Annotated in this window: 103 protein-coding genes, 1 pseudogene and 1 riboswitch (1 of these 105 only partly in view); of the genes and pseudogenes, 50 read left to right on the top strand and 54 right to left on the bottom strand. The window is 39.7% G+C overall.

All coding sequences use genetic code 11. The annotated features are described in order from the left end of the window. The 3 genes from phoR to AC1M9J_RS05855 form a co-directional block, all read right to left on the bottom strand. Positions 1-168, bottom strand: partial view of a phosphate regulon sensor histidine kinase PhoR gene (phoR, locus tag AC1M9J_RS05865; RefSeq protein WP_035264800.1) — the start only. It extends 1,194 nt beyond the left edge of the window; the window shows 168 of its 1,362 coding nt (coding positions 1-168); its start codon is at positions 166-168; the stop codon falls past the left edge of the window. Positions 169-178: 10 nt separating this feature from the next. After that, complete coding sequence (gene phoB / locus AC1M9J_RS05860) at positions 179-889, bottom strand: phosphate regulon transcriptional regulator PhoB (RefSeq protein WP_035264799.1); 711 nt, start codon at positions 887-889, stop codon at positions 179-181. A gap of 228 nt (positions 890-1,117) precedes the next feature. Beyond that, entirely contained in the window at positions 1,118-1,804 is a 687-nt protein-coding gene (locus tag AC1M9J_RS05855) for a TetR/AcrR family transcriptional regulator (RefSeq protein ID WP_035264798.1), read from the bottom strand. A 198-nt stretch (positions 1,805-2,002) separates the two neighbouring features. Between AC1M9J_RS05855 and AC1M9J_RS05850 the strand changes: the two genes are divergently transcribed. Further along, positions 2,003-2,848, top strand: a complete 846-nt coding sequence (locus AC1M9J_RS05850; RefSeq protein WP_035264797.1) for an SDR family NAD(P)-dependent oxidoreductase — start codon at positions 2,003-2,005, stop codon at positions 2,846-2,848. 51 nt (positions 2,849-2,899) lie between these two features. Here the strand turns inward: AC1M9J_RS05850 and AC1M9J_RS05845 are convergent, their stop codons facing one another. The 3 genes from AC1M9J_RS05845 to AC1M9J_RS05835 all read right to left on the bottom strand — a co-directional run bounded on the left by AC1M9J_RS05845 (position 2,900) and on the right by AC1M9J_RS05835 (position 6,563). Continuing rightward, positions 2,900-4,267 carry an MATE family efflux transporter gene (locus AC1M9J_RS05845; protein WP_092766554.1) on the bottom strand — a complete coding sequence of 456 codons (1,368 nt, stop codon included), beginning with the start codon at positions 4,265-4,267 and terminating at the stop codon, positions 2,900-2,902. A 104-nt stretch (positions 4,268-4,371) separates the two neighbouring features. Further along, positions 4,372-5,535 (bottom strand): methionine aminotransferase, encoded by a 1,164-nt coding sequence (locus tag AC1M9J_RS05840; protein WP_481588769.1) that lies wholly within the window; start codon positions 5,533-5,535, stop codon positions 4,372-4,374. 155 nt (positions 5,536-5,690) lie between these two features. Beyond that, positions 5,691-6,563, bottom strand: coding sequence for a LysR family transcriptional regulator (locus AC1M9J_RS05835; RefSeq protein ID WP_481952023.1), 873 nt, complete (start codon positions 6,561-6,563; stop codon positions 5,691-5,693). 97 nt (positions 6,564-6,660) lie between these two features. On the opposite strand from AC1M9J_RS05835, the pseudogene AC1M9J_RS05830 reads away from it, so the two are divergent. The 3 genes and pseudogenes from AC1M9J_RS05830 (at position 6,661) to thrH (ending at position 8,688) form a co-directional block, all read left to right on the top strand. Continuing rightward, positions 6,661-7,431: pseudogene (locus tag AC1M9J_RS05830) on the top strand (2OG-Fe dioxygenase family protein). 3 nt (positions 7,432-7,434) lie between these two features. Further along, positions 7,435-8,043: a LysE family translocator gene (locus tag AC1M9J_RS05825; RefSeq protein ID WP_035264787.1), complete on the top strand. Its 609-nt coding sequence runs from the start codon at positions 7,435-7,437 to the stop codon at positions 8,041-8,043. Positions 8,044-8,055: 12 nt separating this feature from the next. Further along, complete coding sequence (gene thrH, locus AC1M9J_RS05820) at positions 8,056-8,688, top strand: bifunctional phosphoserine phosphatase/homoserine phosphotransferase ThrH (RefSeq protein WP_092766549.1); 633 nt, start codon at positions 8,056-8,058, stop codon at positions 8,686-8,688. 187 nt (positions 8,689-8,875) lie between these two features. On the opposite strand, the gene AC1M9J_RS05815 is transcribed toward thrH, so the two are convergent. Genes AC1M9J_RS05815 through AC1M9J_RS05805 form a run of 3 tightly spaced genes read right to left on the bottom strand, consistent with a single transcriptional unit; the run spans position 8,876 to position 11,350 of the window. Beyond that, positions 8,876-10,183: a DUF445 domain-containing protein gene (locus tag AC1M9J_RS05815; RefSeq protein WP_481952022.1), complete on the bottom strand. Its 1,308-nt coding sequence runs from the start codon at positions 10,181-10,183 to the stop codon at positions 8,876-8,878. Between the two features lie 37 nt (positions 10,184-10,220). Next, positions 10,221-10,775, bottom strand: a complete 555-nt coding sequence (locus AC1M9J_RS05810; protein WP_481952021.1) for a CC0125/CC1285 family lipoprotein — start codon at positions 10,773-10,775, stop codon at positions 10,221-10,223. 35 nt (positions 10,776-10,810) lie between these two features. Beyond that, a complete protein-coding gene (locus tag AC1M9J_RS05805; protein WP_035264779.1) occupies positions 10,811-11,350 on the bottom strand; it encodes a DUF924 family protein in 540 nt (179 codons plus the stop codon). 212 nt (positions 11,351-11,562) lie between these two features. Between AC1M9J_RS05805 and gshA the strand changes: the two genes are divergently transcribed. Together gshA and AC1M9J_RS05795 are read left to right on the top strand one after the other, a co-directional pair. Continuing rightward, positions 11,563-13,140, top strand: a complete 1,578-nt coding sequence (gene gshA, locus AC1M9J_RS05800; protein WP_481952020.1) for a glutamate--cysteine ligase — start codon at positions 11,563-11,565, stop codon at positions 13,138-13,140. Positions 13,141-13,158: 18 nt separating this feature from the next. Then, positions 13,159-13,659 carry a disulfide bond formation protein B gene (locus AC1M9J_RS05795; RefSeq protein ID WP_180028388.1) on the top strand — a complete coding sequence of 167 codons (501 nt, stop codon included), beginning with the start codon at positions 13,159-13,161 and terminating at the stop codon, positions 13,657-13,659. A gap of 43 nt (positions 13,660-13,702) precedes the next feature. Here AC1M9J_RS05795 and AC1M9J_RS05790 read toward each other — a convergent pair whose 3' ends face one another. Continuing rightward, the gene (locus tag AC1M9J_RS05790) at positions 13,703-15,034 is read right to left on the bottom strand and encodes a PGAP1-like alpha/beta domain-containing protein (RefSeq protein ID WP_035264768.1); all 1,332 of its coding nucleotides are present in this window, start codon (positions 15,032-15,034) and stop codon (positions 13,703-13,705) included. Between the two features lie 248 nt (positions 15,035-15,282). Here AC1M9J_RS05790 and AC1M9J_RS05785 point away from each other — a divergent pair, with 248 nt between their 5' ends. Continuing rightward, positions 15,283-15,867 carry a YqiA/YcfP family alpha/beta fold hydrolase gene (locus AC1M9J_RS05785; protein WP_481952019.1) on the top strand — a complete coding sequence of 195 codons (585 nt, stop codon included), beginning with the start codon at positions 15,283-15,285 and terminating at the stop codon, positions 15,865-15,867. Positions 15,868-15,881: 14 nt separating this feature from the next. Beyond that, positions 15,882-17,762, top strand: a complete 1,881-nt coding sequence (gene parE, locus AC1M9J_RS05780; RefSeq protein WP_035264762.1) for a DNA topoisomerase IV subunit B — start codon at positions 15,882-15,884, stop codon at positions 17,760-17,762. A 44-nt stretch (positions 17,763-17,806) separates the two neighbouring features. On the opposite strand, the gene AC1M9J_RS05775 is transcribed toward parE, so the two are convergent. The 9 genes from AC1M9J_RS05775 to urtA all read right to left on the bottom strand — a co-directional run bounded on the left by AC1M9J_RS05775 (position 17,807) and on the right by urtA (position 26,740). Continuing rightward, complete coding sequence (locus tag AC1M9J_RS05775) at positions 17,807-18,103, bottom strand: FmdB family zinc ribbon protein (protein WP_035264759.1); 297 nt, start codon at positions 18,101-18,103, stop codon at positions 17,807-17,809. A 121-nt stretch (positions 18,104-18,224) separates the two neighbouring features. Beyond that, positions 18,225-19,403 carry a formamidase gene (gene fmdA, locus AC1M9J_RS05770; RefSeq protein WP_481586901.1) on the bottom strand — a complete coding sequence of 393 codons (1,179 nt, stop codon included), beginning with the start codon at positions 19,401-19,403 and terminating at the stop codon, positions 18,225-18,227. Positions 19,404-19,442: 39 nt separating this feature from the next. Continuing rightward, positions 19,443-20,558, bottom strand: coding sequence for an AAA family ATPase (locus AC1M9J_RS05765; protein WP_481952018.1), 1,116 nt, complete (start codon positions 20,556-20,558; stop codon positions 19,443-19,445). A gap of 38 nt (positions 20,559-20,596) precedes the next feature. Next, on the bottom strand, positions 20,597-21,640 hold the full coding sequence (locus AC1M9J_RS05760; protein ID WP_035264753.1) for an aliphatic amidase: 1,044 nt from the start codon (positions 21,638-21,640) through the stop codon (positions 20,597-20,599). A gap of 212 nt (positions 21,641-21,852) precedes the next feature. Further along, positions 21,853-22,551: an urea ABC transporter ATP-binding subunit UrtE gene (urtE, locus tag AC1M9J_RS05755; protein ID WP_035264750.1), complete on the bottom strand. Its 699-nt coding sequence runs from the start codon at positions 22,549-22,551 to the stop codon at positions 21,853-21,855. A gap of 9 nt (positions 22,552-22,560) precedes the next feature. After that, entirely contained in the window at positions 22,561-23,319 is a 759-nt protein-coding gene (gene urtD, locus AC1M9J_RS05750; protein WP_481591967.1) for an urea ABC transporter ATP-binding protein UrtD, read from the bottom strand. Continuing rightward, positions 23,316-24,482 carry an urea ABC transporter permease subunit UrtC gene (gene urtC, locus AC1M9J_RS05745; protein WP_481952017.1) on the bottom strand — a complete coding sequence of 389 codons (1,167 nt, stop codon included), beginning with the start codon at positions 24,480-24,482 and terminating at the stop codon, positions 23,316-23,318. The genes urtD and urtC overlap by 4 nt, the downstream gene beginning before the upstream one ends. A gap of 19 nt (positions 24,483-24,501) precedes the next feature. Next, on the bottom strand, positions 24,502-25,422 hold the full coding sequence (gene urtB / locus AC1M9J_RS05740; RefSeq protein ID WP_035264743.1) for an urea ABC transporter permease subunit UrtB: 921 nt from the start codon (positions 25,420-25,422) through the stop codon (positions 24,502-24,504). A 79-nt stretch (positions 25,423-25,501) separates the two neighbouring features. Next, positions 25,502-26,740 carry an urea ABC transporter substrate-binding protein gene (gene urtA, locus AC1M9J_RS05735; RefSeq protein WP_481952016.1) on the bottom strand — a complete coding sequence of 413 codons (1,239 nt, stop codon included), beginning with the start codon at positions 26,738-26,740 and terminating at the stop codon, positions 25,502-25,504. 202 nt (positions 26,741-26,942) lie between these two features. On the opposite strand from urtA, the gene AC1M9J_RS05730 reads away from it, so the two are divergent. Together AC1M9J_RS05730 and AC1M9J_RS05725 are read left to right on the top strand one after the other, a co-directional pair. Continuing rightward, the gene (locus tag AC1M9J_RS05730) at positions 26,943-30,419 is read left to right on the top strand and encodes a hybrid sensor histidine kinase/response regulator (protein ID WP_481952037.1); all 3,477 of its coding nucleotides are present in this window, start codon (positions 26,943-26,945) and stop codon (positions 30,417-30,419) included. 3 nt (positions 30,420-30,422) lie between these two features. Continuing rightward, positions 30,423-31,331 (top strand): response regulator, encoded by a 909-nt coding sequence (locus AC1M9J_RS05725; RefSeq protein ID WP_481952015.1) that lies wholly within the window; start codon positions 30,423-30,425, stop codon positions 31,329-31,331. 88 nt (positions 31,332-31,419) lie between these two features. On the opposite strand, the gene AC1M9J_RS05720 is transcribed toward AC1M9J_RS05725, so the two are convergent. From AC1M9J_RS05720 to alc, 3 genes are all read right to left on the bottom strand, one after another. Next, positions 31,420-32,127, bottom strand: a complete 708-nt coding sequence (locus AC1M9J_RS05720) for a phospholipase D family protein (RefSeq protein WP_092766533.1) — start codon at positions 32,125-32,127, stop codon at positions 31,420-31,422. 69 nt (positions 32,128-32,196) lie between these two features. Then, positions 32,197-32,697, bottom strand: coding sequence for an ureidoglycolate lyase (locus AC1M9J_RS05715; RefSeq protein WP_481952014.1), 501 nt, complete (start codon positions 32,695-32,697; stop codon positions 32,197-32,199). Between the two features lie 92 nt (positions 32,698-32,789). After that, on the bottom strand, positions 32,790-33,797 hold the full coding sequence (alc, locus tag AC1M9J_RS05710) for an allantoicase (protein WP_481607192.1): 1,008 nt from the start codon (positions 33,795-33,797) through the stop codon (positions 32,790-32,792). A gap of 212 nt (positions 33,798-34,009) precedes the next feature. Between alc and hpxO the strand changes: the two genes are divergently transcribed. Then, complete coding sequence (hpxO, locus tag AC1M9J_RS05705; RefSeq protein WP_481595717.1) at positions 34,010-35,167, top strand: FAD-dependent urate hydroxylase HpxO; 1,158 nt, start codon at positions 34,010-34,012, stop codon at positions 35,165-35,167. Positions 35,168-35,199: 32 nt separating this feature from the next. Here hpxO and AC1M9J_RS05700 read toward each other — a convergent pair whose 3' ends face one another. The 6 genes from AC1M9J_RS05700 to puuE form a co-directional block, all read right to left on the bottom strand. After that, positions 35,200-35,706: a GNAT family N-acetyltransferase gene (locus tag AC1M9J_RS05700; protein WP_179999697.1), complete on the bottom strand. Its 507-nt coding sequence runs from the start codon at positions 35,704-35,706 to the stop codon at positions 35,200-35,202. 95 nt (positions 35,707-35,801) lie between these two features. After that, positions 35,802-36,551 carry an outer membrane protein OmpK gene (locus AC1M9J_RS05695; protein ID WP_035264928.1) on the bottom strand — a complete coding sequence of 250 codons (750 nt, stop codon included), beginning with the start codon at positions 36,549-36,551 and terminating at the stop codon, positions 35,802-35,804. 122 nt (positions 36,552-36,673) lie between these two features. Beyond that, complete coding sequence (locus AC1M9J_RS05690) at positions 36,674-38,032, bottom strand: nucleobase:cation symporter-2 family protein (RefSeq protein ID WP_035264726.1); 1,359 nt, start codon at positions 38,030-38,032, stop codon at positions 36,674-36,676. A 34-nt stretch (positions 38,033-38,066) separates the two neighbouring features. Continuing rightward, complete coding sequence (uraH, locus tag AC1M9J_RS05685) at positions 38,067-38,393, bottom strand: hydroxyisourate hydrolase (protein WP_035264724.1); 327 nt, start codon at positions 38,391-38,393, stop codon at positions 38,067-38,069. Next, entirely contained in the window at positions 38,390-38,893 is a 504-nt protein-coding gene (gene uraD / locus AC1M9J_RS05680; RefSeq protein WP_481595720.1) for a 2-oxo-4-hydroxy-4-carboxy-5-ureidoimidazoline decarboxylase, read from the bottom strand. Before uraD ends, uraH begins: the two co-directional genes overlap by 4 nt. Before the next feature lie 133 nt (positions 38,894-39,026). After that, positions 39,027-39,989 carry an allantoinase PuuE gene (puuE, locus tag AC1M9J_RS05675; RefSeq protein WP_481590159.1) on the bottom strand — a complete coding sequence of 321 codons (963 nt, stop codon included), beginning with the start codon at positions 39,987-39,989 and terminating at the stop codon, positions 39,027-39,029. Between the two features lie 240 nt (positions 39,990-40,229). On the opposite strand from puuE, the gene AC1M9J_RS05670 reads away from it, so the two are divergent. From AC1M9J_RS05670 to AC1M9J_RS05660, 3 genes are all read left to right on the top strand, one after another. Next, on the top strand, positions 40,230-40,589 hold the full coding sequence (locus tag AC1M9J_RS05670; protein ID WP_035264715.1) for an HPF/RaiA family ribosome-associated protein: 360 nt from the start codon (positions 40,230-40,232) through the stop codon (positions 40,587-40,589). 125 nt (positions 40,590-40,714) lie between these two features. Continuing rightward, the gene (locus AC1M9J_RS05665) at positions 40,715-41,257 is read left to right on the top strand and encodes an ankyrin repeat domain-containing protein (protein ID WP_481595721.1); all 543 of its coding nucleotides are present in this window, start codon (positions 40,715-40,717) and stop codon (positions 41,255-41,257) included. A gap of 12 nt (positions 41,258-41,269) precedes the next feature. Next, positions 41,270-42,037 carry a transporter gene (locus tag AC1M9J_RS05660; RefSeq protein ID WP_481952013.1) on the top strand — a complete coding sequence of 256 codons (768 nt, stop codon included), beginning with the start codon at positions 41,270-41,272 and terminating at the stop codon, positions 42,035-42,037. 61 nt (positions 42,038-42,098) lie between these two features. On the opposite strand, the gene AC1M9J_RS05655 is transcribed toward AC1M9J_RS05660, so the two are convergent. Then, a complete protein-coding gene (locus AC1M9J_RS05655) occupies positions 42,099-43,013 on the bottom strand; it encodes an alpha/beta hydrolase (protein ID WP_035264694.1) in 915 nt (304 codons plus the stop codon). A gap of 143 nt (positions 43,014-43,156) precedes the next feature. Here AC1M9J_RS05655 and AC1M9J_RS05650 point away from each other — a divergent pair, with 143 nt between their 5' ends. Continuing rightward, positions 43,157-43,594 (top strand): DUF2147 domain-containing protein, encoded by a 438-nt coding sequence (locus tag AC1M9J_RS05650; RefSeq protein WP_035264927.1) that lies wholly within the window; start codon positions 43,157-43,159, stop codon positions 43,592-43,594. Positions 43,595-43,642: 48 nt separating this feature from the next. Here the strand turns inward: AC1M9J_RS05650 and AC1M9J_RS05645 are convergent, their stop codons facing one another. Beyond that, positions 43,643-43,993, bottom strand: a complete 351-nt coding sequence (locus AC1M9J_RS05645) for a Spx/MgsR family RNA polymerase-binding regulatory protein (protein ID WP_035264692.1) — start codon at positions 43,991-43,993, stop codon at positions 43,643-43,645. 431 nt (positions 43,994-44,424) lie between these two features. Then, positions 44,425-45,243, bottom strand: a complete 819-nt coding sequence (locus AC1M9J_RS05640; protein ID WP_092766525.1) for an exodeoxyribonuclease III — start codon at positions 45,241-45,243, stop codon at positions 44,425-44,427. A gap of 38 nt (positions 45,244-45,281) precedes the next feature. On the opposite strand from AC1M9J_RS05640, the gene pyrE reads away from it, so the two are divergent. After that, positions 45,282-45,932, top strand: a complete 651-nt coding sequence (gene pyrE, locus AC1M9J_RS05635) for an orotate phosphoribosyltransferase (protein WP_067727823.1) — start codon at positions 45,282-45,284, stop codon at positions 45,930-45,932. Between the two features lie 182 nt (positions 45,933-46,114). On the opposite strand, the gene arsH is transcribed toward pyrE, so the two are convergent. From arsH to AC1M9J_RS05620, 3 genes are read right to left on the bottom strand one after another with little or no spacing between them, the layout of a single operon-like run. After that, positions 46,115-46,819, bottom strand: a complete 705-nt coding sequence (gene arsH, locus AC1M9J_RS05630; protein WP_481595722.1) for an arsenical resistance protein ArsH — start codon at positions 46,817-46,819, stop codon at positions 46,115-46,117. A 5-nt stretch (positions 46,820-46,824) separates the two neighbouring features. Then, positions 46,825-47,865 carry an ACR3 family arsenite efflux transporter gene (gene arsB, locus AC1M9J_RS05625; RefSeq protein WP_481595723.1) on the bottom strand — a complete coding sequence of 347 codons (1,041 nt, stop codon included), beginning with the start codon at positions 47,863-47,865 and terminating at the stop codon, positions 46,825-46,827. Positions 47,866-47,869: 4 nt separating this feature from the next. Further along, on the bottom strand, positions 47,870-48,184 hold the full coding sequence (locus AC1M9J_RS05620) for an ArsR/SmtB family transcription factor (RefSeq protein WP_481595790.1): 315 nt from the start codon (positions 48,182-48,184) through the stop codon (positions 47,870-47,872). Positions 48,185-48,266: 82 nt separating this feature from the next. Here AC1M9J_RS05620 and arsC point away from each other — a divergent pair, with 82 nt between their 5' ends. Both arsC and AC1M9J_RS05610 read left to right on the top strand, forming a co-directional pair. Then, positions 48,267-48,695: an arsenate reductase (glutaredoxin) gene (gene arsC, locus AC1M9J_RS05615; RefSeq protein WP_481595724.1), complete on the top strand. Its 429-nt coding sequence runs from the start codon at positions 48,267-48,269 to the stop codon at positions 48,693-48,695. A gap of 545 nt (positions 48,696-49,240) precedes the next feature. Beyond that, on the top strand, positions 49,241-49,837 hold the full coding sequence (locus AC1M9J_RS05610) for a DJ-1/PfpI family protein (RefSeq protein ID WP_481595725.1): 597 nt from the start codon (positions 49,241-49,243) through the stop codon (positions 49,835-49,837). A gap of 279 nt (positions 49,838-50,116) precedes the next feature. On the opposite strand, the gene AC1M9J_RS05605 is transcribed toward AC1M9J_RS05610, so the two are convergent. The 5 genes from AC1M9J_RS05605 to AC1M9J_RS05585 all read right to left on the bottom strand — a co-directional run bounded on the left by AC1M9J_RS05605 (position 50,117) and on the right by AC1M9J_RS05585 (position 53,873). After that, on the bottom strand, positions 50,117-50,383 hold the full coding sequence (locus AC1M9J_RS05605; RefSeq protein ID WP_481595726.1) for an immunity protein Tsi6 family protein: 267 nt from the start codon (positions 50,381-50,383) through the stop codon (positions 50,117-50,119). Between the two features lie 297 nt (positions 50,384-50,680). Further along, positions 50,681-51,304 (bottom strand): LysE family translocator, encoded by a 624-nt coding sequence (locus AC1M9J_RS05600; RefSeq protein WP_481595735.1) that lies wholly within the window; start codon positions 51,302-51,304, stop codon positions 50,681-50,683. A gap of 146 nt (positions 51,305-51,450) precedes the next feature. After that, on the bottom strand, positions 51,451-52,062 hold the full coding sequence (locus AC1M9J_RS05595) for an NAD(P)-dependent oxidoreductase (RefSeq protein WP_092766521.1): 612 nt from the start codon (positions 52,060-52,062) through the stop codon (positions 51,451-51,453). A gap of 250 nt (positions 52,063-52,312) precedes the next feature. Then, a complete protein-coding gene (locus AC1M9J_RS05590; RefSeq protein ID WP_481595736.1) occupies positions 52,313-53,251 on the bottom strand; it encodes a hypothetical protein in 939 nt (312 codons plus the stop codon). Positions 53,252-53,315: 64 nt separating this feature from the next. Then, positions 53,316-53,873 carry a hypothetical protein gene (locus AC1M9J_RS05585; protein WP_481588798.1) on the bottom strand — a complete coding sequence of 186 codons (558 nt, stop codon included), beginning with the start codon at positions 53,871-53,873 and terminating at the stop codon, positions 53,316-53,318. 242 nt (positions 53,874-54,115) lie between these two features. On the opposite strand from AC1M9J_RS05585, the gene AC1M9J_RS05580 reads away from it, so the two are divergent. Together AC1M9J_RS05580 and gshB are read left to right on the top strand one after the other, a co-directional pair. After that, on the top strand, positions 54,116-55,009 hold the full coding sequence (locus AC1M9J_RS05580) for a LysO family transporter (protein ID WP_481595737.1): 894 nt from the start codon (positions 54,116-54,118) through the stop codon (positions 55,007-55,009). A 132-nt stretch (positions 55,010-55,141) separates the two neighbouring features. Beyond that, complete coding sequence (gshB, locus tag AC1M9J_RS05575; protein ID WP_035270267.1) at positions 55,142-56,080, top strand: glutathione synthase; 939 nt, start codon at positions 55,142-55,144, stop codon at positions 56,078-56,080. Between the two features lie 19 nt (positions 56,081-56,099). Here gshB and AC1M9J_RS05570 read toward each other — a convergent pair whose 3' ends face one another. Further along, positions 56,100-57,317 carry an MFS transporter gene (locus tag AC1M9J_RS05570; RefSeq protein WP_481595738.1) on the bottom strand — a complete coding sequence of 406 codons (1,218 nt, stop codon included), beginning with the start codon at positions 57,315-57,317 and terminating at the stop codon, positions 56,100-56,102. Positions 57,318-57,710: 393 nt separating this feature from the next. On the opposite strand from AC1M9J_RS05570, the gene murG reads away from it, so the two are divergent. From murG to lpxC, 7 genes are all read left to right on the top strand, one after another. Beyond that, the gene (gene murG / locus AC1M9J_RS05565; RefSeq protein ID WP_481595739.1) at positions 57,711-58,808 is read left to right on the top strand and encodes an undecaprenyldiphospho-muramoylpentapeptide beta-N-acetylglucosaminyltransferase; all 1,098 of its coding nucleotides are present in this window, start codon (positions 57,711-57,713) and stop codon (positions 58,806-58,808) included. Positions 58,809-58,823: 15 nt separating this feature from the next. Further along, positions 58,824-60,272 (top strand): UDP-N-acetylmuramate--L-alanine ligase, encoded by a 1,449-nt coding sequence (gene murC, locus AC1M9J_RS05560; protein WP_180028490.1) that lies wholly within the window; start codon positions 58,824-58,826, stop codon positions 60,270-60,272. Between the two features lie 55 nt (positions 60,273-60,327). Next, positions 60,328-61,257, top strand: coding sequence for a D-alanine--D-alanine ligase (locus tag AC1M9J_RS05555; protein WP_035265835.1), 930 nt, complete (start codon positions 60,328-60,330; stop codon positions 61,255-61,257). A gap of 3 nt (positions 61,258-61,260) precedes the next feature. Then, positions 61,261-62,115: a cell division protein FtsQ/DivIB gene (locus AC1M9J_RS05550; RefSeq protein WP_035265833.1), complete on the top strand. Its 855-nt coding sequence runs from the start codon at positions 61,261-61,263 to the stop codon at positions 62,113-62,115. Between the two features lie 61 nt (positions 62,116-62,176). Continuing rightward, a complete protein-coding gene (ftsA, locus tag AC1M9J_RS05545) occupies positions 62,177-63,439 on the top strand; it encodes a cell division protein FtsA (RefSeq protein ID WP_035265831.1) in 1,263 nt (420 codons plus the stop codon). Between the two features lie 163 nt (positions 63,440-63,602). Beyond that, positions 63,603-64,781 (top strand): cell division protein FtsZ, encoded by a 1,179-nt coding sequence (ftsZ, locus tag AC1M9J_RS05540; RefSeq protein ID WP_035265829.1) that lies wholly within the window; start codon positions 63,603-63,605, stop codon positions 64,779-64,781. Between the two features lie 123 nt (positions 64,782-64,904). Continuing rightward, on the top strand, positions 64,905-65,807 hold the full coding sequence (gene lpxC / locus AC1M9J_RS05535) for a UDP-3-O-acyl-N-acetylglucosamine deacetylase (protein ID WP_481595740.1): 903 nt from the start codon (positions 64,905-64,907) through the stop codon (positions 65,805-65,807). A 97-nt stretch (positions 65,808-65,904) separates the two neighbouring features. Here lpxC and AC1M9J_RS05530 read toward each other — a convergent pair whose 3' ends face one another. Beyond that, a complete protein-coding gene (locus AC1M9J_RS05530) occupies positions 65,905-66,348 on the bottom strand; it encodes a DciA family protein (RefSeq protein WP_035265826.1) in 444 nt (147 codons plus the stop codon). Positions 66,349-66,455: 107 nt separating this feature from the next. On the opposite strand from AC1M9J_RS05530, the gene AC1M9J_RS05525 reads away from it, so the two are divergent. The 9 genes from AC1M9J_RS05525 (at position 66,456) to recJ (ending at position 79,094) form a co-directional block, all read left to right on the top strand. Further along, entirely contained in the window at positions 66,456-67,163 is a 708-nt protein-coding gene (locus AC1M9J_RS05525; protein WP_481595741.1) for a M23 family metallopeptidase, read from the top strand. Positions 67,164-67,465: 302 nt separating this feature from the next. After that, complete coding sequence (gene aceE / locus AC1M9J_RS05520) at positions 67,466-70,168, top strand: pyruvate dehydrogenase (acetyl-transferring), homodimeric type (RefSeq protein WP_092766512.1); 2,703 nt, start codon at positions 67,466-67,468, stop codon at positions 70,166-70,168. Between the two features lie 2 nt (positions 70,169-70,170). Beyond that, a complete protein-coding gene (locus tag AC1M9J_RS05515) occupies positions 70,171-72,153 on the top strand; it encodes a 2-oxo acid dehydrogenase subunit E2 (RefSeq protein WP_481952012.1) in 1,983 nt (660 codons plus the stop codon). Positions 72,154-72,241: 88 nt separating this feature from the next. Beyond that, positions 72,242-72,384: riboswitch (yybP-ykoY riboswitch) on the top strand. A gap of 75 nt (positions 72,385-72,459) precedes the next feature. Then, a complete protein-coding gene (locus tag AC1M9J_RS05510) occupies positions 72,460-73,035 on the top strand; it encodes a TMEM165/GDT1 family protein (protein WP_035265818.1) in 576 nt (191 codons plus the stop codon). A gap of 215 nt (positions 73,036-73,250) precedes the next feature. Next, positions 73,251-73,616, top strand: a complete 366-nt coding sequence (locus tag AC1M9J_RS05505; RefSeq protein ID WP_179999146.1) for a YkgJ family cysteine cluster protein — start codon at positions 73,251-73,253, stop codon at positions 73,614-73,616. A gap of 177 nt (positions 73,617-73,793) precedes the next feature. Next, positions 73,794-75,260 (top strand): IMP dehydrogenase, encoded by a 1,467-nt coding sequence (gene guaB / locus AC1M9J_RS05500; protein ID WP_035265814.1) that lies wholly within the window; start codon positions 73,794-73,796, stop codon positions 75,258-75,260. A 124-nt stretch (positions 75,261-75,384) separates the two neighbouring features. Then, the gene (glmM, locus tag AC1M9J_RS05495) at positions 75,385-76,719 is read left to right on the top strand and encodes a phosphoglucosamine mutase (RefSeq protein ID WP_035265813.1); all 1,335 of its coding nucleotides are present in this window, start codon (positions 75,385-75,387) and stop codon (positions 76,717-76,719) included. Between the two features lie 14 nt (positions 76,720-76,733). Next, positions 76,734-77,390 carry a pyridoxamine 5'-phosphate oxidase gene (gene pdxH, locus AC1M9J_RS05490; protein WP_481586870.1) on the top strand — a complete coding sequence of 219 codons (657 nt, stop codon included), beginning with the start codon at positions 76,734-76,736 and terminating at the stop codon, positions 77,388-77,390. After that, positions 77,391-79,094, top strand: a complete 1,704-nt coding sequence (recJ, locus tag AC1M9J_RS05485) for a single-stranded-DNA-specific exonuclease RecJ (protein ID WP_481595746.1) — start codon at positions 77,391-77,393, stop codon at positions 79,092-79,094. Between the two features lie 37 nt (positions 79,095-79,131). On the opposite strand, the gene AC1M9J_RS05480 is transcribed toward recJ, so the two are convergent. The 3 genes from AC1M9J_RS05480 to AC1M9J_RS05470 form a co-directional block, all read right to left on the bottom strand. After that, positions 79,132-79,893 carry a putative porin gene (locus AC1M9J_RS05480; RefSeq protein ID WP_481595747.1) on the bottom strand — a complete coding sequence of 254 codons (762 nt, stop codon included), beginning with the start codon at positions 79,891-79,893 and terminating at the stop codon, positions 79,132-79,134. Between the two features lie 173 nt (positions 79,894-80,066). Beyond that, the gene (locus tag AC1M9J_RS05475; protein ID WP_035265806.1) at positions 80,067-80,849 is read right to left on the bottom strand and encodes a putative porin; all 783 of its coding nucleotides are present in this window, start codon (positions 80,847-80,849) and stop codon (positions 80,067-80,069) included. Positions 80,850-81,138: 289 nt separating this feature from the next. Continuing rightward, positions 81,139-81,990, bottom strand: a complete 852-nt coding sequence (locus tag AC1M9J_RS05470; protein WP_481595748.1) for a putative porin — start codon at positions 81,988-81,990, stop codon at positions 81,139-81,141. 177 nt (positions 81,991-82,167) lie between these two features. Between AC1M9J_RS05470 and prfB the strand changes: the two genes are divergently transcribed. The 5 genes from prfB to AC1M9J_RS05445 all read left to right on the top strand — a co-directional run bounded on the left by prfB (position 82,168) and on the right by AC1M9J_RS05445 (position 86,976). Beyond that, positions 82,168-83,263 (top strand): peptide chain release factor 2 gene (prfB, locus tag AC1M9J_RS05465; protein WP_481591851.1). Its coding sequence is split into 2 segments (ribosomal slippage): positions 82,168-82,239 and positions 82,241-83,263, totalling 1,095 coding nucleotides; the frame shifts between segments, so codons are not numbered across the junction. Positions 83,264-83,479: 216 nt separating this feature from the next. Next, on the top strand, positions 83,480-83,782 hold the full coding sequence (locus AC1M9J_RS05460; RefSeq protein WP_035265803.1) for an ArsR/SmtB family transcription factor: 303 nt from the start codon (positions 83,480-83,482) through the stop codon (positions 83,780-83,782). A gap of 26 nt (positions 83,783-83,808) precedes the next feature. Beyond that, positions 83,809-84,873, top strand: coding sequence for an alkene reductase (locus tag AC1M9J_RS05455; RefSeq protein WP_481588808.1), 1,065 nt, complete (start codon positions 83,809-83,811; stop codon positions 84,871-84,873). Positions 84,874-84,971: 98 nt separating this feature from the next. Continuing rightward, on the top strand, positions 84,972-86,252 hold the full coding sequence (locus tag AC1M9J_RS05450; protein WP_481595749.1) for a 3-deoxy-D-manno-octulosonic acid transferase: 1,281 nt from the start codon (positions 84,972-84,974) through the stop codon (positions 86,250-86,252). Between the two features lie 10 nt (positions 86,253-86,262). After that, complete coding sequence (locus AC1M9J_RS05445) at positions 86,263-86,976, top strand: 16S rRNA (uracil(1498)-N(3))-methyltransferase (RefSeq protein ID WP_481952011.1); 714 nt, start codon at positions 86,263-86,265, stop codon at positions 86,974-86,976. Here AC1M9J_RS05445 and AC1M9J_RS05440 read toward each other — a convergent pair. After that, complete coding sequence (locus tag AC1M9J_RS05440) at positions 86,950-87,933, bottom strand: mechanosensitive ion channel family protein (protein ID WP_481586863.1); 984 nt, start codon at positions 87,931-87,933, stop codon at positions 86,950-86,952. The genes AC1M9J_RS05445 and AC1M9J_RS05440 overlap by 27 nt on opposite strands. A gap of 453 nt (positions 87,934-88,386) precedes the next feature. On the opposite strand from AC1M9J_RS05440, the gene acs reads away from it, so the two are divergent. Together acs and AC1M9J_RS05430 are read left to right on the top strand one after the other, a co-directional pair. After that, positions 88,387-90,330: an acetate--CoA ligase gene (gene acs / locus AC1M9J_RS05435; RefSeq protein WP_481595751.1), complete on the top strand. Its 1,944-nt coding sequence runs from the start codon at positions 88,387-88,389 to the stop codon at positions 90,328-90,330. Positions 90,331-90,479: 149 nt separating this feature from the next. After that, entirely contained in the window at positions 90,480-91,661 is a 1,182-nt protein-coding gene (locus AC1M9J_RS05430) for an acyl-CoA dehydrogenase family protein (RefSeq protein ID WP_481952010.1), read from the top strand. A 44-nt stretch (positions 91,662-91,705) separates the two neighbouring features. Here AC1M9J_RS05430 and AC1M9J_RS05425 read toward each other — a convergent pair whose 3' ends face one another. The 4 genes from AC1M9J_RS05425 to msuE form a co-directional block, all read right to left on the bottom strand. Then, entirely contained in the window at positions 91,706-92,320 is a 615-nt protein-coding gene (locus AC1M9J_RS05425; protein WP_481586860.1) for a riboflavin synthase subunit alpha, read from the bottom strand. Positions 92,321-92,389: 69 nt separating this feature from the next. Next, the gene (locus tag AC1M9J_RS05420) at positions 92,390-93,547 is read right to left on the bottom strand and encodes an MFS transporter (protein WP_481595791.1); all 1,158 of its coding nucleotides are present in this window, start codon (positions 93,545-93,547) and stop codon (positions 92,390-92,392) included. A gap of 308 nt (positions 93,548-93,855) precedes the next feature. Then, the gene (gene sfnG, locus AC1M9J_RS05415) at positions 93,856-94,965 is read right to left on the bottom strand and encodes a dimethylsulfone monooxygenase SfnG (protein WP_035265790.1); all 1,110 of its coding nucleotides are present in this window, start codon (positions 94,963-94,965) and stop codon (positions 93,856-93,858) included. Between the two features lie 29 nt (positions 94,966-94,994). Next, the gene (gene msuE, locus AC1M9J_RS05410) at positions 94,995-95,732 is read right to left on the bottom strand and encodes an FMN reductase (protein WP_035265789.1); all 738 of its coding nucleotides are present in this window, start codon (positions 95,730-95,732) and stop codon (positions 94,995-94,997) included. A gap of 376 nt (positions 95,733-96,108) precedes the next feature. Here msuE and AC1M9J_RS05405 point away from each other — a divergent pair, with 376 nt between their 5' ends. Further along, positions 96,109-96,759 (top strand): response regulator, encoded by a 651-nt coding sequence (locus tag AC1M9J_RS05405; protein ID WP_035265788.1) that lies wholly within the window; start codon positions 96,109-96,111, stop codon positions 96,757-96,759. A gap of 61 nt (positions 96,760-96,820) precedes the next feature. Here the strand turns inward: AC1M9J_RS05405 and AC1M9J_RS05400 are convergent, their stop codons facing one another. Both AC1M9J_RS05400 and AC1M9J_RS05395 read right to left on the bottom strand, forming a co-directional pair. Then, on the bottom strand, positions 96,821-97,588 hold the full coding sequence (locus tag AC1M9J_RS05400; RefSeq protein ID WP_035265786.1) for a hypothetical protein: 768 nt from the start codon (positions 97,586-97,588) through the stop codon (positions 96,821-96,823). 425 nt (positions 97,589-98,013) lie between these two features. After that, entirely contained in the window at positions 98,014-101,505 is a 3,492-nt protein-coding gene (locus AC1M9J_RS05395; protein WP_481952009.1) for a hybrid sensor histidine kinase/response regulator, read from the bottom strand. A gap of 183 nt (positions 101,506-101,688) precedes the next feature. Here AC1M9J_RS05395 and AC1M9J_RS05390 point away from each other — a divergent pair, with 183 nt between their 5' ends. The 4 genes from AC1M9J_RS05390 to betT all read left to right on the top strand — a co-directional run bounded on the left by AC1M9J_RS05390 (position 101,689) and on the right by betT (position 106,753). Next, positions 101,689-102,021, top strand: a complete 333-nt coding sequence (locus AC1M9J_RS05390) for a DUF485 domain-containing protein (protein ID WP_035265779.1) — start codon at positions 101,689-101,691, stop codon at positions 102,019-102,021. Between the two features lies 1 nt (position 102,022). After that, complete coding sequence (locus AC1M9J_RS05385) at positions 102,023-103,729, top strand: cation acetate symporter (RefSeq protein WP_180028478.1); 1,707 nt, start codon at positions 102,023-102,025, stop codon at positions 103,727-103,729. A gap of 137 nt (positions 103,730-103,866) precedes the next feature. Beyond that, a complete protein-coding gene (locus AC1M9J_RS05380) occupies positions 103,867-104,556 on the top strand; it encodes an ion channel (RefSeq protein WP_481586857.1) in 690 nt (229 codons plus the stop codon). A 226-nt stretch (positions 104,557-104,782) separates the two neighbouring features. Further along, on the top strand, positions 104,783-106,753 hold the full coding sequence (gene betT / locus AC1M9J_RS05375) for a choline BCCT transporter BetT (protein WP_481952008.1): 1,971 nt from the start codon (positions 104,783-104,785) through the stop codon (positions 106,751-106,753). A 63-nt stretch (positions 106,754-106,816) separates the two neighbouring features. On the opposite strand, the gene omp33-36 is transcribed toward betT, so the two are convergent. After that, positions 106,817-107,764, bottom strand: a complete 948-nt coding sequence (omp33-36, locus tag AC1M9J_RS05370) for a porin Omp33-36 (RefSeq protein WP_481595757.1) — start codon at positions 107,762-107,764, stop codon at positions 106,817-106,819. An 849-nt stretch (positions 107,765-108,613) separates the two neighbouring features. On the opposite strand from omp33-36, the gene blaOXA reads away from it, so the two are divergent. Further along, positions 108,614-109,480: a class D beta-lactamase gene (gene blaOXA, locus AC1M9J_RS05365; RefSeq protein ID WP_481952007.1), complete on the top strand. Its 867-nt coding sequence runs from the start codon at positions 108,614-108,616 to the stop codon at positions 109,478-109,480. A gap of 488 nt (positions 109,481-109,968) precedes the next feature. Continuing rightward, positions 109,969-111,675: a GGDEF domain-containing protein gene (locus AC1M9J_RS05360; protein WP_481952006.1), complete on the top strand. Its 1,707-nt coding sequence runs from the start codon at positions 109,969-109,971 to the stop codon at positions 111,673-111,675. 536 nt (positions 111,676-112,211) lie between these two features. Here AC1M9J_RS05360 and AC1M9J_RS05355 read toward each other — a convergent pair. Together AC1M9J_RS05355 and uvrA are read right to left on the bottom strand one after the other, a co-directional pair. Beyond that, positions 112,212-112,382 carry a hypothetical protein gene (locus AC1M9J_RS05355; RefSeq protein ID WP_481952005.1) on the bottom strand — a complete coding sequence of 57 codons (171 nt, stop codon included), beginning with the start codon at positions 112,380-112,382 and terminating at the stop codon, positions 112,212-112,214. 111 nt (positions 112,383-112,493) lie between these two features. Next, positions 112,494-115,325 (bottom strand): excinuclease ABC subunit UvrA, encoded by a 2,832-nt coding sequence (gene uvrA, locus AC1M9J_RS05350; RefSeq protein ID WP_180028471.1) that lies wholly within the window; start codon positions 115,323-115,325, stop codon positions 112,494-112,496. Positions 115,326-115,343: the final 18 nt, after the last annotated feature.

Genomic DNA, 115,343 nt, shown 5'->3' with positions numbered 1-115,343 from the left:
AATGCCTAAGCATATCCAAAGATAGCCAATCCCTAACCCGATACAGCCCGCAATAATCAGTAGAAATACCAGTAAACGTAAGTCTTGCTTGGCAAAAGTCCATAAACTGCTATATAGAAACTTTTGATGTTCACGTGCCAATTCTGGGACGGGGTAGGGTTCGTACATAAAATCTAAATTAACCTAAAGCAACATCAGCTCGTGTTGAAAAACGATAGCCAGTACCACGCACAGTTTGAACATAACGGTCTGCACCATAAGGTTCGAGCACCTTACGTAAGCGACGGATATGGACGTCGATGGTTCTGTCTTCAATATACACATTTCCACCCCATACCTGATCAAGTAATTGAGCACGGGTATAGGCACGTTCTGGATGAGTCATAAAGAATGCCAATAGACGATATTCTGTTGGCCCCATATCAAGAATATTTTGATTATAGCTGACACGTTGGCTTACTGGGTCAAGAATTAAGCCATTTGCATCAATGGTTTTTTCACCATTTAACGCATTTGCACGTCTTAACACTGCTTTAATACGGGATACCAACTCACGTGTTGAAAATGGTTTCGTCATATAGTCATCTGCACCAGCATCAAGACCTTGAACTTTATGGTCTTCTTCGCCACGCGCAGTCAACATAATGACTGGAATTTCTGAAAGTGTTTCATCACGCTTAAGGCGACGACACAAATCTACGCCACTCACGCCACCCGGTAACATCCAGTCGAGTAGGATAAGCGCTGGACGTTGATCAACAATCATTTGATGTGCTTGTTTCGCATCTTCTGCTTCCAAGCATTGAAAGCCTGCCATATCTAAAGAAGTATGGATCATTTCCCGAATTGGGAGCTCGTCGTCGACAATTAAAATGTAGTCATCTTTCACAACGCAATATCCTATGATGAACGGTGAACCGTTTTATATTTATGACAGGCTTATTACAAAGATTAATTATGACAGTATCATTGCAAGATGGAAATCGAAGTTAAATATAGCAATGTTTTGTGACAATTAGGCTGATATTTTGTCTCATTGATATTTGTTAATCTGAAATTAAATCAATATCTTAAATTTACTTACGATTTGTCACAATTTCTTCATCTTAATTTGATGCTACTTTTTCATTAGATCATTCAATAGGGCGAGAAAAACGGTTTTACATGCCTGAACGACCTCAGCACGTGGAAGTTTAAAACCACCTACTACCCAGCGAACAGCAACTTGAGTGACATAGCCATTTAGACCAGTTGCAATCAAGGAGATCTCTTTTTCAGTGAGATGGGTATGTGGCATCATTAATGTGACAAAGGCATGAATCATTCGGTCGAAACGGCCCATTGTTTCTTGAATGGTTGCATGATTATGAAGTTCTTGGACGAGCATTGCATCAATATAAATAATCCGAGCGGTACGCGGATCATCTTCTAAAAAACTAAAGAACGCATTTAGACCTGCATCAATCATGTTGAGAGGCTCAGGAGAGGCTTTCATAATAGCTTGCATTAATGTTTGTTGAAGCTTCTCAATCAGTTCTAAAAAGATCGTTTGGAATAAGTTTTCACTTTTCTTAAAAGATTCATAAAAGTAACGTTCAGTTAATTTCGCTTGTGTGCAAATATCTTTAACGGTTACTGAGAAAAAACCATGAGTTCCATATGCTTCAATACCCGCTTCAATAAGTTTCTCACGGCGTGCTTGTTTGCGTTCAGTTAAGGACATCCCTTTAAATTGACGCTCTTTTGCGGGAGGCTTTTCAATCGCTTGCTCGTGTTCTGATGGAGTGAGGTTCTCTGGGTTCATAGCAATTCGAGTCTTTTTATAAAAGTGTTATGCTGCGGTCAGTATAGAGTACTGATCAGCTAAAGATACTAAATTGGCCTATAGTAACAATAAAAATGGTCGATAGTTACATTGACAATAATAATTGTCAAAATTATAGTGAACATGAATGACCCAGATCAACGCTGTGGTGCATAAAAATCAAAAAAAGGATTCACAATGAAAAATTTTAAAAACAAAGTGGCTGCAATCACAGGTGCAGGTTCTGGTATTGGTCAACAACTTGCGGTGTTACTGGCCAAGCAAGGTTGTCATTTGTCTTTAAGTGACGTAAATGAAAAGGGCTTAGCAGAAACAGTTGAACTGACGAAGAATGCAAATGTACGAGTCACAACCAAGAAAGTAGATGTTGCGAATCGTGACGAAGTTAAAGCATGGGCGGCTGAAACTGTACAGAATCATGGTTCAGTGAACATGATTTTCAACAATGCTGGGGTGGCATTGGGTTCGACCGTTGAAGGCGCAACATACGAAGAGTTGGAATGGATTGTTAACATTAACTTCTGGGGTGTCGTGTACGGCACCAAAGAATTCTTACCATATATTAAGAAAACAGGTGATGGACACATTATCAACATTTCAAGTTTATTCGGTTTAACTGCGCAACCAACTCAGTCTGCGTATAATGCAACTAAATTTGCTGTACGTGGTTTCACTGAATCTCTTCGTCAAGAGCTAGATATTGAAAATGTGGGTGTGAGCGCGCTTTGCGTACATCCAGGTGGCATTCGTACCAATATTGCGAAAGCTGCAAAAATGAATGACAGTTTAAAATCTTTAGGCATGAATCCACAGAAATCTGCACAGACATTTGATAAATTATTACGTTGTCCACCTGAAGAAGCAGCGCGTCAAATTCTAGAAGCAGTGCAAAAAGATCGCCGTCGTTTACTGATTGGTAACGATGCGAAAGTGATTGATTTAATGCAACGTGTGATGCCAACGGGCTATCAAAAAGTGACTGCATTTGCGACTAAAATGAGTAAACGTTTCGATTCTAAATAATCGTTAAAAAAACCCGTGTCATGCGGGTTTTTTATTTTCTTGATTTCTAATTTAAATCAGTACTTGAACAGTTTTCTTTTTCCAAACAAATTGATAATACAAACCTTGCATCACACATAAGCAAACGAAAGCCAAAGCATAAGCGTACCAGATTCCCGCCAGCCCCCACCATGCGCTAAATAGATAAGCTGCTGGGAGTTCTATACAGAGTATGGCTACAATATTGATGATCATTGGCATAGTCACAGTGCCACTTGCACGCATAATTGAGGCGAAAATAGCACTCGCGCCAAAAAATAAAATTGACCACAGCACAATAAACAATAATTGTTGCCCGAGTATCACGACTTTTTCATCTGTAATAAATAATGCCATGAGATATTTTGAGAACAAATAAGCCAAGATTACGAGCCCGCCTGTAAAGACAAAATTCATCCCCAGTGCTGTTTTAGTTACACGTGATAAAGAATCCGCTTTACCTGCACCGATCGCTTGAGCCCCAAAAATAGAGGCAGCAATTGCGATAGACAGAGCAGGGAATTGGATGTAGTTCAAAACCTGATTAACTGCGCCATAAGCAGCTGTTGCTTCTGAACCATAGCGATTGACCAAGCCGACAATGACTAATCCTGCCACAGAGGTCGTGACCATTTGAATGCCTGTAGGAACGCCAAGTCTGAGAATAATTTTGCTCAGTTCAGGATTGTGGCGTACATGTTTACACATTGCTAAATCTGGACGTAATGGATGATTTTTTTTATTTAAATAAACGTACAGAAAAATAAGCACGGCCAGATAACCCACAATCGTGGCGATGGCAGGTGCAATGATACCCAATTGAGGAAATCCAAAATATCCAGCGATGAGAACAGGGGTAATAAAGAGCCCAATTAAACTGGTCATTCCCAAAGCGATGAGAGGTGTAATGCTATCACCGACACCACGTAAGATAGAGGTATAAATAATATAAATAAAAAGGAGTGGGCTACCTGCTAACATCCATTGAACATAAGGCAAAGATAAATGCATGACACTTGGGTCTGTGCCCAAGGCCTCAAGAATGTGGCGTGCAGATAGAACACCTAAAATGGCAATAATCGTCCCGCCGATCAATGTCATAAAAATAGTAGAGCCGACAACCGCTCTTACTTTTTCTAAATTTTGTGCTCCCCACGCTTGACCAACCAATACCGTCGAGCCAGCCGAAAGCCCAATTACAAAAGCTAAGAGACAGAACAAAATAGGGAAGAAGACTGAAACAGCAGCAATTGCTTGGACGCCCATCATTTGCCCGACGAAGATCGTATTAATTGTGCCTGATAAATTTTGCAGGATATTGGTTGCAATCAGCGGAACTAAAAAAACTAAAAAAACTTTCCAGAAACCAGGTTCATCAATCGGCCGTAAGGTTCTCGCCATATATAAGTCTTATCCATTATTGTTTTCTATATCAACGGATTGACCTTAACACCTTATCATTCAAATTGCTTTAGTAATAAAGTAATCCGTCTCGTCTCTTTTCGTTATTGTGATTGAACCTTCGTTAAAATTTCTCCTGCAAGATGCAAGGTTTCCTCTCGTTTTGCAAAACAGACCCGAATGAGCTTCAGATCTTGAGGTGGCTGTTGATAAAACACTGATATAGGAATCGCTACCAGTTTGTGTTGTTCTGCAAGATATTGGCACATTTCTATATCTGTGAGCTCAGGTCTTAGTGTACTGAAATCTAAGTTTTGAAAATAAGTTCCTGGTGACGGCAGATATTGAAATTTTGAATGCTGAATTCCATGGATGAATAAGTCACGTTTAGCTTGATAAAAATTGGGGAGATCTAAAATATGTTCAGGATGTTGTTCGATGAATTGATTAAGCGCGACTTGAATCGGATGGACACCACAGAAATTGGCAAATTGATAAATTTGACGAAATACTTTCATCAGTGCCTGAGGTGCAACGCAATATCCAGTTTTCCAACCAGTAACATGAAACGTTTTTCCGAATGAACCAATCACAAAACTACGATCTCGAAGTTCAGGAAAACTAAGCGCAGAATAATGTTGTTGACCATCAAACACTAAATGTTCATAGACCTCGTCAGAAAGTACACAAATGTTTTTATCCTGAATCAACTCGATCAGTTGTTGCCAATCTTGCTTGGACCAAATTGCACCTGAGGGATTATGTGGTGTATTTACAATGATTAATCGCGTTCGTTCATTTATTCGATCTTTCACCACATTCCAGTCAACATGGAAGTCTGGATGTACCAAGTTGATATGGATCGCTTGCGCCCCAGCGAGTTTCACTGCAGGTGCATAACTATCATAAGCAGGATCGAAAATAATTACTTCATCTCCAGCATTTACAACAGCTTGAATCGCACACAAAATTGCAGTCGTTGCACCAGGTGTAATGGTGATTTCGCTGATCGGGTCTAAATCGACTTGGTCTCGTTGGCAGAATTGGGCTGCAATTTTTTGTCTTAAACTCAGCAGACCGTCACCAGGTGGATATTGGTTATAGCCTTGTTGTGTGGCTTGAGCTAAAGCTGCAATTAATTCAGGAGGAGGTGGAAAATCAGGAAAACCTTGAGAAAGATTTAATGCGTTCAACTTTTGGGCGAGTGCTGACATCACGCTAAAAATAGTGACACCTAAGTCTGGTAATTTAGATTCAATTTTAATCATGCTGGATAGTAATATTTAGCCCGTTTCTTCGTAGTTTAGCAGTTGAAATGCCTGCACTAAATACAAATATCTGCGACATATTCGTTTTAATTTACATAAGATTCTAATGATCTTCAATTAAGTTTAAAACCTTAGATGATCTATGTGATCTCATGTTAAAAATGATTGATCTGACTTTGCTTCATTTCATTTTTTAACCAATTTAAAAAAATAATCTTCCGAGGATCTTCAATAAATCTAGTATGGGACAGTAGATAATAGGCAGAACCATCCTGAAGAATTGGTGTTATTTTTTTTACAGACTTGAGCTCTAATTCTTTTTCAATCATGTAGATAGAAATGATCGTCTTTCCTAGGCCAGCCAAGCAGCCTTCTAAACATAAGTAAAAATGCTCTAATTCTATTTTGGAATGTTTCTTCAAAATATCTTTGAGTTCATCCAATTGGTGTAATTTTTTTGAAAAATAAGGGCGTGATTTAGAAATTAACAATTCTTTGGATTTAGGGTGGTGAGATGCTTGGACTGCCACAATATATTCATCGCCAATTTTCTCACTAAACAGATGCGATCCCCATTCAAAATCATTTCTTCGTATTGCGATATCGATATTATCTTTTTCAAAGTCGACTACACCACCACCTGTGAGCAAAACCACTTCAAAATCATGTCCGAGTTTTTTAAATTCAACAAGTCGTGGAATTAACCACTTCATCGAAATGGTTGGTTCACAGGACAGTACCAATTGTTTGTTTTCAGTTTTATTTTGAGTTAGTCCAATTAAACAATCATCCAATTGATTGAAAATATTCTGAGCGCAATGAAAAAGAGTTTCTCCTTCTTTGGTGAGTATCAAGGTTTTATTTCGTCGTTCAAATAATGTGATATTTAATATTTCTTCGAGATTGTAAATTTGCTTACTGACGGCACTTTGCGTAACAAATAATTTCTTTGCTGCAATCGTGACACTGCTGTATTTAGCGACAAAATAAAAAAACTTCAGTGAATTCAAAGATATTTTTTCTATCATTCCAAAAACTCATATATTTTTTGTCGATTTTATTGATTTTATTTTTTTAACTTTTGTTCAAAATGAAGATTACCAAAAGCAATATAAAGCTAATACAATGGAAAATATATTAAAATTCATTCCATTTAACAAGCAGCATCTCGATGAATACACATATTCAAAAGAGATAATCAAAAAGGGTTATGCGTTTATTGATTTAAATACATTCCAAGAAATACAGAAAAATAATAATTTTCACGATGTTAATGAGCAAGATGTCAGTGATTTTATAGACAGTTGGAACGCTCTAGATTTAGATCAATTTATGTCAGATAAAGGTAAATATCGAACAAGAAAACATGCAACTTTTACTATTAATGATAAGCATAAAATTTTACTGAAGAATTCTTATATTCCTCATTTTCAGACGATTGAATACAACACTTTGAATGGTGGAATTGCGAGATATTTTTCAGAGATTGATAAAAATACAATTGAAAATCCAATTTTTAGAAATTTACTACAATTCGCATATCTCACCTTTTCAGAAATTGAAACTGAAAATTGGTTTATCGAAGCGCATCAATTTCGCATTGAAGCAAAATTTGACGATAGTGGTAAGCCAACCCCTGAAGGGATACATCGCGATGGTGTGGATTTCGTTTTAATGGCCATGATCAACCGTCAAAATGTTCAAGGTGGAATGACCCGAATTTATGACTTGAATAAGAATTAGAAAGCAGAATTTATGCTTGAAAATTTTTTAGATATCGCACTTGTGGATGATCATCAGGTCTATCACAGCGTAACGGAAATCAAAGTCAATGATTTTACGTTGGGTGATATTGGATTAAGAGATGTATTAGTGATCACGTTTAAAAAGGCATAATGAATGGGTGAGTTTATAGCAGTTATTCTCATCACCATACTCGCTGTTGTGAGTCCTGGTGCTGATTTCGCTATCGTGACAAAAAACAGTTACTTATATGGTAGAAGGATAGGTGTTCTCACTTCACTGGGAATTTCTTTAGGTGTGTTGATTCATGTGACTTATACGCTCATTGCTGTCGCATTTGTCATGGCGTATACACCTCAAATTCTAAATATTGTGAAGTATATTGGAGCCATCTATCTCATCTATATCGGTTATAAAACTTTTGTACAAAGTCCGGTTGTCGAGACGTCATCAACTGCTGCAATTAATCCTTTTCAAGCAGTGAAATATGGCTTTTTCACCAATGCACTTAATCCTAAAACGACTTTATTTGTGATTAGTACATACACTCAGATCATCAGTGTGAGTACGCCGAAAGCGATTCTGGTCGGTTATGGGCTATTTATGTCTTTTGCTCATTTTTTATGGTTTGGATTGGTGGCTTTGCTTTTTTCATCGATTGTTTTAAGACAGAAAATGTTAGCTAAGCAAGTACAGATTAACAGAGTGATTGGAACTGTATTATGTCTGCTAGGGATAGCACTTCTGTTTGCTAAATTTCAATAATAGGGTAGCAATATGAAAAAGATGGCTTTTATCGATATGGAAGGTGTTCTTGTCCCTGAAATATGGAAACACTTTTCAAATGTATACAATATCCCAGAGTTGGCGATTACAACTCGAGAAGTCGCAGACTATAAGTCTCTGATGGAATTTAGAATTAATTTACTGAAAGAAAATAAAATTCCTTTAAAACAATTAATCGATGACATTAAAGAACTGGATGTTATTCCAGATGCTAAGGAGTTTTTAGAATATTTGCAAAAGGCTGAAAATTTTGAAGTTAACATTATTTCAGATTGCTTTTATGAGTTTTTATTTCCCTTTTTTGAAAAATTAAATCTTCCTGTTAAAAATACATATTGTCATCACTTAGAAATTGGACCAGATGGATTTATAGAAAATGTTCTATATACTCGAGATAAAGGGAAACATGAAATTATTGTAAAGTTCCAAAAAGAAAACGTTTCAATGACCAATAGTATTGCGATCGGTGATGCATTTAATGATTTTTCGATGTTACATTTAGTTGATTATGGTTTTTTATTTCAACCCTCAGAAGACGTGAGAAAGAACTCCCCAGCTTATTTTTGTAAAGTAGACTCTTATCAAGATATTATTTCACATTTAAATCGTAAAAAAATTATGTAACCTTATAATATTATTATGGTTTATATAAGATGAAGCAGATAGGAATGACTCTAGTGATAGCTTAGTTCTTTAAATGGATTAAGAATAATAAATACAGCCCATTCATGCAGAAATGGGCTTTTTGATGACGTCAATTCACAATGAATTCAATTTTAGTCAGCGACCAAATTTAAATTTCATTTCTAAGTTAAATCAAAAATTCAACTGCTGCTCGGATGATCCCTAACACTAAACCGATAAATGCACCAACGACAACACCGTTGACGCGAATCATATGTAAGTCACCACCGACTTCATTTTCAATTTTATCGATCATTTCTCGTGAGTCCCATTCGTGAATGCGTTCACTGATAAATAAAATGACTTTTTCGCTGTATTGATCACTGAGATTGACTGCCATTGAACTCATTTTGTCATTTAATAATTGGCGTAATGCAGGATTGGAAATGATGTTTTGACCGACTTGTTGAATCGCAACACGTAAATTTTCAGCTATACCTGAATCTGCTTTCTCCAAATCTTCACGAATGGCATTGCACAGAATGACGACGGCACCAGTAATAAAATTTAAAACTTGAGGACTATCTAACAATGCATTTTTAGTTTCATTTAATTTAAGACTCGCCTGACTTTCAGGATTTGCCAGTTCAGTCATTAAATGCTGTGCAATACTCTCAATTTTTTGACGCCATGGATGCTCTGGATCTGCCAACATTGACTCGACACGCTCTATTAAAGAGTCAATCGTTCTTTGTTGAACATCGATACCGATCCAACTTGCGCCTTTGGCTAAACGCCACACTCCGAGTTCTTTAAATAGGGTGCGGGTTAGCTCCCGAGTTTGTTCAGGATGTGAAGTCACCCAACCGTGCGCAACATCGAGACCACGTTGTAAAACATCTTGGTGGAAGTCATTTTCTAATACGGCACGAATCATTTCACTGGCCAGGGTATTGATTTGAGTGTTCTTTACCCATTGCACACTGTTAGTTTGAATAAACCTACCGACTTGTTCTTGTCCAACAAACTCAAAAACTTTAGGCACTGTCTGTTGAATCACTTGAGTCACTTGACGATTGTTATCTGGATTGGCTAGCCATTGTCCTACTGCCAAACTCACATCTGTTTGACTCAAGCTTTTTGCCACAATCTGTGGCGATAGGAAGTTTTCTTGAACAAAACGTCCCATGGATTCTGCAATACGCGCTTTGTTACGTGGAATAATTTCGGTGTGATCTTTTAAAAACTTAGGAATAGGGATACGGCCGAATGGGTTCCGAAACAAAACCGTAATGGCATACCAATCTGCTAAACCACCAACCACACCTGCTTCAGCAGACAACATTAAAATATGAATAAGCCAAACATATTCTGGAAAAATTTTGGCAGCCACCATGAGCGATATCCAAGCCAATACAGCGACAACCAGTGCGATCATGGCAAACCGTTTGCTTCGATCCAGACTAGGGGTAGTCATTGTTGGTGATGCACTCATGCATAATTCCTATGTAAGCTGTTGTATTAATATTATTTTATTGTGATTGAGAAGGCTGTGTTTGTACAGGCAGTACGTCGCCTGTAGCACTTAAACCATATTTAGACCCTAAGGCCTGTAAAATTAAACGTGCATCAAAAGCATCTTGAGGTGCTGTTTTTTGATCTTTAAAACAGGTGATGGTATAGGCTACTTGAACTGGTTCTAAACTGACCACCTGTGGCAGATCATAAAAAGGATCAAAGAACATAGGATGTCTACGATATCCATAACCATACGGGTAAGGATTGGAATAAACCACAGCTTGACGAGGTGGTTGTTGTGTGCGATTGCTTGGATCATCTTGGACTTTAAAAAAATGAAAGCCCTGTTTGACCGTTGTTTGTGCAGCTTTAAGTAAGGTTATTTCTTCAGCTGTACCATAGCTCATGTTAGATGAGCCTTGAAAACTAATACGATACGTTGATTGGTTCAAGGGAATAGTTGCGAATTGCCCAAGCTGATCAAATGTACGCGGTTTACTTGGCGTCGTGACACAACCAGACAGCAAGAGCATGCCAGATAATCCCAAAATCATGCATAAGTTTTTCATTTCGCTCTCCTGAAGTCTGTTGTGTCAATATCAATTTAGAAGCTACTGTTTGGCTGTTTTAAGAATTCTATTTCCTCAGGCGTAGAGAGACGATTTAAAATTTCATTACGATGAGGATAGCGGCCGAAACGTTCAATGATGACTTGATGCTTTTTCTCAAAGTCTAAATTTACAGGGTTGCCTAATGCCTCAAACAAACGAAGCGCTTGAGTGTGAATGATTTTTGATTCGCTATGCATGAAAGGCATATATAAAAAGCTACGTTGTTCAGGTTCCAGTTCGAGATCTAAACCAAGACGAACCGCTTCTTGAGCTAGCCCAAGTGCTAATGGATCTTGGGCAAAAGATTCAGCTTTGCCACGATAAACATTACGAGAAAATTGATCCAAGACAATGATTTCTGCTAAGCGTCCTAAAGCAGTTTCCCGCCATGTCCATAGTTCGCCTGCGGCAGCTTGTTGGATGGTGTGACCAAATTGCGCTTGAATAAGTTGATCGAAAGCATCGCTTTTCGCAAACCAATGCGGTTGAGTTTCAGCACTGAACCAAAAATCTATAACGTTGTGATAATTCATATTCTTTACAGTTTGTTAGCATTTATTCTGCAATAAAATCACAAATTTCAGATGTCTTAAAGACTAAGATTGTGTTAAAAATTTGCCAAAATAAAAGGTTTATCCAACTGAAATGTATATGCAAACTGCATTTGGGAATATAAATCACGGTATACTTGATATAAATCAATAATTTTTTATCTCAGTCGTTCTTCTAGATAAGCGAGTAAGTAATGAGTCAACCCGAAGCGCTCTCTGAAACAATTTTACCAAATTGGGTGGATTCGACGGTGTTTAAAGGTATGTTACGAGGCATTGAGCGCGAAAGCCTAAGGATGCAAAGTGATGGCTTTATCTCCCAGAAAGATCATCCTAAGGGTTTAGGCTCTGCGTTAACTCATCCTCATATTACGACAGATTATTCTGAAGCCTTACTTGAGTTTATTACGCCTCCTCAATCTTCAATTTCTGAAGCATTAAGCTACTTAGAAGATATTCATGCTTTCACCCATCGACACCTAGAAGATGGTGAAAAGCTATGGCCAATGTCGATGCCATGTATGTTGGATGATGAAGAAGAAAGCATTCGTCTTGCGCAATATGGCTCATCCAATATCGGTAAATTCAAAACTTTATACCGCCGTGGTTTAGGTGTACGTTATGGTCGTCGTATGCAGACGATTTCAGGTGTACATTACAATGTTTCATTCCCTGATGCGTTGTTTGAGCAGTTGCAAGCAAACGAGCAAGATGAAGCTTTAAAACAGCTCAGTTTGCAGGATTATCGCAGCCATCGATATTTCGCTTTAATTCGAAATTTCATTCGTTTAACCCCATTGGTTATGTTCCTGATAGGTGCAAGCCCATCAGTCTGTCGTTGTTTTATGACGGGTCGTGAACATCATTTATTGCCTTTAATTAAGGGAACATTGTATTTGCCATATGCCACTGCATTGCGTATGGGGCGCTTTGGATATCAAAACTCGGCGCAGAAAGAGTTAGGTATTCATTACAATGATTTGAAAGGATATTTAGCAGGTTTACAAAAGGCGGTGAAAACGTCTTATGCTGCTTTCAGTCGTTTGGGATTAGATGACGAAGCGGGCGAACCGATCCAAATTAATGATCACGTACTGCAAATTGAAAATGAGTACTACAGTCTTGTACGCCCTAAACAAGTACCACAGTCTGGTGAAACACCATCTGATGCATTAGCAAACCGTGGTGTAGGGTATGTAGAATTGCGCGCAGTAGATGTGAATCCATACAGCCCTATTGGTATTAATGAAGATACTGCAGGCTTCTTAGAGGTATTAGCGCTTTATTGTTTATTAAAAGACAGTCCTGAGCTGCTAGATGATGAACTTGAAGTGATTGAACAAAACCAGCAAGAAGTTGTGAATCGTGGACGTGCGCCAAATGCTGCCATTGTTGAAAATGGTCAATCAATTGAAATTGAGACATGGGCAAATCAATATCTCAAACAGATGCAGCCTTTAGCAGAAACGTTAGATCAAGTTCACTTGACCTCGTTGTATTCTGATGCAATGCAAATCATGCAATCACGTGTAGATGAGGTGGATGAAACCTTCTCTGCGAAAATAGTAGAAGATACTGTAAAACATAGTGGTACTTGGAGCTTAGGCAGTGTGCTCGCGCATCAACATGCTGATCATTATCAAAATTATGTGTTATCTCAGGATAAAGTCACCTATTTTGAACAACTCACAGTGCAATCAATTGAACAGCAACAACAGTTGGAAGCAGAGTCTAGTCTAAGCTTTAAAGAATATCTAAAAGCATATCGATAAAAATATTGAGGAAAGTATATGCAGTGGCAAAATTATCGCATGGTGAGTGGTCTGTTGTTTGTAGCCAGCGTGATTGGAATGGCCTTCGCGTTGTATCTCGAACATGTCCAAGGACTTGAGCCTTGTCCATTGTGTGTATTTCAACGGTTAGGTCTGATCGGACTGGGACTGATTTCTTTTATTGCGGTTCTACACAATCCCGTCCGTAATGGTTTAAAACGAGCATATGCTTTCCTAGGGACATTATCGATTTTATGGTCAGCGGGTGTTGCTGCACGTCATGTCTGGCTGCAGAGTTTACCTCCAGATAAAGTGCCAAGTTGTGGGCCTGGTTTAGATTATTTGGTAGATGCTTTGCCGCTTAAAACAGTGCTTCAACAAGTGCTGTCAGGATCAGGCGAATGTGCGGTAGTAGACTGGACTTTCCTAGGTCAGTCTTTACCTGTGTGGTCTTTGGTATTTTTTAGTATTTTGCTGATCATCTCGATTTGGCAGTTATTCAGAAAGTATCCTGCTTAAAATAAAAAAGCCAACTAATAGTTGGCTTTTTTATTGAAGATGGTCAGGTTTCTACGATTCCTTCCATGCTTTCTAATTTGATTAAATATTTACGGATTTGCTCTTCAGCTAATTCATCGTGATGTGGATAGAACCATTTAACGATTTGCTCAGCAACACTGGAATGGTATTGAATCTCCATATGATTGAGCCCGTAGAACACAGCTTTGTGTGATTCTGGCAATTTCAGTTGGAATCGCGGATTTGGATGCTCACCCAAAGCACTTTGCACACTCACTAAGTAATCGCCAATGACTTTGAGTGTACGATTTTTACGATTTTCAAACTCAATTGTTCCAGCTACTAAGAATGTATTGATATGTGAAGGCAGCGGTGCAGGTTTACGATTATCATCCATCATGCCAATACGAGCGTGATTGTGTTCCCAGTCATCATCACGGACACTACCATGGCGTAAATCCAAAATACCATCACTGCGAATATTCACAATGTGGCTGGCTAACTTGATGACGGGAAAGTGTCCAATTTTTTCTTGAACGGCAAAGCCAATACGTTCTAGAACCGCACCATGATGTGGAGAACCTAAGCAGACCAAATTCTCTGCCATGTGAAACCATTGATGGAGATTTTGTTTACCATAAAACAAAGCACTTCTAGAAACCAAACCACCCATACTGTGACCGATTAAATCAAGGCTGGTGATACGTGGATTGCGCTTTACCAAGTCTTCAAGCATATTGGCCAACGAACGACCATTCGCTGAAATTCTGCGACCAGTGTTGTAATGCAAATAAAGCATGGTGTTGTTGTCGCGTTGTGCAAGCAGTTTTTCACCAATACCGCCATAGTTGCGATTGGTCCAATCAAGATGATTCATGCACAGACCATGGCAAAAGATCACGACACGACCTGACAGGTCACCCTGTTGTAACTCTCCATAGTGATCATACAGATTACTGGTAATCGCCAACGGATTTTGATTTTTGAGTAAATAGTCGCCAATCACGCCATTAAGAGCACTGACCAAAAAAATCATTTTTGGCGTGAGGGGTTTATCATGGAGTTTCGGAAATTGATCAATGATTTTGCGCAGGGCTGGTGCGACCAAATAATTTCCGTAATTTAGAAGCGTGTCATATGAAAATTGATATAACTTTCGAACGTAGGTTTTCTTTTGAAATTCTTTTGATGTTTTTTTACTTAAACCAAATACGGTTAAGAGCACTTCACGTTGAAGTGATTGAATGAGATTTTGAACAGCGTGGTTAATTGGAGTGCTGACCAGTTGTGCCAAACCTTCAAGCACATCGGCCTGACTCGGAGGAGATCGATCCCATTTACAATAGGTTTCATGTAGTGGCGTTAAACTCGGCATCTAGTCTTATCCTGATAGTGCATGATCATCTAAAGACACTTTATTTTTAGCAATGATCACTGTATAAAATTCCTTGTATTTATCTTATGTTGTTCATCCCGAACAATTTTTAAGATAACTTTGATTTCAGGTCGGCTCTAATTTTTTTGTCTGACAATATTTGTTATCGTACAAAAGAGAAACAAATATGTGATCTGATTCACAATAAAAATTAGAACAATTTTGAGGAAAATGCAATTAATCAGTTTATGAATATTATCTATCTACATGGATTTCAAAGTAGTCCTTTTTCGATTAAAGGGCAACTGATTCGTCAGTATTTTGAAAGACATGAACATGTACAAGTGCATTTGCCCGATTTAAATATGCCGCCTGATCAGGTCATTACTTCGATTTCGGCACTCATCGAGTCTATGTCGAATGTCGTTTTGATTGGGAGCAGTTTAGGTGGATTTTATGCGACGCAGCTTGCCGCGAAACATGGAGTCGCAGCTGTACTGATTAATCCCGCTATGCAACCATGGAAATTATTTAGAAACTTGTTTTCAACGGCGCAGTTTCCTTATCCAGTCACTGCGAATTGGTCGTTAGATGAAGCTCAGCTTGATCAATTGGAGCATATGGCAGTTCCGTTTGTGCAAGATGCAGACAAAATCTTGGTCTTGTTACAACAAGGTGATGAAGTTTTGGATTATCGTGAAGCGGAACGTTATTATAATTGCGATGGTCATCAAGCGTTCCTCATTACAGAAACATATGGCAATCACGCGATGGATGATTTCGCGTATAAAATACCCTTGGTATATCAGTTTTTAGCTGACAGCTTAAAATAAGGAAACAATTCAACGTGTCTCAATATACGGCCCAATCCCTTGAAGTCTTATCTGGTTTAGATCCTGTACGCCGTCGTCCAGGCATGTATACCGATACCACACGTCCAAACCATTTGGCGCAAGAGGTCATTGATAATGCGGTCGATGAAGCATTGGCAGGACACGCGAATAAAATTACAGTGACTGTGTATAAAGATGGTTCATTGTCAGTAGAAGATAACGGGCGTGGTATGCCAGTTGATATTCATCCTGAATATGGTCAAAGCGGCATTGAAATTATTCTGACTAAACTGCATGCAGGCGGGAAATTCAGCACAGATAATTATCAATTCTCTGGTGGTTTGCACGGGGTTGGTATTTCTGTTGTAAATGCGCTTTCCACACGTGTGGAAGTTCAAGTTCAGCGCCAAGGTAATTTATACAAAATGGCCTTTGAGCAAGGTGAAGCAACGGCACCACTTGAAGTTCTGGAAGGTAAAGCACCTAAACGTGCATCGGGTACCTCAGTTCACTTTTGGCCTGAAGCGAAATATTTTGATTCACCTAAATTTGCATTAAAGGCACTTAAACACAATTTAAAAGCGAAGGCGGTATTAGCTGCTGGCTTACAAATCAATTATGTTGATGAAATTAACGACGAAAAAATCACTTGGCAGTTTGAAAATGGTCTCGTCGATTATTTGATGGATGAATTAGAAGATCGTGAAATCATCCCTACGCCTGCATTTGTCGCTACAGGTGACGCGGAACGTGCCAGTGCGGAGTTTGCGATTTGTTGGAATGTTGAAGGTGGAGAGAGCATTCAAGAATCTTATGTGAACTTGATTCCAACGGCTCAAGGTGGCACACATGTGAATGGTCTTCGTTCAGGTGTGACGGATGCGATCCGTGAGTTCTGTGAGTTACGTAATCTCTTACCACGTAATATGAAGCTTTCAGCGGAAGATGTGTGGGATGGCGTGAACTATATTCTGTCTTTGAAATTTCAAGAGCCACAATTTTCAGGTCAAACCAAAGAGCGTCTTTCAAGTCGTGAAGCCTCTGGGATTGTGCAGAACATCGCAAAAGATGCTTTTGCCTTATGGTTGAATCAAAACTCTGAAATTGCAATGCAATTGGCTGAAATGGCGATTTCAAAAGCGGGACGTCGTTTAAAAGCTGCAAAGAAAGTTGAGCGCAAAAAAATCGTTTCAGGTCCAACTTTACCAGGCAAATTATCTGATTGTGTGGGACATAGTTTGGAAGAGTCAGAACTATTTATTGTGGAAGGTGATTCTGCTGGAGGATCTGCCAAACAGGCGCGTGATAAGAATTTCCAAGCGATTATGCCGATCCGCGGAAAAATTTTAAACACTTGGGAAGTATCTTCAGATGAAGTACTTGCTTCTCAAGAGGTGCATAATATTGCAATCGCAATAGGAGTCGATCCGGGTTCTGATGATTTGTCTGAACTCCGCTATGGCAAGATCTGTATCTTGGCCGATGCTGACTCTGATGGTCTGCATATTGCGACTTTGCTGTGTGCATTATTTGTGAAGCACTTCCCAAGCCTAGTTGAAGCAGGGCACTTATTTGTTGCGATGCCACCTTTATTCCGTATTGATGACGGTAAAGATGTGCATTACGCGCTTGACGAAGCAGAATTAGAAGGCATATTGAAAAAAGCCAAAACTAAATCCCCACAAATCACACGATTTAAAGGTTTGGGTGAGATGAATGCAAGTCAGCTCCGTGAAACAACATTGGATCCCAATACTCGTCGTTTGGTGCAACTAGATTTGGATGATGTGCATTTTACTTCAGGTTTATTAGATAAATTATTAGCCAAGAAACGCGCAAGTGATCGTAAAGAATGGTTGGAACAAAAAGGCAACTTAGCTGAATTAGTCGTTTAATTTTCTGCAGACACGAGCATTAAAGCCCGCAGATGCGGGCTTTTTTATACTTCACAGAGTGAACAATTCACACCACGACAGTTGTGTAGCACTGAACTGCGTGCACTATTTTTATTGGTACCTGGACCGCCGACTAAAGGTCCTGCAAGTTGTTCTGCGCCTGACCCTGGACGCCATTTGGTCTTCATGTTGATTTGTTGTCTGCCAGTAATCATTGGTTTAGCTAAGGTGGGTTGTTGACAGTATTTACATTCGATAGTGTCAGTTGCAATCCTAGAAATAGGCACACGTTGTTCAAAAATTCCTTCGCAGTGCTCACAGCGGAAATCGTATAATGGCATGGTCGTGCTCCTACTTATTTTTAAGCATGTGCATGTTTAAAAGTTAAAAAGGAGGTAGCTCGCATGCTTACTCAAGCTACCCCGTAAAATGGTGAAACCTGTAACAACAATAATGCGCTAATTAGCGCTTATGCCCCCAAAATTTATCGTCATTTAAAGCACCTTGCGGCAATATATTTTGTTCAAAAATGGAGGTTGGGAGTGAGACGGTACATGCACAGTTTGGAATATCTACAATACCTCCGATACGACCTTCAACCGGTGCAGCGGTAAGTAACATGTAGGCTTGTGACCCAGTAAAGCCAAAATTTTCAAGATACTTGATGGCTTTTAGACATGCTTGGCGGTAAGCCACTGTCGCATCGAGATAGTGATTTACACCATCTTCAACACTGATCCCTTCGAAAGTCAGCCATTGATCATAATTTGGACGTACATTGCTTGGAACAAAGATAGGTGAATCAATATTGTATTTTTCCATCCCACCTTTGATTAAATCGAAACCGACACGTGTAACGCCATCCATTTCAATCGCACCACAGAAACCAATTTCACCATCACCTTGTGAGAAGTGGAGGTCGCCCATTGAGAAGCCAGCACCTTTTTGATAAACAGGGAAGTAAATACGGCTTCCTGCAGCAAGGTCTTTAATGTCTGTGTTACCCCCATGTTCACGTGGAGGAACTGTGCGTGCAGCTTCAGCCGCCATACGATCAAATTCGGGACCTTTTACACCACGCAGAACGGCTGTACGTGGATCAGGAGGGTTTGCTTGACCTTTAGGAACGAGCAATGCTTCACGGCGATTCCATTCTTTCAGTAAATCATGTGATGGTAGGGTTCCCATCAAGCCAGGATGTTTTAAACCTGCAATACGTACACCAGGGATATGACGTGAAGTTGCAAATAAACCTTTCAAATCCCAAATAGCTTTATCTGCTTCTGGGAAATAGTCCGCCAAGAAGCCACCACCATTTTCCTTGGCAAAAACACCCGAAAAACCCACATCAGAAATCGGTTGAATGTCTAGTAGATCAATGACCAACAAATCACCTGGTTCTGCACCTTCAACATAGAATGGACCTGTTAAAGGATGAGCACGTGTTAAATCCACATTTTTAACATCAGAAATATCGTCAGTATCTTTAATTTGTGCGTCAAGGAAATCCAAGCTTTCAATCAGAATTTCTTCACCAGGTTTTACTGATGTTAGAAAAGGTAGGTCTGGGTGCCAACGGTTGTGACCAATTTCGGCTTGTTCCGCAAGTGGAATTCCTGGTTTGATTTTAATATGTTGCATAATGTATCCCCTGTATTGAGGTCAAATAAAGTTTAGGTCTCAGTGTTGTTGTGATGCTTCGTGTATCAGTAACGGATCAAGTTGTTTCACTGCAGGCTCAATCATCTGAATTTGAAGCTTCGTATTGTCGTAATCGATGATGAATTCACTAATGTGCTTGTTGTTTAGAAAAGCTTTCGCGAGTTCAGGTTCAACTAACACTTTAAAACGACGGCTTAAACCCCGAGCACCAAATCGAACATCATGTCCTGAACTCAGGAATCGAATGGCAGCATCGGTCAAAGCAATGGTTCGACTTTGCTTTTTTAGACGTTGGTTCATTTTGTCAATTTCGAGTTGGACTAAGGTTGCAGCAAAATCAGATTCAACTGGCTGATAATGTAAGATTCGCTCAATGCGATTTAGAAACTCAGGATCAAACTTTTTATCGAGTGCTTTTGTCGTGATTTCACTGTCATCTAATTTCAAATGCTTGGCTAATTTCTGGAGTGGTTTCGGTAATTGACTAAGTTGTTTCAGGCGCTTTTGAGCATCTTTAGCACCCACATTACTCGTCATAAAAATCATGCAGTTTTTAAAGTCTAAAACCTTTGTACCCGCAGTTAATTTTAAAGTTCCTGTTTCAAGCACATTGAGTAGCCCTCGAATGACTTCAGTACTGGCTTTTTCAATTTCATCAAAGAGAACAATGCCAGGTTTGGAGAAACTCCCTTGAATCAGGGCTTCATCGAATAAAGTATTTCCTTCTTTAGAGCCGACATAGCCTGGTGGGGCACCTGTCAGGGCGGCTGCATAATGCTCTTGTGCCAATGTATTCATATCAATTCGACTGAATGCATCAGCTTTACCGTGTATCGCTTCAGCAATGAGGCGGACTGTTTCAGTTTTTCCTACACCGGTAGGACCTAACATCAGTGTGACACTTAAAGGACGATGAGCTGCGTTAAAATCTGCTTTCACTGTGGTGAGCATATTTTCAATTTCATCAAGTGCGGCTTCTTGCCCAATAATATGTTCACGTAGATGGGTCATCACGGCATCTGGTTCAAAACTGAATCGGGAAGTACGTGCAATACATTCCTTGCTTTGCATGTCATAGCGTTGTTTTGCCAAACTTTCCTGATTGGCATGTATACGGTCACTGGCAAATGTCATGTTCGAAACCTCCTGAAATCAAGTCGGACGAAGCTTCTTTAAGAAGCTTCTTTCTCTAACCCTTCGTGAGGTAAGTTGCCAATTGGGCACTCTGCAACGCCAATGGTTGAACGCGTAAACTGCTCAACATTTTCCTGTGCTTTTTGTGCGTCTAAGACCCATGTCTTGTAGAAGTCGAATGGACAATCGGCAACCCCTTTATCACCATCACCATTGTTGTATACGCCTGTATAGCCACGGTGTAGAAGCTTGAACAAGTGATTTTGTGATTGATCGTATTTACGTGCATCACGTATTTCTGTGAGTGATAACTGTGCGTATTGGATACCATTTTCTTCCGTACCACATTCACCTAATGTACGTCCGTCAAAGCCGACCACTGCCGAATGTCCAAAGTAGGTATACACCCCATCAAAACCAGTACAATTGGCAACAGCGACATAAACGTTATTTGCCCAAGCCATACATTTGGCCATATTGATTTGCTGTTCATCAGCCGGGTACATATAACCCTGGCATCGCACCACAAGTTCAGCACCTTTCATCGCACAGTCGCGCCAAATTTCAGGGTAATTGCCGTCGTCACAGATAATGAGTGACATCTTGATGCCTTTAGGGCCCTCTGTCACATAAGTCGTATCTCCAGGGCACCAGCCTTCAATTGGGCACCATGGAATAATCTTGCGATATTTTTGAACGATTTCACCTTTGTTATTGATGAGCACTAAGGTGTTATATGGCACTTTATGCGGGTGTTCTTCGTGCTGTTCCCCAGTAATTGAGAATACGCCCCAAACATTTGCTTCAATACAAGCTTGAGAGAAAATTGCCGTTTCATCACCTGGGATTGTGGCTGCCGTTGCCATCATTTCATCATGATCATACATAATGCCCATGGTGCTGTATTCAGGAAAAACAATGAGATCCATACCTGGAATACCTTGTTTAATTCCTTTCAACATTTCAGCAATTTTTTTTGCATTCTCAAGTACTTCTGCTTTGGTGTGCAAGCGTGGAATTTTATAGTTCACTACTGCTACACCTACTGTATTTGGACTACTTGAGATATCACCGTGACGCATTAAACTTACTCCCCATATCTTTAAAATTAAAATCTATGTAAGGAGTTTCGCGTGAAATTGATCGATGCAAAATACGGTGAATTGCGTATATGAAGCGATATTTCGCATGAGTCTTTAGATCGAAATAACAATACCACTCCAACAAATGGTCAAAAAAATCCCCCGAAAAATCGAGGGAGATGCCAAATTAAGAGTTGATGAGATGACGTGCTTTAAACTGAAAGATATTTACTAATGGTTGCTTCATCGACATTCGCTCTGACATCTTCATAAGCAAAACGGCCTTTATCGATGACCAAGAAGCGATCTGCCATCGCCATAGTAAAGCTCAGTACTTGCTCGGAGACCACGATAGTGAGATCTCGCTGATCGCGAATTTCTTTTAGCGTTTTCGCAATATCTTTAATAATCGAGGGCTGGATTCCCTCGGTAGGTTCATCGAGCAGCAATACTTTGGGGTTAGTGGCGAGTGCACGTGCAATTGCCAATTGTTGCTGTTGTCCACCAGATAAATTTCCCCCTTTGCGTTTACGCATATCCCAAAGTACAGGGAAAAGCTCATACAGATCGTCAGGTACTTTTCCATGTGCAGACGCAGGGAGACCCGTTTGAATATTCTCTAGAACAGACATGGTTGAGAAAATCATTCGACCTTGAGGAACATAGGCAACACCATTTTCCACACGTTGATACGGGTCAAGCTTTTCTAAGTTTTTACCATCGAGCTTGATTTCGCCTTGAGTATTTTTAATATCACCGATAAGAGTTTTAAACAGTGTGGTTTTACCCATCCCGTTCCGCCCCATAATCGCCACAATTTCTTTGGGTTGAATTTTAAGTTCTAGATCATGAATGACTTGGCTTTGTTTATAACCTGAACACAAAGAACTAATTTCTAATAATCCGCTCATAAGGCCTCCTTAGTGTCCGAGATAGACTTCAATGACTTTTGGATCACTTTGCACATCATCCATTTTTCCTGCTGCGAGGATTTTCCCTTGATGCAATACAGTCACTTTATCTGCAATGGTTTTTACGAACTCCATATCGTGCTCAATCACGAGGACTGAGCGTCCTTTACTGATTTCACGAAGCAGTTGTGCTGTCTGTTCGCGCTCAGAAACACTCATGCCTGCCACAGGTTCATCCAGCATTAACAACTCGGGGTCTTGCATAAGCAACATCCCTATTTCAAGCCATTGTTTTTGTCCATGAGACAATAGGCCTGCGGAGGTGTGTAATAAATCAGTGAGGAAAATTTTTGAAGCGACTTCTTGGATACGTTCTTTGACATCTTTGGTTCGCTTAAAGAACAAAGCCCCAAACACATTACGACCACGTGGGAAAGACATTTCGAGGTTGTCATAGACTGAAAGGTTTTCGTAAATATTAGGGTTTTGAAATTTACGACCGACACCTTTACGAACGATTTCGAACTCTTTGAGCTTAGTCAGTTCAATATCATTAAATTTGATCGTGCCAGAAGTTGCTTTAGTTTTTCCGCAAATCAAATCCAACACTGTTGTTTTACCTGCACCATTAGGGCCGATCACCACGTGAACTTCGTTTTTATCGAGATAGAAGTTGAGATCGCTGACGGCTTTAAAGCCGTCAAACGAGACTGTGAGATCTTCAATTACAAGTACAGGTTTTGCCATTTCTACGCCGACTTTACTCATTTCACACCTCCTTCTATTTCAACATTGCTATCTTTATTGGACTCCATGGGTTGATGGGGGGGAGGCGAAGCCGTTGTTTTTTTATCTTTGAAGATAAGTGGGCGAACATATTTTTCATATAAGCCAGCTAAACCATTCGGTAAGAACATCACAACGCCTATGAACAATGCACCAAGGAAGTACAACCATACTTCAGGGAATGCTTCAGAGAAGTAAGTTTTACCGAGGTTAACTAAAACTGCACCATATACAGCTCCAATCAGTGATAAACGTCCGCCAACTGCAGCTAAGATCACCATTTCAATAGATGGGACGATGCCAATAATCGTTGGAGACATGAAGCCGACTTGCAGCGTAAACATTGCCCCACCGACGGAAGAAACGACTGCCGCAAAGCAGAAGATAAAGACTTTGTACATTGAAACGTCATAACCAGAAAAACGTACACGTTCTTCTTTTTCACGCATTGCAGAAAGTAAGCGACCTAACTTTGAGCTGAGAACAAAGCGACTGATCATGATGACTGCGATGAGTAACAATGCATTGATGTAATACAGAACGTACTTTGCCTCATCCGTACGGATGTCCCAGCCATGTAATGTCTTGAGATCAGTAATACCGTTAATACCGCCAGTAAAGCCTTGTTGACCAATAATCAAAATTGTCAAAATCGCCACAATCGCTTGCATGATGATAGAGAAATACACGTCTCCTACACGACGAGTAAACATTGCAAAACCAATAATAAAAGCCAATAAAATTGGAATAATTACAATCGCGAATAGGGTAAATGTGAAACTATGGAATGGTTCCCAGAACATTGGTAGGCTGGTAATTTGATTCCAGTCCATAAAATCAGGAATACCGGGTGTGGTTTGAGCTGCTGTGGATTGCATGTCAGAAGCTTCAAGTTTGAGGAACATAGCCATACAGTAGCCACCGATCCCAAAGAAAATACCCTGACCTAAACTCAAAATGCCGCCGTAACCCCAGCACAGCACTAAACCAATCGCAACAAAAGCAAACGTAAGATATTTACCCATTAAATTAAGACGGAAAACATCTAAAAACATGGGCATTACAAATAGGATCAGTACTGCCAATATAGCCAGTCCAATCGCACCTTCTTTACCGCCTAACAAGGCATTCATTGGATTACTCATATCAATCTCTCCTGAATACCTATTTACGAACTTTGATTGAGAACAAACCTTGAGGACGTAACATCAAAATGATGATGACCGTCGCTAAGGTAATGACTTTGGCAACAGAGCCTGACAGGAAAAACTCTAGGATTGATTGGGCTTGTGCAATACTGAAAGCCGAAGCGATAGTGCCTAATAGACTTGCAGCTCCACCAAACACCACAACCAAGAACGTGTCTACGATATAGAGAGAGCCTGCAGTTGGACCAGTTGAGCCAATTGTCGTAAACGCCGCACCAGCAATACCGGCCAAACCACAACCTAATGCGAATGTTAGACTGTCCACACGCTTTGTATTAATACCAACGGCACCACTCATGAAACGGTTTTGGTTTGTCGCACGAAGCTGTAAGCCCCAGCGAGAACGATAGATGAGGAAATAGACGAAAGCGGTCACGGTGAGTGTGACACCGACAAGGAATAAGCCATTAATAGGAATATCAATCGTCTCTGTCGGTTGATAAGAGCCCATAAGCCAATCAGGTAGTGTTGGACTCACTTCTTTGGGACCAAATGTAGAGCGAAACACTTGTTGCATGATTAAGCTCAAGCCCCAAGTTGCAAGCAAAGTATCGAGTGGCCGCTGATAAAGCCGACTAATCATGAGCCGTTCGACCATATAGCCGATAATGCCTGCTGTCAGAAAAGCTGCCACAATCGCTACAATAAAATAATAAGGAAGCAACTGAGGAAAATAGCTTTCAGTCAGGGTTGAAATGACAAATGTGGTATACGCGCCTATTGTGAGGAATTCACCATGTGCCATATTGATGACACCCATTTGCCCAAAAATAATTGCAAGGCCCAGTGCCATTAACAACAGCACACAGAAAACAGAAAGACCATTAAAGCCTTGCATCGCAAATATTGCACCGAAGTCAGCTAAAGATAAATCCATCGCCTCATCCTCCAAGCTTTAAATAATAGGTTTGAAATGAAAAGATCAGGAGAGGGCTCTCCTGATCATGTGCTGTCGATTAGTAGCCTTTAGGGAATGGATTAGGCTTGATTAAACCTTTTGATTCGTAGACCACTTTGAATTGACCATTGGTTTGCACTTGTGCAATACGTGATTTGCTCCATAAATGATGATTGGCATCAATTTTCACGTAACCTTCAGGCGCATTTTTCATTTCGATGCCTGGAGAGGCTTTGGTCACTTTAGCAACATCAAAACTACCAGCTTTTTCAACTGCGGCTTTCCATAGCCACGGACCAAGATAAGCGGCTTGAGTCACATCACCAATTACTGCTTTAGGACCGTATTTCGCTTTAAATGCTTTTACGAAAGCTGCATTACTTGGATTATTTAGACTTTGGAAATATTTCATTGAAGAGTAGAAACCCTTCATATTTTCGCCACCAATCCCCAGTAATTCATCTTCTGTCACAGAGAAGGTGAGCAGTGTTTGCTTATCGCCAGTCACGCCTGCAGCTTTCATTTGCTTATAGAATGAAACGTTTGATCCACCCACCACGGCAGCGACAATTGCATCTGGTTTACGAAGTTTGGTTTTGTTAATTAAAGAACCAAATTGCGTATGTCCAAGCGGGTAGTATTCTTCACCGACGACTTTACCTTTCAACACTTTTTCAATGTGTGTACGGGCAATTTTCATGGTGGTACGTGGCCAAATATAGTCAGAACCGATCAAATAGAATGTTTTGGCTTTTTTCTCACGTGCAAGCCAATTCAGAGACTCAAGCACCTGTTGTGTAGCTTCTTGACCGGTATAAATCACATTTTTAGATTGTTCTAGACCTTCATAGAATGTTGGGTAATATAGAAGTGAATTATTTCGTTCAATAATAGGTAATACGGCTTTACGAGAAGCTGAAGTCCAGCAACCAAAAATTGCTGCAACACGATCCTTTTCAGTTAATTTTCGGGCTTTCTCAGCGAAAGTTGGCCAGTCAGATGCTCCATCTTCTTGAACAATTTTAATCTGACGACCTAATACACCACCTTGTTTGTTGATCTGCTCAATGGCTAAACGTTCTGCTTGGATGGCTCCTGTTTCAGAGATTGCCATCGTTCCTGTCGCTGAATGAAGCTGACCGACATAGACGAATTTATCATTTACGTTAAGTTTGGTTGTATTTACTTTTGCTGTCGCTGGAACACTCGCAGTGGTCAAGACAGGTGCCAGTAAAAAAGGAACAGCGAGTAGTCCTGCGAGTAAGCCAGATGTTTTAACTTTAGATTTTAAGGTCATTGGTGTTCCCCTGATGAAGTAGATAAGGCCATTGCGCGATTTATTGTTTGCGCTTGCTATGGACTTAAGCCTAAGGGGTGTTAAAAAATGAGCATATACGTCACTTTACGTATATCGATGTTCCTCAAAATGATTTTTGATGAAAGTTAAGCTGGGCATAGATTTTGCTAACTGTAAGGGTCTATTTAAATTGCCTAGCTTTATGGTTTCATCTAGCAATACTCCTCAAGCACCGCAACGGGTGATTCATACACGCCGTAAATACAATACTTGGGTGGTTGATGAGAGTATTGAAGACTATGCACTACGCTACGCACCGAGGTCAGTAAGACGGTGGTCCCTTTGGACGGTGACCAATACAGCGCTTGCAGCAGTCAGTTTTCTAGCGATGGAAGCGCTTGGTGCAACCATGTTATGGCAATACGGCTTTAGCAATGCATTCTGGGCCTTAGTGGTCGTTTCAATCATTATCTTTTTGACCAGTTGGCCTATTGGATATTACGCGGCCAAATACAATGTTGATATTGACCTACTTACGCGGGGCGCAGGCTTTGGCTATATCGGCTCATCTATAACTTCAGTCATTTACGCCAGTTTTACTTTCATCTTCTTTGCTTTTGAAGCCGCTATCATGGCTTTGGCGCTTGAGCTTGGTTTAGGTGTGCCGCTGAGTCTAGGTTATTTAATTTCTGCGCTTATTATTCTGCCCCTAGTGATCAAAGGCATAGGGTTTATTAATAAAGTACAAGCGTTTACCCAACCATTATGGATTTTTTTATTATTACTACCATGGTGCTTTGTTTTGGTGAAGCATCCGACTCTGCTCTCTGAAGTTGCCCTAATAGAAGGCGCGCAAAGTCAAAGTGCAGGATTCAATTTGGCTTTTTTTGGCGCATCTTGCACTGTTTTGTTTGCGCTGATTACGCAGATTGGTGAACAAGCTGATTATTTAAGATTTTTGCCAGACAAAAAACATGCTCAAAAGACATGGAACTGGGCGGTATTTTTAGGCGGTCCTGCATGGATATTGGTGGGATTCATTAAAATTTTTATGGGAATGATTTTAATGGTTCTCGCCCTTAAATTTATGGTGCCGAATCATGAATTAAGCAATCCGAATTATCTATATTGGATCGCCTACCAACAAGTGATTGAGCATTCTGGTGCTGCATTATTTCTTACAGTCATGTTTGTGTGTATCGCACAGTTAAAGATCAACGTAACCAACGCTTATGCTGGCTCATTGGCATGGTCTAATTTCTTTGCACGCTTAACGCACAGTCATCCCGGACGTGTGGTCTGGTTAGTATTCAATATTTTTATTGCGCTATTGTTGATGGAGCTGGGTGTCATCCATGCGGTGGAGCGTGTATTAGGGCTTTATAGTAATGTGGCCTTGGCATGGGTGGGTGCCATCGTTGCTGATCTCGTCATCTGTAAGCCATTGGGGCTGAGCCCGAAAGGAATTGAGTTTAGGCGTGCTTACCTCTATGACATTAATCCAGTCGGTGTTGGCAGTTTATGTATTGCATCCTTATTGTCGATTTTATGCTACTGGGGATTATTTGGTGATATCGCAAAATCCTTAGCAGGATTTATTGCTTTAGGTTCAGCTATCGTCTGTGTCCCAATGCTTGCTTATTTTACTCGTGGCAAATACTACATCGCACGTCATGAAGATAAATCATTAAAACCAATAGAGACACAACGATGTGTGGTTTGTGAGCATGAGTATGAAATGGCTGACATGGCGACTTGTCCTGCTTATAACAATATTATTTGTTCTTTATGCTGTACCTTAGAAGCTCGTTGCCATGATTTATGTAAGCCTCATGCACGGTGGTCTGCACAACTTAAGCATTTTGCAGTTTGGTTTCTACCGCACCAATGGTTGAGATACATCAATACTAGATTGAGCCTTTATATTTTGATGATCTTTGTTCTGAGTGTGGTTTTGGCAGTCAGTTTAAGTCTGGTTTATTTACAAGAACTGAGTAAATTCGGCACAGTATTTGGATCAACTCAACAGCATGAGTTGCTGATGCTATTTGTGAAAATTTATGCCGTATTATTTTTACTGTTATGTGTTGCAGCATGGTGGTTGGTACTCAATGATGAAAGTCGCCGACAAGCTCAGCTTGAAAGTAATATGCAAACACAACTGCTCATGGACGAAATTGAAGCGCATAAAATTACAGATCGGCAATTACAAGATGCACGAACTCAAGCTGAAAAAGCCAATGAGGCCAAAAGTCGTTATGTTGTTGGGATTAGTCATGAACTGAGAACACCTCTAAATAGTATTTTAGGATATAGCCAGTTACTCAATAAACAAGAACAACTCTCTGAACAAGGAAAAGCTGCGCTGGGCGTGATTCGTCGTAGTGGGCAGCATTTAACGTCCTTGATTGATGGTTTACTTGATCTTGCAAGGATTGAAACAGGTAAAATTTCCTTAGAAATGTCGAATATTGAATTTCCGAAGTTTCTCCAACAAATCGTGAATATGTTTGAGCCACAATTCCAACAAAAACAACTGAAATTTACGGTCGAAATTAGTGAAAAAATACCACAATACGTACGTATAGATAAAAAAAGACTTGAACAGATCCTTATCAATTTAATGGGAAATGCTTTGAAATTTACGCTCGAAGGAGAGGTGAAATTTCGAGTGGATTATCGCTTTCAGACGGCATATTTTGAAATTCATGATACGGGATGCGGAATTGCTGAAGCAGATCTAGAGCGAATATTCCAGCCTTTTGAGCGCGGACAAAATGTCGTACAAGGGAGCTTTGCTGGAACAGGTTTGGGTTTACCAATTGTTAAACTATTGGTGGATATTCTCGGTGGGGAGTTAAAGGTCAGCAGTACGTTAAAAAACGGTTCTATTTTTAAAATAAAACTATATTTACCTTCAAAGTCGGTCATTCATCCGATTGCTGATGTCGCATCGAATACAGTATCTGGCTATACGGGACATCGCCGTAAAATATTGGTCGTAGACAATGAAGCAACTGATCGTGGACTAGTTTTAAATTTCCTTAAACCTCTCGGCTTTATTCTTGAAGAAGCAGAATCGGGATTGCAATGTCTAAGAAAAGTCCCTGGATTTCGACCAGATTTAATTTTAATGGATTTGAGTATGCCTTTGATGGGAGGGTGGGAAACTGCGAAATTATTGAGAAATAATAAAATGACCAATGTTCCCATCATCATTATTTCCGCAGATGCCAATGAACGAATGCAGAACCCTGAAACCGATGTATTGAATGAAGACTTTCTGGTCAAACCAGTGGACTTAAATCTGCTACTGAACAAAATTGGAGATAAATTAGGCTTGAACTGGGTTCATCAGAATGAGCCAACTCAAGCCGCAGAAGAACCTCAAAAACAGGTTGAACCCTTACACCATGATGGCAACGCTTTATCTGTCAGCGTAATTGATGAGGATGATGAAGCACCAGAACAAGCGCTAATCAAACTAGAAGATTATTTGAGTATTGGTTATATCCGTGGAGCCAAAGAGATGCTCGAAATTTGCAAGAAACTCAATGTCTGTGATCCTTCTATATGGCAGCACATAGAATTTGATATTCAACGCTTCGATACCCAACGTGCATTACAACGATTACACGAGCACCTATCTGATATCAGATCTGATTTGGAAGGGAGTTAAGCTATGTTAGAAAGTATTTTAATTGTGGATGATATTCCTGAAAATCTAAGTTTATTACATGAAAGTCTTGATCAAGCAGGCTATCAGGTCTTAGTTGCCACCAATGGTTTTACTGCTATTGAAATTGCGCACCGTTCACAGCCAGATATGATTTTATTGGATGGGAGTATGCCTGAGATTGATGGTTTTGAAACCTGTATCCAGCTTAAAGCGAGTCCAATGACTGAGCACATCCCTGTCATATTTATGACGGGTTTGACGGAAACCGAACATATTGTAAAAGGCTTTCAAGTCGGGGGCGTAGATTATGTGACAAAGCCACTGAATATCGATGAAGTACAAGCACGTGTCAAAACGCATTTACTGCAAGCCCGTTTAATGCACCAACAGAAACAAATGCTCGATGCAACAGGCAGTGCAATTTTGTCGATGAATATGGATGGGGAAATTATTTGGCAGACACCTGTAGTGCAAGGTTTATTAACGCAACATGGAATTGATATTACTCATTTTAGAAAGAGTATAAATCAGTGGTTAAAAGCACTTTTCCAGCAATCTTATCAAGAAGAAATGCTACATGGTCAATATGGTCATGGGCATCAGCAATTACAATTAAATTTATTGACCAAGCTGAAAGAAGGACAATTACCTAAACATGTTTTGGTTCAGCTCAAAGAGCAAACACACATGCCAAGTGTTGAAGAGATCGCTCAAGCTTGTCCGAATTTAACACCACGTGAGGCTGAAGTTATGCATTGGGTAACGCTTGGCAAAACCAACCGAGATATTGCAGAAATTTTGGAGTTGAGTCCACGCACCGTCAATAAACATTTAGAGCATGTTTTTGAGAAGCTGTTTGTGGAAACGAGAACTGCTGCGGTATTACATGTGATGTCAGCTTGTCAAAATTAAACATGGCTTAAAGAAAATCGATATAACTCCTTTAAGCCTAATCAATGCCAAATACTGTTGGAGATTAATTTTTTGATTAACATGATGTTTATATTTCTAAATTTTCATCCCATAAAAAATAAATTCCGAATTGACCTGATCTAAATTCCCCCCCAGCTGCTTTGCCTGCATCCGTTAAAAAATGCTTCTCATTTTCAAGTTTGAGATAACCCTTGGAAACTAATTTTTCTAATAAAACAGGTGTTTTTAAACCAACTTTTGCAGCAAGTTTTGCTGAAGTTAATTTGCTAAATTTGCTACTCTCAGATTCGTTATCAGCTATATGCTCAGGTTCTGTATTATCCGATTTAACTTCATCTAAGGTAATTCGAACTTCTTCACTAATACGGATAATCCGCTGCGCTTCTTCATAAGCTTCTTTAAACACTTCATCATCTTCGTATTTACGGACTAAAATACCCATTTCATTATTATTAACTTGGCTAAACTCATATAGGTTGAGGCTTGAAATAATACATTCACCTTCGTTTAGGTAGCATTTAGCGTGTAAGTTTTTACAAAAACTGAGACGGACGTAATCAAGCTTTTGCAGCCATTTAATTTCTTCAGGGTGTAAATCACTTTTCCCATACACGATTCGAATATCAATTTTTAGACGATCTTTATCTTCTAATAATTCTTTAATTCGATCATTTAGTCGAAGATAAGGACTGATTAGAATCAAGCGCTCCTTTGCATTTTTTATGAGTTCTTCAAGATAAAAGTTAGTAGCACTGGTATTTAGGAACTTCGCCATTATTCCCTCTAGTATATTTTATATTGTACAGTGCGATATTAGCTCAGAATTTATGCATACCAAATAACATTATCGATCAATTATTTTAAAAAAATCAAACTGAAACACATCACAATTAGGTCCACTGCCAATCCGATCCACCACTGCAAAATCACTCGGACTTTCCAATGTTAAAAGTGGATGATGCCAAGTCCCCGCCCGATAGTTCACACCTTGAGAGCCATTGGTTATAAAAGCTTGTAGGTTTGAAATATCGGGCTGATCCGCATTTAAGTTTGGTGCAACCACTACTAAAAACTTTTGTCCCTGCATCGGGATGAAAGCTTGTGATCCATGAGGATGACGTTCAAGCATCGAAATTTTGAACGGAATATTGGTACTTTGAATATTTCGAAAAATACTAATCCCGGCTTTGGCATCGCCAATAATTTCAGTGGTCACTAAAGCATGATAGCGCTCTGTATGCGCATCGTTAATATGAAAATAATCATTTCCTTGGCAAGCAATGACGTCACCAAAAGGTGCAAAATTTTCGGAGGTTAAAGGTTGTAGGGTAATGGTATGCATCATAAAATTCGCTAAAAAGATACTGCATTTTCAATTTAGAATTGTGTCGAAAATGCAGTCAAAATAAGATCACTTTAAAAGTAACAAATGCTCAACTAAGGATTTACTTTACCCCAGAGGCGTATACGGCTAATCCCTCCATCAGGAATCATATTCACCCGAATATGAGAAATTTTTTCGTGTCCCAATACTTCATTTACAAAGTTATGAATGTGATCCATTTGCATTGGTTGAGCATCTAATAAGAAAGGCCAAAACATACTTTGTGGAATCAATTGAGGATCCGTTGCATCTTCTATATAAATGGCTTGAATGGACACTTCAGCAGGATAATTTCCTTTAAAGTGGGCTGTATCAATCTCGATCTTTTCAATGTGACCAGCTTGCCCTAAAGCTAAAATACACCAGTCGAAACCGGGTGCACGACGGCGTGCGGTTTCCCAACCATCACCCATATTAACCCCACGTCCTGGATTGATCAGATTACGTGGATGTCCGAAGTGTGCATCACTATAGGCAATAACACGTCCACCATTTTCAAGTGCAAGCAGGTCGAGGGTTTGGCTTTGATCTTGGATTTTAACGCTGACTTCACCATATACGCGGAATCGTGCGATACCCCCATCTGGAAAAATATTTAAACGAAGATGGGTAAAGATCTGATTCATTGAAACTTCAAAGACATGGTGCTGACTTGGTCCCAATATACTATTTGGTAAAATTTGGTGCCATTCAGCATCATCCAAGTTTTCATTTGGTGCATAACACCCTTCTACTGAAGCAGAAGCGGGATAATTACCACTAAAAAAAGTAGTATCAATATCGAGTGCTTTAATTTTACCTGCAACACCTAACTGAACAATCGCCCAATCATAACCACTGTGACGCTTACGACGGGTTTCCCATCCATCCATCCACTTGCCATGATCATCAAATTTACCTTCTACAAAGATAGGCGCATCAAACTGAAGCATACGTTGAGCTTCAGCAAAAAAATCATCAGAACATGTTGTGACTTTTGCACCAATTCGGGCATCTGCAAGGTTAGTAAGTTGCTGTAAATGAGTAGGGATTTCAAATTCCGGTGCCAATAGTGTTGCCATGTCATCTTCCATTATTACTTTAAAACTTGATTCTTATCAAAAGAATGCATTCTTAGAATCGTAATGCGTTGTTATGTCGCATCTGCTTAAGGGCTTTAAAAAGAATGCACAGCATGTGCCAACCTTGCACTTATGTAGCGCTATATTGGTGGAAATGGCACGTTTTTCGCTTTAAGCAGTGGGTTAAAGCAAAAAAAATTGTGGAAGTAAAAATGAATATCACCATTATTGGTGCCGGAATGGCAGGATTAACGACCGGAATTGCGCTGAAGAAATTTGGTCATCAAGTTTCAATATATGAACAAACTGAAAAAATTTTACCCGTGGGTGCTGCGATTTCATTGTGGTCAAATGGTGTGAAATGTTTGAACTATCTAGGACTCACGGATCAAGTCGCTCAACTTGGTGGGAAAATGGATCACCTTGCTTATGTCGATGGGCTCACGGGTGATGTCATGACGCAATTTAGTTTATATCCATTGATTGAAGAAGTCGGGCAGCGACCTTATCCTGTTTCTCGCGCTGAATTACAAAATATGTTAATGGATGAGTTTGGACGTGAAGATATTCATCTTGCAAAAAAAATGATCGGACTTGAGGATCAAGGTGATGACGTCAAAATCCATTTTGCTGACGGAACAGAAATCACCACGGATTTATTGGTCGGCGCGGATGGCACTCATTCGATCACGCGTGCCTATGTTTTAGGTGAGCAAGTTGAGCGTCGTTATGCAGGTTATGTGAATTGGAATGGGTTGGTCGAAATTTCTGAGTCGCTGGCACCTGCTGATCAGTGGACCACCTTTGTAGGAGAAGGGAAGCGAGCTTCTTTAATGCCAGTCGCAGGTAATCGTTTTTATTTCTTCTTTGATGTACCACTTGAATTAGGTTTGGAAAATGATCGTACTCAGTATAAAAAATTACTAAAACAATATTTTGACGGTTGGTGTCCGCAAGTACAAACATTGATTGATGCTATTGATGAACAGCGAACCAATCGTGTTGAAATCCATGATATAGAACCATTTGCAGATTTCTATAAAGGGCGAGTGGTGATTGTTGGCGATGCAGCACATAGTACAACACCTGATATTGGGCAGGGCGGTTGCCAAGCGATGGAAGATGCCATTTATTTGGCTCGGGCATTACAGATTAATACATTGGGAATTCAGGATGCGTTAAGACGTTATCAAAACAAACGTAATGAACGCACTGCTGAAATGGTATTGAGAGCGCGTAAACGTTGTGATGTGACGCATATGAAAGACGAATCGATTACTCGTGAATGGTATGAGGACTTAAGAAAAGAACAAGGACCTCATATTATGAAAGGTATTATCAGTAATATTGTTGGAAATCCTTTGGATTAAGAGATTTTAAATAAAAGGGCTAAATGCCCTTTTTAAGTATTTAGATTCAGTTGGAATAAGACGAGATTGCGCCAAGATCCAAATTTTTGTCCGACTTCTGGTAAATAGCCTGTTTGTTTAAATCCAAAGTATTCATGTAATTTGATGGATGCAAAATTTTCATGATCTATAGCAGCGATCATGACATGAATTTTATGTTGGCTTGCGTGTTGAATTAAATGTTGGAGTAAAGCTTTGCCTAAACCCAAACGTGTAAAATTGGGATGAATATACACAGAGTGTTCGACAGTTTGTCTAAAACCACTGATCGCTCTAAATGTACTATATTCAGCATAACCTGCAATTTGTTGGGTCAGTTCGTTTTCAACCACAAAAATAGGGAAATGATCTATTAGATGCTGACGATACCAATTCTGATAATAATAAATGTCTTGATCTTGCTCATTCCATGTTGCAAAACCATTCAGAATTTCATCGTTGTAAATATCTTGGATTTGAGTTAAATCCTGTTCAGTTGCGAAACGAATTTTAAAAGACATTTTTTATTCTAATCGTCAGTATTTATAACTTTATTTTGATTATTGAGTATAAAAAAAGCAAGACACTAGTCTTGCTTTTTTATTATAAATATCAATTAGAAATGATATTTAACCAATGCGCTTACATCGTTTTGGTCTTGACCTTTTTGACCGAATTTATTGTTCCAAACAGAGTGTTCAACACCTACATACAATTTGGTTTTTGGAGAGATATGTTTACCAACATTCCATTTATATTGGCTTGTCCAGTTCAATTCACTCGCATGACCAGGACCTTCATTTGTAGACCAATCAAGGAATGCATCTGCCAAGAATTCTTCATTGCCTAGCTTGAATGGAACAGCGTAAGTGATCGTCATTTGGTAGTCATCTTCAGTCAAGTCATTGTCAACTCGATAGAAGTTAATATTTGCATATTGCGTGTAAGGAATATCTAAAGCAAAGCCTACGCCATACAAGAAGTTATTGAACTCAGTATTGTTGTTATAACCAGCGTTGTGTTCCCAAGTCGTTGCAATCAATACATCTTTGATTGGACCAGCGCTTAGTTTTTGGCCAGAAACTTCACTTAAACTTAATCGTGGAGCTAATTCAAGGTAAGTTGAGTCGCCATCTTTTCCGCCCCATTGTTGATCGACGAAAAAGAAAACATCCGAGTACTTAAGCTTTGCAGCATATTCAGCAGTGATGGTATAGCGTTCACCTTCTTGTTGAGAGAAAGGGTTTAGGTAGTTATCGCCATAAAGACCAGTTAGGCTGAAATCTTGCCAAACAATTGGACTTGCTTGAGTAAACGCTGCTGTAGAAGCTAATGCGCAAAGTGCTGCGATTTGATTAAGTTTCATAAAAGAATCCCCAGAGAAAGCGGTAACAGAATAACGATTCTTTTGCAAAAATAAAGCCAAAAGTGGATGAAAGGAAAAATTAATGCCCACGTATGCAGGCATTGATACAAAGATGGTTTAAATTAATGATGAGAATCAATTATTTGTTTACTTTTAATACTAATTTTCGGTCCAAATAATTTTAAGTGATTAAATAATATATTGAGGATTATCGCCATTAAGCAGGTTGAGCTAATACCCGAATGGAACAAGGTTTGGACCCATTTTGGGAAGTCGGAATAGAACGAATGGTCAATAATGGGTACCATTCCTGCAGCAATGGAAGTCGCGACAATAATTAAGTTTTTCTGATCGTTATAATCAATTTTTGCCAGTGTACGGATACCACTCGCGGCTACTGTACCAAATAAAACAAGGCCAGCACCCCCAAGTACAGGCACAGGAATCGCTGCAATAAAACGCCCCATCACTGGGAGTAATCCAAGTACGACCAGAATTATCCCGCCAGCAGCGACAACATAGCGACTTTTAATCCCTGTTATTGCAACTAAACCAACGTTTTGCGCAAACGCACTTTGCATAAATGAACCAAAGATCGGTGCTGCTGCACTTGATAACATATCTGCGCGTAGACCATCTGAAATACGTTTTGAATCTACATCGGTACCGATAATTTCACCGACTGCAATAATATCAGCTGTAGTCTCAGTCATAATCACGAGGGTAACAATGATCATGGAAAGTATTGCTGTAAACTCAAAGGTCGGCATACCAAATGCAAAGAAGCTAGGAACCTGTAACCAATGACCTTCCCCAACTTTGCTAAAATCACCAAAGCCAAACATAAATGCTAAGACAGTGCCAAGAATAATTGCCAGTAAAATTGAAAGGCGTCGAATTGTGGCACTGCCAGCCATATTCAATATTATGACAATTGCAAGCGTCGCTAACGCTAAACAAATATTTTCAGCACTTCCCCAATCAGGTGCACTTTTATTGCCGCCCATCATCCAACGCACAGCAACTGGCAGGAGTGATAAGCCTATGATTGTAATTACACAGCCTGTAACAACTGGGGGAAAAAATCGAATAATTTTAGAGAAGTAGGGCGCTAAGAAAAAACCTAAAAGGGATGCCACAATGACGGCACCATAGACTGCCTGTAATCCGCCACCTGTGGTGACAATTGCGACCATTGTGGCTACACCAGCAAAAGAGACACCCTGAACCAAGGGCAATTGTGCGCCAATATGTTTAACGCCTATGGTTTGTAAAATTGTCGCTAAGCCACCGACAAATAAAGCAGCAGCGATGAGTAGCCCAATTTCCATACCTGATAAGCCTGCAGCCGTACCCACGATCAGAGGAGGCGCTATAATACCACCATACATGGTTAAAACATGTTGTAAGCCATAAGCAGCACTTTTACCAGCACCAAGATATTCATGTTCGGGTGATTGTTGTTGTTCGTGTGCAGTCATAATAAATCCCTCTATATTTTAAATTTGCGAGTGCTCAGCTGCCACGATAGGTGGAGTAGGCATAAGGGCTAATGAGCAAGGGAATGTGATAATGTTGGTGAGCATCGTTTACTGAAAAATGAATGACGGCTTTTGGAAAAAAAGTTGGGATGTTCTGCGCTGAGAAATAAGCTTGCGTCATAAATTCGATGCTGTATTCAGCGACATCAATTTGATCGAGTCCAAAATCTGCTGCTGTCACACGTCCATCAGAATTGGTTTTGGCTATCGCTAATAACTCTCCAGACGCAGAAAAAAGCTTAACTTCAACATTACTTGCAGGACGTCCAAGGTGGGTATCTAAAATATGTGAGCTGATCATGCTTGAATTTCCTGTGAGAGGCGCAGTAAAGCAATTTCTAAAAGTTGGCGCTGGACGATTCTTTTTTCAGTCTCAAAATCGTTTAGCAAGCGGTATTCCAATGCAGTCAGAATCTCTTCACTCTTCAAACCAGAAGCTTTAATCAGAAAAATAAAACCGAATTTTTTTTCATAGGCCAAGTTGCCTTTATATAACGCATCTAGAACTTCTTGATCATGTGTGATGCGTGCTTGTTCACGCCTTGAAAAAGTTTGTTCTTGTTCTGATAATTCAAGTTTTGCTTTTCTTTCGCCAATCCTTGGGTGTGTATTTAGGGCTGCTAAAATTTCATCCCATGTCCATGTAATGGCATGTTGTTCAGCATACTTTAATAGTCCTTCTCGTGTGTCAAAAGGACCGTAATGAATGATTTCCTCGCCCCATCGTGGGATATGAACACATTGCAATAAAAATGCTTTCTGATGTTCAACAGATGTTTGATTAAATTCTGAAAGCAACACAATTCAAACCTATACATTGAAACTTTAGGCTTAAATTGCAATAACAATGCCAACGTAGATTTGGTGGAAAAAGTGACTGAAAAAAGATCAAAAGAGCACCTTATAAAGCACTCTTTTTCTCGTGAATGTGAAATTATGGTGCGAAATGATCGATCCAATGTTGCGCAATATCTCCACGACGACAAATCCAAACATGTTCATGAGATTGAACATAGTCTAAGAACTGTTGTAGTGCCTTGAAGCGTCCTGGGCGTCCTAAAAGACGGCAGTGCATCCCAATAGACATCATTTTTGGTGCAGTTCCCCCTTCGGCATACAAGACATCAAAGGCATCCTTTAGATATTGATAAAACTGTTCACCATGATTGAAGCCACCTGCTGAACTAAACTTCATGTCGTTGGTGTCCAGGGTATAAGGAATAATTAAATGCGGATGCAGCTCGCCATTCGGATGGGTGAGCTGTGTCCAAAAAGGTAAATCATCGCCGTAATAATCGCAGTCGTATTTGATTTGAGGAAATTCAGTTAAAAGTTGACGTGTGTTGGGACTATCTCGACCTGTGTACCAACCGATTGGGGCTTGTCCGAATAGCGTTTCAAGTACACTAATGGCTTGATCCATATGCTGCCTTTCGGTCTCAATATCCATATTCTGATAATGCAACCAACGTTGACCATGAGATACCACATCGTAATCCGCAGATTTAATTGCTTCGACCACATCTGGATGACGTGCCAAAGCCATTCCCACACCAAAAATAGTCATGGGTAATTGACGTTTCTTGAACTCATTATGAATACGCCAAAAACCGACTCTTGACCCATACTCATACATAGAATCCATTGACATATGCTTAGCATTAAAACTGGCAGCACCAACGATTTCAGATAAAAATTGCTCTGAACCTTGATCACCGTGCTCAATGTGGTTTTCACCACCTTCTTCATAATTTAAGACAAATTGCACTGCGATACGCGCTTGATTAGGCCAATGAGGATGAGGTGGATTCGCCCCATAACCTCTTAAGTCTCTGGAATAAGGTGCATTTTGAATCGAATCAATAAGCGCCTGTCCGCGTAAGTAAGTACTTGTCACAATGAGTAATCCTTTTATTAATTTTTTAAAATACCACTTGCATATTTTTGAGTTAGGCCCGATATTCAAAGTATAAGGACACGATTCTGCAGACTCAAAAGTGTTCATCATTCAATGTGGAGGGACGTATTCCAAACAGCAATTGAAGATGTTCGATGCAATTAGATTGCAAGCTACAAACGTGCCAAGATAAAAAGTTTTGCACAAAAATGATTCAGAAGAAGAGTGAGGATGATATTTATGAACATAGAAATCCGTACAGATAAGAATATTCAAAACAGTGAGCGATTAATTGATTATGTACGTGCAGAACTAAATACAGAGTTTCAACGCCATAGTGAAAGAATTACCCATTTTTCGGTTCATTTAAGTGATGAAAATGCCCATAAAGGTGGTGCAGACGATATTCAATGTATGATCGAAGCTCGCCCAGCTGGATTAAAGCCAGTCGTGGTCAATCACAGAGGTCATAATATTGACACAGCGATTCATGGTGCGATCGACCGATTAAAGCGTAGTCTTGAACATGTATTCGAGAAAAAAGAGAACCCTCGTGGAGCGCCCATCCAACTGAAAGAAGATGAAGTGGACGTGGAATAGCAAAAAGCCCTTCGGGGCTTTTTTTTTGAATAAAATTTTGAATGAACAGTTTTGATTTATTTAATTGAATAATGATCTGCATTATTAGGCATAATGTGGATATAGATAAATAGTAGAGAAAGTAAATGCTAACAGCACATCAACAAGTGTTTTTACAGGCCTTAGAAGAATTAGACCTAGCACAGGTACAGCGCCTGTTAGCAGAAGGTTTAGATCCAAACTTTATCGCAGGAGAGAAAGGCCCTGCGGTTTCAGTATGGTCAGATACTTTATTTCAATGGTGGGAAGAAATTTGTGAAGCGTATGAGCAAGGAAATGCGCTTTCAACAGAAGAAAAACAACAGAAATTACAAGTACATCTTGATATTCTAGATGCACTGATTGCAGCGAAAGCTAATTTCCATTTATGGGATGCAGAGGAATGTTACGGCCCACTTTGGGATGCTGCGAGTGCTGCATGTGTGCCTGCAGTTCAACGCTTACTTGATCATCAAGTTGATCCTAATACCAAAGACGATGAGGGGAATACCATTCTGAGTTCAATTAGTGATTTATTTTTCGACTGCGATTTTGATACCATTGATTGGTCACAGGCTTTACCGGAAGAACGTGAGACACTCGAGTTATTACGTAGCCGTGGCGCAAAAATGACGAAAGAATTAAATTAATTTGGGTGCCCCATGACAAAATTAAAACAACTGAGCTTGATACTTTGCTCAACTGCGAGTGTAAGTGCGATGGCTGCAGATTTTGCCTTCGATCGACCTGGTACGAGTTTCAGCACAGGCATTACGCCCGTAGGTCAATTGGCATGGGAGCAGGGACTTCCAACTGCACAGTATGTTGAAAGTACTGAAAATGGTTTTAAAAATAAATCATTGCGACTCAATGCTGATGTCCTGTTGCGTACGGGATTGAGTAAGAATACTGAGCTTCAATTGGGTTGGGATGGCCCAGCGTGGGAGCGGACCCGAATCCAAAATCGAACTGATGACCATGATGGTTTAGGTGATGTTTCTGTTGGGATTAAGCATCACGTTGACTTACAAGATGATCAACTGAAAATGGCTATTTTGGCGCAAGCTAAAACCGCAACAGGAAATGATCGTTTTACCCATGTTGATGATATTTATACCTTGGGATCATCTGTTGAGTATCAATATAACGATACTGTAACGACAGGAATAGGAATGTTCTATTCGGCTCAAAATAGTGACTGGTCGGTGACTGCTGTACCTACTATTGGGTATAAAATCGTGGGTAATTTATCGGGCTATTCTGAAGCAGTATTTACCAAGAAAGAAAGCCAAGAGCGAGAGTATGGACTGGCATCTGGTTTAATCTATGCCTTGAATGATCGTGCGCAGTTAGATGCAAGCATCGGTGTAGACCTAAGTGGATCCGATCGAAGTTATCATGGTGGATTTGGTGTCTCATACTTATTCTAAATGAATAAAAAAGGAGTAGCTTACGCTACTCTTTTTTATGTTTACTTCAGTTTTGATTCAATCAGTCTTTATCCAAACGATGGGCAAACTCTGCGATATCGGTCAAAGCTTGCTTTGCTTCATCAAACCAAGCGCTAAACATTTGGAAGTTATGCCACATACCGGTGTATAACTTAAACTCAACATCCACTCCAGCTGCTTTAGCCTTTTCTTCAAATCGCGTAGAGTCGTCTAACAAAATTTCTTTTGAACCCACCTGAACCAATGTCGGTGGCAATCCTTTGAGATCTCCAAAAATTGGGGAAATTTCGGGAATTGAGACATCTACACCTTTAGGAACATAATGATTTATGCCTGCTTCTAAAGCTTCAATTGACAATAAAGCATCATGCTTTTGATTGTAGCGTAGAGATTCACTGGTCAAAGTTAAGTCAAGAAAGGGTGACATTAAAATCAAGCCACTTGGAAGAAGTTTTGGATTTTCTTCTTTTAAACGTAAAGCCAGTGCAAGTGCTAAATTGGCACCACAAGAATCGCCAGATAAAATAATATCTTTCGGTTGAGCACCTTGCTCTACCAATAATTGGTACACATCATAGATTGCTTCTCCGAGATCGGGGAAACGTTGTTCAGGTGAAAGAGGGTAATCGATATGTAGCACTTGCATTTGAGTCCGAAGTGCCATTTCAGTCATCAATGCGCGATGTGTATTTAACGATCCTAAAAAGAATGCGCCACCATGAATGTGAAAAATGAGCTGAGTCGTTTCAGGTTGAGGCAAAATTTCTTCGGCACGAATACCTGCGATTCTTAGTTTTCGAATACTGACATCTTTGGACTGTGGAAAAACACGCGTCATCTGCTCTAAGGCAACACGAAGTACGGTGGGGGGAAGATTAAAGCGACTCGGAAAGCGAAGACTCGTTTTTAAAAAAGACTCTGTTATGTATTGTTTCAAAACCGGATTGATCTTCATTGTTTTTCCATATTAATGAAATTATGTTTATTATCAGCACACAGCATTACAATGGTACACTAAATAGTCACATTCAAAAATTGCTTAAATGTTATCAATTTTTAATAATATTAAAGTCAATTCAGCAAGGGAAACAAAAAACAATGAAAAAAATTGCACTAGCGTTAGGATTACTCGCTTCAGCAGTATTTGCAAATGCTGCAGATCCACTCAATGGTACCGTGTGGAATACGATTGATGAGAAAACTAAAAAAGCTAAAGCTTTTGTAAAATTCACTGAACAGCCAAATGGAACATTGAATGCAACGATTCAGAGTGTTGTCACACCGGGTCAAGAAAATTCATGTACGAACTGTGAAGGTCCCTATCACAAGAAATCTTTAAAAGGTTTAACCATTGTGAAGGGTCTTAAAAATGTAGGTGGAACGAATTACGATGGTGGTTCAATCTTAGACCCACAATCTGGAAAAACTTACAAATTGAAGGGTTCATTGAAAGACGGTGGTCAAAAGCTCGAACTTCGTGGTTTCATCGGCGTATCAGCGCTTGGTCGTAACCAAACTTGGGTACGCGTGAACTAATTTAAGATTCATAAAAAAGCCGAGTAGTTGCTCGGCTTTTTTTATTTCTTATTTCTTTAATGCTTTTATCGCATTCTCATCAAAACCTACTACATAGCCTGATTCAGTAGTGATCACTGGTCTTTTAATAAGGCTCGTATGTGTAGTCAGTGCTTCAATCAAACCCTGTTCAGATGCAAGGGCAATTTGTTGATCTTCCTCAGACAATTTACGCCAAGTCGTTCCCTTTTTATTGAGGACAAGTTCAGCACCAAGATCCTTTAGCCATTTTTGTACTGTTTCAGCATCAATACCTTGTTTCTTATAATCGTGGAACTCATAACTAAGCCCCAACTCATTGAGTAAATCGAATGCTTTTTTCATCGAGTTGCAATTTTTAATGCCGTAAACTTTAATCATCTCTAACAGTCTTATTCATTGTGATCAGTTTAGAGCTTAGCAAAATTTACGCAAAAACATACATGTGATCAGAATATTTTAAATAGGTTTGAAATCTACAGTGTGGCTTCATGGTGGTTATCAATAAAATGGTGGAAAATTTCTTATCTTAAAATTTGTATTGATCTTTTAAATAGAGAAAACCCGCATTAAATCATCCTGATCATGCGGGTCTCAATTCAACGTCCAATGTCTTCATCCTTGGAAAATAAACCGAAATTTATTTTCTTTTCATCCTACGGCTTCCAATCCCTATTGTCATCCTGACATGTCCCTGTGCCGTGCGACAATAATGCACTGAATTAGTCGGAATAAAAATACGTTAACACGACAAGATTTGTGAGCAATTAGCGTGCATTTAGTAAACAGTTGTTCACTCAGTTTGCACGGCACTAAATTTTATAATCGATAATGACAGGGGCATGATCACTAAACCACGTTTCTTTATATACCCATGCATTCACAGTACGATCTTTCCAATCTGGTGAGCAAGCTTGATAGTCAATCCGCCAACCCACGTTCTTGGCACGGGCTTGTCCTCGGTTTGACCACCATGAATAAAGTTCTGCTTCTTTACGCACTTCACGGAAGGTATCGACATAGCCTAGATCATCATAAATATGATCGAGCCATGCACGTTCATGTGGTAAACAACCTGAAGCTTTTTGATTGCCTGACCAGTTCTTAATATCAATGCGTTTATGTACGATATTGTAGTCACCGCAAACAATCACAGATTTACCTTCATCACGCCATTGTTTCAAGATCTGCTTGTATTCATTTAGAAAGTGATCTTTACGGGCTTGTGCTTCTTCACCAGAAGAACCTGATGGTAAATAGAGTGAGCAAATATGAGCTGTTTTCTCTAAGCCTAGATCAAATTCTGCTGAGATAAAACGACCTTGTGAATCAGCCAATTCAAAACCCAGACCATCGGTAACTGAGATAAACGGCAAACGACTATAGATTGCGGTACCAGCATAGCCAGGACGCTCAGCTGGGAATAGGTGTGTATACCAACCTTCTGGCTTAAATTTATCTGTCCATTGTTCGTGTGTAATACGGGATTCTTGCATGCAAATGACATCGGCATCTGAAGTTGCCATCCAGTCAAAAATTCCTTTTTTTTCTGCAGAACGAAGACCATTTACGTTGATTGATACGACACGTAAAATTTTTTGATCACTAGGATAGCTACTCTTTGGTATCATGCTCGAGTTTAACCTCAATTTAATAAATGGAGCACCTCATGACAGCGCAAGCGGCATTTAATCCACAAGCTTTTATCGAACTGGCATTATCACGTGGTGTGCTTAAATTTGGTGAGTTTACTTTAAAATCAGGTCGTGTGAGTCCTTATTTTTTCAACGCCGGTTTGTTAAATGACGGTGAAGCCTTAACTGGCTTGGCTTCTGGCTATGCAGCAAAATTAACTGAATGTGATAATGTTGAAGTGATTTTTGGTCCTGCGTATAAAGGGATTCCATTTGTCGCTGCAACGGCTGTGGCATTGTCACAAAACCACGGTGTAAGTGTACCTTGGGGCTTCAACCGTAAAGAAGCTAAAGATCACGGTGAGGGTGGTGTTTTAGTTGGTGCTTCAGTTGAAGGTAAAAAGGTATGGATCATTGATGATGTGATCACTGCGGGTACAGCCATTCGTGAAGTTGTGACCATTTTAAAAAATGCAGGCGCGCAAATAGCGGGTGTATTGGTTGCGCTTGACCGTCAAGAAAAAGGTCAAGGTGAATTGTCTGCGATTCAAGAAGTTCAAAAAGAGCTTGAAATTCCTGTACATGCGCTTATCACAATGAAAGATTTAATGGATTACTTAGATGCTAAAGGCGACAAAGATGCTTTAGCGAAAATGGAAGCGTACCGTGTGAAGTACGGAATCTAAGTCTTATAAAGTTCTACTTAATATTAATGTGAAACATTGCTTAATAAATAAGCGTGGAACTTGAAGAATCTATAAAAAAGCCCAGATCTATAGGTCTGGGCTTTTATATCGATATAAGTTGTTGATTTGTATTTAATAAAAAATCATTTCGCATAAGGTGTATTATGTTAATTTTAGGAAATTTAAATACTCTTTTGATTCACACGCTTTGAAAGCTCTTCCGCACTTTCTACACGTTCAGAGTAGCGATCAGTTAGATATGAGGACTGTCCCCTAGTTAAAAGCGTAAACTTATAAAGTTCTTCCATCACATCGACGATCCTCGTGTAATAAGAAGAAGGTTTCATACGACCATCATCTTCAAACTCAAGAAATGCTTTAGGAACTGATGACTGGTTTGGTATTGTGATCATACGCATCCAACGCCCTAAAATACGTAATTGATTTACAGCATTAAAGGATTGTGAACCTCCACACACTTGCATTACAGCTAAGGTTTTACCTTGCGTTGCACGGATTGCACCCGCTGCTAATGGAATCCAATCAATTTGAGCTTTTAATATTGAACTCATTGAGCCATGACGCTCAGGAGAACACCAAACCATGCCCTCTGACCATGCTAATAGCTCATGCAGTTCTTTGACCTTTGGATGTTGCATATCACCATCTTCAGGCAGAGGTAGCCCTTTTGGATGGAAGATTTTCACTTCCGCACCAAAATATTCAAGAATTCGACCAGCTTCCTGAACAGCTAAACGGCTATATGATCGATCACGATTTGAGCCATACAGAAGCAGTATTCTTGGAGGATGTTCAAGGTTCTTTGCTTGAACTTTTTCTAAAGTCGGTTTTTCCAAAAGACTAAGATCAATATTTGGTAAGTTCATTAGCTTCATGCCTCTTTAAACACTTTTTTTCTCAGCCATAGCGAAACTGTCACTAAGGCAATCAATACAGGCACTTCAACAAGCGGTCCAATCACTGTTGTGAAAGCCACAGGTGAAGCTAATCCAAAAGTGGCAATCGCTACAGCCAGTGCTAATTCAAAATTGTTGCCTGCCGCAGTAAAGGAAATAGCAGTTGTTTTAGGATAATCGTTACCCATCCACTTACTCATAAAGAAGCTGATGAAGAACATCGCAACAAAGTAAATTGTCAAAGGAATAGCGATCCTAAGTACATCTAGAGGAAGGCTAACCACTTCACCACCTTTAAGACTGAACATGGCTACAATCGTGAATAAAAGGGCAATAAGGCTGATTGGGCTAATCTTTGGGATAAATTTATCCTGATACCAAGCCAAACCATTCTTTTTAACCAAAATCAGTCGGGTTAAAAACCCAAGTAAGAACGGAATACCTAGATAAATAAGAACAGCATGGGTAATTGTCCAAAAGCTCACATTAATGATTTGTGCTTCTACCCCAAAGAATGGTGGTAAGAAGGTTAAGAATAACCAAGCATAAGTACTAAAGAATAAGATCTGGAAGATACTGTTAAACGCGACTAAGGCAGCGACATATTGATTATCCCCACATGCCAGATCGTTCCAGACGAGGACCATCGCAATACATCGGGCTAAGCCTATGAGAATTAGGCCAGTCATGTATTCAGGATAGGCATGTAAAAAAATGATTGCCAAACTAAACATTAAGCAAGGTGCTATTAGCCAGTTTTGAACGAGAGATAATGTAAGGGTTCGCTTGTCCTCAAAGACTTTAGGCAAAGTCGCATAGTCTACTTTGGCAAGTGGTGGATACATCATCAAAATAAGCCCTATTGCGATAGGGATATTCACTGAATTAATGCTTAATTGATCGAGTACCGCAGATGCTTGAGGAAAAAATACACCAATACCTACTCCTAATGCCATGGCAATGAAAATCCATAGCGTTAGATTTCGATCTAAGAATGAGAGCTTTGATCCGGACATTGAATTACTCGCATTGCATAGAGATAGATAAGTTGCTTGCAGGTTTATTCAGTACTTCATCATTTAAGACATTGAGCACTTCATTTACCCATTCTGGTAAATCAGGATTTAATCGGTAATACACCCATTGTCCCTTACGCTCATCTAGCAAAATTGAGAGGTTACGGAGTAAAGCCAAGTGACGAGAAATTTTGGGTTGGCTCAGTTGTAAGATCTCTGTGATTTCACAAACACATACATTCTGTCTTTCTAAAATAATTTTTAAAATATCCAAACGTGTCGGGTCAGATAGGCATTTAAAGAAATCTGCTTGATCCATCATCTACACTCCAATATATGCTATTGCGAATATACGCATATCCATATATAAATGCAATATTATTAAGTTCTGAGTTAATCCAATGTCATCGAAAGTTAAGATCTATCACAACCCAGCTTGTGGAACATCAAGAAATACACTAGCTCTCATTCGAAATACAGGAGAAGAACCTGAAATTATTGAATACCTTCTTACCCCTCCGAGCAAGAGAGAACTGATTAATTTAATTGAAAAAGCAGGGATTTCTGTACGTGAATCCATTCGTAAAAATGTAGAACCCTTTGAAACGCTCAAGTTGGATCAGCAGCACTGGACAAATGAACAGCTCATTAATTTTATGGTTGAGTATCCAATTTTAATTAACCGTCCATTTGTAGTGACTGAATTAGGTGTAAAACTATGTAGACCATCTGAACTCGTTTTAGATATTTTGTCTGCGCCTCAATTAGGAGCTTTTACCAAAGAGGATGGTGAAATAATCATCGATAAAAATGGTAAGCGGATTAAATAAATCCGCCTCATTTAACATAATGGGCGTTATGCGAAATGAAGCTAAAATAATTATTTAAAATCAAATACTTAAAAATTTCCACCCACTCCGAAAAACAGAAAAAAACCGACTGTGAAACATGTCGGTTTCTTTTTGAGCATATTTGTCATTTTTTGCCAATAAAATCGGTTAAAAAACGATCAAAAAACGCAATTCCCTATAAGATATATGCCTTTTAAGATCAAATTCATCCCCAATTTCTGCGGACAACTTTCGGGATAAGTTTTAATCAATTTTGTACGCCTTGGCTCACATTCATTCAGGTATTTTGCGTCTATACCAATCCCCCTCAATTTTCTATGATGAACACATAGAGAGCAGGATGCTCCAGATAACAATAAGAAATCGTAGCAATGGGATATGCAGGTACGACAGGAGTTATACCAACGCATCAAATACGTAAAAAAGCCCAACAGGATGTTGGGCTTTTTTTATGTCTGAAAAATAAGATATGCTAATTTTAACTATGAAGCAGCCGTATCACAGACCTTAAAAGGCTTAATTAAATGCATATAACTATTTTAACTTTTGATCAATTTAACGAACTCGATTCATTCATTGCTTTAGGAATTTTAAATCGAATTAAAAAGCCTGATTGGAAAGTCAGTATAGCTAGTGATAATAAATATATTCGTTCCATGAATGGAGTCTTAATAGAGTCACATTGTTCTTTAGAAGAAGCCAATGAAGCGGATGTAGTCCTTATTGGAAGTGGAATGAAGACACGAGAAATTGCAGTAGATCAAGACATAATGAGCCTACTAAATCTAGATCCAAATCGGCAACTAATAGGTGCTCAATGTTCTGGAACATTAATTCTTTCAAAACTAGGGTTGCTCAATAATATTCCAGCATGTACCGATGTCACTACAAAACCCTGGGTAATAGAGTCTGGTACATCAGTTCTAAATCAGCCATTTTTCGCTAAAGACAATATTGCTACAGCAGGTGGGTGTTTATCTTCTGTCTATCTAGCTAGTTGGGTAATTGCTCGACTAGAGGGAGTTGATGCTGCTAAGCAAGCTATAGATTACGTAGCTCCTGTAGGAGAAAAAGAATATTACGTTCTTAAAGCTATGAGCAATATTGCCCCTTACCTTTAATTTCGTATAACAGTCATTATGTTAAATAGGTTTCTATGACGCCCATCTTTTAAACTCATTAGCTATAAATTCATAAGCATCACTTTCTTTTTTCGAGGAAAATATTAGTTCAGGTTTATCCCTCTCAGTGTAATAAACACACCACTCTGCATTTTGTTTTAAGACACTAATACATTCAGAGTTTTTGATTTCATCGAAAGAGTAATTGCTATGATGAATTCCCATATGCTCCAATAATTTAATAAGCTCATTTCTGGTCATTGTAAAATTCTGAAATATCTATTCACTTAACATTATTCTAACTTCATTAGCTACTTGATAAAAAATTTCAGAAGTTTCTAGATCCAAAGGCTCTATTTCTCTAGCTGTTTGAACACCAATAATAATTGACTCTAATTTTAATTTATCTATGCCACTCGTACTTTCACAAGAGATAAGATATTTAAGTTGGTTCCTAATTGATGATGTAACCTCTAAATCTGGAAATTTTTGAGATAATTTTTCACAATGCTCTAAGGCAACTTTAAATAATTCAATCCTTTTCATGGTCACTATTAATAATTAAATATTTCTAAAATTAACATAATACACCTTATGCGAAATTCTTATCTGCATCACACAAATTACATTTTTACGTTATGCCCAACTTTTCATTCAGATCTTGTTACCTCATCGCTCAAGGACGATTTTGCCACGGTGGGGCATATGCAAATGTATAACCTGATCGCAGGCAAGAATCATCTACTCAATGATTTTTATCTTCTGAATAAAAGACGATCATGGCGGGTTGCATCATTAGAAACCTCGGGAATAAATATATTCATAAATTGTAGTTTAAGTAAGTTAAAGAGACTCATAAAAGAGCGCTGTGCTGAATATCCCATACCCAGCGATGGTCATGAGGATCGCGCCACACAAGGCTAAGATTTTTGAATAAATACGTTGTTGAGAAATAGCGTTAAACCCTAAATAGACTAAAGATAGTACGACAAAATCCAAAATGATCCATGTGATGATTAACAGCGTCAAACTTAAATCTATATTTGGCGTAATTTGAATAAACTGCGGAAAAAAAGCAGTGAAGAAAATAATATCTTTAGGATTGGAAATACCAACTAAAAAACCTTTGGAAAAACCACTATCGATCGGCTTGATCTTTGAAGAGGCAGTTTGATTGTGCTGAAAAGTTTCTCTAAGAATTTCAAAACCTAAATAGCCAATGTAAAGACATCCTAGGACTTTGATGACATTGAAAATATGCTCATTAAAATGCAGAACACCCTTAAGTGCAAGAATTGAAAGGGTAATTAAACATAGTGAGGCAACATTAGTACCTAAAATAGTCTGTAATGCTTTTCGATAACCGCCTTTTGCACCTGCACTGGCCACCAAAATCATAACAGGGCCTGGAGTGGCAATCATAATAATGACGGTGAAAATATATAAAAAATACTCAAGATAGTTCATGAAAATACTAATTTTTAAATTTTATTTATATGAATATTACAACCTCTTTAGATTTCATACATCTCATTTATTTAAAATATTTCATAGAGTGAAATAAATAATAAAAAAGGAAGCTTAAGCTTCCTTTTTTATTATATTATTGAATATTAATAACCTACGCTAAAGCGCTCTTGAATATGGTTATTATTTTCAAGCTCATCACTGAGCGCTACTGCGAAATCTTCTGCAGAGATTTTACTGCCTTCTTCACCAACGATAAGTTCATCTTTACCAGAGCGATATTCACCAGTTCGCTTACCAGGACCGAATTCCGCTGCAGGAGCAATAAAGGTCCAGTCAATGTCGTCCACTTGTTTTAACTTGTCAAAGAACTGAATGCCTGCTTCCGCCTCAGCTTTATATGCATCAGGGAAGTCTTCTGTATCGATTACACGCACATTTTGATTTGGTACAGTTAAACCGCCAGCGCCACCAACAACAATATAACGTTTAACTTTTGATTCACGAATAGCATTAAGAAGTGAATTGATATCAAGACCTTGGAAACGTACTGCACTAATTACAGCATCTTGACCTTTCAGCTCATTTACAAGTGCTTCTTGATCATTTAAATCTAAATCTACAGTTAACACACGCTCTGTATCTGAAACTTTGCTTGTATTACGCGCAATCGCTTTGACGTAGTGTCCACGTGAAACAAGCTCTTCAAGAATACGAGAACCTGCCATGCCTGTTGCACCAATTAAAACTATTTTCATAATGCCCTCATTAAATTTATAACTATGATTATTGGAGTGCTAAATATTTAGTCATCACGATTAAAAAAATGAAATCATGAATGATTAAAATGTAATATTAATTTAGCTTAAAATAAAAAAGATTAATGTATTAAATCTATGTTGATTTATAGTTAAAATAGGAGTGAGAAGTTATTTAATTATTTTAAATGTAAATTTTATGTAATTATAAGCTTGAAAAATATTCATATAAAACCAGTCTAACTTTTATTTATTGTTGAAGTTGGTTTAAAGAAAATCGCCATATATCATTTTTATATCCATAGCTTTCATCTTTCGAGCTTGGTGGATGCTGTAAGATAAAATTATGTAGTTGCTTTTTTTGATCATTATTCAGAACTTCAACAATAGCTGGTTGGTCGACAATTTGATTATTTAAATTCGCAATAATGTCTTCAATCATCTTCGGATTTTTATGCGCAAGTTGTTCTAAAGTTGTGTTATTTCCCTGACCATTTAGCAGATATTGAGAAAGAAATTGTGCTTCGTTTGGTGAGATAGAATTTTGTTGAAGAAGTTCTTGTGCAAGATTGTGCTGAGTTTGGACAGATGCGGTATGCGGTAGGCTAGAAATAAGAACTTGTTTAACCTTTGGATCTAAAGTTGGATCCTGAAAACGTTGCTCTAAAGCGTGACTAATTTTCTGTCGAATCAAATCATTTTCAGGTAGGGATTTTTTGAGTTCATGTTCTCGATCAGTCAGCAACATCGCATTATTCAGTGCGCCTATCGCTAAGCTTTGAATTTTAGGATTTTGATGTGTGAGAAATGGCAAAATTTGTTCAGTTGCTTCTAAAGGATTGAGAGAAGTAAGTTGAGTCAGGATTTCTTCTATTGCATTTTCATCATGCTGGTTTTGTTCAAGGAGCTGAATTAAATCATGTATTTTTTCTTCTCGATTCGCAGTAGATTGATCCAGTTGAAGTAACTTTTTTGCCCATACGGGTAGGTTGCTAGTGTTGAGTTCCATATCTGCACTATTTTCAGACAAGCTAGTCGCACGATCTTCATTGCTTTTTAGCGTTGAAGTATTATTGTTTTGATTTGATATGCTTTGAGTCGTATCTGCTGTCGATTTCAAATACACCCATAAAATTACTGCACAGATCACGAAGATCAAAATAACCAAAAAAATATTTTTCTTATTCATAATATTAAGCTGTCGTTGCCTTCAACATCAGAGATGTGAAGGCAATATAATGGGAATGATTTATTTACACTCGTGTAATTGTGAGTAAGCTACTGTTGAAAGTTCCACGCGGTGTGCTTCCTCCTAGATTACCATTACCTGTCTGAGTGTAGAGCCATTTCGTAAAGCTGTCACATCGGAACGTTCCCTTTTGCCATGTATATTTGCTACAAGCACCGTTGGAGTTATATTGTGAACAGACTTGCACAGCTGGGTTCGGTGTTGCTGAATACAGCGTGTAAGCGACATGAGGTCGTTGCTGATTTGAAATCGCAGTGATTTGATTAGCAGCAGATGAGTAAGGAGATTTATATCCAAAACTTGTTTTGGCCTTTGCTCCCCAATATTTTGTAGTTTTAAATCCACTTAAGCTGACATATTCAATCACATCTACATATGCCGTTTTGTTCATGACTTGAACAATATTGTTTGAACTTACATATACACCTGTATGCCCTAATGCACCAACAATTGGAACGTTGAGGTCTCGACCGAGTACATCACCGACTCGTGTAGGATTGCCTGCTGCTAAAGTAACTGAACTGATAGTGAGTAAACAGAGTGTAGAAATTATTTTAATCATGGACTTGTACCTATTGTTGGAATATCAAGTCCTGTCAGTTTTATTCAACGATGTTAACGTTTGATGTAATTCGTATCTGAAGTTGTAACAATACATAAGAATTTAATTTCACTACTCGATAATTATCTAATATTATAAATATAGACCTTGAGCGCTATTGATTTGAGTTTCAAATAAAAATTTATAATTTCAAACTTTACATTCTTATATCGAATACTTCACACATTAAGTGCTGCATAACTATGATTCAAAATTTAATAATTTCACTTTTACCTATTCTCATTTCTCTTTTATTGGGTTGGGGCATAGGTAAAGCTGCAAACGTTCAAGTTCGTAATATATTGGTCGGTCAAATTACGTTTTTGGTTTGGTTGCTTCTCATCTCTATTGGCTTTCAATTTGGCAGTGTATTGTTTGATAAAGATCTTGGTTCAAAAATATTAATTGAAGCTTTTATTTATTCAACAGTGTTAAGTGTGATTACCTTCGGACTTTTATTTAATCGTAGCCACTTTAAGGCTGAGCACCAAAAATCATTCAAGGATATGCTCAAACCTATTACCGAATGCTTGATTGCGATTGGAATGGTGTTGATCGGGATGGGGCTATATTGGCTATTACCCAAGACTTTATCAGGGGAAATGTTAAGCGCGATACTATTGTATGTGTTGATTTTTTTAATCGGAGTGGATTTGTCAACGATTAAAATTCAAGCCCTCACTATGAATCATATCAAAGTGCCATTTTTTTCAATCATTGCACTGTTTATTGGGGCTTATTTGACGAGTCATATCATGACTCAATCTTTTGTCGAACTCGTTGTGATGGGGAGTGGATTTGGTTGGTTCTCTCTTTCTGGTCCTTTAGTTGCTAAAGTTTTAGGACCTGAGCAGGGAACTTTTGCTTTGATCACAGATCTTGTACGAGAGTTTTATGCGATTGCATTGTTGTATTTATTAGGTCAGCGTTATCCAAAGCCAATCATTGGTGTATGTGGTGCCACGGCGATGGACTCGACTTTACCCTTTGTAAAAAACAATTGTTCACCATTAGATGTACAAATTGCAATTCTCAGTGGATTTTTCCTGACGCTCATTGCGCCGTTTTTTATTATTTTTTTTAGTAGTTTGATATGAATCCAAATTCTAGTGCTCAGCAGAAATAGGAAGGAGCTTCTCTGAATTTATACAATTGATCCTTTGATAGATCAGTAGATCGTTCACTAAACTTCGTTATAATCGCTTCATTGATAAAATAGAGAACAGATCATGCGCGTACTTGTGGTGATGGATCCCATCGAAAATGTAAACCTCAAAAAAGATTCGACCATGGCAATGCTTTGGGCTGCTGCACGTCGCGGTCATGAGTTAGGGTATGCACTTCAGGAAGATTTATATATCGATCAAGGCAAAGCTTTTGGTTTGATCTCACCACTTAAAGTATTTGAGGATTATAATCATTACTATGAACTTGGTGAAAAACAGAAAGAATCTTTAGCCGCATACGATGTTGTACTCATGCGTAAAGATCCACCTTTTGATATGAACTTTGTTTATACAACTTATATTCTGGAACAAGCGGAACGTGAAGGTTCCTGGATTATCAATAAACCTCAAAGTTTGCGAGACTGTAACGAAAAGCTGTTCGCTACACAATTTCCAGAACTGCAGGTTCCGACTTTGGTAACTTCACAGCAAAGTTTAATCCGAGAGTTTATTGCTGAACATCAAGATGTGATTGTAAAACCGCTAGATGGGATGGGCGGTATGGGGATTTTCCGTTTAACTGCTGCAGGGGCAAATATCGGTTCAACTTTGGAAATGTTGACTCAAATGGGGCAGCAACCGATTATGGCGCAACGTTATATTCCTGAAATTGTGGATGGAGATAAGCGTATTCTGATGGTCAATGGTGAGCCAATTCCATATTGTTTAGCGCGTATCCCACAAAATGGTGAAACGCGAGGTAACCTTGCTGCTGGTGGGCGTGGTGAAGCACGTCCGTTGACTGAAAATGATAAGGTGATTGCTGCTAAAGTTGGACCATTCTTGCGTGAGAAGGGGCTGGTATTTGTTGGTCTTGATGTCATTGGAAACTATGTAACAGAAATTAATGTGACTAGTCCAACGTGTATACGTGAAATAGACGCACAATTTGGTACTTCTATCGCAGATACATTATTTGATGTTTTAGAAGCTGGACGTTAGTTGATCTGCAAAAAAGAGCCTAAATAGGCTCTTTTTTTTGCGTATATATTTTAAATAAATAATAGCTGGTCAATAGTCCTAGGGTGGAAAGACTTACGGTAACCCATGCGGCATTGGACCACTGGTGAGAAGACGAAACGAGAGCTGCTGTTGCTGGAGGAACAAGGAACTGCGCACATGCAGAAATTTGCAGCACTAAGCCCATACTGGATGCTGCTGCATTGACCTGTGGCGCGTATCTAAGCGTATTGGCAAAGACGGTCGTCGGAATAATGCCACCGATAAAAGAAAACAAAATAGCGCACAAATATTGCAACTCAAAAATCAACCAATTGGGTTGTGAAAATACAATCCAGCTACATAAAATTAGACTTAAAAAACTAAATTGAAGTAATTTAAAAGGAGCTATGCCTTTTTGAAGTAATACGCCTGCGCCAAAGGTTCCACCTAAGTTAGATAACACAACCATTGACACCAAAATTCCTGCAAGCTTTAAATCCATATTGAATGAGACATAAAGACTGGGTAAAAAACCTGTGAGTGTGATCCATTGACTGGTATAGCAAGCAAAGATAACGGCTAGACAGAGAATGGGTGGATGGGTCACGGTGGCTTTAACAATAGATAAAAAAGAGTTGGAGGTTGATGTGTTCAGTGGTGCTGTTGTTACAGTGGTTTGTTTATCGTCATAACGTAAAAAATGGTAAATCATCAAGGCAACTAGCCAACACAAGGCACCAAATAATGCCCAAATGTGTTGCCAACTGAGCCATTCGAGTAATACAGGAATGGTCAAAATAGCAAGACTAACCCCAACTCCCATATAAGAACTCCATAACCCCATTTTAAAATTCATGGTTTCAGGTGTGCTCAGTCGTTTTAAAATTGCGGGAGCGCAAAGACTAATGGTGAGAAATCCAATGCCTTCCATAAATCGAAAAAAATAAAGGCTAATACTATGATCAATCCATAAGCCTGCAAAACTACTCATCCCCAATAGAATGAGTGCAAAAATAAGACATTTTTTGAGTCCTATTTTCTCAGATACAGCACCAATACACAGGGCAAATAGCATTCCAGCACCTTGAACCAGTGATAAGGATAGGCCTGCTTGGGTGAAACTTAGATTTAAATCTTTTTGAAGAATTGGAATAACAGCAGAAAGTTTACCGACATGAATTGCAGCAAGGTAGCCTGCCAAAATAATCCAAATGTCATAAGATGATATTTTTGACATTTGCGTTTAAAAATCCTTTTATTCGCGAGCTGAATCTCAATGAGATATAGCAATATCATAAATAGAACTATTGCCTCATACTATTTAGACATAAGTTTATATCCAACATGGTGGTAGCGCAGATACGAAGGAACAATAGAGCCAATACTGTGGTGGTTTTTAATGTGCACATTAATCATTATTTTGGTGCGTTATAAACTAGATCGAATGGTAAAATACATAAAAAAGGCACAACTCATAATAAATCTAGTTTAAACTCTGAAATCATATGAAAAAAACAATTAAAGGGTCCGTGAAAAAAAGTAAATAAACTTTCATGGATATACGATTGTGATTACAATTGATGCCTTATATAAAATTTTCTGTTAGCTCTTAGATTTGAAGAATTAGACCGTGACACAAGCTCAGCATAAACAACCTAAACATGTCATGATGATGGCTGCAGGTACAGGTGGACATGTATTTCCTGCCCTAGCAGTTGCTCAGGAATTACAACAGCAAGGTGTCGAAGTGTCATGGTTGGCAACGCCTTCAGGTATGGAAAACCGCTTGCTTAAAAATCACCAAATTCCAATTTATCAAATTGATATTCAGGGTGTGCGTGGAAATGGAATCGTCCGTAAGCTGCAAGCCCCTTTTAAAATTTTAAAAGCAACGCTTAGCGCAATGCGCTATATGAAACGATTAAACGTAGATGCAGTCGCTGGTTTTGGCGGTTATGTTGCAGGTCCTGGTGGTTTGGCTGCGCGTATTCTTGGTATTCCTGTCATCATTCATGAGCAAAATGCAGTAGCGGGTTTCACCAATACCCAATTGGCTCGTGTTGCTAAAACGGTCTGTCAGGCATTCCCGAAAACATTTCCAGAAAATCATAAAATCGTGACTACAGGTAATCCCGTACGTAAGGAAATTTCTGCGATATTGAGCCCTGCTTGGCGATATCAAGAGCGAGAAAAAACCAATCAGCCTATTCGAATTTTAATTGTAGGCGGCTCTTTGGGCGCACAAGCATTGAATGAGCGCGTACCCGAAGCACTGAAACAATTAGATGTTCCTTTAAGTGTTTATCATCAGTGTGGTCAAAATCATGCTGATAGCACGCGGGCACGTTATGCCGATGCTCCTGATCATTTACAGGTAGAAGTTCAACCGTTTATTGAAAATATGGCGGAAGCCTATGCCAATGCCGATCTTGTAATCTGTCGTGCTGGTGCACTGACGGTCACTGAGATTGCTACTGCGGGTGTTGCAGCCGTATTTGTACCTTTGCCAAGTGCAGTAGATGACCACCAAACCGCGAATGCCAAATTCCTAGCAGATATTAATGCTGCAAAAATTTGTCCACAAGCGACACTCACTCCTGATTCATTAAAAGCAGTTTTATTGCCACTCATGAACCGTACATTGTTGACGGAAATGGCTGTTAAAGCACGTCAACAAGCTCAACCAGATGCAACTCAGCGTGTGGTTGGTTTAATTCAAGATTTGTAAGTTTTAGAGAAAATTATGTCTTCAACGAACCCAGCTGATAAAGCAAAAAACCTGATTAAAATTCCTGAAATGCGCCGTATCAAGCATATCCATTTTGTGGGTATTGGTGGTGCAGGAATGTGCGGGATTGCGGAAGTCTTAAAAAACCAAGGCTATAAAGTTTCAGGGTCGGATATTAAAGCCTCTAAAACCACTGCACAGCTTGAAGAAAATGGCATTAAAGTTCATATCGGACACGCTGCTGATAATATTAACGGTGCGAATGTATTGGTTGTATCGACTGCGATTGACCAAGAAAACCCAGAAATTAAAGCAGCGATTGAAACACGCATCCCTGTAGTTCGTCGTGCGGAAATGTTGGGCGAGTTGATGCGTTACCGTCATGGTATTGCGGTTGCAGGTACACATGGTAAAACCACAACAACAAGTTTGGTGACCTGTATGCTTGCTGAAGAAAACATGGATCCGACATACGTGATTGGTGGTTTGCTTAATCGCTCTGGAGTAAATGCTGCTTTAGGTGCGAGTCGTTATATTGTAGCTGAAGCAGATGAATCTGATGCTTCATTCCTATATTTAGAACCAATGGCCGCTATTGTTACCAACATTGATGCTGATCATATGGATACTTATGGTGGTAGCTTCGATGTGTTGAAAGATACTTTTGTTCAATTCTTGCAGAAACTTCCGTTCTACGGTTTAGCCGTGGTGTGTGGCGATGATCAAAATATTCGTGAAATCATGCCACGTATTGGTCGACCTGTTTTAACTTATGGTTTTAACGAAGATAACGATATTCGTGCTGTAGATGTGGTACAAGAAGGGATGCAATCACATTTTACTGTGCTTCGCAAAAACAAAGAGCCACTCAAGTTAACCATTAATATGCCTGGTTTGCATAACATCCTTAATGCGTTAGCTGCGATTGGTGTGGCAACTGATGAAGGTGTATCTGATGCTGCAATCGCTCGTGCTTTAGAAAGTTTTAGTGGTGTAGGGCGTCGTTTCCAAATTCAAGGTGAATTTGAGTTAGGTGATGGAACGGTCAAACTGGTTGATGATTATGGTCACCATCCAAAAGAAGTTGAAGCAACGATTAAAGCTGCGCGTGCAAGTCATCCTGATCGTAGACTTGTGATGATGTTCCAACCTCACCGTTTTAGCCGTACACGTGATTGTTTTGATGATTTCGTTGATGTCTTGTCACAAGTCGATCAATTACTGCTATTAGAAGTATATTCTGCAGGTGAAAAGCCGATTGTTGGTGCAGATAGTCGCTCATTGGCAAGAAGTATCCGATTGCGTGGTGATGTTGAACCAATCTTGATTGATCCAGTAGAAGGGAATTTGCCAAATGTGATACAAAAAGTGTTACAAGCAAATGACTTGTTATTGACTCAAGGTGCGGGTAACGTTGGAGCAATTTCAATTGAGCTTGCTCAGAACCAGCTCTATTTAAAATAATCGTCGTTTGATGATTTGGCTAAATTGAAAATTTTATAAGTTTAAGGAACTAAACGTGTCAAATGCTTCTAAATTCGGCAAAGTTGCTGTATTGCTTGGTGGTAAATCTGCAGAGCGTGAGGTGTCATTAGATAGTGGTAAGGCTGTACTTGAAGCATTGGTACGTTCAGGGGTGAATGCAGAGGGTTTTGACCCTCAAGAACGCAGTGTTACTGAACTGGTAAATTACGATCGTGCATTTATTGTGTTACATGGTCGTGGTGGAGAAGATGGTCAAATCCAAGGCGCATTAGAGTGGTTAAATATTCCATATACTGGAACTGGTGTGCAGGGGTCGGCTATCGGAATGGATAAAGTAAAGACCAAGCAAATTTGGCAAGGTTCTGAACTTCCTACAGCGCCATACCGCATTGTTTCTAAAGATACTGATGCACAAGCACTCGTTGCAGAGCTTGGATTACCACTGATTATCAAACCCGTGCACGAAGGCTCGAGTGTGGGCATGAGTAAGGTTGAGAAAGCAGAGGATTTAGCTGAAGCAATTAAAAAAGCGACTCAACATGATGCCGTGGTCATGGCTGAGAAGTGGATTACAGGTCGTGAATTTACGATTTCATTTTTAAATGGACAACCATTACCAGTCATCCGTTTACAACCTCCAGCTGATGTAGCCTTTTATGATTATGAAGCTAAATACCAACGTAATGATGTTGAATATGGTATCCCTTGTGGTTTGAGTGAAGCTGAAGAAAAAAGTTTACAAGCGCTTTGCTTACGAGCGTTTCAAGCTGTTGGGGCAAGTGGTTGGGGTAGAATTGATGCTATGCAGGACGAGCAAGGTCAATTTTGGCTGCTAGAAGTGAATACTGTTCCAGGCATGACCAGTCATTCATTGGTACCAAAAGCAGCTCAAGCGGTAGGTTATAGTTTTGAAGATTTGTGTTTGGCTATTTTAGAGCAAACCTTAGCGAAAGAATCACACTAATTTATGGCTCAACTACCTCCATCGATGCGTCGCAAACGTGCGGCGATTACATCGATTCATGACAAACCACCGACTCGCAAAGAGAAAATGATTAATGCGGGTGGTTGGGTCATGCTTATTTTTGCATGTTGTGTACTTTTGGTCGGGATTTATGGCTTATATAGCGTCATGACCAGTGCAAAAGTAGCATCTTTGGATGTGGTTGGTCTGCAAGCCGAGCCTGAAATTAGTCAAGTAAAACAGCAGTTAATGCCTACCATTACAGGCAATTATTTTACTGCTGATCTTGAGCAAATTCGTGATAAGGCATTAGAGATTTCTTGGGTAGATCGAGTGGTCATCTCTAGAGCTTGGCCAGACGGTATTAAGGTTCGTGTTATTCCGAAACATCCGATTGCACGTTGGGGAACAGGACGTCTGTTAAGTGATCAGGGTGTGGTGTATACAGAGGCGTACTCTAGAAATCACGCTAATTTACCACTTATGCATGGTCCGTCAGATCAGTCAAAAGTCATGATGAGACGTTATCATGAAATTAATCAACTGTTTAGTCCAGTTAATCTGCGTTTGAAAGAGCTATATTTAACAGATCGTCGGACATGGTTTATGCAGTTCGATTCGGGTTTACGTATTATTGTGGATCAGGATCAGACCATGAGCAAACTGCAACGATTGAGTCACTTATCTCAAGCAGATCTGAAAGTGGTTTGGCCAAGAGTTTCAGCGATTGACTTACGTTACCGTAATGGCTTGGCGATTCAATGGAAAAATGCGACACCACCAAAGATTATAAATGGTCAGTTTGTTGTAACCATTAATGACATTAACATTGCAGATTCAAGAGTTGCAAAGCCATAATACGTGGCTTTAAAAATAGGCATAAGCCAGATATAAACAATGAAGAAAATGGTAGTGAATCATGAATGAGGCTGTTCCCTCAGTTGTTGCGATAGACATTGGGACACATAAAGTTTCAGTTCTAATTGGTAAAGTACATGCGCCGGATAATATCCAGGTCATCGGTATGGCGACTGCGCGAAATAAAGGCATGAACAAAGGAAAAATTGTTAGCCTTGAAAAAGTGATCTCTGCGATTAAGAATGCGGTACAAGAAGCAGAAGATATGGCGGAGTGTCGTGTGCATTCAGCATGGGTATCGATCCCGAGTACAGAACTGCAAAGTGCTTATGCGACAGGCCGGACACCGATTTCTAATCCAGAACGCACCATTACGACTTCAGAAGTGGTTAAAGCTTTAGAAATGGCAAAAGCCAGTCATTTAACTTCTGATCATTATCTTGCAAGTGCAGTGCCATTGGGTTTTGAGTTGGATGATTCACCTGAGTGGGTGCATAATCCAATTAACCTTTCAGCAAATAGCATGACGGCGCATTATCAACTCATGATGCTACCAATCAGCACCATGCAAAATTTAGATCGTGCAATGAAAGGCGCCAATATTTTTGTCGAAAAGATGGTGATTTCATGTTTAGCAACGGCTGAAGGTGCATTGCTAAAAGATGAAAAAGAGTATGGTGTATGCTTATTGGATATTGGGGCTGGTACAACCAATATTGCAGTTTATATTGAAGGTCATTTAGTGCTAGCACACACCATTCAACGTGGTGGTGAAAATGTAACGCGTGATATCGCTGCAGTATTGCAAACGACGACTGAAGAAGCTGAACGACTTAAATTGCTTTATGGTTGCGTTGATTTACAGCAAGTCAAACCTGAACATATGATCGAGTTTGAAGCGATCGATGGTCCTCAGGCGATCAGTCGGATTGAGCTATCAGAGATTATTATTGCACGTTACGAAGAAATTCTTTCTATGGTGCGTGATGAGTTACAACAACGTGGTGCGCTACAAAGTTTATACCACGGTGTAGTTTTAAGTGGTGATGCATGTCAGATTGAGGGTATGATCACATTATCACGTCGTATGTTGGGTGTTTCTGCTCATTTAGGCAACCCTCCGCTACAAGTATATGCGGATGATCAACATTTACCTGCATTAAGACGTTCAATGTATTCTACCGCAACAGGACTGCTGTTATTTAGTCAAAGCGATTTACAAGAATCGGTTGAGCAACCTGAAGAAGTGAATAAGCGTCCATTATTAGAGCGCATAGCGAATGGTTGGAATGCGTTTAATAACAAATTGAAAGGTATTTTTTAAGTTTAGTTTTTAAGGGAGTATTGTTTGCAACTTGTAAGAGCAACTTCATGTGCTTGACAAGAATGTGATTGCAACGCATCCTAAAAACAAATTTTTATTATTGAAGATCAAGGCAGTATACGGGCTTAAGTGACTGCCAAATTTATTAGGAAAAGTTAAGGTCATGGCTTCATTTGAATTTTTAGAAGATGAACAAACCGATAATAACGGTCAAGCCCGTTTTACTGTGTTTGGTGTTGGTGGCGGTGGTGGTAATGCCGTACAACACATGGTGCAATCTGATATCAAAGGCGTGAAATTTGTTTGTGCAAATACAGATAAACAAGCTTTGGATCGTATGAATGCGCCATTCAAAATCCAATTGGGCCAACAAAGTACGCGTGGACTAGGTGCAGGAGCAAATCCTGATGTCGGTCAAATTGCAGCAGAAGAAAGTCGCGAATTAATCCGTCAGCATCTGGAAGGTGCAGATATGGTATTTGTTACTGCCGGCATGGGTGGTGGTACTGGTACTGGTGCAGCACCAGTCGTGGCTGAAATAGCACAAGAAATGGGTATTTTGACGGTTGGTGTTGTCACCACTCCATTTAACTTCGAGGGTCGTCGTCGTCAACGTTCTGCTGAAAAAGGGATCGAAGAACTTGAAAAGCATGTTGACTCATTGATTATCATTCCAAACCAACGCCTACTTAGCGTTTATGGTGATATCTCGATGCAAGATGCTTATCGCAAAGCGGATGATGTCTTGCTTAACGCGGTACGAAGTATCTTTGATCTAGTTGTGCGTCCTGGTCATATCAACCTTGACTTCGCCGATTTAAAAACAGCGATGAGCACACGCGGTTATGCGATGATGGGTGAAGGTAAGAGTAGCGGTCCAGATCGTGCTGAAGATGCAGCGCGTCTTGCGATTCGCAGTCCGTTGCTTGACAACGTAAATATTATGAACGCGAAGGGTGTTTTAATTAATATCACTGGCGGTAATGATGTTACCTTACGTGAAACTGAAATTATCACAGATGTTGTCAATCAAATTGTTGATCTGGATGAAGGTGAAGTCTTCTTTGGTACTGTATTTGATCCAGATGCGCGTGATGAAATCCGTGTTACTGTGATTGCGACAGGTTTAACTCGTAATGCGAATGAAACGGAAGTGAAGCGCCGTGCGCCAGTGAGTGTAAACCCATCAGTTGGTGGACAAGCTGCTGCTTTGGATGAAGATGATGTTCCAGCAATCAGTAAACGTCAGAATCAAGAGAGTGTAGCCCCAGAGCCTTCTGCAGCGCCTCGATCTGCACCAATGAGCATTCAAGATTATCTTAAAAATCAACAGCGTAAATAACATGTAACATAATGTGTTTACGATGATCAAACAGAAAAGGTGGCGCTTATGCCACCTTTTTGATTTTTATCAATGGCTAAATGTGCTAACGTATACTAGATTTTAGATGAATATTGAAGAAACATGTTGAAACAACGCACCCTGAAACGAGTCGTGAAAGCGAGTGGTATCGGATTACACAGTGGGCAAAAAGTAATGATTAACTTTGTACCACATGTAGCTGATGGGGGTATTGTTTTTCGTCGTATTGATTTAAATCCGCCTGTAAATATTCCTGCTAATGCGATGCTGATTCAAGAAGCATTTATGTGTTCGAATTTGGTACAAGAAAATGCCAAAGTTGGGACTATCGAACATATTATGAGTGCGATTGCAGGTCTTGGTATTGATAATCTGATTATTGAAGTATCAGCTTCAGAAGTTCCAATTATGGATGGAAGCGCCGGTCCATTTATCTATTTACTCATGCAAGGTGAGTTGATAGAGCAAGAAGCGCCTAAAAAATTTATAAAAATATTAAAACCTGTAGAAGCATTAATTGACGATAAGCGCGCTATTTTTAATCCGCATGATGGTTTTCAACTTAATTTTACGATTGATTTCGATCACCCAGCCTTTGCCAAAGAATATCAGTCTGCCAGTATTGATTTCTCAACGGAAACATTTGTTTATGAAGTCAGTGAGGCACGTACTTTCGGCTTTATGAAAGATTTGGATTATCTTAAGGCGAATAATTTAGCTTTGGGTGCTAGTTTAGAGAATGCAATTGGTGTTGATGATTCAGGTGTCGTGAACGAAGAAGGTTTACGATTTGCTGATGAATTTGTACGTCATAAAATATTGGATGCGGTGGGTGATCTTTATTTACTCGGACATCAAATTATTGCGAAGTTTGATGGTTACAAATCTGGACATGCACTCAATAATCAACTGCTTCGCAATGTTCAGATTGATCCATCTAATTATGAAATTGTAACATTTGATGACGAAAAGTCTTGTCCAATTCAATATGTAAGTGTGATCTAAGTCATTGTCTTCAGGTTAAATGTTATAGTGTAACATTGTTAAGTGTGACTTAATTCGCTTTTAAAATAGTGAATGACGTTTAAATCAAATGGTCCAGTTACTTTTTATTGCTTGCCAAACGTATCATAGCTTGGCTAAGCTTAGGATCGTTCACAAAACTAGCAGCGTTGAGTAACATTTCTTGCGTTGTCGGACATAAAGAAGTTTTGGAATTTTCAGTTTGTGTTTGGGGAATTTCTTTTTTTGCTCGAAGACGAACTTGGATTTTTTGTAAATCTTTGAGTTCAGGGATTTGTGATAACTGAGAAATATACTGTTTTTGAAGGTAACCGAGTTGACTAATCATGGCTTGATTTTCACCGGTGATGGTCAAAATACCGTATTGATAACAGACAACTTGCCATTGTTCATTTTTGGGCAATAGCGGTTGAATTAATTTTGTAAGTCTCTGCCAGTCAGCAACTTGCTTTGTGAGAAACGATAAGTTTCCTGTTTTTATGTGTTGTCTTGTTTGTTGAAACATATTTTTTGGTTCTGACATACATTGTTCCTACATTGTTTTGTCTTAATCTTAAACGCTTGTTTCTTTCGATATCAAGGAAGAGATCACACAAGAGACTTGAGTAAGAACAGTTTAATGAGGTTTATATGTATACGCGACGTATTTTATTAGCGTTTTCTTTAGCAGCTTCAGCAGCTTCGGTTGCATTTGCAGATTTAGTTCAATTAGATGCCACACAAGCCTCCAATCCTGATCGATTGGAAGAGTTAACAAGAACACTATCACAAGGTTCTTATAGTCATCCTGATGACATGGACATTCCAGCGACAGCACAAGTCGATGTGACAGTTCGAGCGAAGACGGATCCAATCGAATTAAATAATGCGCTGCTTAATAGTAAATACCCTGCTCAAAAAACTACAACGACAAGTTCAAATCGTTACTCTTCAAATAATGCATATTCATGGTTAGTGACACACCCGCTTCCAACTGGTCGTGTCAGTTCAAATTATGGCGGCCGAACAATGGGCGGCCGTGCTGAAAACCATTCAGGCTTAGATCTTGCTGCACCAACAGGCACTCCAATTTATGCAACCGGTCCAGGTATAGTGACCAAATCAGGTTGGGGTACAGGTTATGGTCAATATGTTGAAATCAACCACGGTAATGGGTATATCACACGATATGCACATGCTTCACGCTTGATTGCTAAAGTAGGTGATAAAGTCACTGCTGGTGAGCATATTGCCAATGTGGGTTGTACTGGACGTTGTACTGGTCCTCACTTACATTATGAAGTGGTCAAAGATGGTCAGCGTAAAAACCCTTCAACTTACCTAGCGATGTTGCCTTAATTAATTATCAAACCTCATTAATACACATCCATTGTTAAGTCGTTTGAATAAATCGCCAAGCAAACTCTTGGCGATTTTCGTTTTTGCTGTCAGGTCACCTGATTAAATTTAAGATTAGAATAAAGCTTTGTATAAAAAAACAGCAATATTGGCGTTTTAGTGTTAATTTGTGTAATAAATGGTCAAGTACTATTTGTTATCGAAATATTAGTCTAATGTCGTATTCATTTATAGCCATAACTGCGTATCGCGAAAATATGTTAAATATAGGGTATACAAATAGGCATGAATATAGGTGTAATATGGCGTATTACGGTGATACCGACGCACAAGAAACCCAAGAGTGGCAGGACGCTTTTGACTCTGTTTTACAGCATATGGGGACGGAAAGAGCAGCCTTTCTTCTTGAAAAACTGTATCAACGTGCGATTGCGAAACATGTTCCCATTCAGCGTCTAAATACTCCTTACTTAAATACGATTTCAGTAGAAGAGCAACCTGCAATGCCTGGCGATCCAGATATGGAGCGCCGAATTCGTGCTTTGATTCGTTGGAATGCTTTAGCAATGGTGCTTCGCGCCAATAAAACAGGCGACGATCTTGGTGGTCACTTAGCCAGCTTTGCATCTTCTGCAACTTTATATGATGTTGGCTTTAACCATTTCTTCCGTGCGAACAGTGATAACTTCGGCGGTGACATGATTTATTATCAAGGTCACTGTGCACCAGGGATTTATGCGCGTTCATTCTTGGAAGGTCGTTTAACTGAAGAGCATCTAAACAATTTCCGTCGTGAAGTTGATGGTATTGGTTTACCTTCGTACCCACATCCATACTTAATGCCAGACTATTGGCAGTTCCCAACGGTATCGATGGGTCTGGGTCCAATCATGTCCATTTATCAAGCACATATTCAAAAGTACTTGATGAACCGCGGTTTGATTAAAGAAGAAGATCGTAAGGTTTGGGCTTATCTTGGCGATGGTGAGATGGATGAGCCAGAAAGTACTGGTGCAATCTCGTTGGCAGGTCGTGAAAAGTTAGACAACTTGGTTTGGGTTGTAAACTGTAACTTGCAACGTTTAGATGGTCCAGTTCGTGGTAATGGTAAGATCATCCAAGAACTTGAGTCTTTATTCCGTGGTGCAGGTTGGCGCGTGATTAAAGTAGTATGGGGTCGTCATTGGGATCCACTACTTGCTAAAGATGAATCTGGTGCGCTTAAAGCCATTATGGAAGAAGCTGTAGATGGTGATTATCAGCGTTATCAAGTGAAAGGTGGTGCTTATACACGTGCGCACTTCTTTGGTAAATATCCTGAAGCTGAAGAGTTAGTTAAACACTTAAGTGATGAAGATATCGATAATTTAAATCGTGGCGGTCACGATCCTTACAAAGTATATGCTGCTTATGCAGAAGCCATGAAATCTACAGGTCAGCCAACGGTTATTCTCGCGAAAACTGTTAAAGGTTACGGCTTATCTGAAGAAATTGAAGCGGTCAATAAAACGCATCAAATCAAGAAAATGCAACTTGAATCGCTTAAATATGTACGTAACCGTTTCAACTTGCCATTTACCGATGAGCAACTTGAAGAAGTTCCATTTTATCGCCCAAGTGAAAACTCGCCTGAAATTAAGTATATGAAGGCTCGCCGTGAGGCATTAGGTGGTTACTTACCAGCACGTCGTAAAGAGAGCGAATCTTTAGCGATTCCTGAGTTGTCTGTATTTGATGCAGTGTTAGCTGGTTCTAATGGTAAGCAACAATCAACGACCATGGTGATGGTACGTTTAATCTCTGCACTACTGAAAGAAAAAGCAATTAAAGACCGTGTGGTACCAATTGTTCCAGATGAGGCGCGTACTTTCGGTTTAGAAGGGATGTTCCGTCAATTGGGCATTTATGCCGCGCACGGTCAAAAATATACCCCTGAAGATCAAGAGCAGTTGATGCATTACCGTGAAGCGAAAGATGGTCATATGCTTCAAGAGGGGATCAATGAAGCAGGTGCGATGAGTGCTTGGGCTGCTTTAGGAACAAGTTATTCAACCAATAACCTTCCTATGATCCCGATGTACATGTATTACTCAATGTTTGGCTTCCAACGTATTGGTGATATTGCATGGGCGGCAGGTGATGCACAGGCGCAAGGTTTCTTATTGGGTGCAACTGCTGGTCGTACTACGCTGAATGGTGAAGGTCTACAGCATCAAGATGGTCACTCACATATTCTTGCGAATACGATTCCAAATTGTATTTCTTATGATCCATGTTTCGGATATGAACTTGCGGTGATTGTACATGACGGTCTAAAACGCATGTATGTGGATCAGGAGCGTGTGTTCTATTACTTAACTGTAATGAATGAGAACTATGAGCATCCAGCGATGCCACAAGGTGCTGAAGAAGGCATTAAACGTGGTATGTATTTACTTGAGGAAGATGAAAAAGCCACAGTTCAGCTTTTAGGTTCAGGTGTAATTCTGCGTGAAGTGATTAAAGCGGCTCAAATCTTACGTGATGAATATCAAATTCATTCGAATGTCTACAGCGTAACAAGCTTTAATGAGCTTGCGCGTGATGGTATGGCGTGCGAAGAATATAATCGTTTACATCCACTTACTGAAGATGTAAAAGAAGCATGGGTGTCGAAGCAGTTGCGTGGTACGAAAGGTATCGTCGTTTCTGCAACAGATCATATGCGTGCTTACAGTGAGCAAATTCGCGCTTACCTTCCAGATAACCGTCCATTTGTAGCATTAGGTACAGACGGTTATGGTCGCTCAGATACACGTGCAAAACTTCGTAGCTACTTTGGTGTAGATGCTGCACATATTGTTGTTGCGACACTGAAGAAACTTGCTGACGAGGGTGAAGTAGATGCGCGTCTAGTTAAAGATGCGATTTCTAGCTTTGAATTAGATACTGACCGTCCAGTCGCTTGGGCACCTCAAACAACGCCTGAACTTCACGCTGTAGCTGACTACAAAGAGGAGAACTAAGCATGCAAATTACGACTCCTGATATTGGTGTAGATAAAGCTACAGTGGCTGAAATTTTGGTCAAAGTGGGTGATACGATTAGTGTCGATGACAGCATTGTTTTGTTGGAGTCTGACAAAGCATCTGTTGAAGTGCCAAGCACTTCAGCAGGTGTGGTGAAAAGTATTTTGGTGAGCCTTGGTGACGAAGTTGCTGAAGGTGCGGTTTTGGTAGAGCTTGAAGCGGAGGGGCAAACGTCATCTGAAGCACCTACAGCACAAGTTGAAGAATCGAAAGCACAAGCTCACGCAGAACCTGTAGACCAATCTCAAGCGGAAGCGCCTGAAGCAGCATCAACGGCGTCTGAAACTGTTGATGTTCAAGTACCAGACATTGGTGTTGAAAAAGCCACTGTGGGTGAGATCTTGGTTGCGGTTGGCGACGAAATTGATGCCGATCAAAGTATCATTGTCGTTGAGTCTGACAAAGCGACAGTTGAAGTTCCAAGTGCTGTTGCGGGTACAGTTGAATCGATTGAAATTTCAGTCGGTAATACAGTGAAAGAGGGTGTTGTGATTCTGAAAGTGAAAACAGCAGCTTCAGCATCAACCGCGGCGCAAGCTGCTGCAGAAACTACACCGACGACTGTTCTATCTGCAGAGGCACCACCTGCAGAATCAACAAAAGAGACAGTTGCTTCAGCGCCAGCAGGTAAAGTTGAGATCGCTGTCCCTGACTTAGGTGTAGACAAAGCTGCTGTAGCTGAAATTTTAGTGGCTGTTGGTGATAAGGTTGAAAAAGACCAAAGCATCATTGTGGTTGAATCAGATAAAGCGACTGTTGAAGTACCAAGTACCACCACAGGTGTGATTACCGCAATTCATATTGAATTGGGTCAAAATGTGTCTGAAGGTGTGGCTTTAGTCACGATTGAAGCTGAAGGTCAAGCAACCCCAGTTACAGAAGCCCCTGTATCAGCACCAGTGACTACAAAAGCGGAAGCACCAAAAGCTGCCCCTGCGCAAGCAGCGGTTGCTACTGTACAAACAGCAGCCCCTTCAGCAGATAAACTGACCAAAGAGCAAAATGCAGCAAACGCCAAAGTATATGCTGGTCCTGCGGTACGTAAGTTGGCGCGTGAGCTTGGTGTTGTGTTGGCAGAAGTCAAAGCTTCTGGTCCACATGCACGCTTAATGAAAGAAGACATCTTTGCGTATGTGAAAACACGTTTAACTGCACCAGCACCTGTAACTGCTGCACCGACAGTTGCTGCACCAGCAGGATTGCCTAAATTACCAAGTTTTGACGCCTTTGGTGGTGTAGAAGAAAAAGCGTTAACACGTTTACAGCAAGTGTCTATTCCACAGTTGTCATTGAACAATTATATCCCGCAAGTGACCCAATTCGATGCGGCAGATATTACGGAGCTTGAAGCATGGCGTAATGAGCTTAAAGGCAACTTTAAGAAAGAAGGCATTAGCCTGACCATTATGGCATTCATCATCAAGGCTGTAGCGCATTTGCTAAAAGAAGAACGTGAGTTTGCAGGTCACTTGTCTGATGATGGCAAAACCGTATTACTGCGTAAAGAAATCCATATGGGCATTGCTGTTGCTACACCAGATGGTTTAACAGTGCCTGTGCTACGTAATCCAGATCAAAAATCAATTAAGCAAATCGCAGTTGAACTCGGTGAGTTGGGTCAAAAAGCACGTGATAAGAAATTGTCACCGAAAGATCTGCAAGGTGCCAACTTCACGATTTCAAGCCTAGGCGCAATTGGTGGTACGGCATTCACTCCGCTTGTCAACTGGCCGCAAGTGGCAATCTTGGGTATTTCACCTGCAACGATGCAACCTGTGTGGAATGGACAAGGTTTTGATCCACGTTTAATGCTTCCATTGTCATTGTCTTATGACCATCGTGTCATTAATGGTGCTGATGCTGCTCGCTTTACCAATAAACTGACGAAGCTGCTTAAAGATATTCGTACATTGCTCATCTAAATATTTTTAACGTATTTTGTCTGCAGAATCAAAACCTCACTTCGGTGGGGTTTTTATTTGTAAAAACAAAAAGCCAGGCTTATAATGGATAAACTTCATTGGGGAGTAGCCGCTGTTCTGCAATAGAACAGGTGATGGTCAACATATTTGCTCTAAAACGAGCATGGTCATCATAGCAAAGAACCAAATGAGCTCTATTTGAGCTTTCTTTTGTTGGCAAGACCTTTGATTTACCATTCTGCGGATTTTTGGCTAGCAGGGATGGTGGGTCATTGGTATTTGTTATGCTAGCCAGAGAAAGACATCATGTATGAATTCCTTCTGTCTACAGGTATCGTCGCACTAGCTGAAATGGGTGATAAAACCCAATTGTTAGCTTTACTTCTTGCTGCACGCTTTCGTAAACCCGTTCCAATCTTAATTGCTATTTTGTTAGCGACAATTGTCAATCATGGAGTTTCCGCTGCTCTAGGACAATGGGTTACAACAATTTTAAGTCCCGAGATCCTCATGTGGATTCTAGCAATAGGATTTATTGCTATGGCTGCTTGGATGCTGGTCCCTGATGAACTAGAGGATGAGTCAGGAAGTATTCAAAAATGGCAAAAATTTGGCGTTTTTGGAGCGACATTTATTTTATTTTTCTTGGCTGAAATTGGCGACAAAACGCAGATTGCGACAGTGGCACTTGCTGCACGTTTTGACAGTATCTGGTGGGTGATGGCTGGAACGACATTAGGTATGATGATCGCTAATGCGCCGGCAGTATTTATTGGTGATAAATTGGCGAATCGATTACCTATTTCCTTGATTCACAAAATTGGCGCAATAATTTTCCTTGTCATAGGTGTGGGCACTTTAGTGCAACATTATTGTTTATAAATGGTTGTATACGCATAAAGATCTGAATCTTCAAAAGATTTAGTTTATTTATAAATAGTATTGAAATAATGCACCATGAAAGTGATTCATAATGGTGCATTTTTTTAATGGAAGTTATTGATTAGTAAATAAATATAATAAAAATAAATCTTGTTTTTGAAATTAAGTTTTTTTAGGATTTCGTCACTAAAAAATTATTTTTAAGAGATTTAAAAATGCTCTCTCAGATTTCTGCACAGGATGCGTGTTTAAGTTGTGGTGCTTGTTGTGCCTATTTCCGTGTTTCATTTTATGGTGCGGAAGCGATGAACATTCCTACCGAGATGGTTGAGGATATTAACCCTGTATATGCTTGTATGGTGGGGACGAATCAAACTAACCCGCGATGCGTTGCTCTAGAAGGAGAAATAGGGAAGCAGGTCTCTTGCTCGATCTATACGGTTCGCAGTTCATCGTGTAGAGAGGTCCAAGCCGGAGATGCGCAATGTGCCAAAGCTCGACAAGCCCATCATCTGATCCCATTAATTGATATTGAAATTGTTCCATCGTCGAATGATGACGATTACGATCAGGTCAGTTAATTTGAATGATTTAAAATATGCTTCTGTTTTATATGCTCTTATTATGATTTTTTCGGATAGTAAATTGCATAAAAATAGGGGTGGTGGGTAAATTTCATAAAATTGTCGATAATAAGAAATGAAATTTACCTTAAAATTTGTATATAATGGCGCACGGAAATTACCAGTGAGACTGTTATGTTGACCATCGTTCAAGACGCGTTAACTTTTGATGATGTCCTATTACTCCCTGCCTACTCTACTGTTCTCCCAAAAGATGTCTCTCTAAAGACACGTTTAACTCGCGGCATTAATTTGAATATCCCTCTTGTGTCTGCAGCAATGGATACGGTGACTGAATCCCGTATGGCAATTGCAATGGCACAAAATGGCGGTATTGGTATCCTTCATAAAAATATGGATATTGCAGCGCAAGCTGCTGAAGTACGCCGTGTGAAAAAATTCGAAGCAGGCATGGTGAAAGATCCAATTACAGTAACCCCTGAAACGACTGTGCGTGAGTTAATCGCAATTACGCAAGCGAACAATATCAGCGGTGTGCCAGTGGTGAAAGATGGCAAAGTAGTTGGTATTGTGACAGGTCGTGATACACGCTTTGAAACTAATCTTGAACAGCCAGTAAGCAACATCATGACTGGTCAAGATCGTTTGGTCACCGTTCGCGAAGGTGAATCGAAAGAAAACATTCAGGCACTTCTCCAAAAAAATCGCATTGAGAAAGTGATTGTTGTTGGCGAAAACAACGAACTAAAAGGTTTAATCACTGTAACAGATTTTAATAAGGCTGAGCTTTATCCAAATAGCTGTAAAGATGACTTAGGTCGTTTACGTGTGGGTGCTGCAGTTGGTACAGGTGTAGAAACTCCAAGCCGTGTTGAAGCATTGGTTGATGCGGGTGTTGACGTGATTGTAGTCGATACTGCACATGGTCACTCTGCTGGTGTTATCGAGCGCGTACGTTGGGTTAAAGCCAACTACCCACAAGTTCAAGTCATTGGCGGTAACATTGCGACTGGCGATGCTGCATTGGCTTTACTTGATGCAGGCGCAGATGCTGTGAAAGTAGGTATCGGTCCTGGTTCAATCTGTACGACTCGTATTGTTGCAGGTATTGGTATGCCACAAATTTCGGCGATCGATTCTGTTGCTAACGCACTGAAAGATCAAATTCCATTGATCGCAGACGGTGGTATCCGCTTCTCAGGTGATATGGCAAAAGCGATCGGTGCAGGTGCAAGTACGATTATGGTGGGTTCTTTACTTGCTGGTACTGAAGAAGCACCAGGCGAAGTTGAATTCTTCCAAGGTCGTTATTACAAAGCTTACCGAGGAATGGGTTCATTGGGTGCAATGGCGGGTGCAACAGGTTCTGCGGATCGTTATTTCCAAGACTCTAAAGCAGGTGCTGAGAAGTTGGTTCCAGAAGGTATTGAAGGCCGCGTACCTTACAAAGGGCCAATGGGCAACATCGTGCATCAAATGATGGGTGGTTTACGTTCATCTATGGGTTATACAGGCTCTGCAGTGATTGAAGATCTTCGTCAAAATGCGAAATTCGTGAAAATCACGTCTGCGGGTATGTCTGAATCACACGTTCACGATGTGACCATTACTAAAGAAGCACCGAATTACCGTGTTGGTTAATTGCCTGTTATAAAACAATTTTTAAAAAAACCGTCATGTAAATGACGGTTTTTTTATTTTGGTGTAAAGTGGTGCGCATTGAAAAAGGATGATGTTAATCACCCGCTAAGAAGTGAGAGAATGAATGAGTTATTTTGGTACTGATGGTATTCGTGGGAAATTCGGTGTATTTCCAATCACACCTGAGTTTGCACTCAAATTAGGGTTTGCTGCGGGTAAAGTACTTAAGCGTAGAACAAAAAGAAATAAACCGATTGTGGTGATGGGCAAAGATCCTCGTTTATCAGGTTATATTTTAGAAGCTGCTTTACAATCGGGTTTAAACGCAGCTGGTGTTTATGTGCATTTATTGGGTCCATTACCTACGCCTGCCATTGCTCATTTAACTCGTGCTTTGCATGCCAGTTTAGGGATTGTCATCTCAGCTTCACATAACCCTTATCATGATAATGGCATTAAGTTTTTTTCTTCAGAAGGAAAAAAATTACCAGACGAGTTTCAAGATGAGATTAATGCTGAACTCGAGAAAGATATTGTCATTGATGATATTGCGAGTCTAGGAAAAAGTGTGCGTGTTGATGATGCTCCAGGTCGTTATATTGAATTTTGTAAATCAACGTTCCCATACCATTATGATTTAAACAATTTAAAGATTGTCGTCGACTGTGCCAATGGAGCAGCATATAACGTGGGTCCTGCGGTATTCCGTGAGCTCGGTGCCAAAGTGATTGCGATTCATAATGAACCGAATGGTTTGAATATTAACCAAGGCTGTGGCTCAACTCATCCTGAGAGTTTGCAAGCTGCTGTTGTTGAGCATCAAGCAGATTTGGGTATTGCATTTGATGGCGATGCAGATCGTGTCATTCTAGTGGATCAGAATGGAAAGCTGATTGATGGCGATCATATTCTATATATCTTGGCGACACAAAGTGCCAATAAACCAGCCGGTATTGTCGGTACGCTCATGAGCAATATGGCACTTGAATTAGCACTTGAAAAAGCAGAAGTTCCACTGCTACGTGCCAAAGTTGGTGACCGTTATGTACTGCAAGGTTTAGAGGAAAACGGTTGGGTTATTGGTGGTGAACCTTCAGGTCACATTTTAACTCTAGACAAGAGCACCACAGGTGATGCGATTATTGCAGCCCTACAAGTCTTAACTGTCATGGTTGAACAGAAGAAAGCATTGCATGAGTTGGTTGCTGACTTTAAATTACTGCCAAACGTGCTTGTAAATGTCCGTTTAGATGCAATGTTTGATCCATACTCAGTACCTGCATTGGCTGCAGAATTTGCCAAAGCCGAAGCGCAACTTAAAGGTCGTGGTCGATTACTGATTCGTAAGTCAGGGACTGAACCTGTAATTCGTGTGATGGTTGAAGGTGATAATCTTCAAGAAGTGACTGCACTGGCACATGCTTTGGCAGATGCTGTACGTGCTAATGCAGCAGCTTAATCGGGGATTGACTCATGAGTGATTTGATTAAAGATCTCAGTGAACTGCGCCTAAATTATCAAAAAGGCGAATTACATGAGGATCAAGTGAATGCTGATCCACATGAACAGTTTCTATTGTGGTTTAACCATGCGTTAGAAGCTCAGCTTCACGAACCGTATGCCATGTCATTGGCTACGGCAAATGCCGATGGTCGACCGCACGTACGTACCGTATTACTTCGAGGTGCGGATGAAAATGGTTATGCGTTCTATACCAATTATGACAGCCAAAAAGGACTCGACTTAGTAGCCAATCCTTATGCGCAAATTCTGTTTTATTGGGCAGAACAAGAACGCCAAATTCGCATTTCAGGTCGAGTGGTAAAAATTTCGGAACAAGAATCCGCTGATTATTACCATAAGCGTCCGCGTGATAGTCAAATTGCAGCGCATATTAGTACCCCACAAAGTGGTGTGATTGCGAGCCGTGACGAGCTACAGCAACGCTTTAATGATTTGCATGAGCGTGTGGCAGATCAACAAACTTTAGATAAGCCTGACTTCTGGGGTGGTTACCGTATAGAGCCAGATTATTATGAGTTCTGGCAAGGTCGCCCAAACCGTTTGCACGACCGTTTGTGTTATGAAAAAATCGACGGTGCGTGGAAATTACAACGATTGATGCCATAAATGCCAAAATTTGAAATCAAGCAACGTCCATTTTTAACACGCCCTGAAAATTTTCAGGGCGTGCCTTCATTTATTGCCGAAATTTTGGCACGTCGAGGCGTTGAATCTGAACAAGAACTAGAACTGAAATTAAAATACTTATTAGCGCCAACTATGAAGGGGTTAGATGCTGCAATTCAGTTGATCGACCAAGCCATTGATCAACACAAAAAAATTGTGATTGTCGGTGACTATGATGCTGACGGTGCGACCAGTACAGCACTGATGATGCTTGCACTACGTGACATGGGGGCAGATGTTGATTATTTAGTCCCTGATCGCTTTAAGTATGGCTATGGTTTGACACCTGCTATTGCAGATCTTGCGTTTGCCAACTTTACGCCTGATTTGTTGATTACGGTCGACAATGGCATTTCAAGTCATGATGGAGTTAAGCAAGCTCAAGATCATGGGATGCAAGTAATTATTACCGATCACCATCTCACAACCAAGCCAACGCCTATGGCTGAGGCAGTGGTGAATCCGAATCAACTCGGTTGTGAGTTTCCAAGTAAAGCTTTGGCAGGAGTAGGAGTTGCCTTTTATGTGTTGGCGAACCTATCCAGTCATCGTAAAAAAATGGGCAAGTCTTTTGCACAAATGATCAGCTATTTGGATTTGGTTGCGCTTGGGACCTATGCCGATGTTGCCAGTTTGGACTATAACAACCGAATCTTAATCGACAGTGGTCTAAAGCGGATTCAACAAGGATTATGTCGCCCTGGGATTTCAGCCTTATTAGATATTGCCAAACGTGATCCTGCAGGACTGAAAGCGCAAGACTTAGGTTTTGTGATTGGACCGCGAATTAATGCGGCAGGGCGTATGGAAACCATGGATATTGGCATCGAATGTCTCTTGGCATCCGACTTGGCTACAGCATATCCTTTAGCGGAACAGCTGAATCAACTCAATGTGGAACGTCGTCAGGTAGAAGGTAAAATTAAACAAGAAGCATTGACTGCATTAGATCAAATTCAGCTAGATAAGGATGCAATACCTGCAGCGTTAATTATGTTTGAGCCACATTGGCATCAAGGTGTGATTGGAATTGTGGCAGGACGCTTAAAAGAGCAGTTCCATCGTCCGAGTATCGTTTTTGCCCGTGATGAAGATGGCATTCATATCAAAGGTTCAGCGCGTTCAATTGAGGGAATTCATATTCGGGATGCGATTGAGCGTGTGGCTGAGCAATATCCACATATTGTCAGTCACTTTGGTGGGCATGCTGCAGCTGCAGGTCTAACCATTAAAAAAGAACATTTTGCTGAATTTAAGCAGGTATTTGAGCAGTTGATTGCCAGTCAAGATGAAAGTCTGTTTACTGCAACCTTATGGACGGATGGGGAGTTGCCAGCTTCAGCTTTCCAAATTGAAACGGTGGACGTATTACAAAATTTAAGTCCTTGGGGGCAAATGTTTCCTGCGCCTGTATTCGAGGGAGTATTTAAAATTTTGGATTATCGCTGGCTTAAGGATGTGCACTTGAAACTGCGTGTAGCTTTAGAAAATGGTCAAGTGGTAGAGGCAATCGCCTTTAACGCAGCAGATAAATATCAGTTTGATCCGATGCTCAATGAAATTCGCTTGGTCTATGAGCTGGATAAAAATACCTTTAATGGCAATACCAGTTTACAAATGCGCATTGTACATATGCATCAATAAAAAACCGCTCATTAGAGCGGTTTTTAGCACTCAAAGATTAGAAGCGGTATGCACCACGTACAGCAAAGGTATTACCGTCATCTGCGAAACCAATTCGACCTTCGACACTTACTTGCTGATTGAAGAATTTTTTAGCATTTACACCAAACTCATCAAAAGATCCGCCATTGAAATCTTGATTGAAATAGTCAACACCCACGCTGAGTGTTTTATCAATATAATAATCGCCTCTTAACGAGAACTCGTCTAGATCACCAAATGCAGCTCCAGCCTCTAAATTCACATCATTTGTGCCAATTTGAGTGACATATTTTGCTCGAATAGTAGGGTCAATACCATCATCGTTGTCATCATCCCAACCACGTAAACCAGCTGCGACCAATAAAGATGGTGCTAAGAAATAACCAGCTTCAATTTTATAGTTTGTGACATCATTATCAGGGGTGTTAGGTATTTTTTGAGTTTCCTGAGAAAGATTGGCATTTAGATAGAAATCAGTATTTGGAACAAAGTATTCAATTCCAACACCATAATTCCAGTATTCGACCACATCAAAGTCGTCATAAGATACTTTTGCATTCACGTTGCTCGAACGATTTAAAAATGCAGCTTCGTTCAATGGAGAGTTCTTGATTTGAACAGGATTAAAATAATATGTGCCATCAAGCGCAAAACCTGCAGAATTGCTACCATTATCAGGATCGATCAATTTGGCTGTAGCCCCAACTTCAGCTTGATACGCATGTGCAGTTCCTAAGCTTGCAATAAGTGCAGTCGCAAGTGTAATTTTTTTAAACATATATTGACTCTCTTTGTTATAGAAATATGACTGTTTTGTGACAGCTGATTTCTATTGTAAGAACAAAAGGGGATGAGTCAATGCACAAAAAATGACATTGCATCGGGATTTTGCACAAAAAAAGCCCATCATTAAGATGGGCTTTTAAGAAACACTAAATTTTAATTAAGATATTAGAAGCGATATTTAGCAGCTAAACCGAACTTGTTGTAATCATTATTTGCAAGTTCACCGAAACCTACACGACCTTCTAAGCTTACTTGAGGTGTGAAGAATTTACGTGCGCTTACACCAAACTCGTTTGTATCTGCAGGACCAGTATCTTTACTATAGTAATCCACACCAACACTTAAAGTTTTATCGATGAAGTAATCAGCAGCTAGATTATATTCATCAAGGTCACCGAATGCAGCGCCAGCTTCTAAGTTGATATCTTTACCGTTAGACAATGTAGTTACATATTTAGCACGTAATGTTGGGTCAACACCATCATCATAGTCGTTATCGTAACCCTTAAGACCTGCTGCAATTAATAAGCCAGGTGCAGGCAAATAACCTACTTCAGCACCATAAACTGTCTCATCAAAATCAGGTCCAATATCAAATTTACGATCATCACGACCAACATTACCGCTTACATAAAAATCAGAATTAGGTACGAAGTATTCAACACCTACGCCGTATTGATGTCTTTCATCATCACCAACTTCGCTGTATTGGTATTTCGCATTTACATTACTTGCACGATCAAGGAATGCAGCTTCAGCTAGTGGAGCATTGCGTGTTTGAACTGGTTGGAAATAATAAGTACCATCAACACCAAATGAACCACTTGTACTACCATTATCAGGATCGATAAGACCTGCAGAAGCACCTACTTCAGCTTGATATGCATTTGCAGTTCCAGTTACAGCTAAAGCAGAAAGAAGTGCAGACGCGATTGCTAATTTTTTCATGGATACTTCCCCTCAATAGAGTTAGTTGTTAATACATTTTTTGTTACAAGTTCAGTGTAGGGGAAAATCATGAAGGATCAATCAAGCAAAAGTAACAGTAATGTATCTTGTGTAATTTTTATGTAAAAATAAAAATTTAAGTTATTGATTTTAAAAAATAAAAAAACATGTTAATTCATGTGAAAGATAAGGTGTTTTAGTCATTTTATGTTGCTTTTGAATATGAATTGTATGCAATTTGAACGAAAGTAGCAGTTTTGGAACTGCTACTTCCCCATGTTGAATGGAATTAGAATCGATATGTTCCGTTTATATTAAACTTATCTTCATCATCACTGAATCTTAAAATACTCCCAAGAGAGAGGTTATTATTGATAAAGTATTTGCCACGTAATTGGTATTCGTCTTTATGAATTTTACTAGTGCTATTCGTATCTCGTGTATAAGCACTACCTAGGCTTAAGCGTTGAGTTAAATAATAATCCCCACCAAATGTAATCGAATCAATATCATGTCCAAAACTACCATCCAATTCTAAATTGAGATATTGACCATTTTGGCCTAATGGGGTGACATATTTGGCTTTTAAAGCAAAAGCATTTTCATCAAAGCCTTCACCTTTATAAGCATTAATACCTACTGCTATCAGTAAATTTTGAATAGGAGTATAACCAACGAGAGCTCTATAGGTGGTTAGATCGAAACGCTGCTTAGCATGAGATGAACCGTTTAGTGAGCTTGAGCGTGACTCCACTTTATAATGTTGACGACCGACCTCACCTGTGAAGTACAGTTGATCAATATAATATTCTCCCCCTATTGAATAGCCGTGCAGCTCTTGTTTGCTTTGTGCAACTGTTTCATTTATATACACTTTATCGTCTTTAATATGCTGAAAACTATATTTCGCTGAAACGCGATTATGGTGGCCAAGAAATGCAGCCTCATTAAGTGGTTTATTTTCAGTATCAACTGCTTTGAAGTAATAAGTACCTTCTGTTTCAAATACACCGTGATAATCAACCTTGAGACTATCATGGTCAAAATAGGTATATTCAGCATCAATTTGAGCTTGGTAGGCCATAGCTGAAGTTGTCAAAGGGAGGATGGCCAAAGCCAAATAGGTTTTGTTCATTTTCATAAGTCTCTGCTTATTGTTGTAAAAATAAAGTAAGTATTTTTTAATAATTAAATGTATTGTTAATAATAACTAAACAATGGTCAAGAGAATATTGAATAAAAAAGCAAACTCTCAAGTTTTACTAGGCTGTGTTAAAATATTGCCAATTTTGATATAGACATATTTAGGATCTACACCGTGGAAATTAATCCTTATCTTCTCCAGCTGAAAGACTTGAACGAACGTGGTCAAACACTACGGGGGTATCTTTGACTACGATCTAAAGAAAGAGCGTTTAGAGGAGGTTCTCCGCGAACTTGAAGATCCAGCAATTTGGAATGATCAAAATCGTGCTCAAGCGATGGCAAAAGAAAAAGGTGAACTCGAAAACGTTTTAAATGTTTTAGATGGTTTAGCAACACAACTTGATGATGCACAAGCGATGCTTGATCTTGCTGTAGAAGCGGATGAAGAAGAAATGCTTGCAGATGTTCAAGCAGAACTTGATTCAGCTGAGGCTGAACTGGCTAAACTTGAATTCAGACGTATGTTTAGTAATCCAATGGATCCAAATCCTTGCTATGTCGAAATTCAAGCGGGGTCAGGTGGTACTGAAGCTCAAGATTGGGCATCTATGCTATTACGTATGTACTTACGTTGGATTGAGCGTCATGGCTTTAAAGCTGAGTTAATGGAAGAATCTGACGGTGATGTAGCTGGGATTAAATCGGCAACTATTCGTGTAGAAGGCGAATATGCTTATGGTTGGTTACGTACTGAATCAGGTGTACATCGCTTAGTCCGTAAATCACCTTTTGACTCAGGCAACCGTCGTCACACTTCATTCTCAGCGGTTTTTGTGTCTCCAGAAATTGATGACAACATTGAAATTGAGATCAATCCAGCAGATGTCCGTACGGATACATACCGCGCTTCAGGTGCAGGTGGTCAGCACATTAACAAAACAGATTCTGCAGTGCGTTTAACCCATGCACCAACTGGAATTGTGGTGGCTTGTCAGAACCAGCGTTCACAACATGCTAACCGTGATCATGCTTGGAAACAGCTTCGTGCTAAATTGTACGAATTGGAAATGAATAAGCGTAATGAAGCAGCTCAAGCACTAGAAGATTCTAAATCGGATATTGGGTGGGGGAGCCAAATTCGATCTTATGTGTTGGATGATTCACGTATTAAGGACTTACGTACTGGCGTTGAAAACTCAAACACGGGTGCAGTGTTAGATGGTGATCTTGATAAATTTATTGAAGCTAGTTTGAAACAAGGGCTTTAATCATTTTTAAAAAAAAGCAGGGCAAAAGCCCTGCTTTTTTTTGTTCTAGCACGAAGCTTGCTAGATTAAATCAGTTCAATGTTAGAATCAGAATTATTCGGCACAGTCATTCATAAACTCGATTTGTTAAATATCGTAATAATTCGATATTAATATCTATAAAAATCGATATAATGAGTTCAGCACAGTGCAGATCATTAACTTGAGTGAAATGAGATGGATACTGAAGCAATTTTTAAAGCCTTATCGAACCCGATACGCCGCCAAATTTTACAATGTTTAAAAGATCCAGAGCGCTTTATTCCACAAGATGAGTGCGTGCAAGATTTTAGTCGTGGCGTATGTGCAGGACAGATTGAAAAAATTGCAGATGTATCTCAGTCAACCATGTCTAATCATTTATCTGTTTTACAACAAGCAGGTTTGGTTCATGTTACTAAGCATGGTCAATGGTCTTATTTTTCTCGTAATGAAGCACTGATAAAAAGTTTTGCAGAACACCTTCAACAATCACTCTAACGATAATGAGTGAAGAGGATAAATGAATGACTGATTTTAGTAGCCCAGTAGTCTTTGGTGAATTAAAGCTCAAAAATCGCGTGGTTATGGCACCTTTAACGCGTAGTCGTGCGACAGATGATCGTGTACCAACAGAAATGATGGCTGAGTATTATGCGCAACGTGCAAGTAGTGGATTAATTATCTCAGAAGCGACCGTAATTTCTGAGGAGGCGAATGGCTATTTAAATACGCCAGGATTATTCACTGATGCTCAAGTGGAAGGGTGGAAGAAAGTAACCCAAGCTGTTCATGACAAAGATGGCTTAATTGTCGCTCAGCTTTGGCATGTTGGACGTGTGTCACATCCAGATTTACTGAAGGGTGATATACCCGTTTCGGCGAGTGCTGTTCAACAAGCCGGACATGTCAGTTTGTTGCGTCCGAAACGTCCTTATGTCTTGCCACGTCCATTAGAAATTTCTGAAATTCACGCGATTACAGCGCAATATAAACAAGCAGCAATTCGTGCTAAAGAGGCAGGATTTGATGGTGTGGAATTGCATGCGGCGAATGGTTATTTAATTGATCAATTCTTGCAATCGAAAACCAATCAGCGTGAAGATGAATATGGCGGCTCGGTGGAAAATCGTGCGCGTTTCTTGTTAGAAGTCGTGGATGAGCTAATTGAAGTTTGGGGTGCTGGTCGAGTAGGTGTACATTTAGCTCCTCGTGGTGATGAACACGATATGGGTGATGATGATCCACGTGAAACTTTCGGTTATGTGTTAGAACAACTCGGTCAAAGACATATTGCATTTTTCTTTACACGTGAATATTTGGCAGAAGACAGTATTAGTCAAGAATTAAAAGCGCGTGGACAAGGTATTCCTTTTATTGCCAATATGCGTTTAAGTCGAGAGGATGCTTTACAACTTCTCACTTCAGGTCAAGCTGATGCAGTGTCTTTTGGTAAAGATTATATCGCCAATCCTGATTTATATGAGCGTTTGGTACACAATGCTCCTTTGAATGAATTAAAGTTAGAAAATATGATCGGGACGAATGTGGCTGAAGGCTATATCGATTATCCTTTTTTACAAGGAAATTGAAATTTAAGATAAGTATTTGAACCGAAAAAATTCGCAGGGTATGATCTCAACTTCGTGGTCATGCCCTATTTTTTTAAGAAAGCTCGAGGTCTTACGTTTTGACAACTCCATTTTGGTATAACGCAGCATTGGCTTTACTAAAGCCAATTTATAAATGGCGTATAAAAAAGCGAGCAGACAATATTGAGCAATTTCATCAAGAGTGCTTAGAGCGCTTCGGTCCGTTTCAATCTCCAAAAAATCTTAATGCGATATGGTTTCATGTGGTTTCAGTTGGAGAAACCAATGCTGCACAACCTCTGATAGAACATTATTTAAAGCTTGGGTATGCTGTGTTGGTTACGAATACCACCAAAACAGGTCAGGCACGAGCTAAATCTTTATTTGCAAAAGCACCATATGTAGATCTTTTTCAAGCAGTATATTTACCTGCAGATCAAAAAAAATTAGTCAGTGCTTTTTTTAAAAAATATCAACCTAAAATGTTGGTTTTGGTTGAAACAGAACTATGGCCCAATTTAATTGATCAGGCGAAAATTAGTAAAATACCCACTTTTTTGGTGAACGCACGTTTATCTAAAAAGTCAGCAAAAGGATACGCCAAAGTACCAAGTATTACTCAGCCTATGCTCAGCGGTCTGACTCAACTTTTGGCTCAAGATGAAGCTTCACTGAATCGATTTAGGGCTTTAGGTGCTGCTACAGCGCATAGTCAAACAGTAGGTAGTATTAAGTTTGATATTCATGCGCCCGAAGAAATGCTATTGAAAGCGCAACAAATCCATCAAGATTGGGATTTGCAAGCACGCCAAATTATTACGATTGCAAGCACACATCATCCTGAAGAGAAAAATCTGTTATCTAAGTTTAAAGATTATTTAAATGATCATCCTGCCGTCTTGCTGATTATTGTACCGCGTCATCCAGAACGTTTTGATGAAGTTGCACAAGCCATTCAAAGTCATGAGTTAAAAATGCATCGACGTAGTTTAGGTGAAATCATTGAGGCTGATACACAAGTTTATGTTGCTGATAGTATGGGTGAAATGTGGATTTGGTATGCATTGAGCCAAGCAAGTTTTGTGGGTGGATCATTAAATGAACCTGGCGGTGGGCATAATATCTTAGAGCCAATATCACTCAATGTCCCGACTGTGATTGGACCGAACTACTTTAACTTTCAAACCATTGTCGATGAATTTGTGGAAGAAAAAGGGATTCTAATCGGTCAAACTACGGAAGAGGTGGTGAATCATCTTATTCAGTGCTTATCTCAGGATGAAACGATTTTAGCAGTACAAAATCAGGCTCAAAAGATCATGCAACGGAATACAGGGTCATTGCAAAAACATATTCATGTCCTGAATCAATACCTTTAGTTTTAAGTATATGAATATTGTATTGCTTGATCCTGTATCAGCACAGGATGACCTCTGGACGATTCAATCAGCACGCCAAATTGAGCATCTGAAGCATCAACTTGATATTAAAATTGGAGATACTTTAAAGGTTGGTATTAGAGGTGCTGGTCGATATACAGCTGAGGTCATAGAAATTTCTGAAAGGAAAATCTTAATTCAGCCACTCTATGAAGAGCCTGTACCGAAGAAATTACCTGTAACGTTAATCGTTGCTATGCCTAGACCGAAAGTATTGAGACGATTGATTCAAGATGCTGTAACTTTAGGCGTAGAAAAAATCATTTTGCTGCACAGCTATCGGGTCGATAAAAGCTATTGGCAAACACCATTTTTACAGCAAATTGATCACTATGTTCAACTGGGCTTAGAGCAAGCGGGTGATACATTTCCACCTGAAATCGAAATATATAAACGCTTTAAACCTTTTGTGGAAGATGTTCTTCCTCAAATGATTTCCGTTGAACGACCAGCTTATGTAGCACATCCTTATGCAACCCACAGTATGCCTCATGCGATTGAGCACCCATGTACGATATTGATTGGGCCTGAAGGTGGTTATATTCCTTATGAGATTGATTTACTCATAAAAAACGGCTGCCAAGCTGTCAGCTTAGGCAACCGAATTATCCGTACTGAAACGGTGATTCCTTATGTGTTAGGTTGTCTGTTTAGCACGTGGTGACTCATCTTCTTGTGAAGAATCTCCGCGATAGACTTTAACCTCTTGAACTGGATATGGAATCGAAATTTCATGTTCAGCAAAAGCTTGAATCACTTTTTCTTGAACTAAACTAATAGATGTAGATGTCGCAGTTTCACCCGTATTCACCCACCAACGTACAGTGAGGTTGATTGAGAAATCAGCTAAGGCAGAGACATTCACGCTAAATGCAGGTTGACTGAGGATTTGTTGATCCCGGTCTAAAATACTCAAAATAATATCTTTCGCTTTTTGAACATCATCTTCGTAACCAATACCGACCACGAATTCACAACGACGACGTGGATATGCCGTATTAACAGTAACTGCATTGGTATAAACCGTTGCGTTGGGAATGACGATACGGCGACCATCAGGTGAACGTAAGTAGGTTGCACGAATTTGAATATCTTCAACGGTCCCCTCTAAACCATTCACAATGATATCGTCGCCAATTTTGAAGGGTTCACCGAGTAGAATTAAGATACCAGAGAGCAGGTTTTGAAAAATATCTTTAAATGCAAAACCAATTGCGACAGATCCGATCCCCAGTGCACTCATCAGCTGTCCAGGTGTAAACCCTGGAATTGCAATAACCATCGCAATTAAGAAGCCAAAGAAAATAATAAAAGAGCTACCGACGCGGTTGAGGACGAGCACTAAATTTTGTTTGGTATATGAACGCTCTGAAAGTGCTTTTCTGACAAATAATTTGAACAGCTTAGACAACAACCAAAATAAGGTAAATACAATCAAAGCAATACAGATATAAGGGATTCGTTCCCAAAAGCCATCCATGATTTTATCAATGGTGGTATATGCATCATTGTATTTCGCAGTATGTGCAATGACGGTTTGAGCCGTTTTCTCACTTGCATCTTGTAGAAGTTGAGTCGTACCTTGAGCCACCTGACTCAAAGAATTTTGTTGTTCAGCCACGAGTGTTCCAAATGTATTGAATGTTTACATTTTGCCTGAAAATACAGTGAATAAAAATCACGTTCGCAGGTTTTATCGTCATTTTTATTCATTGAATAAACTGAAAATAACAAAAAAATTGCATGTTTTTATAAACATTCAGCACCTTGTCCAACAAAAAAATCGAAATGGTATTTATTGATAAAAAAATGGAGTTTTTTGACAACGACAGATTTTACTTGCTTAGGAATGATGATCAGCAATGATTCGGATCATTGATTGTTAGATATTTTAGGTTGTTCAAATGGCAAGAAGATACGGATAACTTTTGAAATAAATGAATGCTCAGTCTACGACCAAAGCATGATTGTTTGAAATTTTAAAGTATAGTCATACTCAAGATATAAGACAAAAAATGATCAGTATGATCAAGACAACTCTCGAGATGAGAAACATAAATCAAGGATGCGAATTATGAATGAAATATATCCAGTACCTGAAGTTTTTAAAAAAACTGCACGAACCAATGAAGAGCAATATTTCGAGCGGTATAAAGCATCTATTGAAAACCCCGAAGCGTTTTGGACCGAAGCAGCCAAGAAACTAGACTGGATTAAGCCTTTTACACAAGTCAAAAATACCAACTTTGATAAAGAGAATTACAAAGTTGAATGGTTTGCAGATGGCCAATTAAATGTCAGTGAAAACTGTCTCGATCGACATTTAAAAGAACACCCACATAAACCTGCGATTATTTGGGAAGGTGATCATCCGTCACGCCATAAAATTATTTCATTTGAAGAATTACACGATGAAGTTTGTCGTTTTGCCAATGTCCTTAAGAAGCATGGCGTGACTAAAGGCGACCGTGTTGTTCTGTATATGCCAATGGTTCCTGAAGCAGCCATTGCGATGTTGGCATGTACGCGTATTGGTGCGGTACATTGCGTGGTGTTTGGAGGTTTTTCACCAGATTCTTTAGCAAGCCGTATTGATGATAGCCAAGCAAAAGTTATCATTACAGCAGACTCCGGCATGCGTGGTGGTAAGCCAATTCCACTGAAAGAAAACGTTGATGCAGCGATGGAGCTTGAAGGGACGAGCTCTGTACAAAATGTCATTGTGGTGCATCGTACTGGTAACCCAATCACAATGCATGAAGGTCGTGACCTGTGGTATCACATGGAAATCATGACAGTCACAGATATCTGTCCACCTGAACCAATGAATTCAGAGGATCCGCTGTTTATTTTATATACTTCAGGCTCAACGGGTAAACCTAAAGGTGTGCTACATACTACAGGCGGTTATCTGACTTACGCGAACTTTACCTTTAGGGAAGTATTTGATTTAAAACAAGACGATATTTTCTGGTGTACCGCTGATGTCGGTTGGATTACTGGTCATTCTTATGTGTTGTATGGTCCACTTTCAAATGGGACGACAACATTGATGTTTGAGGGTGTTCCACAATACCCAACTTGGGCACGCACTGGACATATTGTAGATAAGCACAACGTCACAATTTTATATACGGCACCAACGGCGATCCGAGCGATGATGCGTGAAGGTGATGCATTTATCCGTGAAAGTGACCGTAGTAGCTTACGCTTGTTGGGCTCAGTCGGTGAGCCAATTAATCCTGAAGCTTGGAACTGGTACTACACCGTAGTTGGTGAAAGTCGTTGTCCAATTGTAGATACATGGTGGCAAACTGAAACAGGTGGCTTCATGATTTCGCCTTTACCGGGCGCAACTGCACTTAAACCTGGTTCTGCAACACGCCCATTCTTTGGTGTACAACCTGCTTTGGTTGATACTGATGGCAAAGAGCTAGAAGGAGAGGCTGAAGGTAATTTGGTGATCAAAGATTCTTGGCCAGGACAAATGCGTACCATTTGGGGTGATCCAGAACGTTTTATCGAGGCATATTTCTCAACTTATCCAGGGAATTATTTCACGGGAGATGGTGCACGCCGTGATAAAGATGGTTATTACTGGATTACGGGGCGAGTGGATGATGTTCTGAACGTTTCGGGACACCGCTTGGGGACTGCAGAGATTGAAAGTGCATTGGTTGCACATGAACATGTTGCAGAAGCAGCCGTTGTGGGTATGCCACATGACATCAAAGGTCAAGGGATTGCAGCCTATGTAACTTTACAGGCAGATACGCCAGAGTCAGAAGAACTCAGGAAAGAGCTGGTAGGTTGGGTAAGAAAAGTTTTAGGACCTGTGGCTACACCAGATGCAATTTATTGGGCGCCAGCATTACCCAAAACACGTTCAGGCAAGATTATGCGCCGAATTTTGAGAAAAATTGCCGCTAATGAGCTAGATAGTTTGGGCGATACCTCAACTTTGGCAGATCCACAGGTCGTGGATCAATTAATTGCTGAAGTGAAATCACAGCAGTAATCCTGATTAAACAGATGAAGTCATGTTTTAAATACCGTTAGTTCAACTAGCGGTATTTTTAGTTCAGTGATAAGAAAAGCAGGCATTGTGATAAGTCAAATCATGTTGATCTGCTAAGCTTATCAGCAGATGCGATACGGAATATAACAATGAATTCTCCCCTAAATTTTAATCCTGAAACGCCACTTGAGACTGCGCAAATACTTGCATCTGAGTTTGCGAAAACCGCAGCAGAACGAGATAAACAAGGTGGAAATCCAAAGGCTCAGCGAGATCTAATTCGACAAAGTGGTTTGTTGTCTTTATCTATTCCAAAAGAATTTGGTGGGCAAGGTGCAACATGGAGCACGATTTTTAAAACCATTCAAACCATTGCTCAAGTCGATAGTTCGCTTGCGCATGTATATGGCTTTCATCATTTGCTTATAGCGACGGTACAACTTTTTGCACAGCCAGCTCAATATGGAGATTGGTTTAGACAGACCGCCAAACACAACTTATTTTGGGGAAATACGTTAAATCCATTAGATCGTAGAACAACCGCGAAACAAGTTTCTGACGAAGAATTTATCTTCCATGGTGATAAAAATTTTTGTTCTGGATCAATTGATTCAGATATCCTGCTCTGTTCGGGATTTAATGAAGATGGAAAGTTACTGATTGGCGTGATTCCAACAGCACGAGAGGGTGTGAGCTTTCTTGGGGATTGGAATAATATGGGGCAACGTCAAACGGATAGTGGTACCAGTCATTTTGAACAGGTCAAAATTCGCAAGGATGAATTACTCCTCAATCCCGGTCCTTTAAGTACACCTTATTCAAGTTTGAGACCGCTAATTGCTCAACTGATTTTCGTGCATTTATTTTTAGGTGTTGCTGAGGGAGCGTTCAATGTTGCGAAAGAGACAGTTCAAACACAAAAAGCTTGGTCGAAATCACTGGTTGAACAAGCGGTGAATGATCCATTTACCCAAAAGCATTTCGCCGAATTTTATGTGCAACTTGAAGGTGTGCGCTTGCTCGCGGAAAAAGCGATCAATACATTACAAAAGGCGTGGGATGAAGGGGAAACATTAACTGCGGAGCAACGTGGTGAAGTCTCAATTACAATCGCTACCGCCAAAATCGCAGCGACTCATACTTCACTTTATGTGACACAAAATATTTTTCAAGTGATGGGCGCACGCGCCACTACTGCAAAACTGAATTTAGATCGATTCTGGCGTAATGTACGAACCCAAACCCTGCATGATCCAATTGATTATAAATATCAGGAAGTCGGAGAGTGGGCATTAACTGGAAAAGTTCCAGATCCGAGTTTCTACTCTTAGATCGAATTGATTATGAAAAAAGCCTCTATCGTAGAGGCTTTTATTTATTTTTGATGAATATTTTCTAAAGTATCGACAAGCGTACGTGTCATCTGATCAATTTCGTAATTGACTTGATCGCCGACTTGAACATATTTCCATGTGGTTAAGCGTAAAGTTTCTGGAATAAGATCGATTGAGATTTGATTGTTTGCACGATCAACTCGATTGACTGTCAAACTGCAGCCATTTAAACCGATAAAGCCCTTTAAGAAGAAATATTTGATATTGCCATTTGGAATTTCAAGGTCGATATGAAACGTTTCACCATTTTTGCTTAAATGCTTTACGGTTGCAGTGCCTTCAATATGACCATATAAATTATGCCCACCATTCTCAGCACCTACTTTAGCGGAGCGTTCAATGTTGACCTCATCACCGACGTTGAGTTGACCTAAAGTGGTTAATTCAAGTGTTAGATTTGAAACATCAAAATGCACTTGACCAGCGATCAGATCAATTTGTGTAGCGGTTAAGCAAACACCATTAATCGCAACACTGGCACCGATAAATACATCATGAAAAAGATTGAGCGCATTAGAAATAACAAAAGTCCGATATCCCTCTTTATGCTGTATATCTAATACTTTTTCTAACCCTTGCACGATACCTGTATACATAATAAACCTTTGCCTAAAAATAAACCTTAATTGCTTTTAATCCTAACTGAGATCGTAGAGATGATCATCTTACGCAGATTGATTGGTTCTGGGTAAAAAGAAGGTCAATAAACCCAGTAGTGGTAAGTATGAGCTAAAGTGAAATACCCAACGAATACCTTGATGATCTGCCACATAGCCCAAAGCTGCTGCCGCGATACCGCTGATCCCAAACATCAAACCAAACATCAAACCAGAGACCATGCCGACACGACCTGGCATCGCTTCTTGTGCATATACAACCATTGCTGAAAATGCGGAAGACATAATCAATCCAGCAAGAATCGCAAAGATACACGTCCACATCAAATTCACATGTGGCATGAGTAATGCAAAGGGTGCCATGCCAATGAAGGAAATCCAAATGACAGCTTTACGACCTATTTTGTCACCGATAGGGCCGCCAGCAAAAGTACCGATTGCTACTGCAGCTAAAAAAGCAAATAAATAAAGCTGAGCCTGTTGAATACTGACCTGAAACTTTTCGATCAAATAGAAGGTATAGTAATTTCCAATACTTGCAATGTACGTGAATTTTGCAAACATTAACGCACAGATAATCACAATTCCCTGTACAAGTTTAGAACCTTTCAACGGTGTTGATTGCTTGGCTTTTACTGCTGAAGCAGCTTGAACAGCATATTGAATGGTCCATCGACTGATTCTGTAAAGCAGATAAATAGCGAAAATGGCAAATATCATGAGCCAAGCAACTGAGGCTTGGCCGTTCGGTACAATAATTGCTGCGGCCAACAGTGGCCCAACGGCAGAGCCGCTATTACCACCCACTTGAAAAGCGGATTGAGCAGTTCCGAAGCGACCACCTGATGCTGTTCTCGCTACTCGTGAGGCTTCTGGGTGAAAGGCAGATGAGCCCACACCGATGAGTGCTGCTGAAATCAGTAAGATTGGAAAAGTCCATGCAAATGCCAGCAGAACGATACCTAGCAGTGTAACGCACATACCCAAAGGGAGGAGGTAGGGCTTAGGATGCTTATCAGTGTAGAGTCCAACCCAAGGTTGCAGAATAGATGCAGTCATTTGATAGACCAAAGAAATAATCCCGATTTGGGTAAAGCTCAAGTCAAAATTAAGTTTCAGCATGGGATAAATGGCAGGTAAGCAAGACTGGATCAGATCATGTAATCCATGCGCTAATGCAATAGCGAAAATAATATGAACCGCCATTTTATTCGCTGAAGCACCAGAGGAATTGTTTGAATGTTCTATTGATTGAATTGAACCCATAAGGCTGTGCTGTCTTCATTTTTGAGGTGATTATAACCGTGCAACAGCGGAACAATGTACGATTTATTCAATTTTCGATGTACTGTTGCTGATCAGATTATATGAACTATCCAATAAAAAGCCCCCAAGCCGAGCCTTGGGGGGTAAGTTGCTACTGCATGACGCTATTATTATAGTTATCAGGGTCAAAACAAGACTGAACAAAGCGCTGATTTCATTCAGATCGTTGTTAATTAATCGAAGACCAATTAAGCTGATTTAGCGGTGATGTGTTGTTGCTGTTCAGCTTCGAGTTTTCGAACTAAAGGCAGTACTTTTTCACCAAAATATTCAACTTCCTCTATAAAATGTAAGAAGCCAGATAAGATCAGGTCCACACCAACTGATTTTAATTCAACGATACGTTCAGCAATTTGTTGCGGTGTACCGATGAGATTTGTTCTGAACCCGTCGTTGTATTGGACAAGATCTTCAAATGTTGATTTTGCCCAGTTACCTTCACCTTCTTGAGTTGCGGCACCAGCTTCACGAGTTGCATCACCAAAGGCATTGACTGCTTCTACATTTGCATTGTCAATGATTTCTTGAAGTACAGCTTTTGCTTCCTCTTCAGTATCGCGAGCAATGATAAAGGCATTCACCCCAATTTTGACTTGATGGTGATTCAGCTTGGCTTTTTCACGGATGTCATCAATCTGCTTTTTAATTTCAGCAGGCGTGTTTCCATTGGTGAAATACCAATCAGAAACACGAGATGCCATATCACGTGCGGCACGCGAGCTACCCCCTTGGAAAATTTCAATATGTGGGCTTTGAACAGGTTTTGGCTTCAAGGTGTAGTCTTTAAATTGATAATATTTTCCATCAAAACTAAAGTTATCCTGCGTCCAAATGCCTTTTAAGCTACGAATAAACTCCTCTGAACGTGCATATCGTTGATCGTGTTCAGGCCATTCTTCACCGATGGCATCAAATTCACCACGGAACCATCCGCTCACAACATTAATAGCGATACGACCATTGGTTAAATGATCAATTGTCGCGAGCTGTTTAGCCGCCAGCGCGGGTTTCCAAGGGCCTGGTAAAATTGCTGCGATTACACGTAACTTTTCAGTTTTTGCCAATAAGCCATGACTAAAGCTTACAGATTCATGCTGATTCTCAGCACCGTATCCTGCCGTGAATCGAATCTGTGTCAAAGCATATTCAAATCCACTTTTTTCAGCAGCTTGCGCGAGTCGAACATTGTAGTCGTAGCTCCAGTCTGTTCGTTGTTCAACATTACTGACGACAAGACCACCACTGACATTTGGAACCCAATAGGCAAATTTAATCGCTTGTTTTTCTGCATTAGACATGGCTTATACCCTCATTGATTCAATTATATTTATGCCACTTCAATTTTTGGGGCAGCATTATTCTTGTGATGCAAGCGTGACTCTGCTGCATCTAAACTTGGTACTGCTGCTGAAGGCAATACTTCTTCTTGTTCGATTTGTTTGTTAATGCCCAAGTTTTGATTGGCTTGTTGGGTTTTATCTTTCACAACCTCAGCACGTTTACCTTTGGCTGGTGCCCACTCTAAAATTGGTAAAGCACGAGCAATGGCTAAGGTAATGCGCGCACGTAATAGTTCACTGTGAATGGTGTATTCAGGCGTAAAATCACGATCAGTTGCATAAACTCCAATTGGCAAAGTCTGTGCTTGGAAGAAGCTAAATAAAGGACGCAATTGATGCTCAAGTACTAAGGCATGGCGATCACTGCCCCCTGATGCAGCTAGTAATACAGGCACATCAACCAGCGCAGTTTGTTCTACAAAGTCAAAGAAATGTTTAAATAAACCTGTGAAAGATGCGCGATATACGGGCGTTCCCACAATCAATGCATCCGCGGCTTCAACAGCAGCAAGATCATCTTGAACACGTTGCGGCAGCTGATTGCGATAAATGGCACCACCTAATAAATGACCGATTTCGCTAAATTTAATAAAATGCACATTAATAGGTGTTGCTTCACCTAACTCATCCAAAATCGCTTGAACAAGCGCTTCAGTTTTTGAAGGATTATTTAGACCGCCAGAGACAGCAACGATATTTAATGGTTTTTGTTGAGCAGTAGACATAGTACAAACCTAAAAATTTAAAATTAATCTCGGATGCACTATTTATGTGGATTAATGCTTATTCTGTAAAATAAGCAAAATAATAATAAATATCATTTTTGCGTATATAGCGGGAATTTAATCTTCTTGAGATATAAATTAGTGATAAATAACTGAATAAACTTATATTTATGATTATGAATAAGCTATTTCAGTATTTGAATAAATTTTATATTTAAAAGTGATGTGCTTATCGAATTTTCAAAATTACATAAAAAAATCGCGTTTGTAAGATTTAGCCCGACATTTTCTGCAAAAATTCGTTAATATTTATATATCCTTAACAGCTATAGCACAGTTAGTATATTGATTGTGTTTGAGATCTCTCGCCTCGCTTATGAATATTTTAATCGTTGATGATCATCCACTGTTTCGTCATGCTTTAATTCAAGCAGTTCGTTACAGCTTACCGCAAGCCCAAATCCATGAAACAGCTGCTGTTAATGAATTTTATGAACGTTTAGAAAAAGGTCCTGAACCAGATTTAGTGCTTTTAGATTTGAATCTTCCAGGTGCATCAGGCTTCTCAGCGTTGGTGCATGTGCGTGCACAGTATCCATCGTTACCAATTATTGTCGTATCGGCGCATGAAGAAGTTTCAATTATTCAACGCTCGATTGCACATGGTGCAATGGGCTATATTCCAAAATCAGCGCATCCAAGTCACATTGGTGAAGCGATTCGTCAGGTATTAGAAGGGGATATGTGGTTACCACCAAACCTGCCTGCGAATTTAAACTTTGATCCACGTGCTGCAGATGAAACAGCTTTAGCAGAACGTATTCAATCTCTAACACCACAACAATTCCGAGTGTTAATGATGGTTGCGGAAGGTTTGTTGAATAAACAGATCGCATACGAACTTGATGTTTCTGAAGCAACGATTAAAGCGCATGTGACCGCGATTTTCCGTAAATTAGGCGTTCAAAATCGTACTCAGGCTGTATTAGCGATTAATGCATTAAACATCGAAGAAAAACGTGTTTAATTGATTCTTAGATTTGAAAAAAAGACCTAATCAAAGGTCTTTTTTTCGATGCGTATCTACTTTAGGCTAAACAGTCCTGTTTAGGTGTCAACTCATTACAATATAGAGGATTGAGTGCACATTGAAGTTCATCAATTTGATCTTGTGTTACATAGCCCTTGCGTTTTAAATATTCTGCAACGCGATCATCTCTAAGACTTAAAAAAGCGGCATCATAAACTTTCAGATCAACAAAGAGTGCAGCCGTTTCAAGTCCATTAAAACGATCTAAAAATACCTCATTGCCATACATGAGAAAAATATGATCGAAATCTGCATATGCATCGATGCCCAGTTGTTCTGCGAGTGCAAGCGGCGGTGTTTTGATGAAGAGTAAATCTGAAATTTCATCAAACTGCGTGGTATCCAGCGTATTTTCACCAGTTTTCACTTTACCAAGCCAAGCTTTAAAGACCAAAACGGCACCACCACGCAACAACATACTCCACACTTGATGACGCGTATGTTCATCTAAATCTCGGCATTCTGATGCTAAACGTTGAATAAGTTGATTTTCTTGTTGTGCCAATTTATCAAATAAACCTAAGCCTTGAGGGTGATAAGCTGCTGGTGTAAATACATCAAATTTTAATTGTTCAAAAACCTGTAAAGCCAAAGGTACTGCAGTTTGGTAAATCTGTTCCAAGGCACGTACATGTACATTTTTTAAGGATGTAGATGGAAAAATTTCTTGCCACTTGATTTCAGGCAAAATTGCATTGGCACCATATTGGCGATGAAATTCGTGATTACGATCTAAACCATGTGGCATAGCTTCTGAAATGTTCATTGCAAGACTCCATTTGATACTTTTATTCTCGAGAAAATTTGAGGCACTTTGATTTCTTTAATCGAAAGAAGATGTGCTGATGGCTAGATTTAGAATTATGTTGATTGCAATAAGAATAAGACTAAAGTATTAATTTTTAATTGATGAGTAAATTTGTCATCTAAAAACATGATGTTAGTAAACTTGTAACTATTTGTTTTAAATGATATTTCAACTTTTGATGTGTTTTGCCATAGAAAATCGGACTTTGATTTTTTTGGTCAATTGCCAATGCTCTTTTTAGCTTTATTTTGTTCTCTTTTGCCACCTCTAAAGCTGAGGTCTGCCAATCATTGTAAAGTACGGTGTGAATATGTATAAAAATCACCCAGCTTTTCTTGGAAAAACTGGGTGATGAATGTATCAAAATATGACTATTTCGAATCTTATTTTGAAATTTTTAAACCTGATAACCATGAACGTAGAGAGGCAGGTTTGAGAGGTTTTTTCAATAGGACAATATTCAGCTCTTTGAGTCTTTGCGGAAGCTCAGGATCTGAATCAGCTGTAATCAATGCCACAGGCACATTTTCTTGACGCTGTTCTACAATAAAATCTAATCCTATTTTATTTGAATTCAGGTGTTGATCGACCAACCAAACTTGAATGTTCTCTTGTTGAATAATCTCAAGCGCTTGTTCAGGTTCTGTGGCTTTAAACACTTGATAACCCCATTTAGTAAGCAAAGTTGCCATGCCTTCTAAAATAGTTTCATCATTGTCTAAACATAAAATTTTATACGCTGCAGATTTTAATGGTGTGGCTTGAACTGGTGCGGTCACAACCTTTGGTGCATCGATGAGTGGGACTTCAATCATAAAACATGAACCCTTACCCAACTCGGAATACACATGCACAGGATAACCCAACATGCTGGTCATTCTCTGAACGATGGCGAGTCCAAGACCTAAACCTTGTTCACCCCATGGCGAGGTATGTCCACAACGTTCAAACTCTTGGAAGAGTTTAATACGTTGTTGTTCAGCAATCCCTGGACCAGTATCCCAAACACCAATACGAATATGGTTTGCTCTTTCTGCTGAACGTAACACCCCAACAATTACACGACCTTTTGCTGTGTATCTTAGGGCATTACTGACAAAGTTTTGAATAATACGGCGAATCCATTGAGGATCTGTATCAATCCAGAACTTCACGTCATGCACTCGGAAGGAGATCGCTCGTTGTGCTGCAATTGATTTAAATTGTAGTTCTAAGTCACTCAATAGGTCATGTAATGGATAGGCTTGTCGTTTAGGTTGTATTGTTCCACCTTCTAAACGTGCAATGTCTAATAATGCAGAAAGCATACTCTCTGCACCATGTAAGGCACGATCGAGTTGCTGTAGCGTTTTAGCATCTTCTTCATTTTGAATGCTTTGTTCTAATGCCGTACTGAATAACCGTGCAGCGTGCATAGGTTGAAGTAAATCATGACTTGCTGCAGCAATGAATCGACTTTTTGACATATTGGCTTTGTCAGCTTGTTCACGTGCCAATTGTTGTTCTGCCAAGGCATTGGCAAGTTGTTGAGTGCGATCTTGAACGCGTCCTTCAAGTAGTGCTTCAGTTTCTCGGAATGCCGTAATATCAGCAAATGTCGTCACGAAGCCACCGCCTTCGATTGGATTTCCTCGCATTTGGATAACACGACCATCTTTTCGAATACGTTCAAACTCATGAGCGCTACCTACTTTCATCCAATGAATACGTTTACGTACGTGCTCTTCAACGGAACCAGGTCCACATTCACCGCGCTCTGCGTTGTATCGGATCAAGTCTGCAATTGGGCAGCCCACATATACCAAATCTTTTGGATAATCAAACAACACAAGATATTGATTATTCCATGCGACTAAACACATGTTTTCATCGACAACACTTACCCCTTGGGTCATGTGGTCGATCATGGTCATAATTAGATTTTGGTTAAAGCGTTGCCATTGTGATGCTTGGTCTAGAATATTAGCGACCTGTCCAAGTGCTAATCCATTGTTAACCATGGCTGTAGTGAGTAGGGTACGTGCCGATGCAGCTCCAATCGTGCCAGCGAGATATTGTTCAGTGAAACGCCACCACATCCCATTGGCACTGCTGTTTTCGTTTAATATCACATTATTGGATAAGCAGAATTGATTAAACGCATGCATGGTCGGACCTTCACCCGTAATCCGTTTGGCAAGCGTGATCAGGTCACCCACTTTTAATCGTGCAACATCATGATGTAAATAGTTAACTTCATTTGAGGTTTGTTGCGTTTGTAGGGGTTTTGTTTCGTAATAGAAGAAACTTTCTGCCTGTATTTGCTCAGCAATACTTGGACGATAAATTCGTGAGATCCAGATGTAGAGCACGATATTTAAGCCAAGTGACCAAATTACACCATGTGTTAATGGCGGAAATGATTCAAAACCAAGTAATGCTTCAGGCTTTAATAAGTCAAATCCCAGAGGGCCAAACATCAGAAACGAATAAGTAAATTGATAATATTCATCTGGTAAACTTCTTAAAATTGTTGGTAAGAGCAGTGTGTAACTCCACATCACAAAACCAACGATGAGACCTGCATAGACCCCTTGCTTGCTTCCACCACGCCAGTACAACCCCCCAATAAGTGCAGGTGCAAACTGTGCAACAGCACTAAATGCCAAAAGACCAAATACTGACAGCTGATCAATGTCATTAAAGAAATGGAAGAACAAGAATCCAAGTAGCATGACCGCCAAAATACATACGCGACGTGTGAATTTCAGCATTCGAGGTAAACGCTTGTCATGACGAGAAATCCAACCCAAGCGCCATAGCGCAGGCATAATCAAGTCGTTACTGAGCATGATTGAGAGTGCGACTGAAGAGACTAAAAGCATACCAGTTGAAGCCGAAAATCCTCCAAGGAATGCTAAGAGCGTCAGCCATTCTTGGTTATAGCTCAAAGGCAGTGACAGCACGGCAACATCAGGGACTGCCATGTATTCTGGTGCAGCATGAAGTGCCCAACTTGCAATCGGAATAATCGCGACAACGGTTAAAATGATGTAAGCGGCAAACCATCTGCGCGCACCACGAATATGTTTTTCATCACGTAATTCAACTACAGCAACATGAAACTGGCGTGGCAAACATATAATCGCTAATGCTGCTAAAAGTGTTTGAATCCAAAAGGTATCTGGCACGCCCATCAGTTGAATTTCATGGAAGGTTTTGGATACGTCTGCGGAAACTTGAATGAGGTTTTCGGGGCGTTCAAATAAAAAGAAAAAAGCGACACAGAGGAGTGCAAATAATTTAACAAAGGATTCAAAAGCGACTGCCAGCATTAAACCGCCATGCTGTTCGGTGTTGGCAATCTGACGTGTACCAAACATCATAGCCAAAATTGCTAGAACCCCTGTAAGTGCAAGTACACCATTGGTGGTCAGATTCATCACTTCTGAATCTTGTTGCAACATCACGGATGCACTGAGTGCAATGGCTCTCAGTTGTAAGGCAAGATAAGGAATGATGGCGATCACGGCTAAAATGGTGACGAGTGAGGCGAGAGGTCCGCTTTTGCCATAACGTGCTGCCACAAAGTCAGCAATTGAGGAAATAGCATGGTGCTGACGTACTCGACCTAAGCGACGCCAAATATCATAACCAAACCAGACAAACAGAAGTGGGCCTAAGTAGATTGGAAGGAAAATGATCCCTTCACGAACAGCAGCACCCGTTGCGCCGTAGAATGTCCAAGACGAACAGTACACGCCTAAGGTCAAACTAAACAATAACATGCGTCCACGTGGGCTGAGCCGACTGGCATGTTTTTCACCAAAAAAGGCGCAAATAAAAAGGATGAGGATGTAGAGGGCGAGTACCCCAATAATCAACCAACTGTTCATAGGACTTACACTTGAGAATCTCGTGTAATGATAACGCATCCATGAACTGTCACGTTCAAATTGATCAAAATTTAGCGACCAAAGTCTAAATTACAACCAATGCAAAATCTTGCTAATTTAAAAATCGGAATAATTTAAATAAAAAAAATGACCTACGGTTGGGTCTCATATGGAGTCTTGTTTATGGATGAGAGACAAGTAGAGCAAATTCTACAGAATCCCAAATTCAAAGAAATGGTCAAAAAGAAAAGCACACTGAGCTGGACATTGACAGGCATTATGCTGTTTGTCTACGTTGGTTTTATGCTTTTAGTTGGCTATAACAAAGAGTTTTTATTGTCATCGCTTTCAGGTGGTGTAACCACTTGGGGTATCCCTCTAGGATTAGGCATCATCGTGCTGTCTTTCTTGTTATGTGGTGTGTATTCGTACATTGCCAACAATAAGCTCGATCAATTAAACGAAGAAGCTATGCGCGAAGTTGAAGCCATCACTCACGAGAAGGGACTACACTAAGATGAAATGGAATTCTTTACTCACATTTGCAGGGACTGCAATGTTATCTGGATTGGCATTCGCAGGTCCTGATTTAGGTGCAGCAGAACAACAAGCAACAAATTGGCCTGCGATTATCATGTTCTTGATTTTCGTCGGTGCAACGCTGGGGATTACCAAATGGGCAGCTAAACAAACCACAAACACCAAAGATTTCTATACCGCAGGCGGTGGAATTTCTGGTTTCCAAAATGGTTTAGCCATTGCTGGTGACTATATGTCCGCAGCATCGTTCCTTGGTATTTCTGCGATGGTTTTCCTGTCAGGTTTCGATGGCTTACTCTATTCACTTGGTTTCATGGTAGGTTGGCCTATCGTACTTTTCTTGATAGCAGAGCGTTTGCGTAACTTGGGTAAATACAATTTATCTGACGTTGTATCATTCCGTTTACAAGAAAAACCTGTACGCACACTGGCAGCGTTAAGCTCTCTTGTTGTTGTTGCATTCTACTTGATTGCCCAAATGGTCGGCGCTGGTCAGTTGATCAAGCTTCTGTTTGGCTTGAACTATAACATTGCTGTCGTCATCGTCGGTCTGCTCATGATGGCATACGTTATGTTTGGCGGTATGTTAGCGACAACATGGGTGCAAATCATTAAGGCAGTGATGTTGTTGTCAGGTGCTACCTTCATGGCATTTATGGTGATGAAAGGCGTTGGCTTTAGCTTCACCAATATGTTCGAGCAATCGATTCAAGTCTTCTCTAAAGTACATGATTTAACCTTAGATGATGCAACCAAAATCATGGGACCAGGTAGTCTGGCATCAAACCCAATTGATGCGATTTCTCTTGGTTTAGCATTGATGTTTGGTACAGCTGGTTTACCACATATCCTCATGCGTTTCTTCACAGTAAAAGATGCGAAAGAAGCACGTAAATCAGTTGTTGTTGCAACAGGCTTTATCGGTTACTTCTATCTTTTAACTTTCATCATTGGTTTCGGTGCGATTCTCTATGTATCGAACAACCCACAATTCCTTGATATTGCGAAAATGGCAGTAACTGGCAAGCTAGAGCTTGTTGGTGGTAATAACATGGCTGCGGTTCACTTGTCTGATGCTTTAGGCGGTGACTTGTTCATGGGCTTCATTTCAGCGGTTGCATTTGCCACGATTCTAGCAGTTGTTGCAGGTTTAACGTTGTCAGGTGCTTCAGCAATTTCACATGACTTATATGCGAACGTATTGAAAAAAGGACAAACTACACCTGAATCTGAACTTCGTATGTCTAAAATCGCGACTTTAGGTCTTGCGATCTTTGCGATGATCTTGGGTATCTTGTTCGAGAAACAAAACGTTGCCTTCATGGTAGGTTTAGCATTCTCTGTTGCTGCATGTGCAAACTTCCCAGTGCTTGTACTTTCAATGTTCTGGAAAGGTTTAACAACGCGTGGTGCAGTTGCCGGTGGTGTTGTTGGATTAGTTTTAGCGGTTGTACTCATCGTACTTTCTAAAGCAGTTTGGGTAGATACGCTTGGTATTTCTGATACACCAATTAATCCATATAACGGTCCTGCATTATTTGCGATGCCTTTAGCATTCTTCTTCTGCTGGTTGTTCTCTGTGACAGACAATTCTGCACAAGCGCAAGCAGAACGTAAAGCATTTGATGCACAGTTTGTACGTTCACAAACAGGTATTGGTATTTCTGGTGCGTCAGACCACTAAACCATACTGATCATGATAAAAAGCCCCTTTAAGGGGCTTTTTTTCTTTACCAAATTTCTATTTTAAATGACATACAAGTCATCAACTGTCCGCTATGCTTTCATTCAAACAAAACAATAAAAATAGTTGGAGTTGAGATGAGTTTAATATGCCGCGTGATACGTGATCTCGTACGTTTACCATCCGCGTGTCTACTGATTTTACAGCTGCTGATTTTATTCCTCGCAGTGATATCAAGTCATGATTTGGCTTATCGCTCCATGACTTGGATTCTCGGCGCTTTAGTCCTTCTTATTATTGCTAAAGTCATCAAAATGACCCCAATTTTTAGTGCTGTAGGTTTATTTGGGGTATTAGGAGCTCTCATTTTTTCTTTCTTGATTCTGATTGGATATCATCAAGCCTATATTCAAATTACAGCGCATGTATTTGAAGTTATCGCGTATACGACAGCGGCTTATGGTTTGGTTCGATATATGTTCGAAGACCGCTATTTGACCAAAGATGAATTATTTGCGGCAGCGGCTGTTTTTACTTTAATTGCATGGAGCTTCGCATTTTTGTATAGCATCTGCCAGCTATATGACCCACTGAGTTTTAGCATAACGCCTGAACAATCTGTTCAACATAGTTGGTTAGATTTGTTGTTTCTCAGTTTTAGTATTCAGTCGGCAACAGGTCTTTCAGATATTATGCCCTTGAGTCCGCTGGCGAGACTGATTGCCATGATTCAAATGTTTAGTGGAGTCATGTATCTGGCTTTGATTGTTTCGCGCTTAATTGCACTGCAATATATTGCTCATTTGCCAAAGCATCAGGATGATTAAAACAGAACGTTACATCTTGCTAACGGCATTCATCTGCAAAATCATGAATAATAAGTAATTAGATCAAAAAACAGTCTCCGATGCTCTATATTGAGTCGATTTTTCTATTCCGTCTTTGATGAAACTAACTCGGCTTTGTATGAGGTTGAGAATAAATGATCTCATTTCATATAGCGTTTTATCCAGTTTGAAGCGTTTCACCGAAAAATAAATATATAGGGGAATTATGTCTTCTCAGCATCCTTCATGGTATTCAAATGTGAATCCACGTGTTTTTATCAGCACGGTACTCATCATTTTTGTATTTTTAGCCACTGTGGTGTTATCTCCTCATGGTTTTGAATTAATTACTCAGCAACTGAACCAATGGATTACGGATTCTTTTAGTTGGTTCTATGTTTTAGCAGTTGCCATATTTCTGATCGTGCTGGCTTATATCGCAATTTCTGAATACGGCAAAATCAGGCTCGGCCCAGATCATAGCCAACCGAGTTACAGTAATGGCTCTTGGTTTGCAATGCTCTTTACCGCAGGTATGGGTATCGGCTTGATGTTTTTTGGAGTAGCAGAACCTGTAATGCATTATGTCTCTCCGCCAGTCGGTGATGGAGAAACGGTTATGGCAGCGCAGCAAGCGATGCGAGTGACTTTCTTCCACTGGGGACTTCATGCATGGGGAATCTATGCATTGATTGGATTGTCCTTGGCCTATTTTGCTTATCGACATCAATTGCCTTTAAAAGTGCGTTCTGCGCTGTATCCGATCATTGGTAAAAAAATTCATGGTCCAATGGGGGATGCCGTGGACACATTTGCCACGATTGGAACAGTATTTGGTGTGGCGACAACATTGGGTTTTGGTGTAACGCAAATTAACTCAGGCTTGAATTATTTATTTGATGTTCCTCAATCAGCAAGTACACAAGTGATACTGATTATTATCGTCAGTACATTGGCATCACTGTCCGTTTTTCTAGGTTTAGAAAAAGGAATTAAACGGTTGTCTGAGTTGAATTTGGTATTGGCATTAAGTTTATTGCTCTTTGTATTCTTCGCGAGTTCTACCATTTATCTTTTGCAAACCACAATTCAGAACATGGGTCAATATGTTTCTAATCTCTTTACCATGACATTTAATTTATATGCTTATCAACCGAATGGTTGGATTGGTGGTTGGACGATCATGTATTGGGCATGGTGGATCTCGTGGTCACCATTTGTCGGGATGTTTATCGCACGTGTGTCACATGGAAGAACTATTCGAGAGTTTATCGTTGGAGTTATGTTGATTCCTACTGGATTTACACTCATTTGGATGGGCTTTATGGGGAATGCTGCGCTCTTCAGTATTATGCAAGAAGGCAATGAAGCACTGATGCTAGCAGTACAGAAGGATTCTTCCGTTGCATTATTCGAATTTTTAAATAGCTTACCACTCGCTTCAATCATGAGTGTGGTGGCAACATCGCTGGTTATTTTATTCTTTGTCACTTCAGCGGATTCAGGTGCATTAGTTACAGACTATTTGACGGCCAAAGGTGAAGGTTCACCGACATGGCAACGACTCTTTTGGACTGTGCTTATGGCGGTATTGGCAATTGTATTATTATTGGTCGGTGGGCTCGGTGCTTTACAATCTGCAACCATCATGAGTGCATTGCCATTCTCCGTCATTATGCTCTTTATTTGTTGGGGATTACTCAAAGCCTTAAAAGTAGATTTAATTAAAATGAATGCTTTGCAAGAAGCGAGAATTACACCTCGAGCGATTCATCAACCACGGAGTTGGCAAAAACGCTTAGGATTGATTATGCACTATCCTCATTCTAAGGAAGAGGTTGATGTATTTATTGAATCTCAAGTATCTCAAGCATTAGAGCAAGTGCAGAAAGAGTTCAAGAGAAGACAGTTTAAGGTTAGTGTAAATCGATTGGGTGAAGGTGTAGAGTTGAGGGTAGATCATCATGCTGAGTTGAATTTCGTATATCAAGTGATGTCACAAAGAACAACGCCACCGAGCTTTATGCCAGATACAATGGTGACTGAGCAGGATTATTATCAGGCGGAAGTGTTTTTAAGAGAGGGTGGACAGGCCTATGATGTAATGGACTGGACACAAGAAGACTTAATTCAAGATGTCATTGATCAATACGAAAGACATTTACATTTCTTAAGTGTAATTCGTAGCCCTGAGTAAATAGTGAATGATTAAAAAAGGACGCATTATGCGTCCTTTTTTGATTCTGTATCTAATAATTTATTAGAAACGGAATTTAGCATTTAAGCCAACAGTTTCAGTATCACGGCTAGAACCATTTTCAGCGTTAGCATTTACATAACTTGCACCAACAGCTACAGCTGGAGTGATGAAGTAGTTTACGTTAGCACCGATAGCTGAGCTTGGAGTGTCATTAAAGCTTGATTCAGTATAAGAAACGCCTGCGCTTAACTGTGGATTGAAGTAAAGGTCAGATTTTAATTGGTAAAGTGTGTCTTCACCGTATACTAAACCAGCTTCAAAGCCAACAGACATATTTGTATCAGTGATGCCGCCTACATATTTAGTACGAGCTGTGATCGCATCTTGATCTTCAGCAATAGTACCTGTTTCAAGTGCTGAGAATACGCTGCCGTTGTTGATTGCTTTAAAGACATCAAAAGAGTATTGATCAGCAACGCTTGTATAACCTACAGCAACTAAGAAGTTTGGAAGTAACATTGCACCAAGTTCTAAAGCATAACGATCGCCGTTACCATCTGCTAATTTAGCAACTTGTGGGTGGTTTAATGGGTTGTTTGCAGTGAAATCATTTTTAGCATCAGTTTTTGAGTGGCTATATGATGCGCTTGCATATAAAGGAATAAGTTTAGTTGGGATGTAAGCTTCAGCTTTAGCACCGTAGTTATGTTGTTCTGCTTTAACTTCTTCATTAATACCGTAAGCAGGTACTTTAATATCAGCAGAATATTCACCGAAATTATAAGCCACAGATACATTAGATGCCTGATTTAAGAAAGCCGCTTCAGCTAAAGGACCTTTAGTTGAGTCAACATTCTTGAAGTAATAAGTACCTTGTACAGAACCAGTGTAGTTATCATTGTTCAATGAGTCATCAAAGTATTCAGCAGCCCCTTGTACTTCAACTTGATATGCGTGTGCCCCAGTCATTGCTACTAATAAAGCAGTGGCTAAACTAATTTTTTTCATAATAGTTACCAAATAAATGTCGAATGAATATGCAGTAAATATTGTATTGTAACAATGTATTAAGTCAATGATCTTTAAGGTAATAGTCTGCTGGTCTAAATTTATTTTGTGTGTTATGTCTTGATACAAGAAGATTAAGAACATGAATTTTTGAACATTTTATTCAAAAATAACAATGTGATAAGGAGATTTTCAACGTCGATTAAGCTTAAAAAATTGCATCGAAATTATACAAAAAAAAGATTATTAGAATCGGATAAAACGTATAAAGAAAATGTTAATTTACATGAAATTTAAGATTTTCGTTTAATTTTAACTCATTTGAAAATAAATAATGTGACTTTTTTCACCTACTTGGTAGTAAAGTGTTAGGTCTATTCGGAATTTCAAAGGGTTGCGATGTTTGCAATTTAAGTTAATTTTCACATAATTACATGCTCGTTAACTAAGTTTTTTTTTATATTTAAATAAATTGAGTTCTGCCTTTTAGATTTACTAAATATTATAGTGGTTATTTCTCTTATATGCCCAGCTTTCCCCAAGGCTGGGGTTTTTTTTAACTTATATTTATTTGCACCATTATAGTGCATAACTGGGTGTATTCTTTATCAATACTGAGCAAAAAAAAACCTAGTTTTCATAGAAAACTAGGTTTTTTCGCCAAAACTTGAGGGAAATACAGAAATTCTGCTGAGGTATATTTCTATCTCGCCCTAATGTGGGGCATTATGCACCAGCATATTGCACATGTAAATATTATTTTTAAAAAAAGTGTTAAAAATAGACAAAAAAATTGGAAATAATCTGTCAAAATTGAATTAAATGCATTGGTCAAATTGGAACATTAAATTGAAAGGAATCTACGTTGTTGCACTTTTTTTAACGTCTGTTTTTTTATCTGCCTGCCAGGCCTTAGATCATATTAATCCGAGAATAAAAGCATACGATTTAAAAGACGATTCAATGCTGAATAGCAGTGAATCAAAGAATCAGCATCATATTGAGACCCTATTTAATCAGCAAAATATTCAAGGTGTATTTATCACCTATGATGGCAAACACGTTAAAACTTACGGTTCTGATCGAACAAGAACAAAAGAAAATTTTATCCCTGCATCCACTTTTAAAATAGTGAATGCTTTGATTGGATTAGAACATCATAAATCAACTCGGTATGAAGTGTTTAAATGGGATGGAAATAAGCGTTCATTTGATAGTTGGCAACGTGATTTTACGCTTGGTGAGGCCTTACAATCATCTGTTGTACCTGTGTATCAAGCCTTACCACACCGTATTGGACCAACATTGATGCAACAGGAATTAATTCGAATTCAGTATGGAAATGCAAAAGTCGGGGATGAGATAGATCAGTTTTGGTTAAAAGGTCCTCTAGAGATTACACCTGATCAACAAGTTAAATTTGTTTATAGATTGGCACAGTTGTCATTGCCGTTTCGTAGAGATGTACAACAAGATGTAAGAGACATGATGTATGTCGAATCACGTGGTGCGAATAAGCTATATGCCAAAAGTGGTTGGGGAATGGATATTGAGCCTCAGGTGGGCTGGTATGTGGGTTTTGTAGAACAAGCCAGCGGTCAAGTCACTGCCTTTGCATTAAATTTAGAAATGAAAAATGGTGATAAAATTCAGCAACGGAAGGAAATCACTTTAGATATTTTAGATCGACTTGGTTTATTTCATTATTTACGTTAAAAGTCATATAAAAGATAAAAAAAACCCAGCCGATTGGGATGGCTGGGCTGAAAAAGGATGTTCTGTATGTGGGAGAAACATCCGAGGGTAGAATAAAATTCATTAAGCAAATCTGATATGAATCAGTGTCTTTGCAATGTAAGCATTATGGTTTAAAGGATGAGGTTTGTATAATGATTAAAAATTATGCGCATGATCTATTTTTTCGATGCTGATTAAGTGATCAAAATAATCATCTGATTTTAATTCAAAAAAAGTAAATACTGCCAAATATGTCACTTGTATATTGGTGGAAAAATAATTTAAATATTGAACAAAAAAAATTTACGGCATTACAATAGTGTGATATTTATCACATTGTTTCTTAAATAAAAACTTGTGCTTTAAGTGCTTTTTAAGCATGGTTATATTGTAAAATATAACTAAGTTCAAAGAAATTTTATAAATCTCACCGCTTTATACGGTCTTTTATTTTAGAGGTAGTTTGGATGTTAAAATCACATTCCGAGCAAATTGGTCGCCGCCTATTTGTGTTCGTGATGATTATCGTCTTATCTATCCTCTGTATTTCAATCCCATTGGTCATTAGCCATTATCGCGAATATCAGAAATCACAAATAGCATTGATTGAAATTGAAAATCTTCGAGCTGTTGCTGCTCTAGCGAACCGTATTTCACGCGAGCGTGGCCCTGCGAACATGGCAATGTCGAGTTCACAAGAAGAGTTTGAAAAAAATAAACAAGCGCTTATTGAGTATCGCGCGGGAGTAGATGAACAAATTAAGGTCTCGATTCATCGATTAGATCAGTCTGGATATGATGGGTTAGAAGAGTACGTCGCTCAATACCTAAATCCAAAATTAGCGGAAGGTCGCAAACAAGTCGATCATTATATTTCGTTGCCATTTGCAGAGCGTACGCCTGAAGCTTTAGATCAAGCTATTCTTACAATGTTTAATGCGTGGGATAGCAGTCATGATTTACTGAAGAAACTGGTAATGCAGTCTAAAAGTAAAGACAGTTCGATGGGGCATTATTACACCATGATTTTGGTGTTGGCTGATTTGCGAGATCAGGCTGGACGTGTTGCTTCAAATGTAACTGCACATGTGACATTTCAGCAGCCGTTACCAAGTGACAATATTGCACGCGCATTACAAACGCAAAAACAAGTTCGCTATTTGTGGGATTTAGTGAATACCATTCAACCCGAACGCCATCGTACAGCTGAATTCGCTCGCTTACACCAAGAAGTGAAAACTCAGTTTATTGATCAAGGTTTACCTATCATCATGCGATTAATTGATGAAAGCCGAAAGGGACAACCTTATTTTTTATCAGGGACTGAATTAAGTGTAGCTGTATCTGGTAAATTCTTAACAGTTATCGATTTACAAGACTATTTGCTCAGTAAGAGCGTTGAAATCGCAAAGTCAGAAAAAGACGCGAATCAATTGAACTTCCTACTCACGTTGATAGTCTCTTTAATTTCACTATTGGCTGCTTTATTTACGATGATCTATGTTCAACGTAAAGTTATTTCGCCGCTTATCATGGTGAGAGATAAATTAGTTGAATTGTCGTATGCCAATGCTTTGGTCGATAGTCATTTTATTGAAGATCAGCAGAAGCAAGTACATTCATTACACGAAGCGATGCAAAAACTTCAGAAAATGTTGCATCAACGTGATGAATTTGAGTTTGAATTAAAGAATATTGCCAATACTGATAAATTAACAGGTGTTTCAAATCGTTTTGCTTTAGAAGCCTATACCAAACTTATGGAAGCTCAGCCCAATAAGTTTACCCAAACGTGTTTGATGATTGTAGATATTGATTATTTTAAACAGGTTAATGATCAGTATGGTCATGTGGCAGGGGATCAAGTCATTCAGCAGGTGGCAAATTGTTTAAGTCATAATGTTCGATCAACTGATTTAGTCGTTCGCTTTGGTGGGGATGAATTTTTGGTGTTGATTGAAAATTTAGACCTTGAACATGGGTTACGTGCTGCAGAAAAGATGCGTAAGGGTATTGGTGATTTACAATTTACAGATGAGCAAGGTCAATCATTTACGGTTTCGATCAGTGTGGGTGTTGCGGTAGGTGCTGATTCTTGGAAAGCATTATTTGCTAAGGCAGACCAAGCATTATTTAGAGCGAAAGCGCAGGGACGCAATACGGTTTCAAGCTAAGATTATGTGAATATTGGCTGTAATCACGTCCTCAATTGTCAGTTAGATTTTTTATTAAATTTGCGTAGTAGTTTCCTACTTTTGAAAGAAAAAAGTAGGCAAAATGCTTTTGTTTGATTGAGGATACATCCTTATATCTTAATCAAACGGGCGACATCCAGGTCGCTTTCATGTGATTGGATTTCAGTTAAAAATTATTTAGGAATGGCTTTATTTAAACTTTGATAAAGTTGTTTTCTAGTCTCTAATATACTTGCTTTATATTCAGCAGTTTTCTCAATTGAAACAGATTCTTTACGAAAACATGTATAGGAATTAAAAGCACCTACAAGTTCACCGTATCTTCTCAATATTTCTTGTTGATCTTTATAGTCATATAAAAGTAAAAGCCCTTCATTTTTACTTAATAGATTAAAGTCATCAAATAGGTTTTCTCGCAGAGGAGAGAGTCTGTCGCTAATTACTTCTTTATCTAATACAGGCTTTTTAATTTCAAAATCAAATATAGCCCAAATTTTTAAAATTAAATGATTTATTTACTCTATATCAGAAGAAATTTTTGTTAAAAGATTACGATTAAACTCTTTGTTTTCCTTATTTTGTTGTGCCTTCAAATTTGCCTTTTGATTGAAATAAGTAATGATCCCTGTAATGAGCGCACCTAAACCAATTTTAATAGCTGTATCTAATATTTCTAATAAAGTCATAAGAAAAAAAACGGTGAATGAATCACCGTATTAGCATAATAAATTATTATTTTGAAACCTCCCTAACCCTCCTTTTCAAAGATGAGGAGCATTAATCCGTAAGGGGGGAGATTATTTCAACATCGGCTTTAAGAATCTCGCCGTATGCGAAACCTTATTTTTCGCTACTTCTTCAGGTGTACCTTCAGCAATAATCATACCGCCACCAGCACCACCTTCAGGACCTAAGTCCACAATCCAGTCGGCAGTTTTAATCACATCTAAGTTATGCTCAATCACCACAATGGTATTACCTTTATTGCGTAGCTCATGAAGAATATCTAAAAGTTTGGCAATATCGTGGAAATGCAAACCTGTGGTTGGTTCATCCAGCACATACAGGGTTTTACCCGTATCACGTTTGGCAAGTTCGCGCGCAAGTTTCACACGCTGTGCTTCACCACCTGAAAGCGTGGTTGCCGACTGACCCAAACGGATATAACCTAAACCAACTTGATGTAAAGTTTCTAAACGACGATGAATGACAGGAATCGCATCAAAGAAATGCATTGCATCTTCAACGGTCATCTCGAGTACGTCAGAAATGTTTTTACCTTTATAGCCGACTTCCAAAGTTTCACGGTTATAACGCTTGCCGTGGCAGGCATCGCATGGCACATACATATCCGGTAAGAAATGCATCGCCACTTTAATCATACCGTCGCCTTCACAAGCCTCACAGCGACCACCTTTCACGTTAAACGAGAAACGACCTGCGGCATACCCACGTGCTTTGGCTTCTGGGGTTTGAGCAAAGAGTTCACGAATTGGCGTAAACAAACCTGTATAGGTTGCAGGGTTTGAGCGCGGTGTACGTCCAATTGGGCTTTGGTCAATATCCACGACTTTATCGAGGAATTGTAAGCCATCAATCGAATCAAACTTTTCAGCGGTTAACGTGGTTGCACCGTTCAATTGTGTTGCTGCAAGCGGTAATAAGGTGCGGTTAATGAGGGTTGATTTACCTGAACCCGAAACACCTGTTACACAAGTCATAACACCCAATGGAATAGTCAAATCGACATTCTTTAAGTTGTGACCACATGCACCCATCAGCTTAATTTGCTCATCAGGTTTTGGTGGTTGTACACGCGTTTTTGGCACTTCAATTTTTAACTTGCCTGACAAGTATTTGCCGGTCAGAGAGTCTTCATTGGCTGCCAATTCATCATAAGTCCCCTCGGCAATGACATGACCACCATGCACCCCTGCACCAGGACCAATATCAATAATATGATCCGCTGCACGAATGGCATCTTCATCATGCTCTACCACTAAAACGGTGTTGCCCAAGTCACGTAAACGAACCAAAGTCTCAAGCAAACGGTCATTATCACGTTGATGCAAACCAATCGATGGCTCATCCAGCACATACATCACGCCCATTAAGCCAGCACCAATTTGCGAAGCTAAACGAATACGCTGTGCTTCACCGCCTGATAAGGTTTCGGCTGAACGAGATAGACTTAAATAGTTCAAGCCTACGGATACAAGGAAGTGCAAACGCTCACGAATTTCTTTAAAAATCTTATCGGCAATTTCACCTTTGGCGCCTTCAAGATTGAGATCTTGATAATAGCTTTCAGCATCGCCAATCGACATTTTGGTGATTTCGGCAATGGTTTTGTCTTTGACACGCACATGACGTGAAATTTCATTGAGACGTGAACCGCCACAAGCGTCACATGCAGCATTAGATAAGTATTGTGCTAAATCATCACGCACATAGTTTGATTCAGTTTCACGGTAACGACGTTCTAAATGTGGTAAAACCCCTTCGAAAGCCATCACACGGTTATGACGGCGACCGCGTTCATCGATATAGCTTAAGTCAATTTTTTCTTTGCCTGTACCGTAAAGGAATTTCTTTTTGGTATCCGCATCAAGTTCATTCCACGGCGTATCAAGAGAGAAGTCGAAGTGTGCAGCGACTTTTTCAATCATGCTGTAATAGTATGGACGCTGACGATCCCAACCACGAATTGCCCCTTGGCTAATGCTGACTTCAGGGTTTGGAATGAGTTTGTCAGAACTAAAATGGCTGCGTGTCCCTAAACCATCACAGACCGGGCAAGCACCAAATGGGTTGTTAAAAGAAAACAGACGAGGTTCTAGTTCGGCAACGGCACGGTCACATTCAGGACATGAGTGTTTTGCTGAAAACACACGATCAGATTGTTCGCCTTTCATCCATGACAAAATAGCAATATCACCACCTAAACGCAGTGCGGTTTCAAAACTTTCTGCAATACGGTTGCCTAAGTCATCGCGGACTTTAAAACGGTCGACCACGACTTCAATGGTATGTTTTTTCTTCTTATCCAGTTCAGGCGGTGGATCAATTTCCATGATTTCACCGTCTACACGTGCACGGACGAAACCTTGGCTTTGTAATTGCTCAAATAAATTGGTGTATTCACCTTTGCGCTCACGTACAACAGGAGCAAGTAACAATAAAGCTGTACCTTCTTCAAGTGCTTTAACCGCATCAACCATTTCCGACACGGTTTGTGCCACCATCGGCAAGTCATGCTCAGGGCAGTAGGGTGTACCCACTCGAGCATACAACAAACGTAAATAGTCATAAATTTCAGTAATCGTACCGACCGTTGAACGTGGGTTATGACTGGTTGATTTCTGCTCGATGGCAATAGCTGGGCTTAAACCTTCAATCGAATCGACTTCAGGTTTTTCCATTTGGGATAGGAATTGGCGTGCATAGGCAGATAAAGATTCCACATAGCGACGTTGACCTTCTGCATATAAGGTGTCGAAAGCCAGTGAAGATTTACCTGAACCTGAAAGTCCCGTAATCACCACGAATTTATCGCGTGGAATATCAAGGTTCACATTTTTTAAGTTATGGGTGCGTGCGCCTCGAATACGGATATGACTTTGGCTCATAAAACATCTCGAAAATAT

The sequence above is a fragment of the Acinetobacter sp. ANC_7588 genome, from assembly GCF_056783995.1.
The sequence above is the reverse complement of the archived record's forward strand: the minus strand, read 5'-3'. Positions and strand labels throughout refer to the sequence as shown.

What these genes read in the sequence shown, in the direction of transcription:
- AC1M9J_RS05835 (WP_481952023.1), bottom strand. Translation starts at nt 6,563, where the DNA reads ATGATAGAAAAAATATCTTTGAATTCACTGAAGTTTTTTTATTTTGTC.
- AC1M9J_RS05605 (WP_481595726.1), bottom strand. Translation starts at nt 50,383, where the DNA reads ATGAAAAGGATTGAATTATTTAAAGTTGCCTTAGAGCATTGTGAAAAA.
- AC1M9J_RS05385 (WP_180028478.1), top strand. Translation starts at nt 102,023, where the DNA reads ATGAAATGGAATTCTTTACTCACATTTGCAGGGACTGCAATGTTATCT.
- urtA (WP_481952016.1), bottom strand. Translation starts at nt 26,740, where the DNA reads ATGACCTTAAAATCTAAAGTTAAAACATCTGGCTTACTCGCAGGACTA.
- urtB (WP_035264743.1), bottom strand. Translation starts at nt 25,422, where the DNA reads ATGGATTTATCTTTAGCTGACTTCGGTGCAATATTTGCGATGCAAGGC.
- AC1M9J_RS05620 (WP_481595790.1), bottom strand. Translation starts at nt 48,184, where the DNA reads ATGGATCAAGCAGATTTCTTTAAATGCCTATCTGACCCGACACGTTTG.
- AC1M9J_RS05725 (WP_481952015.1), top strand. Translation starts at nt 30,423, where the DNA reads ATGTTAGAAAGTATTTTAATTGTGGATGATATTCCTGAAAATCTAAGT.
- AC1M9J_RS05475 (WP_035265806.1), bottom strand. Translation starts at nt 80,849, where the DNA reads ATGAAAAAATTAGCAATCGCGTCTGCACTTCTTTCTGCTTTAGCTGTA.
- AC1M9J_RS05445 (WP_481952011.1), top strand. Translation starts at nt 86,263, where the DNA reads ATGAATATTGTATTGCTTGATCCTGTATCAGCACAGGATGACCTCTGG.
- aceE (WP_092766512.1), top strand. Translation starts at nt 67,466, where the DNA reads ATGGCGTATTACGGTGATACCGACGCACAAGAAACCCAAGAGTGGCAG.
- arsC (WP_481595724.1), top strand. Translation starts at nt 48,267, where the DNA reads ATGTCATCGAAAGTTAAGATCTATCACAACCCAGCTTGTGGAACATCA.
- AC1M9J_RS05720 (WP_092766533.1), bottom strand. Translation starts at nt 32,127, where the DNA reads ATGGCGAAGTTCCTAAATACCAGTGCTACTAACTTTTATCTTGAAGAA.
- AC1M9J_RS05640 (WP_092766525.1), bottom strand. Translation starts at nt 45,243, where the DNA reads ATGATACCAAAGAGTAGCTATCCTAGTGATCAAAAAATTTTACGTGTC.
- arsB (WP_481595723.1), bottom strand. Translation starts at nt 47,865, where the DNA reads ATGTCCGGATCAAAGCTCTCATTCTTAGATCGAAATCTAACGCTATGG.
- uraH (WP_035264724.1), bottom strand. Translation starts at nt 38,393, where the DNA reads ATGATCAGCTCACATATTTTAGATACCCACCTTGGACGTCCTGCAAGT.
- AC1M9J_RS05660 (WP_481952013.1), top strand. Translation starts at nt 41,270, where the DNA reads ATGACAAAATTAAAACAACTGAGCTTGATACTTTGCTCAACTGCGAGT.
- lpxC (WP_481595740.1), top strand. Translation starts at nt 64,905, where the DNA reads ATGTTGAAACAACGCACCCTGAAACGAGTCGTGAAAGCGAGTGGTATC.
- AC1M9J_RS05360 (WP_481952006.1), top strand. Translation starts at nt 109,969, where the DNA reads ATGTTAAAATCACATTCCGAGCAAATTGGTCGCCGCCTATTTGTGTTC.
- AC1M9J_RS05550 (WP_035265833.1), top strand. Translation starts at nt 61,261, where the DNA reads ATGGCTCAACTACCTCCATCGATGCGTCGCAAACGTGCGGCGATTACA.
- AC1M9J_RS05850 (WP_035264797.1), top strand. Translation starts at nt 2,003, where the DNA reads ATGAAAAATTTTAAAAACAAAGTGGCTGCAATCACAGGTGCAGGTTCT.
- AC1M9J_RS05645 (WP_035264692.1), bottom strand. Translation starts at nt 43,993, where the DNA reads ATGATTAAAGTTTACGGCATTAAAAATTGCAACTCGATGAAAAAAGCA.
- AC1M9J_RS05595 (WP_092766521.1), bottom strand. Translation starts at nt 52,062, where the DNA reads ATGAAAATAGTTTTAATTGGTGCAACAGGCATGGCAGGTTCTCGTATT.
- AC1M9J_RS05425 (WP_481586860.1), bottom strand. Translation starts at nt 92,320, where the DNA reads ATGTATACAGGTATCGTGCAAGGGTTAGAAAAAGTATTAGATATACAG.
- AC1M9J_RS05730 (WP_481952037.1), top strand. Translation starts at nt 26,943, where the DNA reads ATGGTTTCATCTAGCAATACTCCTCAAGCACCGCAACGGGTGATTCAT.
- AC1M9J_RS05600 (WP_481595735.1), bottom strand. Translation starts at nt 51,304, where the DNA reads ATGAACTATCTTGAGTATTTTTTATATATTTTCACCGTCATTATTATG.
- AC1M9J_RS05810 (WP_481952021.1), bottom strand. Translation starts at nt 10,775, where the DNA reads ATGAAAAACTTATGCATGATTTTGGGATTATCTGGCATGCTCTTGCTG.
- gshB (WP_035270267.1), top strand. Translation starts at nt 55,142, where the DNA reads ATGCGCGTACTTGTGGTGATGGATCCCATCGAAAATGTAAACCTCAAA.
- AC1M9J_RS05400 (WP_035265786.1), bottom strand. Translation starts at nt 97,588, where the DNA reads ATGAACATTTCAGAAGCTATGCCACATGGTTTAGATCGTAATCACGAA.
- AC1M9J_RS05525 (WP_481595741.1), top strand. Translation starts at nt 66,456, where the DNA reads ATGTATACGCGACGTATTTTATTAGCGTTTTCTTTAGCAGCTTCAGCA.
- AC1M9J_RS05815 (WP_481952022.1), bottom strand. Translation starts at nt 10,183, where the DNA reads ATGAGTGCATCACCAACAATGACTACCCCTAGTCTGGATCGAAGCAAA.
- uvrA (WP_180028471.1), bottom strand. Translation starts at nt 115,325, where the DNA reads ATGAGCCAAAGTCATATCCGTATTCGAGGCGCACGCACCCATAACTTA.
- AC1M9J_RS05505 (WP_179999146.1), top strand. Translation starts at nt 73,251, where the DNA reads ATGCTCTCTCAGATTTCTGCACAGGATGCGTGTTTAAGTTGTGGTGCT.
- AC1M9J_RS05765 (WP_481952018.1), bottom strand. Translation starts at nt 20,558, where the DNA reads ATGACATTTGCCAGTGACCGTATACATGCCAATCAGGAAAGTTTGGCA.
- guaB (WP_035265814.1), top strand. Translation starts at nt 73,794, where the DNA reads ATGTTGACCATCGTTCAAGACGCGTTAACTTTTGATGATGTCCTATTA.
- AC1M9J_RS05405 (WP_035265788.1), top strand. Translation starts at nt 96,109, where the DNA reads ATGAATATTTTAATCGTTGATGATCATCCACTGTTTCGTCATGCTTTA.
- acs (WP_481595751.1), top strand. Translation starts at nt 88,387, where the DNA reads ATGAATGAAATATATCCAGTACCTGAAGTTTTTAAAAAAACTGCACGA.
- AC1M9J_RS05655 (WP_035264694.1), bottom strand. Translation starts at nt 43,013, where the DNA reads ATGAAGATCAATCCGGTTTTGAAACAATACATAACAGAGTCTTTTTTA.
- AC1M9J_RS05585 (WP_481588798.1), bottom strand. Translation starts at nt 53,873, where the DNA reads ATGATTAAAATAATTTCTACACTCTGTTTACTCACTATCAGTTCAGTT.
- arsH (WP_481595722.1), bottom strand. Translation starts at nt 46,819, where the DNA reads ATGAACTTACCAAATATTGATCTTAGTCTTTTGGAAAAACCGACTTTA.
- AC1M9J_RS05775 (WP_035264759.1), bottom strand. Translation starts at nt 18,103, where the DNA reads ATGCCATTATACGATTTCCGCTGTGAGCACTGCGAAGGAATTTTTGAA.
- pyrE (WP_067727823.1), top strand. Translation starts at nt 45,282, where the DNA reads ATGACAGCGCAAGCGGCATTTAATCCACAAGCTTTTATCGAACTGGCA.
- AC1M9J_RS05670 (WP_035264715.1), top strand. Translation starts at nt 40,230, where the DNA reads ATGAACATAGAAATCCGTACAGATAAGAATATTCAAAACAGTGAGCGA.
- AC1M9J_RS05390 (WP_035265779.1), top strand. Translation starts at nt 101,689, where the DNA reads ATGGATGAGAGACAAGTAGAGCAAATTCTACAGAATCCCAAATTCAAA.
- urtD (WP_481591967.1), bottom strand. Translation starts at nt 23,319, where the DNA reads ATGAGTAAAGTCGGCGTAGAAATGGCAAAACCTGTACTTGTAATTGAA.
- thrH (WP_092766549.1), top strand. Translation starts at nt 8,056, where the DNA reads ATGAAAAAGATGGCTTTTATCGATATGGAAGGTGTTCTTGTCCCTGAA.
- sfnG (WP_035265790.1), bottom strand. Translation starts at nt 94,965, where the DNA reads ATGTCTAATGCAGAAAAACAAGCGATTAAATTTGCCTATTGGGTTCCA.
- pdxH (WP_481586870.1), top strand. Translation starts at nt 76,734, where the DNA reads ATGAGTGATTTGATTAAAGATCTCAGTGAACTGCGCCTAAATTATCAA.
- AC1M9J_RS05420 (WP_481595791.1), bottom strand. Translation starts at nt 93,547, where the DNA reads ATGGCGGTTCATATTATTTTCGCTATTGCATTAGCGCATGGATTACAT.
- omp33-36 (WP_481595757.1), bottom strand. Translation starts at nt 107,764, where the DNA reads ATGAAAAAAATTAGTTTAGCCACTGCTTTATTAGTAGCAATGACTGGG.
- msuE (WP_035265789.1), bottom strand. Translation starts at nt 95,732, where the DNA reads ATGTCTACTGCTCAACAAAAACCATTAAATATCGTTGCTGTCTCTGGC.
- ftsZ (WP_035265829.1), top strand. Translation starts at nt 63,603, where the DNA reads ATGGCTTCATTTGAATTTTTAGAAGATGAACAAACCGATAATAACGGT.
- AC1M9J_RS05695 (WP_035264928.1), bottom strand. Translation starts at nt 36,551, where the DNA reads ATGAAACTTAATCAAATCGCAGCACTTTGCGCATTAGCTTCTACAGCA.
- AC1M9J_RS05460 (WP_035265803.1), top strand. Translation starts at nt 83,480, where the DNA reads ATGGATACTGAAGCAATTTTTAAAGCCTTATCGAACCCGATACGCCGC.
- ftsA (WP_035265831.1), top strand. Translation starts at nt 62,177, where the DNA reads ATGAATGAGGCTGTTCCCTCAGTTGTTGCGATAGACATTGGGACACAT.
- AC1M9J_RS05785 (WP_481952019.1), top strand. Translation starts at nt 15,283, where the DNA reads ATGAATATTATCTATCTACATGGATTTCAAAGTAGTCCTTTTTCGATT.
- AC1M9J_RS05480 (WP_481595747.1), bottom strand. Translation starts at nt 79,893, where the DNA reads ATGTTTAAAAAAATTACACTTGCGACTGCACTTATTGCAAGCTTAGGA.
- AC1M9J_RS05665 (WP_481595721.1), top strand. Translation starts at nt 40,715, where the DNA reads ATGCTAACAGCACATCAACAAGTGTTTTTACAGGCCTTAGAAGAATTA.
- AC1M9J_RS05845 (WP_092766554.1), bottom strand. Translation starts at nt 4,267, where the DNA reads ATGGCGAGAACCTTACGGCCGATTGATGAACCTGGTTTCTGGAAAGTT.
- fmdA (WP_481586901.1), bottom strand. Translation starts at nt 19,403, where the DNA reads ATGCAACATATTAAAATCAAACCAGGAATTCCACTTGCGGAACAAGCC.
- AC1M9J_RS05580 (WP_481595737.1), top strand. Translation starts at nt 54,116, where the DNA reads ATGATTCAAAATTTAATAATTTCACTTTTACCTATTCTCATTTCTCTT.
- AC1M9J_RS05760 (WP_035264753.1), bottom strand. Translation starts at nt 21,640, where the DNA reads ATGCGTCACGGTGATATCTCAAGTAGTCCAAATACAGTAGGTGTAGCA.
- gshA (WP_481952020.1), top strand. Translation starts at nt 11,563, where the DNA reads ATGAGTCAACCCGAAGCGCTCTCTGAAACAATTTTACCAAATTGGGTG.
- AC1M9J_RS05395 (WP_481952009.1), bottom strand. Translation starts at nt 101,505, where the DNA reads ATGAACAGTTGGTTGATTATTGGGGTACTCGCCCTCTACATCCTCATC.
- AC1M9J_RS05610 (WP_481595725.1), top strand. Translation starts at nt 49,241, where the DNA reads ATGCATATAACTATTTTAACTTTTGATCAATTTAACGAACTCGATTCA.
- AC1M9J_RS05380 (WP_481586857.1), top strand. Translation starts at nt 103,867, where the DNA reads ATGAGTTTAATATGCCGCGTGATACGTGATCTCGTACGTTTACCATCC.
- AC1M9J_RS05825 (WP_035264787.1), top strand. Translation starts at nt 7,435, where the DNA reads ATGGGTGAGTTTATAGCAGTTATTCTCATCACCATACTCGCTGTTGTG.
- AC1M9J_RS05455 (WP_481588808.1), top strand. Translation starts at nt 83,809, where the DNA reads ATGACTGATTTTAGTAGCCCAGTAGTCTTTGGTGAATTAAAGCTCAAA.
- AC1M9J_RS05650 (WP_035264927.1), top strand. Translation starts at nt 43,157, where the DNA reads ATGAAAAAAATTGCACTAGCGTTAGGATTACTCGCTTCAGCAGTATTT.
- glmM (WP_035265813.1), top strand. Translation starts at nt 75,385, where the DNA reads ATGAGTTATTTTGGTACTGATGGTATTCGTGGGAAATTCGGTGTATTT.
- urtC (WP_481952017.1), bottom strand. Translation starts at nt 24,482, where the DNA reads ATGAGTAATCCAATGAATGCCTTGTTAGGCGGTAAAGAAGGTGCGATT.
- AC1M9J_RS05470 (WP_481595748.1), bottom strand. Translation starts at nt 81,990, where the DNA reads ATGAAAATGAACAAAACCTATTTGGCTTTGGCCATCCTCCCTTTGACA.
- AC1M9J_RS05430 (WP_481952010.1), top strand. Translation starts at nt 90,480, where the DNA reads ATGAATTCTCCCCTAAATTTTAATCCTGAAACGCCACTTGAGACTGCG.
- AC1M9J_RS05530 (WP_035265826.1), bottom strand. Translation starts at nt 66,348, where the DNA reads ATGTCAGAACCAAAAAATATGTTTCAACAAACAAGACAACACATAAAA.
- AC1M9J_RS05805 (WP_035264779.1), bottom strand. Translation starts at nt 11,350, where the DNA reads ATGAATTATCACAACGTTATAGATTTTTGGTTCAGTGCTGAAACTCAA.
- AC1M9J_RS05790 (WP_035264768.1), bottom strand. Translation starts at nt 15,034, where the DNA reads ATGCCGAGTTTAACGCCACTACATGAAACCTATTGTAAATGGGATCGA.
- urtE (WP_035264750.1), bottom strand. Translation starts at nt 22,551, where the DNA reads ATGAGCGGATTATTAGAAATTAGTTCTTTGTGTTCAGGTTATAAACAA.
- AC1M9J_RS05855 (WP_035264798.1), bottom strand. Translation starts at nt 1,804, where the DNA reads ATGAACCCAGAGAACCTCACTCCATCAGAACACGAGCAAGCGATTGAA.
- AC1M9J_RS05510 (WP_035265818.1), top strand. Translation starts at nt 72,460, where the DNA reads ATGTATGAATTCCTTCTGTCTACAGGTATCGTCGCACTAGCTGAAATG.
- recJ (WP_481595746.1), top strand. Translation starts at nt 77,391, where the DNA reads ATGCCAAAATTTGAAATCAAGCAACGTCCATTTTTAACACGCCCTGAA.
- AC1M9J_RS05840 (WP_481588769.1), bottom strand. Translation starts at nt 5,535, where the DNA reads ATGATTAAAATTGAATCTAAATTACCAGACTTAGGTGTCACTATTTTT.
- AC1M9J_RS05570 (WP_481595738.1), bottom strand. Translation starts at nt 57,317, where the DNA reads ATGTCAAAAATATCATCTTATGACATTTGGATTATTTTGGCAGGCTAC.
- betT (WP_481952008.1), top strand. Translation starts at nt 104,783, where the DNA reads ATGTCTTCTCAGCATCCTTCATGGTATTCAAATGTGAATCCACGTGTT.
- AC1M9J_RS05700 (WP_179999697.1), bottom strand. Translation starts at nt 35,706, where the DNA reads ATGTCTTTTAAAATTCGTTTCGCAACTGAACAGGATTTAACTCAAATC.
- murC (WP_180028490.1), top strand. Translation starts at nt 58,824, where the DNA reads ATGTCTTCAACGAACCCAGCTGATAAAGCAAAAAACCTGATTAAAATT.
- AC1M9J_RS05715 (WP_481952014.1), bottom strand. Translation starts at nt 32,697, where the DNA reads ATGATGCATACCATTACCCTACAACCTTTAACCTCCGAAAATTTTGCA.
- hpxO (WP_481595717.1), top strand. Translation starts at nt 34,010, where the DNA reads ATGAATATCACCATTATTGGTGCCGGAATGGCAGGATTAACGACCGGA.
- AC1M9J_RS05590 (WP_481595736.1), bottom strand. Translation starts at nt 53,251, where the DNA reads ATGAATAAGAAAAATATTTTTTTGGTTATTTTGATCTTCGTGATCTGT.
- AC1M9J_RS05355 (WP_481952005.1), bottom strand. Translation starts at nt 112,382, where the DNA reads ATGACTTTATTAGAAATATTAGATACAGCTATTAAAATTGGTTTAGGT.
- AC1M9J_RS05795 (WP_180028388.1), top strand. Translation starts at nt 13,159, where the DNA reads ATGCAGTGGCAAAATTATCGCATGGTGAGTGGTCTGTTGTTTGTAGCC.
- alc (WP_481607192.1), bottom strand. Translation starts at nt 33,797, where the DNA reads ATGGCAACACTATTGGCACCGGAATTTGAAATCCCTACTCATTTACAG.
- AC1M9J_RS05690 (WP_035264726.1), bottom strand. Translation starts at nt 38,032, where the DNA reads ATGACTGCACACGAACAACAACAATCACCCGAACATGAATATCTTGGT.
- AC1M9J_RS05515 (WP_481952012.1), top strand. Translation starts at nt 70,171, where the DNA reads ATGCAAATTACGACTCCTGATATTGGTGTAGATAAAGCTACAGTGGCT.